99 protein-coding genes (1 of these 99 running past the window's edge) are annotated in these 115,343 nt (G+C 66.0%); 49 read left to right on the top strand and 50 right to left on the bottom strand.

Going from position 1 to position 115,343, the window contains the following annotated elements; translation table 11 throughout:
• The 4 genes from NS365_RS11270 to NS365_RS11255 all read right to left on the bottom strand — a co-directional run.
• On the bottom strand, positions 1-158 hold the start of the coding sequence (locus tag NS365_RS11270; protein WP_058600384.1) for an SDR family oxidoreductase. It extends 616 nt beyond the left edge of the window; only the first 158 of its 774 coding nucleotides appear in the window; the start codon lies at positions 156-158; its stop codon lies off the left edge, out of view.
• Positions 159-327: 169 nt separating this feature from the next.
• Positions 328-1,311 (bottom strand): substrate-binding domain-containing protein, encoded by a 984-nt coding sequence (locus tag NS365_RS11265; protein WP_058600383.1) that lies wholly within the window; start codon positions 1,309-1,311, stop codon positions 328-330.
• A gap of 95 nt (positions 1,312-1,406) precedes the next feature.
• A complete protein-coding gene (locus tag NS365_RS11260; RefSeq protein WP_058600382.1) occupies positions 1,407-2,393 on the bottom strand; it encodes an ABC transporter permease in 987 nt (328 codons plus the stop codon).
• 83 nt (positions 2,394-2,476) lie between these two features.
• Positions 2,477-3,958 (bottom strand): sugar ABC transporter ATP-binding protein, encoded by a 1,482-nt coding sequence (locus NS365_RS11255; RefSeq protein WP_058600381.1) that lies wholly within the window; start codon positions 3,956-3,958, stop codon positions 2,477-2,479.
• A 262-nt stretch (positions 3,959-4,220) separates the two neighbouring features.
• Between NS365_RS11255 and NS365_RS11250 the strand changes: the two genes are divergently transcribed.
• The gene (locus NS365_RS11250) at positions 4,221-5,444 is read left to right on the top strand and encodes an MFS transporter (RefSeq protein WP_058600380.1); all 1,224 of its coding nucleotides are present in this window, start codon (positions 4,221-4,223) and stop codon (positions 5,442-5,444) included.
• Positions 5,445-5,454: 10 nt separating this feature from the next.
• Here the strand turns inward: NS365_RS11250 and NS365_RS11245 are convergent, their stop codons facing one another.
• From NS365_RS11245 to uxaC, 8 genes are all read right to left on the bottom strand, one after another.
• The gene (locus NS365_RS11245; RefSeq protein ID WP_058600379.1) at positions 5,455-6,420 is read right to left on the bottom strand and encodes a magnesium and cobalt transport protein CorA; all 966 of its coding nucleotides are present in this window, start codon (positions 6,418-6,420) and stop codon (positions 5,455-5,457) included.
• A gap of 119 nt (positions 6,421-6,539) precedes the next feature.
• Positions 6,540-8,792 carry a HAMP domain-containing methyl-accepting chemotaxis protein gene (locus NS365_RS11240; RefSeq protein ID WP_082684561.1) on the bottom strand — a complete coding sequence of 751 codons (2,253 nt, stop codon included), beginning with the start codon at positions 8,790-8,792 and terminating at the stop codon, positions 6,540-6,542.
• A gap of 397 nt (positions 8,793-9,189) precedes the next feature.
• Positions 9,190-10,665, bottom strand: coding sequence for a mannitol dehydrogenase family protein (locus NS365_RS11235; protein WP_058600377.1), 1,476 nt, complete (start codon positions 10,663-10,665; stop codon positions 9,190-9,192).
• A gap of 37 nt (positions 10,666-10,702) precedes the next feature.
• On the bottom strand, positions 10,703-11,548 hold the full coding sequence (locus tag NS365_RS11230) for an ABC transporter permease (RefSeq protein WP_058600376.1): 846 nt from the start codon (positions 11,546-11,548) through the stop codon (positions 10,703-10,705).
• A gap of 4 nt (positions 11,549-11,552) precedes the next feature.
• A complete protein-coding gene (locus tag NS365_RS11225) occupies positions 11,553-12,467 on the bottom strand; it encodes an ABC transporter permease (protein ID WP_058600375.1) in 915 nt (304 codons plus the stop codon).
• On the bottom strand, positions 12,464-13,567 hold the full coding sequence (locus NS365_RS11220) for an ABC transporter ATP-binding protein (protein WP_058600374.1): 1,104 nt from the start codon (positions 13,565-13,567) through the stop codon (positions 12,464-12,466). The genes NS365_RS11225 and NS365_RS11220 overlap by 4 nt, the downstream gene beginning before the upstream one ends.
• 100 nt (positions 13,568-13,667) lie before the next feature.
• Entirely contained in the window at positions 13,668-14,843 is a 1,176-nt protein-coding gene (locus tag NS365_RS11215; RefSeq protein WP_058600373.1) for an ABC transporter substrate-binding protein, read from the bottom strand.
• A gap of 51 nt (positions 14,844-14,894) precedes the next feature.
• Entirely contained in the window at positions 14,895-16,295 is a 1,401-nt protein-coding gene (gene uxaC / locus NS365_RS11210) for a glucuronate isomerase (protein WP_058600372.1), read from the bottom strand.
• 109 nt (positions 16,296-16,404) lie between these two features.
• Here uxaC and NS365_RS11205 point away from each other — a divergent pair, with 109 nt between their 5' ends.
• From NS365_RS11205 to NS365_RS11195, 3 genes are all read left to right on the top strand, one after another.
• Positions 16,405-17,121, top strand: coding sequence for a GntR family transcriptional regulator (locus NS365_RS11205; protein ID WP_058600371.1), 717 nt, complete (start codon positions 16,405-16,407; stop codon positions 17,119-17,121).
• Positions 17,122-17,157: 36 nt separating this feature from the next.
• A complete protein-coding gene (gene uxuA / locus NS365_RS11200) occupies positions 17,158-18,393 on the top strand; it encodes a mannonate dehydratase (protein ID WP_058600370.1) in 1,236 nt (411 codons plus the stop codon).
• 87 nt (positions 18,394-18,480) lie between these two features.
• Positions 18,481-18,933: an MgtC/SapB family protein gene (locus NS365_RS11195; protein WP_058600369.1), complete on the top strand. Its 453-nt coding sequence runs from the start codon at positions 18,481-18,483 to the stop codon at positions 18,931-18,933.
• 10 nt (positions 18,934-18,943) lie between these two features.
• On the opposite strand, the gene NS365_RS11190 is transcribed toward NS365_RS11195, so the two are convergent.
• A complete protein-coding gene (locus NS365_RS11190; protein ID WP_058600368.1) occupies positions 18,944-19,402 on the bottom strand; it encodes an RrF2 family transcriptional regulator in 459 nt (152 codons plus the stop codon).
• Between the two features lie 258 nt (positions 19,403-19,660).
• Between NS365_RS11190 and NS365_RS11185 the strand changes: the two genes are divergently transcribed.
• Together NS365_RS11185 and NS365_RS11180 are read left to right on the top strand one after the other, a co-directional pair.
• A complete protein-coding gene (locus NS365_RS11185; protein ID WP_058600367.1) occupies positions 19,661-20,884 on the top strand; it encodes a PLP-dependent aminotransferase family protein in 1,224 nt (407 codons plus the stop codon).
• Between the two features lie 207 nt (positions 20,885-21,091).
• Positions 21,092-21,529, top strand: coding sequence for a hypothetical protein (locus NS365_RS11180; RefSeq protein WP_058600366.1), 438 nt, complete (start codon positions 21,092-21,094; stop codon positions 21,527-21,529).
• Positions 21,530-21,596: 67 nt separating this feature from the next.
• On the opposite strand, the gene repC is transcribed toward NS365_RS11180, so the two are convergent.
• The 6 genes from repC to tkt form a co-directional block, all read right to left on the bottom strand.
• A complete protein-coding gene (gene repC / locus NS365_RS11175; RefSeq protein ID WP_058600365.1) occupies positions 21,597-22,946 on the bottom strand; it encodes a plasmid replication protein RepC in 1,350 nt (449 codons plus the stop codon).
• Between the two features lie 221 nt (positions 22,947-23,167).
• The gene (gene repB / locus NS365_RS11170) at positions 23,168-24,196 is read right to left on the bottom strand and encodes a plasmid partitioning protein RepB (RefSeq protein WP_058600364.1); all 1,029 of its coding nucleotides are present in this window, start codon (positions 24,194-24,196) and stop codon (positions 23,168-23,170) included.
• A gap of 54 nt (positions 24,197-24,250) precedes the next feature.
• Positions 24,251-25,489 (bottom strand): plasmid partitioning protein RepA, encoded by a 1,239-nt coding sequence (gene repA / locus NS365_RS11165; protein ID WP_082684559.1) that lies wholly within the window; start codon positions 25,487-25,489, stop codon positions 24,251-24,253.
• Between the two features lie 822 nt (positions 25,490-26,311).
• Complete coding sequence (gene fba / locus NS365_RS11160; RefSeq protein ID WP_058600362.1) at positions 26,312-27,376, bottom strand: class II fructose-bisphosphate aldolase; 1,065 nt, start codon at positions 27,374-27,376, stop codon at positions 26,312-26,314.
• A gap of 23 nt (positions 27,377-27,399) precedes the next feature.
• Entirely contained in the window at positions 27,400-28,167 is a 768-nt protein-coding gene (locus NS365_RS11155) for a triose-phosphate isomerase (RefSeq protein WP_082684558.1), read from the bottom strand.
• Between the two features lie 129 nt (positions 28,168-28,296).
• Complete coding sequence (gene tkt, locus NS365_RS11150; RefSeq protein WP_058600361.1) at positions 28,297-30,315, bottom strand: transketolase; 2,019 nt, start codon at positions 30,313-30,315, stop codon at positions 28,297-28,299.
• A 249-nt stretch (positions 30,316-30,564) separates the two neighbouring features.
• Here tkt and NS365_RS11145 point away from each other — a divergent pair, with 249 nt between their 5' ends.
• The 3 genes from NS365_RS11145 to NS365_RS11135 all read left to right on the top strand — a co-directional run bounded on the left by NS365_RS11145 (position 30,565) and on the right by NS365_RS11135 (position 32,590).
• Positions 30,565-31,560, top strand: coding sequence for a sugar-binding transcriptional regulator (locus tag NS365_RS11145; RefSeq protein ID WP_244498425.1), 996 nt, complete (start codon positions 30,565-30,567; stop codon positions 31,558-31,560).
• Between the two features lie 119 nt (positions 31,561-31,679).
• The gene (locus NS365_RS11140; protein WP_058600360.1) at positions 31,680-32,141 is read left to right on the top strand and encodes an RpiB/LacA/LacB family sugar-phosphate isomerase; all 462 of its coding nucleotides are present in this window, start codon (positions 31,680-31,682) and stop codon (positions 32,139-32,141) included.
• Positions 32,142-32,350: 209 nt separating this feature from the next.
• A complete protein-coding gene (locus tag NS365_RS11135) occupies positions 32,351-32,590 on the top strand; it encodes a DUF2934 domain-containing protein (RefSeq protein ID WP_058600359.1) in 240 nt (79 codons plus the stop codon).
• A 58-nt stretch (positions 32,591-32,648) separates the two neighbouring features.
• Here NS365_RS11135 and NS365_RS11130 read toward each other — a convergent pair whose 3' ends face one another.
• The 5 genes from NS365_RS11130 to NS365_RS11110 all read right to left on the bottom strand — a co-directional run bounded on the left by NS365_RS11130 (position 32,649) and on the right by NS365_RS11110 (position 37,914).
• On the bottom strand, positions 32,649-33,713 hold the full coding sequence (locus NS365_RS11130; protein WP_058600358.1) for a spore photoproduct lyase family protein: 1,065 nt from the start codon (positions 33,711-33,713) through the stop codon (positions 32,649-32,651).
• Positions 33,714-33,808: 95 nt separating this feature from the next.
• Complete coding sequence (locus NS365_RS11125; protein WP_058600357.1) at positions 33,809-34,279, bottom strand: 6,7-dimethyl-8-ribityllumazine synthase; 471 nt, start codon at positions 34,277-34,279, stop codon at positions 33,809-33,811.
• A 53-nt stretch (positions 34,280-34,332) separates the two neighbouring features.
• A complete protein-coding gene (locus NS365_RS11120; RefSeq protein ID WP_058600356.1) occupies positions 34,333-35,580 on the bottom strand; it encodes an SfnB family sulfur acquisition oxidoreductase in 1,248 nt (415 codons plus the stop codon).
• 52 nt (positions 35,581-35,632) lie between these two features.
• Positions 35,633-36,739 carry a dimethylsulfone monooxygenase SfnG gene (sfnG, locus tag NS365_RS11115; RefSeq protein WP_058600355.1) on the bottom strand — a complete coding sequence of 369 codons (1,107 nt, stop codon included), beginning with the start codon at positions 36,737-36,739 and terminating at the stop codon, positions 35,633-35,635.
• A 269-nt stretch (positions 36,740-37,008) separates the two neighbouring features.
• Positions 37,009-37,914 (bottom strand): LysR family transcriptional regulator, encoded by a 906-nt coding sequence (locus NS365_RS11110; RefSeq protein WP_058600354.1) that lies wholly within the window; start codon positions 37,912-37,914, stop codon positions 37,009-37,011.
• A gap of 95 nt (positions 37,915-38,009) precedes the next feature.
• On the opposite strand from NS365_RS11110, the gene NS365_RS11105 reads away from it, so the two are divergent.
• On the top strand, positions 38,010-39,155 hold the full coding sequence (locus NS365_RS11105) for a DSD1 family PLP-dependent enzyme (RefSeq protein WP_058600353.1): 1,146 nt from the start codon (positions 38,010-38,012) through the stop codon (positions 39,153-39,155).
• 10 nt (positions 39,156-39,165) lie between these two features.
• Entirely contained in the window at positions 39,166-40,086 is a 921-nt protein-coding gene (locus NS365_RS11100) for an ornithine cyclodeaminase family protein (RefSeq protein ID WP_058600352.1), read from the top strand.
• 25 nt (positions 40,087-40,111) lie between these two features.
• On the opposite strand, the gene NS365_RS11095 is transcribed toward NS365_RS11100, so the two are convergent.
• Positions 40,112-40,864: a sulfite exporter TauE/SafE family protein gene (locus NS365_RS11095; protein ID WP_058600351.1), complete on the bottom strand. Its 753-nt coding sequence runs from the start codon at positions 40,862-40,864 to the stop codon at positions 40,112-40,114.
• A gap of 138 nt (positions 40,865-41,002) precedes the next feature.
• On the opposite strand from NS365_RS11095, the gene NS365_RS11090 reads away from it, so the two are divergent.
• From NS365_RS11090 to NS365_RS11075, 4 genes are all read left to right on the top strand, one after another.
• Positions 41,003-41,920, top strand: a complete 918-nt coding sequence (locus tag NS365_RS11090) for a LysR family transcriptional regulator (RefSeq protein ID WP_058600350.1) — start codon at positions 41,003-41,005, stop codon at positions 41,918-41,920.
• Between the two features lie 314 nt (positions 41,921-42,234).
• Positions 42,235-42,792 (top strand): TadE/TadG family type IV pilus assembly protein, encoded by a 558-nt coding sequence (locus NS365_RS11085; RefSeq protein ID WP_193752795.1) that lies wholly within the window; start codon positions 42,235-42,237, stop codon positions 42,790-42,792.
• Positions 42,789-43,469, top strand: coding sequence for a TadE/TadG family type IV pilus assembly protein (locus NS365_RS11080; RefSeq protein ID WP_058600348.1), 681 nt, complete (start codon positions 42,789-42,791; stop codon positions 43,467-43,469). Before NS365_RS11085 ends, NS365_RS11080 begins: the two co-directional genes overlap by 4 nt.
• Positions 43,466-44,833: a TadE/TadG family type IV pilus assembly protein gene (locus NS365_RS11075; RefSeq protein ID WP_082684556.1), complete on the top strand. Its 1,368-nt coding sequence runs from the start codon at positions 43,466-43,468 to the stop codon at positions 44,831-44,833. Before NS365_RS11080 ends, NS365_RS11075 begins: the two co-directional genes overlap by 4 nt.
• Before the next feature lie 4 nt (positions 44,834-44,837).
• Here the strand turns inward: NS365_RS11075 and NS365_RS11070 are convergent, their stop codons facing one another.
• The 10 genes from NS365_RS11070 to NS365_RS11030 all read right to left on the bottom strand — a co-directional run bounded on the left by NS365_RS11070 (position 44,838) and on the right by NS365_RS11030 (position 53,509).
• Positions 44,838-46,109, bottom strand: a complete 1,272-nt coding sequence (locus NS365_RS11070) for a Zn-dependent hydrolase (RefSeq protein ID WP_244498424.1) — start codon at positions 46,107-46,109, stop codon at positions 44,838-44,840.
• Complete coding sequence (locus NS365_RS11065; protein ID WP_058600346.1) at positions 46,106-46,948, bottom strand: BtpA/SgcQ family protein; 843 nt, start codon at positions 46,946-46,948, stop codon at positions 46,106-46,108. The genes NS365_RS11070 and NS365_RS11065 overlap by 4 nt, the downstream gene beginning before the upstream one ends.
• Complete coding sequence (locus tag NS365_RS11060; RefSeq protein ID WP_058600345.1) at positions 46,945-47,847, bottom strand: PfkB family carbohydrate kinase; 903 nt, start codon at positions 47,845-47,847, stop codon at positions 46,945-46,947. Before NS365_RS11060 ends, NS365_RS11065 begins: the two co-directional genes overlap by 4 nt.
• A gap of 12 nt (positions 47,848-47,859) precedes the next feature.
• A complete protein-coding gene (locus NS365_RS11055) occupies positions 47,860-48,627 on the bottom strand; it encodes a glutamine amidotransferase (RefSeq protein WP_058600344.1) in 768 nt (255 codons plus the stop codon).
• 27 nt (positions 48,628-48,654) lie between these two features.
• Positions 48,655-49,749: a phosphotriesterase family protein gene (locus NS365_RS11050; RefSeq protein WP_058600343.1), complete on the bottom strand. Its 1,095-nt coding sequence runs from the start codon at positions 49,747-49,749 to the stop codon at positions 48,655-48,657.
• Between the two features lie 4 nt (positions 49,750-49,753).
• On the bottom strand, positions 49,754-50,782 hold the full coding sequence (locus tag NS365_RS11045) for an ABC transporter permease (protein WP_058600342.1): 1,029 nt from the start codon (positions 50,780-50,782) through the stop codon (positions 49,754-49,756).
• Positions 50,779-51,573, bottom strand: a complete 795-nt coding sequence (locus NS365_RS11040) for an ATP-binding cassette domain-containing protein (RefSeq protein ID WP_058600341.1) — start codon at positions 51,571-51,573, stop codon at positions 50,779-50,781. The genes NS365_RS11045 and NS365_RS11040 overlap by 4 nt, the downstream gene beginning before the upstream one ends.
• A gap of 72 nt (positions 51,574-51,645) precedes the next feature.
• Positions 51,646-52,587, bottom strand: coding sequence for an ABC transporter substrate-binding protein (locus NS365_RS11035; protein WP_058600340.1), 942 nt, complete (start codon positions 52,585-52,587; stop codon positions 51,646-51,648).
• A gap of 87 nt (positions 52,588-52,674) precedes the next feature.
• Positions 52,675-52,878: a hypothetical protein gene (locus tag NS365_RS24085; RefSeq protein WP_153003729.1), complete on the bottom strand. Its 204-nt coding sequence runs from the start codon at positions 52,876-52,878 to the stop codon at positions 52,675-52,677.
• A 55-nt stretch (positions 52,879-52,933) separates the two neighbouring features.
• Positions 52,934-53,509 (bottom strand): cupin domain-containing protein, encoded by a 576-nt coding sequence (locus tag NS365_RS11030; RefSeq protein WP_058600339.1) that lies wholly within the window; start codon positions 53,507-53,509, stop codon positions 52,934-52,936.
• A 339-nt stretch (positions 53,510-53,848) separates the two neighbouring features.
• Between NS365_RS11030 and NS365_RS11025 the strand changes: the two genes are divergently transcribed.
• Genes NS365_RS11025 through NS365_RS11015 form a run of 3 tightly spaced genes read left to right on the top strand, consistent with a single transcriptional unit; the run spans position 53,849 to position 57,737 of the window.
• Positions 53,849-54,616 (top strand): Tll0287-like domain-containing protein, encoded by a 768-nt coding sequence (locus NS365_RS11025; RefSeq protein WP_244498423.1) that lies wholly within the window; start codon positions 53,849-53,851, stop codon positions 54,614-54,616.
• On the top strand, positions 54,613-57,378 hold the full coding sequence (locus NS365_RS11020; protein WP_058600338.1) for a hybrid sensor histidine kinase/response regulator: 2,766 nt from the start codon (positions 54,613-54,615) through the stop codon (positions 57,376-57,378). Before NS365_RS11025 ends, NS365_RS11020 begins: the two co-directional genes overlap by 4 nt.
• A complete protein-coding gene (locus NS365_RS11015) occupies positions 57,375-57,737 on the top strand; it encodes a response regulator (protein ID WP_082684555.1) in 363 nt (120 codons plus the stop codon). The genes NS365_RS11020 and NS365_RS11015 overlap by 4 nt, the downstream gene beginning before the upstream one ends.
• A gap of 9 nt (positions 57,738-57,746) precedes the next feature.
• Here NS365_RS11015 and NS365_RS11010 read toward each other — a convergent pair whose 3' ends face one another.
• Genes NS365_RS11010 through tssG form a run of 4 tightly spaced genes read right to left on the bottom strand, consistent with a single transcriptional unit; the run spans position 57,747 to position 62,042 of the window.
• Positions 57,747-58,916, bottom strand: coding sequence for a PP2C family protein-serine/threonine phosphatase (locus NS365_RS11010; RefSeq protein WP_058600337.1), 1,170 nt, complete (start codon positions 58,914-58,916; stop codon positions 57,747-57,749).
• A gap of 51 nt (positions 58,917-58,967) precedes the next feature.
• On the bottom strand, positions 58,968-59,687 hold the full coding sequence (locus NS365_RS11005) for a protein kinase domain-containing protein (RefSeq protein WP_058600336.1): 720 nt from the start codon (positions 59,685-59,687) through the stop codon (positions 58,968-58,970).
• Between the two features lie 7 nt (positions 59,688-59,694).
• A complete protein-coding gene (locus tag NS365_RS11000) occupies positions 59,695-61,230 on the bottom strand; it encodes a class I SAM-dependent methyltransferase (RefSeq protein WP_058600335.1) in 1,536 nt (511 codons plus the stop codon).
• The gene (tssG, locus tag NS365_RS10995; RefSeq protein WP_153003728.1) at positions 61,227-62,042 is read right to left on the bottom strand and encodes a type VI secretion system baseplate subunit TssG; all 816 of its coding nucleotides are present in this window, start codon (positions 62,040-62,042) and stop codon (positions 61,227-61,229) included. The genes NS365_RS11000 and tssG overlap by 4 nt, the downstream gene beginning before the upstream one ends.
• On the opposite strand from tssG, the gene tssK reads away from it, so the two are divergent.
• The 7 genes from tssK to NS365_RS10960 all read left to right on the top strand — a co-directional run bounded on the left by tssK (position 61,938) and on the right by NS365_RS10960 (position 73,000).
• Entirely contained in the window at positions 61,938-62,627 is a 690-nt protein-coding gene (tssK, locus tag NS365_RS10990) for a type VI secretion system baseplate subunit TssK (protein ID WP_244498431.1), read from the top strand. The genes tssG and tssK overlap by 105 nt on opposite strands.
• A 3-nt stretch (positions 62,628-62,630) precedes the next feature.
• Positions 62,631-64,196 carry a type IVB secretion system protein IcmH/DotU gene (gene icmH, locus NS365_RS25200; protein WP_058600333.1) on the top strand — a complete coding sequence of 522 codons (1,566 nt, stop codon included), beginning with the start codon at positions 62,631-62,633 and terminating at the stop codon, positions 64,194-64,196.
• The gene (locus tag NS365_RS10980; protein ID WP_058600332.1) at positions 64,193-65,971 is read left to right on the top strand and encodes a type VI secretion protein IcmF/TssM N-terminal domain-containing protein; all 1,779 of its coding nucleotides are present in this window, start codon (positions 64,193-64,195) and stop codon (positions 65,969-65,971) included. The genes icmH and NS365_RS10980 overlap by 4 nt, the downstream gene beginning before the upstream one ends.
• The gene (tssM, locus tag NS365_RS10975; RefSeq protein WP_058600331.1) at positions 65,968-69,459 is read left to right on the top strand and encodes a type VI secretion system membrane subunit TssM; all 3,492 of its coding nucleotides are present in this window, start codon (positions 65,968-65,970) and stop codon (positions 69,457-69,459) included. Before NS365_RS10980 ends, tssM begins: the two co-directional genes overlap by 4 nt.
• A 182-nt stretch (positions 69,460-69,641) precedes the next feature.
• Positions 69,642-70,187 (top strand): flavin reductase family protein, encoded by a 546-nt coding sequence (locus NS365_RS10970; RefSeq protein WP_058600330.1) that lies wholly within the window; start codon positions 69,642-69,644, stop codon positions 70,185-70,187.
• 195 nt (positions 70,188-70,382) lie between these two features.
• Positions 70,383-71,558: an FMNH2-dependent alkanesulfonate monooxygenase gene (gene ssuD, locus NS365_RS10965; protein WP_058600329.1), complete on the top strand. Its 1,176-nt coding sequence runs from the start codon at positions 70,383-70,385 to the stop codon at positions 71,556-71,558.
• On the top strand, positions 71,555-73,000 hold the full coding sequence (locus NS365_RS10960; protein WP_058600328.1) for an FAD/NAD(P)-binding protein: 1,446 nt from the start codon (positions 71,555-71,557) through the stop codon (positions 72,998-73,000). The genes ssuD and NS365_RS10960 overlap by 4 nt, the downstream gene beginning before the upstream one ends.
• 123 nt (positions 73,001-73,123) lie before the next feature.
• Here the strand turns inward: NS365_RS10960 and efeO (NS365_RS10955) are convergent, their stop codons facing one another.
• The 5 genes from efeO (NS365_RS10955) to NS365_RS10935 all read right to left on the bottom strand — a co-directional run bounded on the left by efeO (NS365_RS10955) (position 73,124) and on the right by NS365_RS10935 (position 79,398).
• A complete protein-coding gene (gene efeO, locus NS365_RS10955; RefSeq protein ID WP_058600327.1) occupies positions 73,124-73,939 on the bottom strand; it encodes an iron uptake system protein EfeO in 816 nt (271 codons plus the stop codon).
• 17 nt (positions 73,940-73,956) lie between these two features.
• Positions 73,957-75,276 (bottom strand): iron uptake transporter deferrochelatase/peroxidase subunit, encoded by a 1,320-nt coding sequence (efeB, locus tag NS365_RS10950; RefSeq protein ID WP_058600326.1) that lies wholly within the window; start codon positions 75,274-75,276, stop codon positions 73,957-73,959.
• A complete protein-coding gene (gene efeO, locus NS365_RS10945) occupies positions 75,273-76,472 on the bottom strand; it encodes an iron uptake system protein EfeO (RefSeq protein WP_058600325.1) in 1,200 nt (399 codons plus the stop codon). Before efeO (NS365_RS10945) ends, efeB begins: the two co-directional genes overlap by 4 nt.
• Entirely contained in the window at positions 76,469-77,323 is an 855-nt protein-coding gene (gene efeU / locus NS365_RS10940; RefSeq protein WP_058600324.1) for an iron uptake transporter permease EfeU, read from the bottom strand. The genes efeO (NS365_RS10945) and efeU overlap by 4 nt, the downstream gene beginning before the upstream one ends.
• A 161-nt stretch (positions 77,324-77,484) precedes the next feature.
• Entirely contained in the window at positions 77,485-79,398 is a 1,914-nt protein-coding gene (locus NS365_RS10935; RefSeq protein ID WP_058600421.1) for a putative bifunctional diguanylate cyclase/phosphodiesterase, read from the bottom strand.
• 446 nt (positions 79,399-79,844) lie between these two features.
• Between NS365_RS10935 and NS365_RS10930 the strand changes: the two genes are divergently transcribed.
• The 6 genes from NS365_RS10930 to NS365_RS10905 all read left to right on the top strand — a co-directional run bounded on the left by NS365_RS10930 (position 79,845) and on the right by NS365_RS10905 (position 87,881).
• Entirely contained in the window at positions 79,845-80,774 is a 930-nt protein-coding gene (locus NS365_RS10930; protein ID WP_058600323.1) for a LysR family transcriptional regulator, read from the top strand.
• A gap of 121 nt (positions 80,775-80,895) precedes the next feature.
• The gene (locus NS365_RS10925) at positions 80,896-82,560 is read left to right on the top strand and encodes an OFA family MFS transporter (RefSeq protein WP_058600322.1); all 1,665 of its coding nucleotides are present in this window, start codon (positions 80,896-80,898) and stop codon (positions 82,558-82,560) included.
• A gap of 60 nt (positions 82,561-82,620) precedes the next feature.
• Complete coding sequence (locus NS365_RS10920; protein WP_058600321.1) at positions 82,621-83,106, top strand: formate dehydrogenase subunit gamma; 486 nt, start codon at positions 82,621-82,623, stop codon at positions 83,104-83,106.
• Positions 83,103-84,680: a formate dehydrogenase beta subunit gene (locus NS365_RS10915; protein ID WP_058600320.1), complete on the top strand. Its 1,578-nt coding sequence runs from the start codon at positions 83,103-83,105 to the stop codon at positions 84,678-84,680. Before NS365_RS10920 ends, NS365_RS10915 begins: the two co-directional genes overlap by 4 nt.
• 13 nt (positions 84,681-84,693) lie before the next feature.
• Positions 84,694-87,567: a formate dehydrogenase subunit alpha gene (gene fdhF / locus NS365_RS10910; RefSeq protein ID WP_058600319.1), complete on the top strand. Its 2,874-nt coding sequence runs from the start codon at positions 84,694-84,696 to the stop codon at positions 87,565-87,567.
• Positions 87,564-87,881, top strand: coding sequence for a formate dehydrogenase subunit delta (locus NS365_RS10905; protein WP_082684553.1), 318 nt, complete (start codon positions 87,564-87,566; stop codon positions 87,879-87,881). The genes fdhF and NS365_RS10905 overlap by 4 nt, the downstream gene beginning before the upstream one ends.
• Before the next feature lie 110 nt (positions 87,882-87,991).
• On the opposite strand, the gene NS365_RS10900 is transcribed toward NS365_RS10905, so the two are convergent.
• The 3 genes from NS365_RS10900 to NS365_RS10890 form a co-directional block, all read right to left on the bottom strand.
• Positions 87,992-89,425, bottom strand: a complete 1,434-nt coding sequence (locus tag NS365_RS10900) for an NAD(P)(+) transhydrogenase (Re/Si-specific) subunit beta (RefSeq protein WP_058600318.1) — start codon at positions 89,423-89,425, stop codon at positions 87,992-87,994.
• Positions 89,426-89,441: 16 nt separating this feature from the next.
• Complete coding sequence (locus NS365_RS10895) at positions 89,442-91,010, bottom strand: Re/Si-specific NAD(P)(+) transhydrogenase subunit alpha (protein ID WP_058600317.1); 1,569 nt, start codon at positions 91,008-91,010, stop codon at positions 89,442-89,444.
• Positions 91,011-91,221: 211 nt separating this feature from the next.
• Entirely contained in the window at positions 91,222-92,115 is an 894-nt protein-coding gene (locus NS365_RS10890) for a helix-turn-helix transcriptional regulator (protein ID WP_082684552.1), read from the bottom strand.
• 215 nt (positions 92,116-92,330) lie between these two features.
• On the opposite strand from NS365_RS10890, the gene NS365_RS10885 reads away from it, so the two are divergent.
• From NS365_RS10885 to NS365_RS10875, 3 genes are all read left to right on the top strand, one after another.
• Positions 92,331-93,905 carry an amino acid permease gene (locus tag NS365_RS10885; RefSeq protein ID WP_058600419.1) on the top strand — a complete coding sequence of 525 codons (1,575 nt, stop codon included), beginning with the start codon at positions 92,331-92,333 and terminating at the stop codon, positions 93,903-93,905.
• 67 nt (positions 93,906-93,972) lie between these two features.
• Positions 93,973-94,740 carry an SDR family NAD(P)-dependent oxidoreductase gene (locus NS365_RS10880; RefSeq protein WP_058600316.1) on the top strand — a complete coding sequence of 256 codons (768 nt, stop codon included), beginning with the start codon at positions 93,973-93,975 and terminating at the stop codon, positions 94,738-94,740.
• A 13-nt stretch (positions 94,741-94,753) separates the two neighbouring features.
• Positions 94,754-95,992, top strand: a complete 1,239-nt coding sequence (locus tag NS365_RS10875) for a D-arabinono-1,4-lactone oxidase (RefSeq protein WP_058600315.1) — start codon at positions 94,754-94,756, stop codon at positions 95,990-95,992.
• A 171-nt stretch (positions 95,993-96,163) separates the two neighbouring features.
• Here NS365_RS10875 and NS365_RS10870 read toward each other — a convergent pair whose 3' ends face one another.
• Complete coding sequence (locus tag NS365_RS10870) at positions 96,164-96,349, bottom strand: hypothetical protein (protein ID WP_058600314.1); 186 nt, start codon at positions 96,347-96,349, stop codon at positions 96,164-96,166.
• Between the two features lie 249 nt (positions 96,350-96,598).
• Here NS365_RS10870 and NS365_RS10865 point away from each other — a divergent pair, with 249 nt between their 5' ends.
• The 3 genes from NS365_RS10865 (at position 96,599) to NS365_RS10855 (ending at position 99,586) form a co-directional block, all read left to right on the top strand.
• Entirely contained in the window at positions 96,599-97,609 is a 1,011-nt protein-coding gene (locus tag NS365_RS10865; protein WP_058600313.1) for a Gfo/Idh/MocA family protein, read from the top strand.
• 13 nt (positions 97,610-97,622) lie between these two features.
• Positions 97,623-98,723 carry a Gfo/Idh/MocA family protein gene (locus tag NS365_RS10860; RefSeq protein WP_058600312.1) on the top strand — a complete coding sequence of 367 codons (1,101 nt, stop codon included), beginning with the start codon at positions 97,623-97,625 and terminating at the stop codon, positions 98,721-98,723.
• 107 nt (positions 98,724-98,830) lie between these two features.
• Positions 98,831-99,586: a FadR/GntR family transcriptional regulator gene (locus tag NS365_RS10855; RefSeq protein WP_058600311.1), complete on the top strand. Its 756-nt coding sequence runs from the start codon at positions 98,831-98,833 to the stop codon at positions 99,584-99,586.
• A gap of 16 nt (positions 99,587-99,602) precedes the next feature.
• Here the strand turns inward: NS365_RS10855 and NS365_RS10850 are convergent, their stop codons facing one another.
• On the bottom strand, positions 99,603-101,066 hold the full coding sequence (locus tag NS365_RS10850; RefSeq protein WP_058600310.1) for a protein adenylyltransferase SelO: 1,464 nt from the start codon (positions 101,064-101,066) through the stop codon (positions 99,603-99,605).
• Positions 101,067-101,342: 276 nt separating this feature from the next.
• Between NS365_RS10850 and NS365_RS10845 the strand changes: the two genes are divergently transcribed.
• The 9 genes from NS365_RS10845 to NS365_RS10805 all read left to right on the top strand — a co-directional run bounded on the left by NS365_RS10845 (position 101,343) and on the right by NS365_RS10805 (position 112,940).
• Positions 101,343-104,192 carry a GAF domain-containing protein gene (locus tag NS365_RS10845; RefSeq protein ID WP_082675328.1) on the top strand — a complete coding sequence of 950 codons (2,850 nt, stop codon included), beginning with the start codon at positions 101,343-101,345 and terminating at the stop codon, positions 104,190-104,192.
• 315 nt (positions 104,193-104,507) lie between these two features.
• Positions 104,508-104,717 carry a cold-shock protein gene (locus NS365_RS10840; protein ID WP_058600308.1) on the top strand — a complete coding sequence of 70 codons (210 nt, stop codon included), beginning with the start codon at positions 104,508-104,510 and terminating at the stop codon, positions 104,715-104,717.
• Between the two features lie 583 nt (positions 104,718-105,300).
• Positions 105,301-105,543, top strand: a complete 243-nt coding sequence (gene rpsU, locus NS365_RS10835) for a 30S ribosomal protein S21 (protein WP_058600307.1) — start codon at positions 105,301-105,303, stop codon at positions 105,541-105,543.
• Positions 105,544-106,107: 564 nt separating this feature from the next.
• Positions 106,108-106,989 carry an AraC family transcriptional regulator gene (locus NS365_RS10830; RefSeq protein WP_058600306.1) on the top strand — a complete coding sequence of 294 codons (882 nt, stop codon included), beginning with the start codon at positions 106,108-106,110 and terminating at the stop codon, positions 106,987-106,989.
• Between the two features lie 96 nt (positions 106,990-107,085).
• A complete protein-coding gene (locus NS365_RS10825) occupies positions 107,086-108,003 on the top strand; it encodes an ABC transporter substrate-binding protein (RefSeq protein WP_058600305.1) in 918 nt (305 codons plus the stop codon).
• A gap of 52 nt (positions 108,004-108,055) precedes the next feature.
• Positions 108,056-109,558 (top strand): sugar ABC transporter ATP-binding protein, encoded by a 1,503-nt coding sequence (locus NS365_RS10820; RefSeq protein WP_058600304.1) that lies wholly within the window; start codon positions 108,056-108,058, stop codon positions 109,556-109,558.
• A complete protein-coding gene (locus NS365_RS10815) occupies positions 109,548-110,519 on the top strand; it encodes an ABC transporter permease (RefSeq protein ID WP_058600303.1) in 972 nt (323 codons plus the stop codon). Before NS365_RS10820 ends, NS365_RS10815 begins: the two co-directional genes overlap by 11 nt.
• 32 nt (positions 110,520-110,551) lie before the next feature.
• Entirely contained in the window at positions 110,552-111,283 is a 732-nt protein-coding gene (locus tag NS365_RS10810; RefSeq protein WP_058600302.1) for an SDR family oxidoreductase, read from the top strand.
• Between the two features lie 31 nt (positions 111,284-111,314).
• Positions 111,315-112,940, top strand: coding sequence for an FGGY-family carbohydrate kinase (locus NS365_RS10805; protein WP_058600301.1), 1,626 nt, complete (start codon positions 111,315-111,317; stop codon positions 112,938-112,940).
• A 47-nt stretch (positions 112,941-112,987) separates the two neighbouring features.
• On the opposite strand, the gene phnF is transcribed toward NS365_RS10805, so the two are convergent.
• A complete protein-coding gene (phnF, locus tag NS365_RS10800) occupies positions 112,988-113,707 on the bottom strand; it encodes a phosphonate metabolism transcriptional regulator PhnF (RefSeq protein ID WP_058600300.1) in 720 nt (239 codons plus the stop codon).
• A 127-nt stretch (positions 113,708-113,834) separates the two neighbouring features.
• Here phnF and phnG point away from each other — a divergent pair, with 127 nt between their 5' ends.
• From phnG to NS365_RS10785, 3 genes are all read left to right on the top strand, one after another.
• A complete protein-coding gene (gene phnG, locus NS365_RS10795) occupies positions 113,835-114,323 on the top strand; it encodes a phosphonate C-P lyase system protein PhnG (protein WP_058600299.1) in 489 nt (162 codons plus the stop codon).
• A gap of 1 nt (position 114,324) precedes the next feature.
• Positions 114,325-114,936 carry a phosphonate C-P lyase system protein PhnH gene (phnH, locus tag NS365_RS10790; protein WP_058600298.1) on the top strand — a complete coding sequence of 204 codons (612 nt, stop codon included), beginning with the start codon at positions 114,325-114,327 and terminating at the stop codon, positions 114,934-114,936.
• 3 nt (positions 114,937-114,939) lie between these two features.
• Positions 114,940-115,343, top strand: a 404-nt coding sequence (locus tag NS365_RS10785; protein ID WP_193753426.1) for a carbon-phosphorus lyase complex subunit PhnI, incomplete at its 3' end; no start/stop codon positions are given.

Raw genomic sequence — 115,343 nt, 5'->3', positions numbered from 1 at the left:
GCGGCTTCCGCCTGGATGTCGAGAACGGCGACCTGCGCCCCCTTCTGGGCATAGGCTTCCGCGATCGCCGCGCCGATGCCGGAGCTGCCGCCCGTGACGAGCGCGACCTTGCCGGCCAGCGAGAAGTTCAAATCCACCTGCGGCGTGACTTCGCTCATGACGCCTTTCCTTCGATGTTCGATTGCGCTGACGGAAGACTTTCAGCCTTCGGCCTGTCGGGAGACGCCCGCACCGGGGGAGGAACCGGATGGGAGGAGAAAGGCGGGCGTCGCCCCATAGCCCGGGATGGGGGAGCGGCCGACGAGCCGGCCGCTCCCCGTTCGGTGATTACTTGCGGGATTCCAGAAGCTTGTCGGCGTTCTCGAGCGTCACCGGCGTCCAGGGCACGAGATAGGTCTTGTCCTTGCCATCGTCCCACTTCATCGAGGGATATTGCTGCCAGATCGGCGATTCCGGCTTGTAGTCCGGCTTCACGGCCTTGATGGCGACGTCGAGCGCGCCCTGCGCCTGCGCGTTCGCGTCCTGCAGGATGGAGGCCATCTCGCCCCGCTTCACGGCGTTGATCGCGTCCGTCACGCCGTCGATGCCGGCGATGGCGAAGTCGGAGACCTTGAGGTTCGCGGCCTTGATCGCCTCGATCGCGCCGAGCGCCATCTCGTCGTTCTGGCCGATGACGCCCTGGATCTGGCCGGGATGCGAGGTCAGCCAGTTTTCCATGAGGGTCTGGGCTTCGGCGCGCGACCAGTTGGCCGTCTGCTGCTCCAGAACCTTCACGTCCGGGCAGGCGGCCAGCGCCTTCTCGTTGCCTTCGAGGCGCTGGATCTGGCCGGACTGGCCGATCGGGCCTTCGATGATCACGACATTGCCCTTGCAGCCCATCTTGTCGAGAACGGACTTGGCTTCCAGCTCGCCGGCCTCGACGTCGTTGGAGCCGACATAGGAGGTCAGGAGGTCCGAGTTGACGCGGGCGTTGGAGCCGACGACCGGGATGCCGGCGTCATGAGCGGCCTGCACGGCGGCGGCACCCGCCTCGATGTCCATCGGCACGAAGATGATCGCATTGTATTTCTGCGTGATCATCGTGTTGAACTGCTCCTGCTGGACCAGCGCATCATAGCGGCCGTCGAAGATCGTGACTTCGACTTCGCCCTTCTGAACGGCCGGATGCTTCTGCAGAGCGGCGGTCCAGATCTGCATGAACTCGGCGTTGAGACCGTAGACGGTCGCGCCGATCTTCAGCTTTTCCTGGGCCATCGCCGAGGGCGCGTAGAGCGCCGAGGCCATGGCGAAGGCGAGCATGAGCTTCTTCATGGGGTGTTCCCTCCCTGTAGGATGTAGGCGGGAGCGCCAGGATGGTGCTCCGTTGGGCTGGGCCGACTCCTCCGCCGGCCAAGAGACTACGCGTGTCAGGCGGAGTGCTTGCGCGTCTGGTCCAGCATCACCGCGCCGACGATCAAGGCGCCCTTCAGGATCTGCTGGTAGTAGGACTGGATGCCGAGGAGATCGAGGCCGTTGTTCATGACGCCGATGATAAGCGCGCCGATCAGCGTTCCGGTGACACGTCCGACGCCGCCCGAGAGCGAGGTGCCGCCGATCACCACGGCCGCGATCGCATCCAGCTCATAGGCGACGCCCGCTTGCGGCAGGGCCGAGCCCGTGCGCGCCGAAAGGATCATGCCGGCGAGACCCGAGAGAGCGCCCGAGATGACATAGACGAGGAAGCGAATGCGCGTGACATCGATGCCCGACGTCTTGGCGGCGTGCGGATTGCCGCCGACGGCGTAGATGTAGCGGCCGAACCGGGTGCGTGAGAGAACCCACCAGGACAGGATGAAGACGCCGGCGAGGATCACGACGGGCATAGGAATGCCGAGCACATTGCCCGTACCGATGACGCGGAAGTCGGGCACGAGGCCCGGCACCGGGCGGCCATTGCCATAGATCAGCGTCGCGCCGCGCGCCGCCGACAACATGCCGAGCGTCGCCACGAAAGCCGGCACCGAGAAGCGCGAGACGATCACGCCGACGATCGAGCCCGACAGGACGCCGACGAGAATGCCGGCCGCCAGCGCCAGGGCCACGGGATAAGGGCCGCCCGCGACGCCCGCCGGCGAGGTGGTGGCAAGGCTCGCGCTCACCATGCCGGCCAGCGCCACGACCGAGCCGACCGAAAGGTCGATGCCGCGCGTCAGGATGACGAAGGTCATGCCGATGGCCAGAATGCCGTTGATCGACGTCTGAAGCAGAACGTTCGAGATATTGCCGGCCGTCAGGAAATATTCGTTCGAGAAGGCGAGCACCGCCACGAGAACGAGGAAGGCGATGAAGATCCCGTATTCCTGGATCAGGAGCCGGCGGCGCTCCGAGCCGAGCCAGCCGGTGGCGGGCTTCATACCGATGTCAGACAACGCTGTTCTCCCGGTGCGTTCGAGACGTTTTTCGAGGCGCGAAGCGCGAGGCTCACGAAGCGCGAGGCTCAGGTCGACAGATGGACGAGCGACTGGGCGCTGGCTTCCGCGCGCGGCAGGATGCCGGCGGCGCGCCCGCCGCGCATCACCATGATGCGGTCGGACATGCCCAGCACCTCGTCGATCTCCGAGGAGATCATGACGACCGTGCCGCCCGACGCCGCGAAGTCGCAGATGACGCGGTAGATCTCGCGCTTGGCGCCGACATCGACGCCGCGCGTCGGCTCATCCAGAAGCAGAAGGCGCGGATTGCGCAGGAACCACTTGCCGAGCACGACCTTCTGCTGGTTTCCGCCCGAGAGACCCGAGACCGGCATCGTGTCGCGCGCGGCCTTGATAGAGAAGCGTTCGATCATGGCCCGGCTCGCCTCCATCTCGGCCTTGCCGCGCATGACGAAGCCGGGGCTCATTTCGGGCAGGCTGGCCAGCGCGATGTTGGAGCGCACGGAGTCCGAGAGGTTCAGGCCGGTCTGCTTGCGATCCTCGGTCACGAGGGCGATGCCCTCGCGCATCGCGTCGCGCGGGCCGGAGATCGAGACCGGCGCGCCCTCGACGCGGATTTGCCCCTCGCGCTTGGGATCGAGACCGAAGATGCAGTCGAAAATCTCGGTGCGGCCCGAGCCCATCAGGCCATAGATGCCGAAGATTTCTCCCTTGCGCACGGAGAAGGAAATGTCCTCGATCCGGCCGGGACTCGACAGGCTCTCGACCTCCAGACCGACCTCTTCGGTCGGCGCGTTGGTCTTGATATATTCCTCGCCGAGCTCACGGCCGACGATCATGCGGATCAGCGAGGGGCGATCGGTCTCGGCGAGCTTGCCGCTCGCGACATAGGCCCCATCGCGAAACACCGTATAGCTGTCGGCGATCTGGAAGATCTCGGACAGGCGGTGCGAGACATAGACGATGCCGCGCCCCTGCGCCTTCAGCCGCTCGATGGCGGAGAAAAGCTGCTGCGCCTCGCGCTCGCCGATGGCTGAGGTCGGCTCGTCCATGAAGATGACATCGGCGTCGTGACTCAGCGCCTTGGCGATCTCGACCAACTGCATCTGCGCAACCGTCAGCGTCTGCATGGTCTGGTTGGCGCGAATGTCGAAGCCGAGCCCACCCAGAAGGCTCTGCGCATTGCGGTTCATGGCGCGAAAGTCGATGCCGCCGAAACGGCCCGAGGGCTCGCGGCCGAGATAGATATTCTCGGCCACCGTCATGAAGGGAACGGGGCTCAGCTCTTGCTCGATGATGGCGATGCCGGCCGCCAGCGCCTCGGCGGGGCTCGAAAACTCGACCTCGCGCTCGCCGCGCCAGATCGTGCCGCCGTCGCGCTGGTGGATGCCCATCAGGATGGAAAGAAAGGTGGATTTGCCCGCGCCATTGCCGCCGCAGAGCGCGTGAACGGAACCGGGGGCCAGCTCGAAGCGGCCGTCCTTCAGGGCCGCAACGCCGCCGAACGACTTGCGCAAGCCCTCAACCCGCAGAAGCGGTGTCGACATGGCATTCCTCCCGAAAGCGAAGCTTCTGCCCAGCCGCGCCTTCCTCCTCCCCACCGACTCCCCTCGGTGTTCATATGACTTTTTTCAGACATCACTCGACATATGTCAACTGCGACTTTCGCCGTCGCGGATGTTTCTTGACGCGGCCTACCCTTACAGGCGAACCAGCGTGAGGGAAGCTGTCATCGGGACGACACGCTGCGCGCGTAGAGGCGAGCCCTTCCCGGCGCGGAGCCGGATCGAAGCCTCCGGACCCCAAGCCATGACCCAAGACGCCAACCGCCAGTCCACCGGCGGACCGGATTCCGTTTTCATCCTGGTCAGCCTCTTCGCCGTGGCGCTCGCCAGCGCCTCGCTCGCGACCTTTATGGGCTTCCATATCGTGGAGGATCTGCACCAGCCGCCCTGGGCGATGAGCCTCTACGCGGCCGTGGCGACGCTGGTGACCGTGGGCGCGAACCGCTTCTGCGGCGAGAGGATCGATGGGGGCGCACGCATCGCGCGACTCGTCTCCGCCGCCAATGCCTTGCGCCTGCTCGGCGTCGTCGTTCTGGTGCTGCCGCATGGCTTCCCGGCCCTTCTGGTCCTCGCCGCCCCCCTTTTGGCGCTCGGCAATTCGGCGACCTCCAGCCTCTATTCCTTCGGTCGCCTTTATGCCGAACGGGAGGGCCTCGACGCGGCGCGATACAACACGCGCCTTCGCACCATGACCTCGCTCGGCTGGATGATCGGCCCGGCGCTCGCCTTCGGTGCAGCCGATCGATGGGGAAGCGCTGTCGTGTTCGAGGGAGGCGCGCTGCTCTGCGCCCTCTCCCTCGGCCTTGGCTGGATCTGTCTGCCAACAGGCTTTCGCAAGATCGTAGCCTTGAAGGAGAGCGGGGGTGCGTCACAGGCCGAAGACGAAGCGCCGAACCCGGCGCTCTGGCTCGCAGCCGGCGCCTGTCTTCTGTTTTCGGTTTCGCATGTTCTCTGCACGGCGGCGCTGCCGCTGTTCTATGTCCGGGAAGCGGGCCTGCCGACCTATGCGCCGGGCCTGTCCTTTGCGGTGAAATGCTTCATGGAGGTTTTGGTCATTCTGGCCAGCGCACCTCTCTTGCGGCGGATCGGCGCACGGCGCTGCCTGGTTCTTTCCGCAGGTCTCGGCATCCTCGCCTATGGGGTGTTGGCCCAGACCCGCTCGATCCCCCATCTCGTGCTCGGCGCGGCTCTGGAGGGGCTTTATTACGGCGTGTTCGCGGGCGTCAGCGCCAGTTTCGTGCAGGGCTTCGCGCGCGGGCGAATCGGCCGGGCGACCTCGCTTTACATGAACTCGCTCTTCGTCGGCGGGCTGATGGCCTCGGCTCTGCTCGGCGGGCTCGCCAGCCTTTTCGACTTTCGAACCGCCATTCTCTCGGCGACCGGCATGATGGCAGCCGCCGCCGTGCTGCTCGTCATGACGCGTCATCTCGACCGGCAATCGGATCTTTATGCCGCCGGACAGGCATAGCGGATCGGCGTCAAAGCCATCCGCTGCGGCGGAAGCGCCAGAACAGAAAGCCGGCGACCGTCAGAATGGCTGATAGCACCATGTAATAGCCGTAGCGCCAGTGAAGCTCAGGCATGTTCTCGAAATTCATGCCGTAGACGCCGGCGATGGCGGTGGGCACGGCGAGGATCGCGGCCCAGGCGGCGAGCTGTCGGGTGATCTCGCCTTGCCGGTGCTGTTCCAGAAGCGAGGACGCTTCGAGCGTCGCGGTGATGCTGTCCCGCGCGCCCTCGATGCGCGCGGAGGCGCGGCGCACGCGGCCATAGACATCGCTGAAATAGGGGCGCACGTCCTCATCCAGGCTTTTCAGCGCCAGATGGGTCAGACGCTCCAGCATCTCCTCCATCGGCCCCATGATGCGCCCGAAGCGGGCCAGCTCGCGGCGGATGGCGAAGAGCCGGTTGATCTCGGCGCGCGTCAGAAACGTGTCGAGCGCCTGCCGCTCCATGTCGAACAGGTCTTCCTCGATCGATTCCAGAACCGGCTCGTAATTGGCGACCACGAAGTCGAGAACACCGTAAAGCACGTAATCGACACCATATCGCAGGAGCAAGGGCGAGGCTTCCAGCTTGGCGCGCAGAGGCTTGTGATCGCTGTGCGAGCCCGTGCGGATCGTGACGATCACATCGTCGCAGACGAAGATCGACGTATTGCCGTAGCGGATATGGTCGCCCTCGCGCATCGCCGTGCGCGCCACGAGGAACAGATCGCGATCGTAGACTTCGAGCTTCGGGCGCACATGGGGCTGGCGCGCATCCTCCAGCGCTAAGGGATGAAGATCGAAACACCGGCCGATCGCCTCCATCTCGGCTTCCGTCGGATCGGCAATGCCGATCCAGATGAAGCTGCCGGGCTCGCGCCGGGGAAGCGGCTCGAAGAGCGAGACCTCGCGAACCCGCTCTCCATCCCGATATTCGAAGCCGGCAACAACGGTCATGGAGCTCTTTCAACGGGAAATCAGCGCGCGCCGCTGGAGGGTTTCATCGCGAGACGGTTCGGCCCGCCCGGCAGATATAGCCGGGAGAGCCGAAGAGACGATGACGGAGGGTTCCTTTGTCAGGCGCTCATGCGCTCGAAGCCCTTCTGCGGATCGGTTTCGCCGAGATCCAGTTCGAAGCCGGAACGCTGAGCCGAAGGCTGCGGGGTCCGCTCAGGGCGCGAGGTGGCGAAGCGACCGACCTGCGACTGGAGCGTGCGGGCGTCTCCGGCTGCCACCGGTCGGGCGACCGGCGCGTCGAGGACCACGGACATCGGGGCTGCCGGGCGGTCGCGCTGACCGGTCAGCTGGAAGTAGCTGACGCGATCGGCCAGACGGCGGGCCTCGGCGGCGAGCTGTTCGGCCGTTGCCGACATTTCGTTGGCCGCGCTGGCGTTCTGCTGCGTGACCTGATCGAGGGACTGGATGGCGACGCTGGTCTGCTGCGCGATCTGGTCGATCTGCGTGGCCGAATTGCTGACCTGCTGCGTGACCTGATCGAGCTGCTGGATCGCTTGATTGATCTGCTCGGCACCCGAATTCTGCTCACGGCAGGCCGCGGAGATTTCGGCCACGAGATCGGCCGTGCGCTGGATGTCGGGAACGAGTTGCTCCAGCATTCGACCGGCCTCTTCCGAGACGTGCAGCGTCGAGGTCGAGAGCGAGCTGATCTCGCTCGCGGCGGCCTGACTGCGCTCGGCGAGCTTGCGCACTTCGGAGGCGACCACCGCGAAGCCCTTGCCATGGGCACCGGCGCGGGCGGCTTCGATCGCGGCGTTCAGAGCGAGAAGGTCGGTCTGACGGGCGATTTCCTGAACGATGCGGATCTTCTCGGCGATGGTGCGCATGGCGTCGACGGAGTTGGCGACGGCGACGCCGCTCTTCTGCGCGTTCTGCGAGGCGTTCCCGGCGATCTTGGCCGTGGCGCCGGCATTTTCAGCGTTCTGGCGGATATTGGCCGCCATTTCTTCCATGGCCGAGGAGGCCTGTTCCATCGCGGCCGCCTGTTCGGTGGCGCCTTGGCTCAGCTGCTGCGTAGAGGCGGCCTGCTCGTTCGCGCCCTGGCCGATCTGCTCGGTCGAAGCGGCCTGCTCGCTGGCGCCCTGGCTCAGCTGCTCGGCGGTCATGGCCGACTGACGGGCACCGGCCGCGACCTGGCTGGACGAGTTGATGACGTCGGAGACGATCTCGCTCAGCTTGTCGGACATGCCGTTCATGGCCAGCTGGAGATCGCCGATCTCGTCGCGCGTGGTGATCGCCGCGCGTTGCGTCAGGTCGCCGGAACCGATCGCCTCGGCCAGAGCCACGGACTTGGAAAGGCCCCGCGAAATCGAAAGCGAGATCCAGACGGCGGCAGCGGCCCCCACGAGCACAGCGCCGATGATGAGCGCGATCAGATCGAAGCGGATGGTGTCATAGGAGGTCTGAGCCTGCGCCGACACCTCGACAGCGGTGTCCGCCAACTGGTGGTTCAACTGCTGAACGAAGGTCGACAGCTTGTCGGCGGTGGGCGTCAACTGGTTCTCCAGAATGTTCTGGGCCTTCGCAAAGTCGTTGACGACGCCGATTTCGGCCTGCTGCTTCAGAATGTCGGCAGCCGACGCCCATTCGGACTTCATCCCCGCGAGGGTCGAGGCGTAGCTCGCCGGCATGATGCCTGCCAGCTCGTCGATCTGCGCTGCGATCGTGTCCGCGCTCTTGTTCACCAGAGCGGCGGAGGCCCTGATCTGCGCGTCGTCGGACAGAATTACGGCCGAAACGGCTGCCATGCGGGCCGAGGCGATAGCGCTTGCCAGATCGTCCAAACGCTGCGACTGGGCCAGGGCGTTGTCACGACGCAGGCTGTCCCGCATCCCGGCGATCTCGCCGATGATCGGATCGACCGCCTTCTGCGTTTCCAGGATCGTCGTGTTGCCGGCTTCGAGATTGGCCTTTTCGAGCTGCATCATCGAGGCGTCGGCGGCCTTGCGGAAGTCATCGACCAACGCATGAAACTGCGTGACACTCTCGCGATCGTTGCCCGTCGTGGCGGCTTCGAAATGTTTGAGCGAGGTCTCGATCGTGCTCCAGTTCTGCGCGACAGCCGCCTTATAGGCGTCGATCATGGCGCGGTCGCTCGACAGAAGGATGCGAAGCGTGAGGCGACGCGTGTCGGTCACCGCCTTCGCCACCTCCATACCGCTTTGGACCTGGATGAAAGGTCCGGTGGTGAAGCTCGTCATGGCGGCATTGGTCTGCCTTAGACCAGCAACCGCCATGTAACCGCTGGCTCCCAGCAGCAACAGCACGCCGCCGAACGCTCCGGCAAGCTTTGCCTTGATCGTCATACGCATAGAATAAACCCCACGACACAGCCATTGACGTCACGGCAACGACGGACACGTTGCGACGAACACAAATTCGCAATGTTCCATTCATTCGAATGGAATTCTCGCGATCTCAGAACAAAAACCATAAGTGATACTGACAATAAGAAGCGCATTAGCACTTCTTCTAATCAATTCTGATTATAACTTGAGGGAAACTCCTTGCTGACGGGCTAACACCTTCGGGATGTTCCCTCACTTTTCCCGTTCTCAGCCAAGAGGGGCAACAAAGGGTAAATCTAACCCAAGGGCGGCGACGCCGGGCCTCGTACCAACTTCGGCACAACGGCAAACGGCCCATGTCGGATTGATCCGACATGGGCCGTTTGGACTGTTCGCGACGCTGCTTGAGAGCGGCTGGGCTTTAGTGGCCTCCGACTTCCGCCACCGTCCGCGCCGCGCCGATGGCGAGCAGCCCCGCCAATTCGCGCGTGACTTCCTCCCGGAAATGCGGATCGTGCGTCAGGTCCGCGCCGAAGACTTCCGGGAACTGGAAATAGGCCTCGACCAGCGCCTCCGCCGTGCGCTTGTCGGTGGTCGCTTCGGCAAAACGCGCCGCCAGCGGATCGCGCACGTCGATCGGCTGGCCATGCTCGTCATGCCCGGTGGCATAGACCATCCAAGCCGCGACGCCGAGCGCCAGACGCTCGAAGCCCGCGCCCGCCTTCAGCCGGTCGCGGATCGTGCCGAGAAGCCGCTGCGGCAGCTTCTGTGAGCCGTCCATGGCGATCTGCCATGTGCGATGGCGCAGCGCCGGGTTGCGGAAGCGCTCCAGAAGCGCGGCGCGATAGGCGGTGAGATCGAAGCCCGGAAGGCTCGGCAGGGTCGGCGTGACCTCCTCGCGCATCATGGCTTCCAGTAGCTCGGCGAAGCCCGGCGCGGCCATGGCGTCGGCGACCGTCTCATGGCCCGAGAGGTAGCCGAGATACGCGAGCGTCGAATGCGAGCCATTGAGAAGGCGGAGTTTCATCAGCTCGAAGGGCTCGACTTCGCTCGCGAAGGTCGCGCCGCCCAGCTCCCATTGCGGACGCCCAGTGGGGAAATGATCCTCCACCACCCATTGGGTGAAGGGCTCGGCCATGACGGGCCAGGAATCCTCGACGCCGAGCGCCTCAGCCACCAGCGCGCGATCGGCGTCGGTGGTGGCCGGCACGATGCGGTCCACCATGGTGCAGGGGAAGGCCACATGCTCGCGGACCCAGGCGCCGAGTTCGGCATCCCGCAGTTCGGCAAAGCGTGTGACGACCTTGGCGACCGTGCGCCCGTTGGACGGGAGATTGTCGCAGGACAGAACCGTGAAGGGCTGCAAGCCGGCGCGGCGACGGCGATCCAGCGCCTCGACGAGGAAGCCGATCGCGGTCTGGGGCTTGGTTGGCTCAGCCAGATCATGAACGATACCGGGATGGGCCTCGTCGAGTTCGCCCGTCGCCGGCTTGTGGCAATAGCCCTTTTCGGTCACCGTCAAGGAGACGATGCGCGTGTCCGGCGCCGCCATGAGGGCAAGGACGGCTTCGGGGTCTTCCGGCGCGACGAGGCTCTGGAGGATCGCGCCGATCACCTCGAAGCGATCGCCCTCAGCGCCGCGCACGGCCACGGTATAGAGCCCGTCCTGCGGTTCCAGCGCATCGCGCGTGTCGGGGCTGCGCAGCGACACGCCGGCAATGCCCCAGCGCAGATCGCCCGAGGCGAGCACCGCTTCCGTCATCACGGCCTGATGGGCGCGGTGGAACGCCCCGAGGCCGAGATGGACGATACCGACCTTCACGTCCGTGCGGTTATAGGCGGGGCGCTGGACGCTGGACGGAAGGTTCGCGAGAGCGGTCTCGGACAGGCGGGTCATGTCGGGTTTCCCTTGGGCCTCACGATGGGGCCGGCGCTCAATGCGCCGGCTGGGACTGCTTGGCTCTAGCCACGATCTGCGTCGGATTGACGAATCGCAGGGCGAGCACGAGCCAGAAGAGTGTCGTGACCATATAGACCACGGCCATGGCGTCGATCGACTGCGAGGCGCGCACGCCGGACGCAAAGACCGCGTAATAGAGCGAGACGACCAGCGTCTGGCTTGTCGGCCCGGCCACGAGGAAGGTCAGCTCGAACATGGCGATGGTGCGCACCAGCACCAGAAGCAGCGCGGCCAGCATGCCCGGCAGCAGAAGTGGCAGGAGAATGCGCAGGAAGAGGCTCCCCGTGCCGGCCCCGAAGACGCGCGCGGCCGCCTCCACGCGCGGGTCGATCTGCTCGATGAAGGGGATCATGACGAGCACCACGAAGGGGATCGAGGGCACGAGATTGATGATCACCACGCCCCAGAAGGAGCCGCCGAGCCCGACCTGATAAAGCAGCGTCGCCAGCGGAATGCCGTAGGTGAGCGGGGGCACCAGAAGCGGCAGCAGGAACAAGAGGATGGCGAAGCGCTTGCCCGGAAAGTCCCGCCGCGCCAAGGCATAGGCCGTGGTGATGCCGATGAGGCCGGACAGGATCGTGACCAGAAACACGACCTGGAAGGTGACGAGGAGAACGTCGGTCAGCTGGAATTCGCGCCAAGCGGAGAAGTACCAGCGCGTGGTGAAGTCCACCGGCAGCCAGGTGCCGAGCCAGCGCGTCGCCAGCGAGTTCGTCACCACGGTGGCGATGACGCCGAGGAGATTGAGCACGAAGAGGATGGTGACGGCCCAGACGGCCGTTCGCCAGAGTTTGGAGCCGATGCCACGGTCGCGGATCATGGGGTCAGCCTTTCGTTCCGCCGGCGGGGCCGCGATAGAAGAGACCACGGATGCCGAGCACCAGAAGCACCACGGCGAGCTGCACCAGCCCCATGATGATGGCGATGGCCGAGCCGAGCGAGTGATTGTATTCCTCGAAGGCCGCCGAATAGGCCGCGATCGAAATGACGCGCGTCGCCCCCGCCGGCGCGCCGAGCAGCACCGCCGAGGGGAAGACGGCAAAGGCCTGCACGAAGGCGAGGCAGAAGGTGACGGCAAGGCCCGGCACCAGAAGCGGCAGGAAGACTCTCGTGAAGCGCCGCCGCGCATTGGCCCCGAGCGTCGCCGCCGCCTGCTCGATCGCCGGGTCGATGCCCGACACATAGGAGAGCGTCAGGAGGAAGGCGAAGGGAAAGCCGGTGATGAGCAGCGAGGCGAAGACGCCCCAGTAATTGTTGGTGAGGCGGATCGGCGTGTCGAGAAGCCCGATGAAGATCAGCGTTCGATTGAACCAGCCCTGCGGCCCGAGGAAGTTCAGGAGCCCTTCGGCCACCAGAACCGTGCCGAGCGTGATGGGGAGAACGAGAAGCGTCGTGAGCAGCCGCTGTCGGCGCATGAGGCGCACGCGAAAGGCGATGGGCACGGCGAGCGCGAGGTTGAGCAGCGTCACCGGCAGGGCGAGCCAGAGCGTCGCCGAGATCGTGTTGTAGAGGAACGGGTCGGAGAAGAAGCGGCGGTAATTCTCGTACCAAACGCCGTCCGCGGGGGCCAGCGAATCCACGACGCCATAGGCGAAGGGATAGATGAAGAGGGCCAGAACCGCGACGAGGCCGGGCAGGACAAGAAGCGTCGTGCCGTCGATGCCCTTGGCGGCGAGCCGCGTCTTCAGCGAGGGTCGCGCGAATGCGCGAGGGGCGGCGGAAAGGGTGGTGTCGCTCATGCCCCCTCCCCTTCGAAGACGAGGGTGTGCGCGGGGTCGAAGCGCAGCGTCACGCTCTCGCCGTTGCGCAGCGCCCCGTCGGCGCGGAAATAGACGACCGTTCCATCGGTGAGGGCTGCCGAGCCGAACCAGGCGCGGCCGCGATATTCGATGGCGCGCACGGTGCCGATGAGACCTTCGCCGCCGCGCGTGGCGACGAAATCCTCGGGCCGGGTCGAGACGGTGACCGCCGTGCCGGGCCGCAGTTTGGCCGCCGCCGGCAGGATGATGCGCCCGCTCGCGAGATCCACCGCGCCAGCCCCATCCGCCACGCGGCCGGACACGCGGGTGCGATAGCCCATGAAGTCGGCGACCTCGACATGGTTCGGCCGCTCATAAAGGTCTTCGGGCGTTCCGACCTGCCGGATCAGGCCGCCCGACATGACGACGATGCGGTCGGCCAGCGACAGCGCCTCGTCCTGATCATGCGTGACATAGATCGTGGTGGAGCCGATCGCCTCGTGGATGGCGCGGATTTCGGCGCGCATCTCCAAGCGCAGCTTGGCGTCGAGATTGGACAGCGGCTCGTCCATCAGAACGATGGGCGGGCGGATGACGATGGCACGGGCGATCGCCACGCGCTGCTGCTGACCGCCCGACAATTGTCCCGGCAGCTTGTCGCCCTGAGAGCGCAGGCGCACAAGATCGAGCGCGGCATCGATGCGGCTTTCGGCCTCCGCCTTCGGCACGCCCTGCATAGCCAAGCCGAAGCCGACATTCTTGCGGATCGTCATATGGGGAAAGAGCGCGTAGCTCTGGAACACCATGCCGAAGCCGCGCTTTTCCGGCTCCAGTTCATGGATCGGGCGCCCATCAAGGCGAATCTCGCCCCCCGTCAGCGGCAGAAGGCCGGCGATGCAGTTCAGCGCCGTGGACTTGCCGCAGCCCGATGGCCCGAGCAGCGCGATGAACTCGCCGCGCTCCACCTGGAGATCGATGCCGGCCAGCGCCTTATAGGTGCCGAAGGCGCGTTGAAGGTTCAGAAGTTCGAGCCGGCCGCCGCCGACAGGGGAAGCGGACGCGCGGCCCGAAGCCGACACGGAAGAGCTATGGGCGTTCATCGCGGGGGATCTCCGGCGTGATGGGAGAACGGCTCCGGCAACTGGGCCGGAGCGAAGGAGCGGCCGGGTCAACCGGCCGCCCGTCTCGGGGCTTCGAGCGTCAGCCCTTCTTGGCGCCGATCCGCTCGTCCCAGATGCGGAAGGCGGCAACGAGCTTGTCGGCGTCGAGCGGGGTTTCCAGCGGATTGTCGGCGATCCACTGGTCGTATTGCGGACGACCGAATTCCTTGATCGCGTCCTGGCTCTCCTGCGGCGCCATGGACAGCGGCACGTCCTTCACCGCCGGGCCGGGGTAGAAATAGCCCTGGTCATAGGCATAGGCCTGGGATTCCGGTGTCAGCATGAAGTTCATGAGGTCGAGGAGAACGGCGAGCTTCTCTTCCGACACGCCCTTCGGGACAACCATATAATGGGCGTCCGTCACCCAATGGAAGCCGGCCAGCGTGCCGACCTCGGCCTCGGTCGGAACGGTGCCGAGAACGCGGGGATTGATGTCCCAGCCCGTGGTCGAGACGACGATGTCGCGCGTGCCTTCGCCCAGCTCGCGCATGGTCTGCGTCGTGCCCGAAGCGTAATATTCGATGTTCTGGCCGAGTTCTTCGAGATAGCCCCAGGTCTTGTCCCAGCCCTTCACGGGATCGCGCGGGTCGGCGTCCTTCAGGATATAGGGAAGGCCCATCAGGAAGGTGCGGCCCGGCCCGGAATTGGAGGGGCGCGCATAGATGAACTTGTTTTTGTTGGCCTTGGTCCATGCCAGAAGCTCTTCGGCCGTCTTGGGCGGCGTCGGCACGCGGTCGGGCATGTATTCGATCAGCGGACCGGACGGGTAGTAGGACACGACGACGCCGTGATCCCTGGCCATGGCCTGCATCTTGTAGGCCTGCGGAATGTAGATGCTCTGGAGATTGGGCAGATCGGCCATATAGGGCTTGAGATCGGTCCAGATGCCCTGATCGAGGCCCGCCGACAAGGCGTCCGTGCCGGTCAGCACGAGGTCGATATCGACCCGGCCCGCGGCCTGCTGCGCCTTGAGCTTGGCGGGCAGTTCGGGCGCGGGGGCCTTGGTGAAGGCGATGCGGCTCGCCCACTCGGGCTTGGCCTGCGTGTAACGCTCCATCGCGGCCTGTGTCAGCGCCAGATTGCCGGCGACATCGGCCACCGTGATCGTGACGGGGCTCGACGGAGCCTTCAGCGCGGCGAAGGCGCGTCCGCCGAACAGCGTTGCGCCGGCCACGGCCGCCGTCGTTCCCATGAAGCGTCTGCGGTTCATGTTCATTGGTCGATCCTCCCTTTGCAACCTGCCGGTCTCCCGGCCGACAGGCCCATGTCAGATTTTGTAGGCGTCCTTGACCACACGATAGGTCAGGTCGATGGCGACCTCGCGCGCCTCGTCCTCGTCCAGCCGGCCATCGGCCACGAGCTTGGCGAGGAAGGCGCAGTCGACCCGGCGCGCCACATCGTGGCGCGCGGGGATGGACAGGAAGGCCCGCGTGTCGTCGTTGAAGCCGACCGTGTTGTAGAAGCCGGCGGTCTCGGTGACGTTCTCGCGAAAGCGCATCATGCCCTCCGGGCTGTCGTGGAACCACCAGGGCGGGCCGAGGCGCAGCGCGGGATAATGGCCGGCGAGCGGAGCCAGCTCGCGGCTATAGACGGTCTCGTCCAGCGTGAAGAGGATGATGGTGAGCCCCGCCTCGTTGCCGACGACATCGAGCATCGGGCGCAGCGCGCCGACGTAATCCGTGCGCTGCGGGATGTCCGCGCCCTTGTCGAAGCCGAAGCGCTCGAAGAGCTTGGAATTGTGGTTGCGCGAGGAGCCGGCGTGGATCTGCATGACCAGCCCGTCGTCGAGGCTCATGCGCGCCATTTCGGTGAGAATTTGGGCGCGGAAGAGTTCGTTCTCCGCCGCGCTGCCTGTGCCCGCCAGGATTTTCGAGAACAGAAGCTCGCATTCCGCCGCCGAGAGATTGGCCGTGCGGGCGGACGGATGGCCGTGATCGGTCGCCGTCGCCCCCCGCGCCTTGAAATAGGCGCGGCGGGTGCGGTGCCCGTCGAGATAGCCGGCATAGGTCTGTGGCTCGCCCGTCAGCGCAAAGAAGCGTTGCAGCGCCTCGGCAAAGCCCGGACGATCCGGGTCCACCACGGCATCGGGACGATAGGTCGGCAACACGCGGCCCCGCCAGCCGGACGCGCGCACCGCGTCGTGATGGGCGAGATCGTCGAGCGCCGAGTCCGTCGTCGCGATGGCCTCGATGTTGAAGCGCTCGTAAAGAGCGCGCGGGCGCATGGCATCGGTCTGCAGCGCATCGGCGATCCGGTCGTAGATCGCGTCGGCCGTCTGGGGCGACAGGCGCTCCTCAATGCCGAAGGTGGCTTGCAGCGAGTGCTCGAACCAGAGGCGCGAGGGCGTCCCGCGAAACAGGCGGTAATGCTCGGCGAACAAGCGCCAGATGCGCCTCGGATCCGTCTCAACCGGGGTGCCGTCCGCCGTGGGAACCCCCAGCGCCTCCAGCGGCACGCCCTGCGAATAGAGCATTCGAAAGATATAGTGATCCGGGATCACAAACAGCGCGGCGGGATCCGGGAAGCGCTCGTTCTGCGCGTACCAAGCGGGCTCGGTGTGCCCGTGCGGCGAGACGATCGGCAGGGTTTCGACCTCGGCGAAGAGCCGCCGCGCGATCGCGCGCGTGGTGTCCTCAACCGGCAGGAGCCTGTCTGGATGCAGCGCCATCGTTCCTCCCTTCGGCCGTCCCGTCCGTAAGACGGGCTCCCATTCGGCCTTGGCAGGTTCTATCAACTAGTATACTAGAATGTCAATCGCGAGACAGTGCGAGTTTCTTATGTCCGAACGGGTCCAGATCGACGCGCCGGTCGCCCCGCCCCGCCGGGGCGCACCAGCGCGCCGCGTCACATCAGCCACGCAGATTTTCGAAGCCTTGCGCGTGGAGATCGTCGCGTCCCGCCTGCCGCCGGGCTCGCCCTTGCAGGACCGAATGCTGATCGAGCGTTTCGGCGTCAGCCGCACGCCGGTGCGCGAGGCGCTGATCCGCCTGTCGGAGATCGGGCTGGTGGACATCTTTCCCCAATCGGGCACCTTCGTGTCGCGCGTGCCGGTGAACGCCATTCCCGAGGCCGTCCTGATCCGCAAGGCGCTGGAAGGGATCACAGTGGAACTGGCCGCGCGCCGTGCGACGCCCGAAGGGCTGGCGGGGGTGGATCTGGCTATCCGCCGGCAGAAGGGCGCGGCCCATGCGGGGGATACGGACGCCTTTCACGAAGCGGACGAGGGATTTCACGCCGCGATTGCGGATCTGTCCGGTCATCCCGGCATCTGGGCGCTGCTGGCGCAGGCCAAGATCCAGATCGACCGCGCCCGCCGCCTGACCCTGCCTGTGCTCGGGCGCATGGAACAGGTGATCGCCGAGCATGAAGAGATTCGCGCCCGTCTCGCCGCGCACGACGAAGACGGGGCGAAGGCCGCCATGGCCCTTCATCTGAGCGCCGTCATTCCCGACGTCGCCGAGCTCAAGGGGCGCTACCCCGACTATTTCATTTGAAAGCCCGGCGGGGAACCGGGCGGGAGGAGACAGACGATGCGGCAAGGCTGGAGATGGTTCGGCCCAAAGGCCCCGGTAACGCTGGACGAGGTGCGCCATGTCGGCGCGACGGATATCGTCTCGTCGCTGCATGAGGAGCCGATCGGCGCGGTCTGGACGCCGAAAGCGGTCGAGGCCCGGCGCGACATGATCGAGACGACGCCCGAGGGCCGCGTGCCACTGCGCTGGTCGGTGGTGGAGAGCATTCCCATTCCCGATGCGGTGAAGCGCAAAGGCGGGGCCGCCAAACCCGAGATCGAGGCCTGGATCAGCAGCCTCGAAGCGGTCGGGCGCGCCGGCATTCCGGTCGTCTGCTACAATTTCATGCCGGTTGTGGATTGGTGCCGCACCGAGCTCGACTTCGTGACCGACACGGGCGCCACCGCCATGCGCTTCGACTTCGACACGTTCGCCGCCTTCGAACTCTTCATTCTGGAGCGGCCGGGCGCGGAGCGGGACTATACGCCGGACGAGCAGGCCTGCGCCAAGGCGACATTTGCGGCCATGTGCGAGAAGACCAAGGCCGACCTCGTGCGCAACATCACGAGTGCCCTGCCCGGCTCCACCACCGAGCCCATGACCATTCCCGGTTTCCGCGAGAAGCTTCAGGAATATCGCGACATCGACGCGCCGCGCCTGCGCCAGCACCTGATCGAGTTCCTGCAAGCGGTGACGCCGGCAGCCGAGGCGGTCGGCGTCAAGCTGACGCTGCACCCGGACGATCCCCCACGCCCGCTCTTCGGCCTGCCGCGCATCGCCTCGACGGAAGCGGATTATGCCGCCTTGTTCGATGCGGTCCCCTCCCCCGCCAACGGCATGTGCTTCTGCACGGGCAGTCTCGGCGTGCGACCCGACAACGACCTGGCCGCTATCGCCCGGCGCTTCGCCTCGCGTATCCATTTCGCGCATTTGCGCAACACGCGCCGCGAGGCCGACCCGCGCTCGTTCCATGAATCGGCCCATCTCGACGGGGACACGGACATGGTCGCGGTGCTGCGCGAGCTGGTGGCCGAGGACACCAAGCGGACGGGCGACGGCACCATTGTCTTCCGCTCCGACCATGGCCACCGGATGCTGGACGATCTCCACAAGAGCGTGACGCCCGGCTACCCCGCCATCGGGCGCATGAGGGGCCTTGCCGAATTACGCGGCATTCTCCACGCACTCGGCCATCCGCCCGAAGTGCCGAGGCCTGCGCAATCCGCATCGACCGAGGCGCTGACACTCGCCTGATCGCCGCGCGCGTTCTTCGACAGCTAAGGGACGAACGCTTCAGACCGCTCCGATGCGCGCTATTTTCCTGCGCATCGGAGACCTCTCATGGACGCAACCGACATCGCCGTTCGCTTGGGGCTCGCCTCGCTGGTCGGCCTCCTGCTCGGCATCGACCGCGAGTTGCGCGGCATCTCGGCGGGCATTCGCACCCATGCACTGGTCGCCATGAGTTCGGCAACGATCACGATCTCGGCTCTGATCCTGTTTCACGAATTGAACGGTCTGGCGAACGCAAGCCCCGATCCGCTGCGCGTCATTCAAGGACTCGCTCAGGCCATCGGCTTCGTCGCCGCGGGCGCGATCTTCGTCTCAAAGGGCGATGTCCACAATCTGACGTCCGCCGCCAATATCTGGCTGGCGGCCGCGCTCGGCATTGCGGCGGGCGCGGGCCAGTTCAGTCTGGTGGGGATCGCCGCCGGCTTCGGCATCATCATCCTGACGCTGGTGCGTGTCCTGGAGCGCCTCCTGCCCGGCAGCGAGAAGGCGCGGCGCGACTGACAGGGGCGTTTCAGGCCGTCACGGCCCAGAGAATCGGGTCTTCTTCCAGAAGGGTACGCATTCCCTGCAACTCGGCCAGCGTCTTGTTGTCCAGAACGGTCGCGATCGCATTGCGGACTTCCAGCATCACCAGCCGCACCCGGCACCGCTCGACATCGGTGCAGTCCGTGCAGCGGCGATAGGCCGTGCGACTGGCGCAGGCGATCGGTGCCAGCGGGCCATCCAATACGCGCAGGACGTGTCCCACCGCGATCTCCCCCGCCGGGCGCGCCAGCGCGTAGCCGCCATTACGCCCCTTCTTGGCATAGATGAACCCCGCATTGCGCAACTCGCCAAGGATCGTATCCAGAAACTTCTTGGAGATGGCGTTCTGACTGGCGATCTCTTCCGACAGGATCAAGTGCTCCGGTGCCGCATCGGCCAGATGCAGCATGGCTTTCAATCCGTATTTGCCTTTCGCGGTCAGCATGATCCGGCCTTCGTGCGGGCCGCACGAGCGGCTGGGTCCGTCCCGACATAAGGGGTGGGCCCTTATATCGCCAGCCTTGATTCACGCCATCTCGCAACAATCGTTGAGCGCGGGAATGCCGCTCGTGACGCTGCGCAGCATGGCGAGATAGGTCAGCATTGTTGACATATCTCGCCGATCCGTTTTTAACGGCGCCGAACGCTCGCACGGCGCACGCAGACCTCTTTGGACGAGGCGTGACGGCGGGATTGGAGGACCATCATGGATTTGACCGACCTTTTCGCCACGCGGGCGGGACGCATGAAGGCGTCCGAAATTCGCGAGCTTCTGAAGCTACTGGACCAGCCCGACATCATCTCCTTTGCCGGCGGTATCCCCGACCCTTCGCTGTTTCCCCATGAAGCGTTCCGTCAGGCCTATGCCGACGTTCTTGGCGGCCCCGACGCCAATGCCGCCCTGCAATATCAAGTGAGCGAAGGCTATCGACCGTTGCGGCGCTGGATCGCCCGGGAAATGGGCCGGATCGGCATTCCCTGCGACGAGAACAACATCTTCATCACCTCCGGCTCGCAGCAGGGGCTGGACTATCTCGGCAAGCTTTTCCTGTCGCCCGGCGACACGGCTCTCGTGACTTGGCCGACCTATCTTGGCGCGCTTCAAGCCTTCAACGCCTACGAGCCTCGCTATGATCGCCTTATGCCTGCGGGCGGCAACATGACGCCGGATGCCTACCGTCAAGCGGCCAGCGAGACGGGCGGCGCGGTGAAATTCGCCTATCTCGTGCCCGATTTCGCCAATCCGAGCGGCGAGACGCTGACGCTCGCACAGCGCGAGGCCGTGCTCGATCTGGCCGAAGAGCTTGGCATCGCCATCATCGAGGACGCCGCTTATGCCGCGCTGCGCTATAGCGGCGAAGGCGTGCCGCCGATTGCGGCGCTCGACGCATTGCGCTCGGGCGGGATCGACCAGGGCCGGACGATCTATTGCGGCTCCTTCTCCAAAATCCTTGCGCCCGGCCTTCGCGTCGGCTGGATCTGCGCGCCGCGCCCCATGATCGAAAAGCTCGTGCTGACCAAGCAGGCCTCGGACCTTCATTCCCCATCGATCAATCAGATGGTGGTCCATCACGTGGCCGAGGCGACCTATGGCGCGCAGGTCGAGCGCACGCGCACCGCCTATCATGCACGGCGCGACGCGCTTCTCGAGGCGCTGGAGCACCATATGCCGAAGGGCGTGAGTTGGACGAAGCCGGATGGCGGCATGTTCGTCTGGGTCACGCTGCCCGAGGGCATGGACGCGGTCGAGCTTCTGGCGCACTCGGTTGCGGAAGCGCGTGTCGCCTTCGTGCCGGGCAGTGCGTTCCACGCCGATGGAGGCGGCCGGAACACGCTGCGCCTGTCCTTCACGCTGGCCGATGAGCGCGCGGTGACGGAGGGCATTCCGCGTCTCGCCGACCTGATCCGACGCAGCCTCCCCGCCTGAGTTCGGCACCCAAACCCTGTGTCGATCGGTTGACCGCTGGCAACCGATCGACACAGGCGCGGCCTTCCGCGCACCGCCGTTGCCCAGCTCGGGCTCGCATCCCTGCGCAGCGCCCATTCCTGACATCGCCAGACTTGACAACCGCCCCGTGATCGCGTCCCGCTGAGGCGAGACTCTCACCGGCCCCAGCGAGTTTGCGAGCCTGCCATGCCGATCAAGCGCGAGATGCGCGGCTTCTATCCCATCGACTGGCGCGAGCTTTCCCGTTCCATCCGCTTTCGCCGTGCCAAGGGGCGCTGCGACCATTGCCGGCGCCCACACGGTGCCTTGATCTGCGTCAGCGAAGATGGCGCCTGGTGGGACGAGAGCGCAGCCGTCTGGCTCGATCGACGCGGCCGCACCTTGCGCAACGCGCGTCCTGCCCCGTCCGACCTCGCGCCGTCCATCCCGGTGTCCTGGACGCGTGTCTGGCTGGCCTGCGCACATCTCGACCATGATCTCGCCAACAACGCGTCGAGCAATCTCGCCGCCTTGTGCCAGCGCTGCCATCTCAACCACGACAGGCCGGAACATCGTCGCCGACGCCGGGAGCGCTGGATGGCCAGCAAGGCGCTCGGAGATCTGTTCGACGGCCCCTATCGCTGAGCGGGCCTCGCTCGGTCCTTCACACCTTGTCCGTAAGCTCATCTTTCCGACGATGCGCCATGGCCGATCAGCTTCGCAGAGCATGGTTGCGCAGAGCCTCCAGCATTGGACCGAGACGGAACCCCTTGGTCGCGGCCTTATGCGTCAGCGCGCGCAAATATCCACCGGGCGAGCGAATGTGTTCGGCACGCTCCAAGAGCGCCGCAATCGTCACCGCCGCCTGAAACGGCCCCATCGCGGACTGCGCCGAACGGTAGGCATCTCGTGAGATGCCGAGGAAGCCGCGGACACGGTCCGCCACGGCTTCCAATTCCCCCGGCGAGCGTATGGGCCCCATGCTGTAGTCGGACAAGCTCGGGCAAATTTCGAGAACCGTCGCAATGTCGGGCTCATCCAGTCTTGCCGCGTCTCTGCGCGACGTCAGGCTCCTGCCCTTCCATGCGGGAGCTTCGCTGAGCGAGCGTGTCTTCCCCTTCGACTGAGTTGAGGCTTGCGGCGCCAGATCAGCGTCTAAACCCGTTTCCTTGTCAGACCGGAGACCCCCGTCGGAATTTTCTTCATTCTTTTCGTCGATGCTGGATTCAATAGATGTTTCTGTTTTTGAACTTTGATAGTGACGCTCGTTTGATACGTCATTGCCGCTCATTTCTTGTTCAGAAAGGCTTGATAGATAACGCGTTTCGGCTTGAGTGCGAAGATCGGCGCATTCACGCAGGCGCGCTGTAAGCTCCGCGACTGGAGCGTTGCGCGCAAGCGGTCGAATGACGTCGATCCAGCGCTGCTCCAGGTCGGTCCAATCTCCCGCGCGCCCTTCGGAGAGAGCCACATCCAATATCTTTCGGATATCGCGGCGGCAGAGAGAGATATCCGTCTTGATGTAACGGATGGCCCGAGCTTCGGCGCGCGCCGCCTCCGCCGCGGCCTGAATCACATCCGCTGAAAGAGCGAAGGGAGAGAGATCGAACCCGAACGCTTCATCGCCCTGCTCCACATCCCGCCGCCGGTATCGCTTTCCATTGGGGCTGTCGCGGCGAAGCAGAAGCCCCGCCTCGATCAGGCTGGCCAGATGCCGGCGCAGCGTCGCATCTGCCATGCCGCGCGTTCGCAGCGACAGCTCGCGATTGGACGGGAAAACGATTTGCGGGCGCGCGGGATCGATCCGTTTTCCGGCGTGGCACGACACGAGCGCCTCCAATACGGCGATGGTGCGATCCGACAGGCCGAACCGGGCTCGCGCTTCCGTCAAAGCTCGAAGCAGCGCCCATTTGTCGGGCCCCTCCTCCGCGCTTGTTTCACCTGCGCAAGCACTATCCTCGCGTAGCCGCGCCTGCGCGCGGCGAACGCCGTCCTCCCGCCGGATCAGGGCAGCCGACAGCGGCCGCGCCCCGAAAGGCGAGTTCCAATGGATCTCGATCATGTCCCTGTTTCAGGCTCGAGGCCAAGCAGAGGCATTGCCGGAACAGAGCCGACTCTTGACAGAGCAGACCGGACATGATTCTTTCAGATTGCTACATCTTGAAAGGGCTTCCGGAGCGTCTCGTTTCGGGGGCCTTTTTTTCTTGGGTCTTGCCTCGATCTCTGTCCTTTCGTCGGCTGGTTACGTTTGCGGTTTCCCGATGACTGACGCCACCGGAAAGCTCAGTCCTCTCGGCCTCGCGCCTTGAAGGCAGCGTAGAGCGCGGGAATCTCGTCGGCGACGAAAGCGGCAAAATCCGCCTCGCCCTTGAATTCGATGACAGGCCGTTTGGCGTCGCGCCGGATGGTCGCCACCACGCGTCCACCATCTTCCGTCAGGGCCTCCGCAGTGTCTGCGCTGCCCTTGCTGCGCTTCGTCAGCCGCTGCAGGATGAGAACGAAGCGCTCGTCGCTGGTCGCTTTGGCGAAGCGCTCCGTCGCGATCTCGCGCTCGGCCTTGTCTCGGGCGCTCGGCGTCTTGAGCTGGTCCGCAAGGAGCATCCAGCGCGTCCGCCCCGCCTTGGGCGCGGGGCCGATGGCGCGCGCGATATCGACGGGAACCGCATCGGCGACCTGAAGCAGGCGCGTCATCTCGGCCTTATGCAGAGACAAGGCCGACTGCACCGTGCCGCGTTCGAAACCCCGCCGCAGCAAGGCTTCGGCGAACAAGGCGCGTTCGATGAAGGACAGGTCGCGCCGCTCGGAATTTTCCTTGCCCTGCGCCACGACCAGTTCTTCGTCGCTGAGCGGCCGAACGACGGCGCGGACCTTGATCCCGAGGGCGCGGGTGGCCGCAATGCGGCGATGGCCATAGGCGGTCTGATACCAGCCCGCGCGCGCCTTGTCCGCCTCCGGATGCGGGCGCACGAGGACGGGCACTTCCTGGCCGCCGCTCTCGATCGACCGGCACAGCGCGTCGAAGGCTTCGTCCGAGCGGTCGGGCTGCGACAGCCGATCGGCCACGAAGGCCGGTTCGATCAGACCGGGATCGATCTCGATGATCTTTTCGCCCTTGGCCACCTGTTCGCGCAGGAGGCGTGCGTCTTGGGCCTCGGCCCGCAGATTGCCGAGCGCCAGCCCCATGGCCTTCACCGCCCCGGAACTCGAATGCGCGCGCGGGCGACCCACTTCCGCTTGAGGCTCGGGGGCCGGCGTCTCCGGCTGGCTGGTTCCGCCTAGAAGGGCCTTGAGTTCGTCGCGGCGGCGGCTCATGGGCGTGCCCCCCACGCCGTTCGATTCAAGTCTCTATCGAGCTGTGCCGCCATCTCAGCCGCGCCCCCAACTGGCGAGGATCAGGTCTTCCACTTCGCTGTTGACAGCGGTCAACGACTCCATGGCCCGATCGTAGGTCGAGCGGGAGAAGTTCTCGCGGGCGACCTCGTAAAGCGTCTGCTTGGTCAGACCCGCATCGCTCAGCGCCGTGGATTTCAACATCGGGTTCGTCAGGACGCGGCTGCCGAACTGCGCGCGCAGAAACCCGGCGATCTGCGCCTGCGGCCCGTCATGGGGCTCGTAGCGTGTCACGAGATAGCGCAGGAAGTCGAAATTGAGATCGCCGCCGGCCTCCCGCACGACCTGCAGGAGGTCCGACGTCATGAAGAGGAACTGGCTCATGGAGGCGACGTCGAGCATCTGCGGATGCACAGTCACCAGGACCGAGGTCGCCGCGCACAGCGCGCCGAGCGTCAGGAAACCCAGCTGCGGAGGGCAATCGATCACGACCACATCGTAATCGTCCTCGACCTCGCGGAGCGCATCCTGCACCCGCGCGAAGAACAGACGCTCGCTGGCCAGCCCCTCGCGCTGCGCCTCGGCCAGTTGCCGGGGGGTCGCGTGCTCGAACTCCTGGAGCTCGAGATTGCCCGGCACGAGGTGCAGCCCGTCGAAATAGGTCGGGCGGATGATGCTGGCGAGCGGAACGCGCTCCTCGTCATATCGGATCGCGCCGTACAGCGTGTCATTGCCGGTAAGGTCGAGTTCGGGCTGATAGCCGAGAAGCGCGGAAAAAGACGCCTGCGGATCGAGATCGACCGCGAGCGTCCGATAGCCTTGCAGCGCTAGAAACTGAGCAAGGTGGGCCGACGTCGTCGTCTTGCCCGACCCGCCCTTGAAGTTGGTGACGGCGATGATCTGAAGATGCTCGCCGTCTTCCGGGCGGCGCCATTTCAGATATTGGCGCGCCTTCATCGAGCCGGCTTCGTGCTGGCCGGCCAAGTGGCGACGCAGCGCGTTGATATCACCCAGCGTATAGGAGCGACGGCCGGACGGGCCGACCTCGGGCTGCGGGCCTTCGCCGGAGATGGAGAGTTGGCGCAGATAACTGTCGGACACGCCGATCAACCGCGCCGCTTCCCCCGAGGTGAAGGGGCGCAGCGACTTGCTGGACGTCGGCGGGAAAAGCCGCTGTCGCATCGCCTGCAACTGACTCGACAAAAGCCGCGCGTCGGCGGCAATCTGCTCATCGGCCGGCATGGTCTCGCGGGCAGGGGATGTCGGCTTGGACAAAGCTTCGCCTCGTTTGGGAACGCGCGTCGTTTCCGCGCGGGGCCGTTTCGTGCGCTCTGTTCCGGCGCGGCGAGACGCACGGCCGCTGTGACCGCCCGAAACCACATCCGGCTCGGGAGAATGTGGAGCATTCGGGTCCAACCCGAGGTTTGCGCTTCCATCCATCAGTAACGGCACTCGGTACATCTAACGGCTAAAACCGTTAACGAGGATGCGCGTAGGGACGTTAAGAGTCAAATCCGCCTCAATTAATCATATAGCTGGTCAAAGCGCAGCAGAGCACTCCGGTCCGAGGCAACGATACGACCGCCTCTAAGTGTCTGTTTTATGTTGTTATTTTCGAGCTCTGCACATGTTGCCATCTGTCAACGCTGTCGCGTCAGGCGTTCCATGCCAGGCAACGCGTGATTCTCGAGGGCGAGGAACCGGCCACTGCCCGATTCTGTCGAAGCCGCATCTCACGCCACGAAAGCCCGTCGACATGGGCTCTTGAGCATTTCCGATCCCTATGCACACCCGTCGCATGAAGGCGTGACGCAGCTTGTATTGAACGCCCCATACACGTTTGAGAGGGCACTCATTCGGCACCCAGGTTGACGCGCGTCACTCGAGCCGCAGATCCCAAGCCCGCTCTGCGCTTTCACGCGATGGGGTCATTGTTGATCGCACGCGCCAGTCCCGCTTGGCGTCTCGCCTAGAGAAGAACCGATCGTGCGGGGGGATGCGGGGAGGGCGGACGCCCCGTAGGCACGAAAAAAGCCGTCGCCCTAGATGGGCGTCGGCCTCGGAAATCGCGCGAAGCGCGGTATGGACCGGCCCGAATTAGGCCACGGAAGTCTTCAGCGAACCATTCCGATAGCGCTTGGCCATGTCGGCCAAAGCGATAGGCTTGATGCCCGGAGCATGGCCCGCCGTGCCGAACTCCTCGAAGCGCTGCGCGGCGAGCTTTGTGACGGCCGCCATGGCAGGTCCTAGATATTTGCGGGGGTCAAATTCCTCCGGCTTCTCGGCGAAGACCTTGCGGATCGCACCGGTCATCGCCAAGCGGCAGTCGGTGTCGATATTGATCTTGCGCACGCCATGACGAATGCCGCGCTGGATCTCCTCCACCGGCACGCCCCAGGTCGGCTTGATCTCACCACCATACTTGTTGACGATCTCCTGCAGATCCTCCGGCACGGAGGAAGAGCCGTGCATGACGAGATGCGTGTTCGGTAGCTTCTGGTGGATGGCTTCGATGACGTTCATCGCCAGGACATCGCCATCGGGCTTGCGCGAGAATTTGTAGGCGCCGTGCGAGGTTCCCATGGCGACGGCGAGCGCATCGACATGCGTGTCCTCCACAAAGCGCGCCGCCTCGTTCGGGTCGGTCAGAAGCTGGTCATGGCTGAGCGTGCCCTCGAAGCCGTGTCCGTCTTCCTTTTCGCCCGAGCCGGTTTCGAGCGAGCCGAGAACGCCGATCTCGCCCTCCACCGAGGCGCCGCACCAATGGGCCATATCGGAGACGCGGCGGGTGATCCCGGCATTGTAGGCGTAGTCGGCGAGCGACGCGCCGTCTTCCTGGAGCGAGCCGTCCATCATAACGGAGGTGAATCCGTGCTGGATGGCGGTGATGCAGGTGGCTTCGTTGTTGCCGTGGTCGAGATGCATGCAGAGCGGAATGTCGGGATGCATTTCCGCCAGCCCCTCGATCAGGCGAGCGAGGATCAGGTCGTTGGCATAGGCGCGCGCGCCGCGGCTCGCCTGAAGGATGACAGGCGAAGAAGTCTTCTGGGCGGCGGCCAGAATGGCGAGCCCTTGCTCCATGTTGTTGATGTTGAACGCGGGCACGCCGTAGCCATACTCGGCGGCATGGTCGAGAAGCTGGCGGAGGGTGATCAGGGCCATGGGGTCTTGTCCTTCCGTGGGGCTCAGCCGAGCGCGGCCGTGACGTCGGCGACGATGCCGAGATAGCCGTCCGCATTCCAGGCGGAGCGACCGATGAAGAGGCCGTCGATATGCTCACACAGGGCCAGATCGACGCAGTTGCCGGGATTGACGCTGCCGCCATAGACGACCGAGAGCGAAGCCCCGAGCTTGTCTGCGGTCAGCGCCTTGATGCGCTTGTGCTGGGCGTCGGCGAAGTCGGGCTCGGCGGGTGTGCCGCCTTCGCCGATCGACCACACCGGCTCATAGGCGAGGATCACCTTCGCCCCGCTGGCCCAATCCACCTCGGAGATCGCGGCCAGAACCTGGCGCTCCAGCGCTTCTTCGGTACGCCCGGCGTCGTATTCCTCGCGGGTGTCGCCGATGCAGACGAGAGCGGTCAGCCCATGGCGAACGACGGCAGCCGTCTTCAGGGCCACGGTCTCGTCCGTTTCGTTGAAATAGGTGCGTCGTTCGGAATGGCCGATCTCGACCAGCGCCGCGCCGCAATCGCGAACCTGCGGCACCGAAACCTCGCCGGTCCAGGCACCTGCATCCTTCCAATGCGCATTCTGCGCGCCGACGATGACGTCCGTCTCCTTCAGATGCTCCGCCACGCGGTGCAGGACGGTGAAGGGCGGGATGACGAAGAGCTGGGCATCGTCGGACCGGCGCGAGCGATCCGAGGCTTTGAGGGTTTCGCAGAAGGCGTCGGCCTCCGCGATCGTCTTGTTCATCTTCCAGCTGGTGCCGATCCAGGGACGCTTTTGCAAAATGGCTCCTCCAGGGGTCTTCGATCCGCTCACCAGCGTTCAGGCCGGGGCGGGGCAGGGGGCTTCGGGTTGGAATGCCCCGTCATGAAAAAGGCCGGCTCTTTCGAACCGGCCCTTCTGTTTCGAGGATCAGGCGCGGGCCTTGGCCTTGGCCTTGGCCTTTTCCGCGACCTTTTCGGCGGTGATGCCGAAATGCTTGTAGAGATCGCCGCCCGGCGCGGACGCGCCGAAGCCCGTCATGCCGATCACGTCGTCCTCGTCTTCAACGAAGCGCGTCCAGCCGAAGGGCGAAGCGGCTTCGACCGCAATGCGCGGCGCAGAGCCAAGCACGGAGTCGCGGTAGCTCTTGGGCTGCTGCGCGAAGAGCTCCCAGCAGGGCAGGGAGACGACAGCGGCTTTGACGCCTTCGCCGGCCAGACGCTCGGCGGCGGCAACGGCGATCTCGACTTCCGAGCCTGTGGCAAGGATCGTCACGTCACGCGCGCCGCCCTCGGCCTCGCGCAGCACATATCCACCCTTGGCCGACAGATTCTCGGCCGATGCTTCGGTCCGAACGGCCTTGAGGTTCTGGCGCGAAAGGACGAGCGTCGTCGGCGCCTTGACGCCGCCCAGCGCCGCTTCCCAGCACTCCACTGTCTCGACGCCGTCGGCGGGGCGCATGACAAGCATGTTCGGCATGGCGCGCAGCGAGGCCAAGTGCTCGATCGGCTGATGCGTCGGGCCGTCTTCGCCCTGGCCGATCGAGTCATGCGTCATGACATAGACGACCGGCTGGTGCATCAGGGCCGACAGGCGCATGGCCGGGCGGGCATAGTCGGAGAAGCAAAGGAACGTGCCGCCGAAGGGCGTGAAGCCGCCATGCAGCGACAGGCCGTTCATGATCGCGGCCATGGCGTGTTCGCGAACGCCGTAGAACACGTAATTGCCGTCGTAAGCCCCAGCCTGCACGGGCTTGGCTGCGCCGGCCTTGGTGAGGTTCGAGCCCGACAGATCGGCCGAGCCGCCGATGAGCTTCTGCGACTTGGCCGCAAGCGCGTCGATCACCATCTGGCCGGCCTTGCGCGTGGCAAGCGAAGCCTTGTCGGCGATCATCTTGGTCTTGAGCTCGGCGAGCATATCCGCCGGGTCACCGTCGAACCCGTCCTTCAGAACGCGCTCGAAGGCTTCGCGCTGGGCGGCATCCGCGCCAGCCAGACGCTCACCCCAAGCCTTTGCGTCGTCCGCGCCACGGCGGCCGAAGCTCTTCCACTGGTCCGTCAGGTCTTCCGGCAGGACGAAGGGCTCGTGCGCCCATTTGAAATAGTCGCGGGCAAACGCAATGCCTTCCGCGCCCAGCGGCGAACCATGAACGCCCGACGTGCCGGCCTTCTTGCCCGCGCCATAGCCGATCGTGGTGCGGCAGGCGATGAGGGTCGGCTTGTCGGACTGGCGCGCGCGCTCGATGGCGCTCGCGATGGCGGCGGGGTCATGCCCGTCCACGGCGTCCGTGTTCCAGTTGGCGGAGGCGAAACGGCCCGCCACATCGTCGGACGTGGTGAGGTTGGTCGCGCCGTCGATCGTGATGCGGTTGTCGTCCCACAGGACGATGAGCTTGTTCAGCTTCAGATGGCCAGCGAGCGAGATCGCCTCCTGGCTGACACCTTCCATCAGGCAGCCGTCGCCCGCGATCGTATAGGTATAATGTTCGCAAAGCTCCGAGCCGAAGCGCGCATTCAGGATACGCTCGGCAAGCGCCATGCCGACGGCGGTGGCCAAGCCCTGGCCGAGCGGGCCGGTGGTGGTCTCGATGCCCGCGCCTTCGCCGAATTCGGGGTGGCCGGCCGCCTTGGAATGAAGCTGGCGGAAGCGCTTCAGCTCGTCGATGGAGAAGTCCTCGTAGCCCGTCAGATGCAGCAGGCTATAAAGGAGCATCGAGCCATGGCCGGCCGACAGCACGAAGCGGTCGCGGTCCGGCCAGTTGGGCTGGCTGGCGTCGAACTTCATGAAGCGCGAGAACAAGACGGTCGCGACATCCGCCATGCCGAGCGGCATACCGGGATGGCCGGAATTGGCCGCTTCCACCGCGTCCATCGATAGGAAGCGGATGCCGCTGGCGAGATAGCGCGTCGCTTCGACGTCGAGCGGGGGAAGGTTCGGTTTATCGAGCATGTGCGTCCTCCGAGATGCGGGGGCTGGCTCATCCGATGCGCCCGCGCCGCCGCCTCTGCGGGGAACCTGACGCGACGGAAGAGAAACCCTCTCCGTTCGGGCACGAGCAATCCCACGGGTGGGCGATCAAATCAATCGGCTCGCGCTGAAATATGTTCATTTGAACGCCGAAACCGCATATGAACATTCCAGACTTGTCACTATGGCCGCGCGAACTCGCATCGCAGCGCTGAAGCTGGGAGGGCTTTTGTGGACGCCGTCGCCCCGACCGAGATCGAATTGATGACCGAAATCGCGCGCCGCTATTACGAGGGCGATGCGACGCAGGCCGACATCGCAGCCGAGTTCGGCCTGTCGCGCATGAAGGTGAGCCGTCTCCTGCGACAGGCGCGGGAGGAGGGGGTGGTGGATGTGCGCATTCGCGTTCACCGCGCGATCGCGAGCGATATCGAAGCCCAGCTCTGCCAGCGCTTCCAGATCAAACGCGCCCTGATCGCGGCCGATCGCGGCGACCCGGAGGCGCAGCGTGCGGACCTGGCTCTCGTTGTGGCGGATTTTCTGGAGCGCGAACTGTTCGACGGCGCAACGATCGCCGTCGGCATGGGACGCAACGTTGCAGCCGTCGCCGACACGCGCGGCCGCGCGGTGGTGGAAAACGCGGTCTTCGTCTGCGCCACGGGCGGCGCGCACCGGGCCGGCGAGCCCGGCAATGCCGACCATATCTGCCGTAAACTGGCGCGGCGCTTCGGCGGCACGCCCGAAACACTCTACGCTCCCGCCTATGTGCCCGAAGCTGCCTTGCGCGACGCGCTCCTGCGAAACCAGACGGTGCGGCGCACGCTGGATGTCGCGCGCTCGGCCGATTTCGCGCTGATCGGCATCGGCGATCTCGGCGAGGAAAGCCATATGGTGCGCATGGGCTGGTTCAAACGCGAGGAAATTCTGGCCGCGCGTGCCGCCGGTGTCGTGGGCGATCTCATGGGCTACGACTTCTTCGATCTGGAAGGGCGCGAGCGAAACGAGATTCTGGGCGGGCGGGTGATCGGTCTCCGACTGGAGGAGATGCGCGCGATCCCGCATGTCGTCGCCATCGCGAGCGAGGCCAACAAGGCTCTTGCGCTCCTTGCCGCGCTTCGCACGGGCGTGATCGACATTCTCGCGACATCGCTCGCCAATGCGCAGAGCATTCTGGCGCTCGACGAAGCGACGCGGCTTTCCGGGTCGGCCGGCACCGCACAGGCTTGAACATATGCTCAGAAAGTGGTTGAAGTAACACCCAGCAGACGGCGCGGGATCGACCCTACGATGCCACGGGGCTGTAGGTGCCGTCGATTGGCAGACTATCCTCCAAAGGAGACAAATCCATGAAGATCGTTCTTGGCGGCGACAGCGCGGGCGTTTCGCTGGTGAAGATCATTCACGAGCACCTGTCCAAGCGCAGCGACCTTCAGGTGGTAGATGCAAGCGCGGCGCCGAACGGCGAGTCCGAGCGCTACGCGACGACGACCGACCGCATCGCCAGCCAGGTGCTGGACGGCACCTATGATCGCGGCATCCTGATCTGCGGCACCGGCATTGGCGTCTGCATCTCGGCCAATAAGGTTCCCGGCATCCGCGCCGCGCTGACCCACGACACCTATTCGGCCGAGCGCGCGGCGCTGTCGAACAACGCGCAGATCATCACGATGGGCGCGCGCGTCATCGGCCCCGAGCTGGCCAAGGCGATCGTGGACAGCTACCTCGCGCAGACCTTCGATCCCGCCTCCTCGTCCGGTCCGAATGTCGAGGCGATCGACGCGATGGACCAGAAGTACAAGAGCTGCTGAACCACAGCTCGTCGCGCCTTTCGCGCAGAACTTTCGTATGACGATGCGGGGTTGGTCGATACGGCCGGCCCCGCTTTTGCCTGTGGCGCGTTCGCCTCACGTCGCTCCTCTTGCAAGCGACGAAACGTCCTGCTCTGGACCGAGGTCTTACCGGGTGCAGCGTCTCGCTCTACACTTCACACTGAAAGACTGTGGCAGGAGTGTTGGCGATGGTCCATAGCGACGAGACCCAGATGATCCGCGATCGCGCTTATGCGATCTGGCAGGCCGAAGGCTATCCCGATGGCCGCGCGCTGGAACACTGGCTGATGGCGGAGCGCCAGCGCCTGGCGTCCGATCCTTCTCAGCCCTGGTATGAGGCCAATGGCTTCGAAGGCGAGATCGCCTTCATGCGCCGGATGCTCTGGTCGGCCCAGCCCTTCGTGGCGGAGACAGCGACCTACCACTGATTTGCCATTGCCACGCCGGCGGGTTGCGATCTCGGAAGATCGGCCCGCTTGCTCCGTGTCAGAAGGCGTAGCGCACTTCGCAATAGGGCATGGCTTCCTCTAGCCATTGCCGAAGGCGGCCCAGCCATTGGCGTTTCCAGGCGGCGCGATAGCGCAGGTTCACCATGCCGCTTTCGCTGATCTTCTCTTCCTGAAGGTCGGGCCGCCAGAGCGCGGCCTCGCCTTTCGGGTGCCAGCCCATATTGATCTCGTGCAGCCCCGCATTGTGGGTCAGCATGATGACCTCGCATTTGAATTGCGCCCTGGCCGCCGGCGAGAGCTGGTCATCGATCTCGCGAAACAGCGCCTTCCATTCCGCCTCCCAGTTCTCATGCACGATGACGGGCGAGAAATTGGCGTGAACCTCATAGCCGGCCGCGACAAAATCGTTGATCGCGGCGATGCGCTCGCCGATCGGGGACGTTCGGACATCCACGAGCTTTGCCATGGCCGGCGGCATGAGGGAAAAACGGATGCGCGTGCGCCGCTGCGGGTCGTAGCCCAGCAGGTCGCGATTGACATATTTCGTGGCGAAGGAGCCCTTGGCGTTCGGCATGGAGCGAAACGCGGCGACGAGATCACGGACATTGTCGCTGACGGTGGCATCAACCGACAGATCGCCGTTCTCTCCGAGATCATAGACCCAGTCCACCGGGTCGATGCTGTTCGCCTCGCCCTTGCGGCCGAGCTTCAGCGCGTGGCGGCGAATGGCATCGGCGATCTCGTCCAGATTGACGAAGAGCGACACCGGATTCGCATAGCCCTTGCGGCGCGGCACGTAGCAATAGGAACAGGCCATGGCGCAGCCGTTGGACGAGGACGGTGCGATGAAGTCGGCGCTGCGCCCGTTCGGTCGCATGGTGAGCGTCTTCTTGACGCCGAGCACCAGAACGTCCCGCTTGATGCGCAGCCAAGCATCGAGGCTCGATGGATCGTTGAAGAGGTCCGGGATGCGCCAATGGCTCTCCACCTCGACCTGACGAGCCTCAGGAAAGCGCGCCAGAATGTCCTGCCCGCGCCGGCGCTGGCGCACCTCCGGTTCGAGATAGATGAGCTGCGGGTCGATCAGCGGGCGGGCGTTCATGACCTCCCATATGGAGCCGCGCGGGAGCGGGGGAGGGGGCTGCGACGCGAGGCGGGGACTTTATTCCCTTTCCCGCGCCACACCCCGACCCACTGTCATTCGGCCGCGACGAGACGCGGCTCGGCCACTTTGCGATGAAGCGCCTTGCTTCGCGCATCCACGATCTGGAGCGCGGCCGCAGCGGCCTCCCGACCCTTTTCGACGAAATGCGCCCGGAAGATCGCGGTGTGGTGCTCCGTCTCCTGATAGTGATGCGGCGTCAGGGAGACGGAGAGGACGGGCACGCCAGACTCCAGCCCGGCGCGCATCAGCCCATCGACCACGGCCTGCGCGACGAAATCATGCCGGTAGATGCCGCCATCGACCACCAGCGCGGCGGCGACGATGGCGTCGTATCGCCCGGTCCGCGCGAGTTCCAGCGCCATCAAGGGCAGTTCGAACGCGCCGGGAACGTCGATCACGTCGACCTCATCCAGCGGGATGCGCTCGGCGAACCCGTCGAGCGCGCGCGTCACGATGTCGGCGTGCCAGTTGGCTTTGATGAAGGCGTAGCGGGGAGCGGTCATGATGAAGTTCCGATAAAGAAGAAGAGCGATGGACGGACCGGCGGCGCGGCCCCTCAGCTCCAGGCGTGAAGCGGTGGGTTGACGCCGTTCAGCGCATGGTTGCCGACGATCGCGTATTTCCAGCGGACGGGATCGTGCAGCGTATGGGTGCGGGCGTTGCGCCAATGGCGATCCAGATGGTGCTCGGCGAGGGTCGAGCGTGTGCCGGCCAGTTCGAAGAGCTTGTTCGTGGCCTCGATAGCGATCTCTGTCGACAGGATCTTGGCTTCGGCGGTGGCGATCTGCGCCTGCGCCACGGTTTCGGCACTCGGGTTCGCCACGGCCCGATCGACGGCATGGCCCGCGACATCCTGCAGCGCCTGTGCGGCATGGAGCCGAAGGGTCAGGGCACCGACGGCCTGGATCGTGTAGGGATCGTCCGAGGCGCGTTCCAGCCCGGAATCCACCCAAGGACGCGACTTACCGCGCACAAAGTCGATCGTTTCCTCGATCGCAGCGCGCGCGATGCCGGTATCCACGGCCACCTGGATGATCTGGAAGATCGCCCCGTCCGCCGTCGGCACTTCATAGCCCTTGTAGCCCGGCACGAGATGGGTCCTGGGCACTTTCACGCCGTCGAGGATCACGGTGCCTGACAGGGTGGTGCGCTGGCCGAAGGCCGACCAGTCGTCGATGACCGTCAGCCCCTCGGCATTGCGATCGGCGATCGCGTACCAGGCGCGGCCCTCCTCATCCAACGCGACGATCGGCACGAGATGGGCCAGCAGCGCGCCACTCGAATAGAACTTGCGCCCCGTCACGATCACATGGTCGCCCGCGTCCACGAAGCGGGTTTCGAAATCGGCCGCACGTTTGGAGCCGAACTCCGAAAAGGCATTGCCGAAGCGTGTGCCCCGTAGAACCTCGCCGAACAAAAGGCGCTGCTGCACCTCGTCAGAGACAGTGCGAATGGCCGCGACGACACCCAGATGGTTCTGCGTGATCTGACCGATGGAGGGATCAGCGGCCGAGACGATCTCGATCACCTTCGCGAGCGTGGCATAGGAAACCTCCGGCCCGCCGAAGACTTTGGGCACGTTGATCGACCAGAGGCCCGATTGGGAATAGGCGTCGAGTTCCTCGATGGGCCAGATGCGCTCGGCGTCCCGCCGGGCCGCGCCCGGCCGGATGCGCTCGGCAATCCCATGAGCGACGGCGATCGCTTCGGCATCATCGCGGATGACATGGGCATGCGCGGTGGGGCGGGGCAGGCCGGGGACGGCCACAGCCGCCGGTTCGATCTTTTGTCCGGCAATGGTCATGAAGGGAACTCCTCAGCTATCGGATCGGGAGCGGAAGGACAGGGGTGCCCGCCTATTCGGCAGCCAAGCGATGGGATGCTTGCGATGCTTCCAGTTCACGCACGAGCGGGATCACGGTTCGGCCGAAATGCTCGACCTCTTCTTGGAAATGCAGGAAGCCCAGAAGGATGAGATCGGCCCCCGCGCGCTTCAAGGCGACGATGCGCTCGGCCACCTGCAAGGGCGTGCCGATGAGATTGGTGCGGAACCCGTCATTATATTGCACGAGGTCTTCGAATGTGGACTTCGCCCAATTGCCTTCGCCCTCGGGCGAGGCCTTGCCGGCGTTCTTCACCTCGTGGCCGAAGGCCCTGACCGCCTCCGGGTTGGCCTTGGCGACGATCTCGTCGCGCACGGCCAGCGCCTCCTCCTCCGTGTCGCGCACGATGGCGAAGGCGTTGATGCCGATCTTCACGCGCCGGCCCGCATCAGTGGCCTTGGCGCGGATGTCATCGACCTGGGCGGCCAAACCCTCCGGCGTGTTGCCATTGGTGAAGTACCAATCGGACACGCGCGCCGCCATGTCCCGTGCGGCGCGCGAGGAGCCGCCCTGGAAGATTTCCGGCTGCGGCTCGATGGGCTTGGGCTTCAGGGAATAGTTGTTGAAGCGGTAGAAGTCGCCCCGGAAGGTGAAGGCGTCCTCGCTCCAGATGCCGCGCAAACTGCGGATGAATTCTTCCGTGCGGCGATAGCGCTCGTCATGGTCCAGCCAATGTTCGCCGATCGCGTGGAACTCGCCCCGGAACCAGCCGGACACCATGTTCACCGCGATGCGGCCGCCGCTGAGAATATGCACTGTCGCGAGCTGCTTGGCCGCCAGCGCCGGGTTCCAAGGGCCTGGAAGCAGCGCGGCGATCACCTTGAGGCTCGTCGTATGGGCGAGCAGATGCTGGCTGAAGGACACGCTCTCATGCTGCTCGTCCGCACCATAGCCCGCCGTGAAGCGGATCTGGCTCAGTGCATAGTCGAAGCCGGAGCGCTCCGCGATCTGCGCCAGCTCGACATTATACTGCGGGTGGTGGCTCGTGCGCTGCTCGATATTGGAGACGACGAGGCCGCCCGAGACATTGGGCACCCAATAGGCGAATTTCAGATCGGACGAAGCGGAGGTCTGGGTCATCAATAGGCTCCTTCGATAGGCAATCGATCAGGCCGAACGGGAGGTCTGCGCGAGGGGAAAACGAGAGAGGCAGCGGCCTCAGAAGCCAGTCGGGCAGGGAATGCGGCACAGCGACATGGGGCACCTCGGGGCCGTTGCAGGTGCGCTCAGGATAGGATTTTAAAATTCATAGATCAGATAGATTATTCTGTTTTTCGAAGCCGATCGGAAAATTCCGTCGCCGGATCGAGAGGCGATTACGCTTGGGATCGGAGCAGCCCCTTTGCGTTTCAGCGCCAGGGCACGGGCGTCAGCAGGTCCTTCAGCACCTGAACGAAGCGTTCCATGCGTGCGGCCCGCCCCTGGCGAGGCCCGAGCAGCGCCACCACATCGGCGTCGGGCATTCGCCAGGAGGGCAGGAGTTCGATGAGGTGCCCGGCGCGCAGTTCGCCGGCAATGTCCCATTCCGATCGCTGCACGATGCAAAGCCCGGCCAGTGCCCAGGCTTTGATGACCTCGCCGTCATTGCTGGCGAGTTCCGGCCGCACGCGGATCGTCGCCGTTTCCCCATCGTCCCCGCCAAAGCTCCAGAGCGTCACGTCGGCCTGATCCTCCCGGATCACCCCGCAGACATGATGGCCTAAATCCTGCGGATGGATGGGATGTCCCCGCGCTTCGAGATACGCTGGGGATGCGCAGAGAACGCGACGGTTGGGCGCGAGCCGGCGCATGGCGAGCGCGCTGTCGGCGAGCGGGCCGACCTGCACCAGCACGTCCCATCGATCCGACCGGATGCCGCTCGCCGGATCGTCCAGAAGCGTCAGCTTCAGCTCCACCGCCGGATGAAGCTGACGCATCCGCGCCATCGCCTGTGCCACGAAGGCGCGCCCGAAGCCGAGGGGCGCTGCCACATGCAGAGGGCCGCTCACGATGTCGCGGCGCTCGCGAAGCTCGGCGGCCAGGCTTTCCAAGTCTTCCAGCACCGCCTGCCCGCGTTCGGCCAGAAGCGCGCCTTCCGACGTGAGGCTCAGCCGGCTGCCCGAGCGGTCCACCAGCCGCATTCCGAGCCGTCGCTCCAGCACCTGAAGCCGTTGCGAGACGGCCGGCGGCGTCACGTCGAGCGAACGAGCGGCCGCCGCCAGCGAGGGTTCGGACGCCAGAACGGCGAAGAAGGCGAGATCCTGCGAGGTGAGCATAAACGCCAGACTTAATCCGAAATGCAGGCCCGGTAAATTTCAGATGCAAGGTCACCGAGTTAAGAATCGAGCAATCTCGCCATAGGACCCACGCTATGACCGCTCATCCTCAACTCGCCGATCTTCCCACCCCCTCGCTGCTGCTCGACGAATCGCGGATGCTAGCCAATATCGAGCGCCTGCGCGGGCGCATGGCCGGGCTTGGCGTTGGTCTGCGGCCGCATCTCAAAACCGCGAAGTCGGTGGATGTCGCCCGGCATCTTCTGGACGGCGGCAACGGCCCGGCCACCGTTTCGACGCTGCGCGAGGCGGAGGTCTTCTTCGAGGCTGGCGTCACCGACATTCTCTATGCGGTCGGCATCGCGCCGCAGAAGCTGCGCCAAGTCTCGAAGATGCGCGCGGCGGGCTGCGACCTAACCGTTCTTCTCGACACGATTGAACAGGCGGACGCCGTCGCGGCGGCCTCGCGCGAGGCGGGCGCTCCGATCCCGGCCCTGATCGAGATCGACTGCGACGGCCATCGCGGGGGCCTCGAACCGAACGATGGCAAGCTTGTCGAGATCGCGCGCCGGCTGGTGGAGGGCGGCGCGACGCTTCGCGGCGTCATGACCCATGCGGGCGAAAGCTATGGCGCGGTCGGCATGGAGGCGCAGGCCGTCTTCGCCGAGCGCGAGCGGGCGGCGGTCGTGGCAGCGGCGGCGCGCCTGCGCGAGACCGGCCTGCCATGCCCCGTCGTCAGCGTCGGCTCGACGCCCACCGCCCATGCGGCGAGCGACCTGACGGGCGTGACGGAAATGCGCGCCGGCGTCTATGTCTTCTTCGATCTGGTGATGGCCGGGATCGGCGTCTGCCGTGTCGAGGACATTGCCTTGTCCGTTCTGACCACCGTCATCGGCCACAAGCGCGAGCGCGGCTGGATTTTGATCGATGCCGGCTGGATGGCCCTATCGCGCGATCGGGGCACGGCGGCGCAGGCGGTGGATCAGGGCTATGGCCTCGTCTGCGACGAGACGGGCCGCATTCTGGACGATCTTCTGGTGGTCACCGTCAATCAGGAGCACGGGATCGTGGCGCTGCGAAAGGGCAGCAGGGCGGCGCTTCCCGCCCTTCCGGTCGGCACGCGGCTGCGCATCGTGCCCAACCATGCCTGCGCGACGGCGGGACAGTTCGACGCCTATCATGTCTTGCCGAAGGAAGCGGGCGCGCCGCTCAGGCGCTGGGCTCGCTTCGGCGGCTGGTAAGGAGAAAGCCATGAAACTCGTCACCGAAGAACAATCCGCGCGCTTGGCGACCCACGAACTCGCCTATCGCGCCGTGCGCGAGGCGCTGATCGCGGCGGTCGATCCACAGACCGCCAGCTTTCCCGTCGTGCTCGGCCATTCGTTCGACCCATCGAACCGCTTCACCGTGAAGTCGGGCGCCGCGCCCGGTATCGTCGGGCTCAAGATCGGCTCCTACTGGCCGGGCAACCCGGAGCGCGGGCTGCCGCGCCACAGCTCGACCATCATCCTCATCGACGAGGCCATCGGCCGGATCAAGGCCGTCGTGGAAGGCGGCCAGCTCAACGCCTATCGCACGGCGGCGGCCGACGCGGTCGCGACCGACACGCTCGCGCGCAAGGATGCCGAAGTGCTCGCGCTGTTTGGCACCGGCCATCAGGCACGCTACGAGGCGGCAGCCGTGGCGCGGGTGCGCGCGCTCCGGGAGGTTCTGGTGGTCGGGCGCTCCACCGCGTCCACGGAGGCCATGGTGGCCGATCTGCGTGCGTTGGGCCTGCCCGCGCGCCCGAGCGGGGCGGAAGACGCCTGCCGCGCCGCCGACATCATCGTCGCTGCCACCACGGCCCGCGAGCCTTTGTTCGAGGCGGATTGGGTGAAGCCGGGAACGCACATCTCGTCCATGGGCTCGGACGCGACCGGCAAGCAGGAACTGCCGCCCGCCCTGTTCGAGCGCGCCCACCTCTTCTGCGATCTCTGCGAGCAGTCCCGTCGCATCGGCGAGTTCCAGCACGCCGGGCTGGAGGCGCGGATCGAGGCGATCGGCTCCGTCCTGCTGGGTGCCGTACCCGGCCGGACGAGCGAAAGCGAAATCACGATCTTCGACAGTTCTGGCATTGCCGTGCAGGATCTCTTCATCGCGCGCGCCATCCTGGCCGAGATCGCCTCGACCTGATCCACGCCTCGCCGACGGCGGACGCTCAACCGCGCCAGAGCGCGCGCGTGGCCATATCGACCCCGAGCACGAGTAGGAAGGCGAGGAAGATCCGGCGAAACAGAAGCGGGCTGATTCGGCTGCGGATCGCCTGCCCCGCCGCCATGCCGGCCAGCGCCGGCAGAACACACAAGGCGGAGGCGAGCCAGCCTCCCTGCAAGCCGGCCCCATGCCAGCCAAGGCCGATCGCCAGCGCGATGGTGGACACTGTGAAGCTGAGCCCCAGCGCCTGCACCAGCTCGTCGCGCTCCAGCCCCAGCGACTGGAGATAGGGAACGGCTGGAATCACGAAGACGCCAGTTCCGCCCGTCACCAGCCCCGTGATCAAACCCACGAGGGGGCTGGCGACCGGCTCCAAGCGTCGGGGCACGCGGATCGGGCGCGCTATCATCGCATAGGCCGCATAGACGGACAGGACGATCCCCAGCGCCATACTGGTGGCGCGCGTGTCGCCGCTCGTCAGAAGCGTCGAGCCCGTGACGGTTCCCGCGAGGATGGCCAGCATCATCGGCCAGAAGCGTCGGATTAAAGGGGAGACGCCTGGCCCGGTTAGAAGCTGCCAGAGATTGGTGACGAAGGACGGCACGAGAAGCAGCCCGGCCGCCGCGAGCGGCGAGAGGAACGCGCCCAGCACCCCCATGGCCACGGTCGGCAAGCCCATGCCGGTCACGCCTTTGGCGAGACCGGCGAAGAAGAATGTGGCGCCGACCGCGCCCATCAGAAAAAGGTTCGTGTCCATTCCCCCATGAACCCGGCGGGGGGCCAGAGCGCAATTCGGAAAAGGGGCGAGCGACACTTCGGCTGAGCCGAAGCCTGAAAGCGAATTTCGCCGCTGCTTTGTTCTTCCGGCTATGCCTCAACGCTGGCACAATGGGCCATGCGTTTCGACTTGGCAGACCTCAGCCTGTTTCTCGCCATCGTGGAGGCCGGCAGTATCACCCATGGCGCGGCGCGCGCGAACCTGTCTCTGCCGGCGGCGAGCGAGCGGCTGCGCGACATGGAAGCGGCGTCCGGCGTGCTGCTCCTCGTGCGCCGCCAACGGGGCGTCGAGCCGACGCGGGCCGGCGATACGCTGGCCTACCATGCCCGCCTCGTGCTGCGGCAGGTCGGCGCGATGCAGGCCGAGCTGTCCGATCATGCACGTGGCTTTCGAGGACGGGTCCGCGTCATGGCGAATTCGGCGGCCATCGCGGGCTGCCTGCCGGCGCGCCTCGGGCCGTTTCTGGCGCTCCATCCCGGCGCGGACATAGAGCTTGCAGAGCGGCCCAGCCCGGACATCGTCAAGGCGCTCGCAAACGGATTGTGTGATCTCGGCATCGTCTCAGACGCCGCCGACACGAGCGCGCTGTCGACGTCGCCCTTCGCGGTCGATCGTCTCGTGCTCGTGACGGCGACGAACCATCGGCTCGCGCGGGAGCGGCGCGTCGCCTTCGCGGATGTTGCGGGCGAGTCGATGATCGGCTTCGACGGCGCGCTGCAAGGCCAGATCGAAGAGCAGGGCGAGCGGCTGGGATATCGAATCCGCCCGCGCATCCGGCTGCGCAGCTTCGAGAGCCTCTGCCGCATGGTAGCCGATGGCGCGGGCGTCGGGATCATCCCGCAATTCAGCGCTCAGCGCGCGCGGCGCTCCATGCCGCTTTCCTGCCTACGGCTGACGGACGCTTGGGCAACGCGCAAGCTGCTCCTGTGTTGGCGATCACAAGAGAGCCTCGATCCGCTGAACGCCAGCCTGCGGCGGCATCTGGCATTGGTCGAAGCCTGGTCCCGCCCGCATTCCGCCACGAGCAACGCCTGACGCCACCGGCACTCTCGTCGGAGCGGTCCGATGGGACGCAGTGCATCTCATCCGCTCGCAAGGCGCGCACGGCTCTTGCCCGGATTGGGGCGGTGCGACTCCGCCAAGGGAAGGCCATAAGGTGACAACATCCCCGTCCCTTCACGCAGCCCTGGCGCAACCCCGAATTGAAGATTCCAGGAACGTAAGGAAGTAAGCAAAAATACTTTTAACCTCTATTCGATGCAAGTCGCGCTTTGAGCGAGACGCCTCGTTAAGAACAGAGGCGCATAAGTGAAGCAAGTGCTCGTTCCGCTTCACTCATAAGGATGCCAGTGTTTTCGAGGTTTTCGACCTTTGCAGCTGGCGTGGCCGGGAGCGCGGCGATCGAGTTCGCCCTCCTCGGTTCGATCTTCTGTGTTCTGATGCTGGGTCAGTTCGAAATCGGCTATATGCTTTATCTCCAGCACAGTCTGGACGATGCAACGGTGGTGGCCTCCCGGTCCATTCAAGTCGGCGTTGCACAGCGCGCCCAGGACGATACGGTCGACAAGTTCAAGACCAATCGTCTTTGCCCCGCACTCGGCTCGCTTCTGGACTGTTCCAAAGTGATCGTGGATTCCGGCCTCCTGCCCAATGCCGGTTCGTCCTTCGACAGCGGCACATGGGCCAACACACCCATTGGCTCGCGCTCGGCCGATACGTTCTGCCTGGGCTCGTCGGGCGAATACATGTTCCTGCGCATCTCCTACCCTCAGCCCCCGATCACCGGGGGGCTTCTACCTGCCTCGATGTTCACTCTCTACAACGGGCAAAAGGTCACGATGCTGCAGTCCTTCGCCGTCATGCGCATCGAGCCGGTGCAGGCCAAGCGGACGGGGCCCTGCAAATGACGCCCCGCCAGCTTGCCACGCGCGAAGAGGGCGTCATCGCCATCGAGTTCGCGTTCATTCTGCCGATCCTCCTGATCCTGATCGTGGGAACCTTCGAGATCAGCAAATATATCCAGACCAACAATCAGGTCGTGCAGGTCGTCAGCATGGTCGGGCAAATGTCGTCCCAGCTACCGGCGACAACCGACGTGACGGATGTCCAGCGCATCTGGAGCGCATCGCCGCTGATCGCGCCGGAAGCCCAACGTGTCGCCGCCAATCTCAAGGCCCAGCGTTGGAGCGATGTTCTGAACGTGACAATCACCAGCATCGTTTTCACCAAGCGCGTGCCCGATTGCCAATCCAACTGTGTCTACGACGCCCAGATCGCCTGGAGTGTCGGCCAGAATCCAGTCTCCTGCGGAACGATCCCCTCCGGAAATCCCATTCTGCCGACGCAGGACGTCATTCCCGCCGAATTATACGGGCAGGGCAGCGTGATCTCCGTTCGCGCATCGCTTTCCTACCTGCCCTATCTCATCGGCACGTCCGATCTCCTGGCTGGTCTGGCCTCGTCTTTGTCCGGGCAGATGACGGAGTCGAGCTGGTTCCTGCCGCGCAACGCCGATCGAACCGCCTTGACCGGGCTCGCCGCCGCCACGCCACAAGTCAGACTTTGTCCGGGGATCGCATCATGAAGCGCGGATGCCTCATAGAACTGCGTCGCAATCGCAAAGGCAGCATGGCGATTGTCTTCGCGCTGGCCCTGATCCCGCTTCTGGGTTTTGTCGGGCTGGCGACGGACTATGCCAAGTCGCTTCTGGTCAAGCGCCGGCTGGAACTGGCGATCGACAGCGCGGCTCTCGCGTCCGTAAAGCGTACGGTCGATCTGCTGAACGACGGCCAGACCTCCCAGTCCAGTGCGATCCAACAGGGAGAGGCAGAGGGCAAAGCTTATATGGCCGCGCAGTCGCAGCGGCTCATGGACACCGATCTCAGCGCGGTGAACGTGAAGGTCACGATCGACGGATCGACCATCACCTCGCAAACAGGGTACGCGGCCGGCGTGCCCACCGCTTTCGCGCAGCTGTTTGGGGTCAAGACCTTTCAGATCGCGGGCAATTCAGGGGCCTCGGTGACGCTGTCGCCCTATGTCGATGTTCATGTCCTCATCGACGTGTCGGAGTCCATGGCCATCGGCGCGACGGAGCGGGATCAGGACATTATCAACAATATGCAGGTTAGACGCTTCAACCCGGACGGTTCGTCGTGGGTCGGGCAAAACGGTTGCGCAATCGCCTGTCACATTCTTCAGTCCGAATTCAAGAGCACTGACCCGCGCTACCCGACGATGACGACATACGAGATGGCGCAAAAGGCCGGCGCCAAAATGCGCATCGACGTCGTTCGCAACGCTGTTCAGAAACTGGCAGCCACGCTGCTTAATCGAAGTGACAAGCGGTACAGGGTGGCTATCTACACCTTTAATTCGTCCTTCAATAAGTTGCTCGGCTTGACCAACAACCCGACATCGGCGGCAACGGCCATAGCGACACTCGCACCGGCCTCAAGCGGAGGCGGAACTAACGCCCATGTCGCCTTTCAACAATTGAACAACATGATCCCGCCGCCAGGTGACGGAATGACCCAAGCGACGGCGAAGGCTGTCGTAGTCCTCATGACTGATGGCACGGAAGACACGCAGATGGAGTTTCCCGACCGTGATGGCATCACATGGGATCCGAACTTTGTCTATTTTAACCCTTCCGCATCGGACTGGGGCGGACTGATACAATCTTTCGACCCTCGAATATGCAAGCCATTTAAGGATAAGGGCGCTGAGTTCATTGCCCTTAACACGAAATACCTTATCCCTAAAGGTCAGACGAACGCGAAATTTATTGGACTTCAGACCTTTCTTTTAAAAGTGATCGAGACCAACATGGCGGCGTGCGTCAGCACAGCGAGCGATTACTACGACGCGTCGAGCCCGGAAGAGATTGACAACGCCGTCAGCCAGATCACGAGTTCGATCACCAAACCGCTAGCCCTGACACGGTAAACGCTCACCCCTCCAGCGAGCAGAGAACCGCGAGCGTCGTTTCGAGCAGGGCCGTCGCGCCCGACACGCAGAAGCGCGGCTCGACATGTTCGGCCTCGTTGTGGCTGATCCCGTCCCGGCAGGGGGTGAAAAGCATGAGCGCGGGGGCCTTGCGGGCCAGAAATAGCGCATCGTGAAACGCGCCGGACACGATGCGGCGGTTCGCAAGGCCCGCCTTCGTGCAGGCCGCTTCGGCCAGCGCCAGCATCGCCTCGGGGAAAGCGCTCGGCGCCATATCGTTGAGAAGGCGCACGTGCAGGCCACAGCGCGCGCGCTCCGCCTCGCGTTCGCAGACGGTGCGCACCAGCGCATCCATCTCGTCCAGGCGCTCCTGGCTGGGATGGCGCAGGTCGAGCGTGAAGCGCACGCGCTCGGGGATGGCGTTGATCGAGCCCGGCTCTGCCTTGATGCGCCCGACCGTCAGCCGCGCGTCACTGTCCCGAGGCATGACATCAGCCTGAAGCGCGGCGAGCGCAGCGGTCGCCGCCATCATCGGATCGCGCCGGAAGGCGAGCGGTGTCGTGCCGGCATGGGCGGACGCTCCCTCCAGCGTCACTTCCAGCCAGCGCGTTCCCTGAATGCCGGAAACCACCCCGATGGGCAGGCCTTCGCGTTCCAGGATTGGGCCCTGTTCGATGTGGAGTTCGAGATAGGAAGCGACCCGCGCGCCAAGCGGCGCGAGCGGCACATCGGGTAGCGCGCGGAGCGTCTGCGCCAGTTCGTCGCCTAAGCGCGCGCCATCGGGCGCGCGCGCCTCCAGCCAGCTTTCGGGCAGCGTCTCATCCGCGAAGGCGCGCGAGCCCATCGCGCCCGGCGCAAAGCGGCTGCCTTCCTCGTTGGTCCAGGCCACGAGTTCCACCGCGCGCGGCGTCGAGACGCCGGCATCCTCCAGCGTCTCCAGGACTTCCAGCCCGGCGAGAATGCCGAGCGCGCCGTCGAAACGCCCCCCGGTCGGCTGCGTGTCGAGATGGCTGCCGAGAAGGAGGGGCGGCAGGGACGCGTTCGCCCCCTCACGCCGCAGGAAGAGATTGGCCGCCGCGTCCTGCCGCAGGGCGAAGCCGCGCTCGCGCCCGAGGCTCGCCAGAAGTGCGCGGGCTTCGCGGTCCCCCGACGTCAGCGCCTGCCGGTTGACGCCGCCGCGCGGCGTCGCGCCGATCGCGGCGAAGCGATCCAGCCGTGACAGGAGTCTGCCGCCATCGACCGAGATATCCTGTGCCATGCGCGCGGTGCGGCTCATCTCTTCAACCGCGCGGTGAAGGCCTTCACCCGCTCGGGGTCGACCTGATTCCACCAGACGCCTTCGTATTTGAGCGAGCTCGCGACGATCACACCATCGGCCACCGATAGGATATCGCCGAGATTGTCTGGCGTCACGCCGCTGCCGACCAGCGTCGGCAGGTTGGCCGCTTCCTTGATCATCCGAATATAGGACAGTTCCGCCACGTGGCCGGTGCGCTGTCCGGTGGCGATCACCACATCCGCATCGAAGAAAACCAGATCCTTCACCTGCTCCTCGACCGGCCGGTCGGCGACGATGGCATGGGCCCCGTGCTTCACATGTGCGTCGGTGAAGATGCGGATGCCCTTTGCGCGCAGCTGCGCGCGGTAGCGCATGGCGCGCGCAGCTTCGCCCTCCACGAAGCCCTCGTTGGCGACATAGGCATTGGCCCACTGGTTGACGCGCACGAAGCTGGCATTGGACGCGCTGGCGATGGCGAGCGCGGGAATGGCGGCGTTGGCGAGAACATTGATGCCGATGGGGCGGCCGAGTTCGCGCCGGATGCGGTCGGCGACCACAGCCATATGCGCGGAGGTCTCCGGCCCGATTGCGTCGGGCTTGGAGAAGGGCACGTCGCCATGGTTCTCGACGATCACGCCGTCGCAGCCGCCATGGAGATAGGCGCGCGCATCATCGAGACCGCGCTGGTAGATCGTCTCCACGGTCTCGCCATCGAAGCGCGGGCTGCCGGGCAAGGGGGCGAGATGCACCACGCCGATGATGGCCTGCGGGCAGCCAAAAATCTCCTGAAGCGCGTTGCCGGACACCTGTCCGATGGGCTTGGAAGGGTTCGTCATACGCTCTCACTTTCCAGTATGGCTTGAAACTCGGCCGCGCTCGGGCCGCAGCCGAAGGTGCCGGCGCGGGTGACGGCAAGGGCCGCCGCCGCGCCGGAGATTTGGGCGGCACGGCCGAGCGCGTCGCCCAGCGACAGGCGCGCCGCCAAGGTGCCGCAGAACACATCGCCCGCGCCACTCGTATCAACCGCACGCACGGATCGGGCGGGAATTCGCATGGGCGATGAATCGCCGCCGCTCAGTACCAGCGCGCCCGCGCCGCCGAGCGTCACGACCGCCGAGCCCGCGCCATGCGCGATCAACGCTCGCGCCGCTTCAGTGGGATCGCGTTCGCCCGTCAGCATCGCGGCCTCGCCCCGATTGACGATGACGACATCGGCCCCGAGCGGCATCGAGCACCCATCCGCTAGAGGGCTGGCATTGAGTACCGTCCGACAGGAGGCGGACCGCGCGGCGTCCAACATAACGCGCGTCACGTCCATCCCGAGATTGCCTTGCAGCACCAGACTATCGCCCGCCTGCGCGATATTCGCCCAGCCGACGCTGAGCGGATCATAGGCTCTGGCGCAGGCGACAGCGCTGACGATCTGGTTCTCGCCGGACGCGTCGATGAGGATGCTGGATCGGTCGCTCGGCAGGGGCAGGGCGGTCAGGAAGCGATCGCCTAGGCCTTCGCGCGCCAGTCCCCGCCGGATCGCCTCGGCCTCGCTGTCCTGCCCGAGGGCCGCCCAGAGCCAAGTCTGGGCCCCCGCCCGCAAGGCGGCGAGGGCCTGATTGGCGCCCTTGCCGCCGAGCGCCACGCTCGCGCTCGCCGCGTTCACCGTCTCGCCCGGCTCGGGGAAGCGGGCGAGACGAAACGTCGTGTCGAGCGCGACATTGCCGACGACATGGACTGCCATGCGGGACGCGCCTTACTTCGCGGTCGCCCAGTCGAGCATCGCTCCGAAGAGCTTGGCATAGCCCTCCCAGCGGATGAACTCGCCCGGCAGCCAATGCGGGCCAACATCCGAGGTCCAGACGACCGAGCGGCCCTTGCCATAGGTGCCGGTGACGAGAAGCGGCTGCGAGCCGTATTCGGTGGAGACGGTCGCCAGAACCTCCGCGCCCGGCTTCAGCTCGACCTCGTTATAACCGAGCAGCACCGGCCAATCCGTGCCGAGCCCTTCGAGGATTGGGTGCGAGGCCGGGCCGGTGACGACGGGCGCGAAGCCTTCGGGCACTTCCACGCGGTCGTCGAAACGCAGGCAGGTGACGGGCAGGACGTCCTCGACCGGCGTGCGGGCGTAGCGCGCGCCGCCATTGATGCCCTGGAACGAGTAATAGCCGCCGAACATGAGAAGCGCGCCGCCCTGGTCGACATAGTCGCGCAAAAGCTTCAGGCGGTTGGGCGTGACCTTGGAGTGAATCCAAGTGTCAGGGTGCAGCAGCAGCGTGTTCGCGCCGATATCCGACAGGATGATCGCCTCGTATTCGTTAAGGCCTTCCATAGTCTGCGGGAAGTCCTTCTGCGCCTGATGGGCGGGCATGAAACTGATGTCGTAGGCGCTGTCCTTCAGCGCATCGAGAAGCTCGTCCGCGCCCTGATGATAGGTGACGGTCGGGAACTGGTCGAAGCCCTTGATATGGGTCGCGGTGGACACCCAGCTTTCGCCGGCGAGGAGGACCTTCTTACGGGACATGCGATTTCCTTCGAGGATCGAAATGGGTCAGGCGGCCGAGAAGACGGCGCGCGGATTGCGGGTCATGATCGCGTCGATGACGCTCTCCTCGACGCCATGGCGCTTCAGGCGCGGCACGAAATGCTTGAGCACATGGCCATAGCCGAAGCCGCCATAGCGGGTCAGCATCATCTTCAGGAACACGTCCTGGCTGAGCAGGATGCGGTCGGCAAAGCCGGCCTCGATCAGCTTGGCGATGGCCCGCGCGTTCTCCTCGTCGGAGGGGGACTGCGCGTCCTGATCGGCATAGTAATAGTCCATGCCGATCATGTCGTATTCCAGAAACGCGCCGCGCCGGGCCAAGCTCATTTGGTAGGGCAGGTCGTCATGGCTGGGGTTCATGTGACAAAGGACGGTGTGCCTGAGATCGGCCCCTTCCGCTTCCACCACGTCCAGAACCTCGTGCGCCAGGCGCTCCCATCCCGGCAGATGGATCGAGAGCGGCACGCCCGTGCGCGCCGAGGCGCGAGCGGAGGCGCGCAGCGACTTGCGCTCTTCGGGCGTGAAGTCCTTGGAGACGCCGACTTCGCCGATGATACCGGCCATGATCTCGGGCTTGTCCGCCGCGCCGCCGACATCGTGAACGATGAGGTCGGTGACCTCCTCCACGTCCATCGCCTTCAACCATTCGGGATGGCTGAATTCGAGATAGAAGCCCGAGCCCATGACGATCTTCAGCCCGCTCATGCGGCTGATGCGGCGCAGCTTCTCGGGCTCGCGGCCGATGCCGAAATTGGTCGGGTCCACCACCGTATGCCCGCCCAGCGCCTGGAACATCTTCAATTCCGAAAGCGCCAGATCGCTGTCATCCAGCGAGACATTGTCCCGGTTCATATAGGGGTTCATGCGCAATTCGCCGATAATCTCGATGCGCACGGGGCCTTCGTTGAGCACGGGATCGGGCGGGTGGCAGGGGCAGCGCCAGCTTTTGGCGCCGTCCAGAAAGATGTGCTCGTGCATGAGCGTGACGCCCATGTCGGTGACAGGGATCGGACCGTCCACCGTCATCACATAGCCGGAATGGACGCCGATGCCGGTGCCTTCCGTTTGGCGGGACGAGCGGTCCTGAAAGTCGAGCGCCATCGGATCAGCGCCCGCGCGAGGCGCCGCGGAACAGGCGGAAGTTCAGCCAGATCGCGACGAGGATGATGCAGCCGGTAATGATCGGCGTCAGGAAGGGCGACATGTGCGAAAGGATCAGCCCGTTGGCGATCACGGCAACGGTGAGCGCGCCTAGAACCGTCCCGACCATGGTGCCACGCCCGCCGAAGAGCGAGGTGCCGCCGAGAACCACCGCCGCGATCACGTCGAGTTCGAAGCCCTGGCCGGAATTGGACGAGCCCGAGCCGAGCCGCGCGGCGAGCACGATGCCGGCGAGCGCCGCCGCCGTGGACGACAGCATATAGACGAAGAGAAGCGTGCGCTTGACGTCGACGCCAGCGCGGCGCACCGCCTCCTTGTTGGCGCCGATGCCCGTGACATAGCGGCCGAAACGCGTGGCGTTGAAGACGAGATAGGCGACGAGGAGGGCTGCCAGCGCGATCCAGGCGGGCACGGGGACGCCGAGCAACCAGCCGCGGCCGATCTCGACAAAGGCGCTCGTCGGCTCGATCGGGATCGAATAGCCGCCGGTGATGAGCAGCGCGACGCCGCGAATGACTGAGAGGCCGGCCAGCGTCACGATAAAGGCCGGAATGCCCTCATAGGCGATGAAGAAGCCCTGCACCGCGCCGATCAGGCAGCCGAGGGCCAGCATGGCGAGGATCACGAGCGGCCAGGGCAGGCCTGCTTGCAGAAGAGCGGCCGACAGGGCGCAAACCAGCGCCAGAACCGAGCCGACCGACAGATCGATGCCGCCCGTCGTGATGACGAAGGTCATGGATGCGGCGACGATCAGAAGCGGGGCCGACTGGCGCACGATGTTGAGAAGGTTGGGCGCGGTGAGAAACGCGCCGGTCGTCAGCGTGAACAGAAGGCAGACCAGCACGAAGAAGATCGCGATCGAGCCGACCGCGCCATTGGCGATGAAGCGATCCCGCAGCGTTGCCTTGCGCACGCGGGGAGCCGCCGAGGCATGGAGGGGGGCGTTCTCGCCCAGGGTGCCGCTGGGGGTCATAGGCGGGCTCCTTCCGCGTCCTGCGCGCGTGCCGAGCGGGCCTGGAACTTGCGCCCGACGATCAAATTGACGACGTCTTCGATATTGGTGTCTTCAATGCGCCGCTCGGCAACATTGCGGCCCTCGTACATGACCTGGATGCGGTCGCAGACGAGGAAGAGATCCTGCAGGCGATGCGTGATGAGGACGACGCTGACGCCGCGTGCCGAGACGGTACGGATCAGTTCCAGAACGGCTTCGACCTCGGCCACGGCGAGCGCCGCGGTCGGCTCGTCCATGATCAGCACCTTCGGCTCGAAGGAGGCGGCGCGGCCGATGGCGATGGACTGGCGCTGCCCGCCCGACAGGTTCTCGACCATCAGCTTGGTATCGGCGATGACGATGCCGAGCTTTTCCAGCATGGCCTTGGCATCGTCATGCATTCGCCGTTTGTCGAGAAGCTTGAGCCCGGCAACCGTGCGGCGCGGCTCGCGACCCAGAAACAGATTGCCGGCGACATCCACCGTGTCGCACAGAGACAAGTCCTGATAGACCATCTCGACATGGGCGGCGCGCGCGTCGGCCGGCGAGGTGAAATGCACCACTTGCCCGTCGATCTCGATCGTGCCGCTGTCGGGCACGACCGCCCCCGACAAGACCTTCGAGAGTGTGGATTTGCCCGCGCCATTGTCGCCGACGAGACCCAGCACTTCGCCGGGCGCAAGGCGCAGCGAAACATCGTGCAGCGTCTGGATCGGCCCGTAGCGTTTGGAAATGCCGGTCATCCGGACCCGGTCGGGAATGGCTGTCATGGCGTCGTTCCGGCTGGTGGAAAAAAAAGGGAGGGCGGTACTCGATGGCACCGCCCGAACCGGCATTGGCCGTTACTTGAACATGCCCCGGAACTGATCGACATTCGCCTTGGTGACGATCGTCACCGGCACGTTGATGATCGGCTCGACCTTTTCGCCCTTCTTCAGCTTGGCCAGCGCTTCGACGGCGGCCTTGCCTTCGCCGGCGGGGTCCTGCTGCACGACGGCGACCACCCAGCCCTCGTCGATGCCCTTCACGGCCTGCGCGGTCAGATCCCAGCCGAAGACCTTCACGTCGCTCTGACGACCCTGGCTCTCGACGGCTGAGACCGAGCCGATCAGCGCCGGCTCGCCCGTGGCATAGAGCGTGCTCATGGTCGGGTTGGCGGTCATCAGATTTTCGGCCGCACCCAGCGCGACATCCTGCACGTTCTGCCCGTCCACCGTGTCGAGGAAGGTGACCTTGTCGCCGCTCGCTGTGACGGCCTTCTTGAAGCCGTCCAGCCGCTGGTTCTGGATGAAGGAATTGAGCGCGCCGACGACGCCGACGCTCGCCTCGCCCTTCATCTCCTTCTTCACGTAGTCGGCGTAATACTTGCCGATCTCCTCACCTGCCTTGGTGTTATCAACGCCCACGAAGGAAACATTGTCGCCGTTCGGAATTTGCGCGTCGATGGCGATTACCGGGATGCCGGCCTTCTTGGCCTCGGTGATGGCGGGCTTCACGCCGTTCACGTCGATGGCGATCAGGATGATCCCGTCCACCTTCTGGGTGATGTAATTCTCGATCGCGGTGTTCTGCGCGGCCGGAACATTGTTGGCGTCGAAGATCACCAGATCGGCGCCGGCCGCCTTGGCGGCCGCCTTCGCGCCGTCGTTGATCTGATTGAAGAAGAGAGCCTGTTGGTTGATCGTCACCAGGGCGAAGGTCTCGGCCTGCGCCGCGCTGGCGCCGAGGCCGGCCAGAAGCGTGAGGGCGGCGGCACCGCCGGCCAGGAATTGGGAGAGGCGCATTTCGGATCTCCTTCATGAGGGGCCGCCATCGGCCACCCTCTCGCCCTCATGGGCACAGGAGCAGAATTCAAGAGACTTGAATTTCTGTCAATGCATTTGAAGAAGAAAACGGCATATTTTGCGGCTGCTCAGTTTTATGGCAGCGCGAGGTGATTTTTGTGGCAGCGCAATCGGAATGAAAGCTGCGTTCGCGCGTGGCTGCGCCAGCGGATGAGCAAGGGCTTCGGTGAACGGAAAGACGCGAAGCAAGGCAGGCGAAGCCATGCGCGCGGGATGGCTGTGCGACTTCATGAACCACAGTCCAACGGAAACAACGAGGGCGGGCGCAACTCGTCCAGATCCGTCGTTAGAATGTCGGCGGCGTGTTCACCCAAAAAATACTGGCCCGCACCGTCCCGGTGTTGCGGTAGTGATGCGGAAGTTCGGAGCGAAAGGCGAAGGCGTCGCCCATCTTGAGTTGGAAGGTGCGGCTTTCCACGGTGAGTTCGACCTTACCGGCGACGACATAGCCGACCTCTTCGCCAGCGTGACTGATCGGCCCATCGCTCGCGCCGCCCCCTTCGATATGATGGATGTTGCACTGAAGGAGATGGCCCGAGGAATACGGGATGACCCGCTCCAGCGAGATGCCTTCGCCTTGGCGCAGTGGATCGAGCGCGATAAAGGGCCGCTTGCCTGCGCGAAAGACGATGCCTTCGTCGCCATCGACCTCCTCGAACATGCGCCCGATATTGGTGCCCAGCACCTCCACCAGCTTGTGCAGCATAGGGAGAGAAGGCGACGCCTTGCCGTTCTCGATCTTGGACAGGAGGCTTTCCGAACAGCCCGCGCCGAGCGCCAGTTCCTTCAAGGTCAAGCCGCGCGTCTGCCGCGCCAGTTTCAGCCGCACGCCCAGTTTGGTCGCGGCAGCTTCTCCAGCCATGTCGCCCGCAGCGCTCTTGGACAATCTCGTCGAACTCACGCGGTCTGGCTCCAGCAGCTTACAATCGCTCGGGGTATCGTTTCCCGAACCACACCATCGCGTGAAACGCAATCCGGGGCAAGCGGTTGGAAGATAATGCAAGTCACTTGAACGAAACTACAAGGCGCTGGCACGCTGCAAGGCTCAACGAAATTTCGCTCGCAGCGGAAAATTCGTGGGGTCGCGCCCCATGACTTGACCCTATGTCTCACATGCCTTCCCCCTAGCCTTTGTCCTCCCTAAGGCTTCTTGAGAAAACAGTCATGCCGTCAGGCATGGCTGGCCGGAAAGGTGTCTGCCATGGAACGACTGAGGTTCGCCGCGATTTTCCTGGCGCTGGCGGCAACCGGGGGTGGAGCGGCCTTCTCGGCGACGAACGCGCCCGTGGTGCAGACCGACGCCGATCTGACGACCGCCCGTCTCCTGGCCGCCATGCTCCAATCGGCGCGCGGCGTCATCTCCAGCCATCAGGACGAGATCAACGATCCGGCGCGCGGCGACAAGCATCTGACAGGCGACGTGGTTCTGAAGGAGGCGACCGCGCGGTTCCAGACACAGACCGGGACCGATATTTCGACCATCGACCCGACCTCCTACGCCGGTCGGTTGCTCCATGCACAGATGGACTCGATCGTGGAGGTAATGGACGCCAATCAGGCGACGATCAACCAGGAAGGCATCGGGTTCAAAGGCTTCATTCCCGCCACCTTCGCGCGCCTCGTGAACGAGGCTTTCGAGCGGCGCGTCGGTAATGAGGCACGGATCAAGGTCACCGCGCCGCCGCAGCTCGTGCGCAACCGGCAGTCGCGCCCCGACGCCTGGGAGATCGCGACGATCGACGGCCGGTTCGAGACGAAGGACTGGCCGAAGGGCGAGCTTTTCGCCGAGGTGACGGGCGAGGGCGCGGACCGGCGGGTGCGCGTTGCCGTGCCGGAATATTATTCGCAGTCCTGCCTGTCCTGCCACGGCGCGCCGCAGGGCGAACTCGACATCACCGGCTATCCGCGCGAGGGCGCGGCGCTCGGCGATCTCGGCGGCGTCATCTCGATCCAGCTTCTGCCGCAATGAGCGTCACCGCCGCTCCGTTTTTGACCGGCCGTCGCCGGGCGCGCGGGCTGGAGGCGCTGCGCCGCTTTTCGATCCGTGTGCGGCTCGTGGTGCTCGCCGCCGGCTTCTTCGTCGCCATGATCGGCGCGAGCCTTTATGTCGGTGGAATGCTGACGCGCTCCTGGGACACGGCAGCCGGCGCCAGCCGCATCGCCGCGACGATCGAAGTGGCGGATCGCGCGCGCGCCGCCTTCAACGACTTGCGCTACTGGCAGGCCGATCTGGCGGTGAGCCTTCTCACCCTCTCGGAGCGCAACGCGGCCTCGGCCCGCGCGCGGCTGAAGAGCGAATTGGCGCTTCTGTCGCAGACCTATCCCGACATCGCGGCGACTATTTCTCAGGATTCCGAGCGCTTCGATACGCTCGCGCAAGCGGCCGTCGAAGCCTATACGAGCGACCAGCGCGTCATCGGCAACACGCAGTTCGCGCAGGCGCGCCAGTTCGGCATCGTGGTGGACAAGGCCTTTGCCGGCCTGTCCGAAACGCTGATGCGACAGGCGCAGGACGCGCGCGCCGGCATTCTCGACCAGTTCGCGTCGGCCGCGCGCGTGTCGGCTCTGGTGACGCTGGCGGCCGTGCTGATCGGCGCGATCATGACGCTGGTGATCCTCGCCTCCATCCTGCGCCCCCTTCGCGGCATCGTGGATGCCGTCGGCGCGATCACGCGGGGGGAAGCGGAGGTGGTCCTGCCGCCGCCCTCGCGCGACGAACTCGGACGCGTCACGGAGGCGCTTCAACTGTTGCGCGAGAGCCTGGCCGAGCGGGCGCGGCTGACGCGCGAGGCCGAGCGGCAGCGCTCCACCCTGTCGGACGCGATCGAGAGCATCGCGCAGGGCTTCGCGCTCTACGGGCCGGACGCCCGGCTTCGCATCACCAATGCCCGCTTCCGCAGCTTCCATCCCGGCTTCGGCGCGATGGCGGCCGCGCACGCGACCTTCGAGGAGGTCGTGGCGCTGGCCGGCCGCGATCTCATCGAGACCGAGCACGGCGCGGACGCATGGCTGACGTCCCGCCTCTCGACCCATCGCGCGCGGGAAAGCCGGATCGATCGGTTTCGCGACGGGCGCTGGATGCAGATCACCGAGCGCCCCACGCATGATGGCGGCTTCACCGTTCTTTATTCCGATATCAGCGAGTTGCGTCAGCGCCAGATCGAGTCCGAAGACGCGCGCGAGGAAGCCGAGCGCGCGACGCGGGTGAAATCCGAATTCCTTGCCAATATGAGCCACGAGCTGCGCACACCGCTCAACGCCATCATCGGCTATAGCCAGATCCTTCAGGAAGACGCGCGCGATGATGGCCAGGACGCGTTCCTGCCCGATCTCGCCAAGATCGAGTCGGCCGGCAACCACCTCCTCGGCCTCATCAACGGCATTCTCGACCTCTCAAAGATCGAAGCCGGGCGCATGGAAATCTACGACGAGAGCTTCTCGATCGAGGCCATGCTGCACGATGTCGAAGCGCTGATCCAGCCGCTGGCGCGCCAGAACGCAAACGAGTTGGTGGTCGAGAAGGAGACCGGTCTCGGCTTCATCCTGTCGGATGCGACCAAAGTGAAGCAGGCCGTCCTCAATCTTCTGAGCAACGCCTCGAAGTTCACAAAAGAGGGCAAGGTCACGCTTCGGGCCGAAACCGATGAGAAGCATGGCGCGCGCTGGCTGCGCATCGCCGTGTCCGACACGGGCATCGGCATGAGCGAGGAGCAGATGGGCCGTCTGTTTCAGGCCTTCAGCCAGGCCGACACGTCCACCACGCGCAAGTTCGGCGGCACCGGGCTCGGGCTCGCGATCAGCCGATCCTTCGCGCGGATGCTGGGCGGCGACATCACCGTGTCGAGCCGGCCTGGCGAGGGCTCGACCTTCGTTCTGTCGCTGCCCTACGATCCGGCCCTGCGAGACGGCGGAGCTCTCCCGGGCGCGGAGGCGGGGGCGTCTGCCGTCTCGGGCTCGGGCCTCGTGCTGGTGGTGGACGACGATCCGGCCAGCGCGCATATCATCGGATCGCATCTGGCGCGCGAGGGCTATCGCCTGATCTACGCCTCGGACGGGCACGCGGCGCTGGAACTCGCGCGTCTGGAGCGGCCCGATATCGTCACGCTCGATATTCTGATGCCGCAGCTCGACGGTTGGAGCACGTTGTCGGCCTTCAAGAACGATCCGGCGCTGGCCGATATCCCCGTCGTCATCGTCAGCGTGTCCAACGAAAAGGCGCTGGGCTTCTCGCTCGGCGCGGCCGCCATGATGACCAAGCCCATCGACCGCAATGCGCTCAGCGAAATCGTGCGCCGCCTCGCCGGGCCGGGGGGCGATGGGACGGTGCTCATCGTGGAGGACGACCCGCCGACGCGCGAGTTGATGGCCCGCGCCGTCGGGCGGCTGAACCTTTCGGTCGCCATGGCCTTTAACGGGCGCGAGGCGCTGGACTGGCTCTCGGCGCATGAGCCGCCCTCGGCCATCCTGCTGGATCTCCAGATGCCGGAGATGGACGGATTCGAGTTCCTGGCCCGTATCCGGTCGCAAGAGCGCTGGTCGCAGATACCGGTGGTCGTCGTTACCGCCAAGGAGCTGACGCTGGACGAGCGCCGCATTCTGGAGGCCAGCACGCACCGCGTCGTCGCCAAGGGCAAGGCCGCCTATCTCGAACTGACAGAGGCCCTACGGCAGGCACGGGCGACCATGCCGGCAGCGCAAGTCGGCACGCCACGCGAGGAGGCGGAGGCGTGAGGCATATTCTCTTGGTCGAGGACAACGAGCTGAACCGCGACATGCTTTCGCGCCGGCTGATCCGCGCCGGCTTCACCGTCGCCTTCGCCCATGACGGGCAGGAGGCGGTGGACGGCGTGCCCAAGGAGAATCCCGATCTCGTGCTGATGGATCTCGGCCTGCCGGTGCTGGACGGCTGGGAGGCGACGCGCCGCATTCGATCCGCCGGCTGGAACGGCCCGATCATCGCGCTGACCGCCCATGCCATGAGCGGCGAACGTGAGAGGGCTCTGGCGGCGGGCTGCGACGATTTCGACACCAAGCCCGTCGATATCAAACGCCTTCTGGCAAAGATGACGGCGCTTCTGCCGGCCGGTTGAGACGCCCGCTCAGGCCAGTCGGCGCAGGGCCACCAGGGTCACATCGTCGAAAGGCGGGGCGCCGTCGGCAAAGGTGCGGGCAGCGGCCGTGAGCTGATCGAGCGCCGCCCCGACTCCTTGACCCGCGACCGCCGATACGAGCTTGAGAACACGCTCGATTTCCAGCGCCTCGCCGTCCGGGTTCTGCGTGTCGCCCAACCCATCCGTCGAAAGAAGCCAGGTCTCGCCGGGCCGGATCGTGGCGCGATGATCGGCGAAGGGAAAATCCTCGACCACGCCGAGCGCAGGGTCGGCGGGCGTCACGATCTCCTCCACGCGCCCCGTCGGCTCCACGCGCAGGGGATAGACATGGCCGGCATTGCAGAACTCGATCTCCCCGGTGCCGAGCGTGAGAAGCCCGACGAAGAGCGTGACGAAGGTCGTGTCGGGATTGTTCTTGCACAGCTCGTCATTGAGAAGCCCGGCAATCTCGGATGGCCGAGGCAGCGCGCCTTTCAGCGCCACATGCTGCAAGACACCGGCGCGCAGGAGGCTGCGTGCGCGCGCCATGAAGAGCCCTGCCGGCATCCCCTTGCCCGCGACATCGCCGATCGCCACACAGAGCGTGCCGGGGAGGGGCTCGAACAGATCGTAGAGATCGCCGCCGATTTCGAGCGCCGGCTCCATCCGCCCCGCAATGTCCCAGCGGGCGGGGTCGAAGGCGACATGATCAGGCATCATGCCGATCTGGAGACGGCGCGCCTTTTCGAGTTCGAGCGTCAGGCGTTCCAGCTGGCGACGGTTCTCCATGCGCAGATGCCGCCGCTCCAGAGCCGCGCGCACCCGCGCTGCCAAGAGCGCAGGATTGAAGGGCTTGGGCAGATAGTCCTCCGCCCCAAGCTCCACGCATTCCACCACTTTCTCGATCTCGGACGCGGCGGAAATCATCACGACCGGCAGATCCGTCAGTCGGCCGTCCTCGCGCAGCGCGCGCAGAACCTCGATTCCGCTCATTTCGGGCATCATGACGTCGAGCAGCACGAGATCGAAGGGCTCGCGGCGGATGAACTCCAGCGCCTCGCGCCCATTGGCCGCCTCGGCCGTGTCGGTGAGTTGCATCCGCCGGAGGCGACGCAGGAGGAGGTCGCGGTTTTCCGCGACGTCATCGACCACCAGAACACGGGAAGGAGGAAGGGTCACCAGTCTGTCGCTTTCGGCATGGGCAGCGGGCAGGCCGCTGGCTCGCGCAAGTTACAAGGGGCCAGCACCGGCGGCAATCGACGCGGCTTGCTTCAACGTCTCGGCGAACTCGGCGGCGCTTGGCCGCGCCTCCGGCTCCGGCGCGAGGCAGCGTTGCAGGAGGCCGCCGAGCGGCTCCGCCAGCTGGCCCGGCTCGCTCGCGCCGAGCAGCCAGAGCGCCAGCTGCGCGAGCGACCACAGATCGGCGGCGGGTGCGGGCGGCGCGCCGTCCCATTGCTCGGGCGCGGCCCAGGCCGGCGCGCCGACCGCCTCTCGGCCGACCAGAGGATCGCCCGACATCAGGCCCGCCGAGCCGAGATCGATCAGCACCACGCGCCCGCTGGCGTCGAACAGGACATGCGCGGGCTTCACGTCCTGATGCACCACGCCGCGCCCATGGAGATAGGCCAGCGTCCGCGCGAGCGCGCACAGGATGGAAAGGGCACACTCATCGCCATCCTGAACCACCAACGGCCTCGCCAGCGCTTCGAAACCCAGCCAGCCTTCGCCGCTCCCGAGACACATGGCAAGGCCGGGGTGGCGCAGGATCTGGGCGAGCCGTTGCTCGCGCGCGAAGCGCAGCCGGGCGATCGGATCGCTGAGGCCGAGGTCGAGCCGCTTGAGGATCGCGGCCCGCCCGTCCGGCGCTTGGGCTTCGTGAACGCAGATGCCGTTGCGGGCCGACAGACAGCGCCCGATCCGCCAGCCCGGCAGATCGGCGAGAACGGACACTGACGCTTCAGAAGGCACCGATCCGCCGCCAGACCGGCAGCTCGTCGGCCAGGATCGCCCCCGTCTTCTGCCGCATCAGGTTGAGGATTTCATCCGGATCGTCGATAATCTCGCCTTCGCGGCGCAGATGTTCACCGCGCGACAGAAGCAGCTCCGCGCAGCGACGGGCCACCGCCTCTGGCTCGGCCGGTGTTCCGGTGGCCAGCGCCTCGAACACCAGCATGGACAGGAGCGGAATCTGGACCCCGCTCTGGATCGCGGCGGCGGCCAGCGTCATGGACGGCCGCCCCATTTCGATCGCATGACGCGCGAAGGCGAGGTTGGCATCCCGCACGACGGCGCGCCGCTCTTCGCTCAGATCGGCATCGACCGGGACGGCGTTTTTCGTCTCGATCCCGACGGCCAGCAACTCCTCGCTGGACGGAGCGGGCGGCGCATCGGGGAGCGCACGCAGTTCTCCAAGCGTGGCATCGCCCCGGACCAGAGCCTCCGCCATGAAGGCATAGAAGGGCGACTTGAACTCGACCTCACCGCTTGGCAACGTGAGCTTGGGCTGAAGCTGCGGCTCGGAAGCCGCCAGCGTCACCCGCGTTTGATCCAGCAGCCGCGCCTTGGTCAGCGGCGTGATCGTGCGAGGCCCGCGAACGAAGACGTCGCGCCGGAAAATGCGCGGGTTGAAATGGTCCTTCACCGTTTCGCGCATGGAGGGCGGCACGGCGGCCACGAGCCGGCGCTGCTCCTCGGACAGGAACAGCGGCGGGAAGTTCTCGAGAAGCGTCGCGCTGCCGACATAGCCGAGCTTGGCGCGCGAAAGGTCGGCCACGAGATCGACGTGATACACCGGCTTCCAGGAGCCGTTCAGATATTCATGCGCGAGATAGGTCGAGCTGCGCTCGCGCTTGGCTTGAGTCACCTTCATGAAGTCCGCATCCAGACCCAGCGAACCCGCGTCGTGAAGAGCCTGCGCAAAATCCAGCCCCTCGTTCACCAGCGCGTCGCTGCGCCCTTCGCGCGTTGCGGCATAGTCCAGAAGCAGACGCTGGAGCGGCATCTGGCGGCTCCAGCCGGGCTGGGCGTTATAGGTCACGGCCACCACGCCGCCCGGCCGCACGAAGCGCGACAGGATCGTGACGATCTCCAGCTGGTGCTCGCGCGCGATCCAGGTCCAGATGCCGTGCAGCGTCACATAGTCGAAGGCGGGCAGGTCGTCCTGGTCGAGCGCCGCCAGATCGGCGAAGGAGCGCTCTTCGAAGTGAACATTGAGAAGGCCGGCGCGCCGCGCCGCCTCGCGGGCATAGGCGATATGGCCGGGGTTGAAGTCGAAAGCGTGGATGTCCGCTTCGGGATGGCAGGCGGCCAGCGTCAGCGCCGTTTCACCGAGGCCGCAGCCCAGCTCGCAATAGGTGAAGCGCTCGCCGTCGCGGCGCGGGGGATAGACGCCCTTGATCAGGCAAACGAGATCGAGATGCGCCGGCATCTGCTCGGGATAGAAGCCGGGAACATAGTCGATATCGGCCACATAGCCGGAAGCCCAGTCGCTCATGGCGAACCTTTTGATGGAGACAGAAGAGCGGAGGCGGGCGCGAGATCGACGACGCCCACATCCTTTCGCGGACCGGCCGTGCCGATCCAGGTGTTCCAGCCCAGACGGCTGGCACCGAGCGCTTGGGCCGGCCCCCCGAGACGCAAGGGCGGCACGGCCTTCGCCTTCAGCGTCAGGCGTTGAACGAAGGAGAGATCCGGCCCCAGCGAAAAGGCGGCAAGATCGGCCAATTGCTTCTGCCGCCAGCCGCCGGGCAGGAAACTGTCGAAAGCCGCGTGATCCAGCGGGCCGACGAGAAGGCGTACGCGCCCTTGCACGCTCCAGCTCTTGCGCCCGACCACGGCATCGCGCCCGAGGCTCGAAAACGCGCCGCCCCCGAAGCCCGGCCGCCCCAGCCGCGTACGCTCGGTCTCCGCGATGGGCAGCCATTCGCCGACGAATTGCTCGACGCGGATCGGCTGGCCGAAGGCGCTGGACAGGACCTTCTCGACCGCATGGGCCGAGCGGGTTCTGGGGCCGAGCAGCCCTGCATGGTGCAGCGCGACGCTGTCGGGCACCTGCATCCGTTCGGCGAGCGAGCGCTGCGCCAGCCCGAGCACGGAGCGCATCAATTCGTCCGATGTCGCCCGCCCCGTCAGCGGCCGGCGCTCGGCCTCGATCACCGGGCGATATTTGGCGAAGGCCTCGAACAGGAGCGCGGCGAGGCCATCGCCGGCCGGCTTCTGGCGGGCGGCGGCACGGGAACGCTGTCCGACATGACCGACACGCTGATGCTTCAGGTCATCAATCGCTGGCAGCCCGTCCTCGAACATCTGGCCGGCGCCTCGACCGTCCATCCTGAAACGGTTTTCATGGCGATCGCATCGCTCGCGGGCGAACTCTCGACCTTCACCAGCGCGGAGCGGCGCCCCCGCTCTCTCCCGGCCTATCGGCATGATCAGCTCCAGCTGACCTTCGCACCCGTGGTCATGGCCGTGCGTCAGGCGCTCTCCACTGTTCTTGACCAGGGGGCCGTCGCGATCCCGCTGACCGAGCATCGCTATGGCATCCGCGTCGCCGAGGTGCCCGAGCGGTCGATGTTCGTGCGCTACTCGTTCTTCCTCGCCGCAAAAGCCAATATGCCGGCAGAGGTGCTGATGCGCGGGCTCGTGGGTCAGGTGAAGATCGGCCCCGTGGAGCAGATCCGCGATCTCGTGAACACGGCGCTGGCCGGCGTGCCGCTGCGCGGCTTGCCCGTCGCGCCCCGGCAGATCCCCTATCACACGGGCAAGGCTTATTGCGAACTCGACCGGTCCTCACCGCTCTGGCGGCAGTTCGCGACGTCGAGCGGCATGGCGCTGCATGTGGGCGGCGATTTTCCGGGCTTGGAGCTGGAACTCTGGGCGGTGAAGGACTGAGCCGTGTCCACGAGACCGCCCAACCCGTTCGACCCGAACCCGTTCGCGGCCGGCGCGACGGACCCGGACGCCACCATCCGTCGCCCGCTCGGAACAGGCGCGCCCTATCCCGCGCAGCCCCGCCCGGCCGCCTTCGGCGCGCCGCCGGCTTGGGGGGCGCCCAACGCTGGCCCGTCCGGTTTCGGAGCCCCGCCGAGAGACGATCCGTTCGGATTTTCGGGACCTGCGCGCGATCCGCTGGATTTCGGCTTCGGCTCGGCTTCCGCTCCGTTCGGCGCGCCGCCAACGGGCGCGGGCTATGATTTCGGCCCGCTCGCCAACCCAATCCGCCTCGGCCCCGACTCCAGCGTCGAACAGGCCTTCGAACTCGCCGCGCTCAATCCGCTGGTGGCCGTCGCCTCGCCGCTTCTCTGGCTCGCCGCGCGCTTGAACGAAAGCCTGCCGGTGGATGACATCGCGCAGTTCCGCACGCGCGTGATGGAGGATGTCGCGCGGTTCGAGTCCAACGCCATGGCGCGGGGCGTCGCGCCGCGTCTGGCGCGCGTGGCGCGCTATGCGCTCTGCGCCACGATCGACGACATCGTTCTGAACACGCTCTGGGGCGGGCAGTCAGACTGGCCGTCCAAGGGGCTGGTCAGCACCTTCTATCAAGAGACCTGGGGCGGCGAGCGTTTCTTCGATCTTCTCGGCCAGCTTTATGCGCAGCCGGAAGAGACTCTCGATGCGCTGGAGCTGATGGCGCTCTGCCTGTCGATCGGCTTCGTCGGCAAATATCGCGTGGGTGAGGGCGGCCCGCTTCATCTGGCGCGGCTGCGGGCCGATCTCTACCGCACCATTCGCCGCCTGCGCGGCCCGCATGAACGTCGCTTGTCGGCCAGCTTTGCGAGCGTCGACGCGCCCTATCGCCCGCCCGCCCGGATGATCTGGTTCTGGGTTCTGTCCGCCTCGGTGCTGGCCGCCCTCGCGCTCCTTTATCTCGTGCTCGGCTTTCTCCTGTCCGCGCGGGTGGACGCGGCGGCCGAGCGGATCGCGGCGCTCGCCCCGGCCATGCCCGTGTTCGTCGCCGCGCCCGCTGTGCCGGCCGTTCCCGAGCCCTTCGTGCCGCAGGTCGCGCCTGCGTCAACGCAGCTCCAGCGCATCCGCACGGCGCTCGCGCCGGAAATCGCCAGCGGCGAGGTCGAAGTGGTGCCCGATAGCGGCGACATCGCCGTGCGCCTCCTGCGCGCCTCCTTCCCGACGGGCGGCACCACGCTGGCCGAGACGGAAGCGCCGATGCTGCGCCGGATCGCGGCCGCGCTGAACCCCGAGCCCGGCCCGATCAGCGTCGTCGGCCACACGGACAATGTGCCGATCGCCAACGCCTCGCCGACGCGCAACAACGAAACGCTGTCGCGCGAGCGAGCGGCGTCGGCCGCCGCCATGTTACAGCGGTTCCTGAGCGATCCGGCGCGCGTGTCCTTCGTGGGCAAAGGCGACAGCGCCCCCATCGCCTCCAACGCGACGCTTGAGGGGCGCGCCCGCAATCGCCGCGTCGAGTTCCGCATTCCGGCCAAGGACAGCAGCCCGTGAGAGGACGTCTTCTCGCGGCCTGGTGTCTCGGGCTCGTTCTGGCGCTGGGGGCTGGCCTTCTGGTCTGGCGACTTGCGCCTGTCGGCACCGAGGATGTGCGCCTCGTCCTGTCGGCGACACCGCTCATCCTTTGGGCCATTCTCCTTTTGGCGCTCGGGCATCGCGCGGGCGCGGGCGAGCGCACGCCCTCTCTCGACCCGCAGCCCGAAGGCGAGAGCACCGATTGGCGCTCGGCCCTGGCGGCGCGTCGGCTCGCCGGCCCGCACCAGCGCTATCGCCTGCCGCTCTTCGTCGTGGTCGGGCCGCGCGGCATGGGCAAGTCGGAGCTTCTGGAACGCTCGGGGCTCGATCTCGACGCGCCGGTGGAAGCGGACGGAGCCTTCTGGTGGCTCGGCTCGGAAGCAATCTTCGTGGAAGTGGCAAGCGAGCGAGCGGCGGTCGAGCGCCTGGCGGCGGCGCTCCTGCGCTTTCGCCCCGCTTGCCCGTTGAACGGCGTGATCCTCACCGTCAGCCCGGCCGACCTGACCCTTGCCGACGCGCTGGAGCGCCGCGAGATCGCGGACGAACTCGCCGCCAGCCTCTCCGCGCTCGACACCCGGCTTCGCGCCCGCCCGCCGGTCTATGTGGTTCTCACCAAGATCGATCTCGCCCCCGGCTTCGCCGAAGGCTTCGACACGCTGGAGCCCGGCGAGCGCCACCAGCCCTGGGGTTTCGCCTTTCCGCTGTCTCTGCGCGATGGCGCCAAGAGCGCCGAGGTCGTGGAGGCCTTTCATGCGGGCATTCGCAGCCTCGTGGAATCCACCCGTAGCCGCCTGATGGACGCCTTGGCGCGGGTGGACGATCCCCTGCGCGGCGGGCGGCTCATCGGCTTCGGGGCGCAGGTCGCGGCGATGGACCCGATCGTGGACACGGTGCTCCGGCCGATCCTCCCTTCCGACGTGCGCCGGCGCAAGGGCGCGTTCCTGCGCGGCGTCTATCTCACGAGTTCCCGGCAGGACCCGCTGACGATCGACGCGCTTCTGCCCGAGCTGGCCGCGCGCTACGCCATGCCGCGCAGCGGAACCTTGCCGGACATCGACATGGGCGATGCCGAGCACGGGTTCTTCGTCGCCGGGATGCTGCGCGACGCCGTGATCCGCGAAGCCGGCCTCGTCGGCATGGTTCGCCCGCCCTGGTTCCGCCGCCCCGCTTTCGGGTTTCTCGTTCTCGCTGTCTCGCTCATCGTCTCCTTGCTTGGCGCGGTCGGACTGGTGCAGGCCTATCAGAAGGCGGACGCGCGTCTGGAGCGTGTGGAAGCGCAGGCGGCCCCGATCGACGCGCAGGCTCTCGCATCGCGCGATGCCGCGCTCGGCCCGATTGCGGCTGCGGCGGACCGGCTCGATCGGCTGGGCACCGGCGACGTTCAGGGCTGGCTGTTCCGCCCCTTCCCATCGGCCGATCCCAAGGATGCCGCGCGGGCAGCGCATGAGCGCGCCCTGCGCCATGCGCTCGCGCCGCATCTCGCCGCCACGCTGGCCGCTGATCTCACCGACCTCGACGCCTCCACCGATGCGCTCACGCTTCGTCTGGCCGCCGCCTCGCCCGAAGCCGCCGATCACGGCGCGGCGTTGGCGAGTTGGCTGGAAGACACCGCCGCCTCGCTGCCCGATGAAGGTCAGCGCGCCGCCTTCCTTGTCGAGGCGCGGCTGGCCGTGGCGCTCACGCCGCCACGCCCCGATCCGGTCTATCTCGACACGGCGCGGCGCATCATCGCCTGGAAGGACAGCCAGCCATGACGGGCTCGCGCTCGCGCTTCCGGCGTCTCCTGGCGCATCCGCTGACCTGGATCACGCTGGCGGCCCTGCTTCTGGCGCTTGCCATCTGGTTCGTCGCGCCGCTTCTGGCCTTCGGCGAAATCAGCCCGCTGGAAGGCAGCACGCCCCGCCTCGCCCTGCTTCTGGCTCTGGTGCTGGCCTGGGGCATCACGGCCGCGATCCTGGGATGGCGCAAATCCGGCGCGGACGAACGTCTCGTGTCCTCGCTGCGGATGCAGGAAGCGGAAGGCGCGGCCAAGGGCGAAGCGCATCGCTCCGAGGTCGAGCGTCGCTTCGCTCTGGTGCGCCGCAAGGCCGACGAGACCCTGGCGCGGCTGGGGCGCGACCACGGCCATGGCCGGATCGCACGCCGTGTCTATCGCCTGCCCTGGTATCTCGTGCTCGGACCGGAAGGCTCGGGCAAGACCAGCCTGATGCTGAATGCCGATCTCAACCTACCCTTCGGCCCGCCGCAGGGCGCGGGCGGGCCGACCGACGACGTCGATTTCCTCTTTGCCGAGAACGCCATCTATCTCGACCTGTCGGGCCGTCTGATCGCCCCCGGCGCGCAAGGGGACGCTGACGGTCAGATATGGCTGCGCGTGCTCGATCTCATGCGCCGGCTGCGCCGCCGCCAACCGGCCTGCGGCATCGTCCTCGTGGTGGATGCCGCCGACTTCTCGGAGATTGGCGAGGAGGGAAGGCGGGCACTCGCCAAGCTCCTGCGTCGGCGGCTCGATGAAGCCGGCGAGCGCTTTCGCGCGCGGCCCCCGATCTATCTCGTCTTCTCCAAGCTGGACCGGCTCCTCGGCTTCTCCGCCTTCTTTGAATCCACCGACCGCAGCGAGCGCGATGCGCCTTGGGGCCTGCCGTTCTTGGAGTCCGAGGACGAGCGCGAGTTCGCGCCGGCCGAGCGGTTTCGCGCCGGCTTTGCCGACCTCGCGCGCCGCGCCGCCGAGTGGCGCTTGCCGCGTTTGCAGGAAGAGCCGGACGCAAGACGCCGCGCGCTGGTCTATGAATTTCCCGAACAGTTCGCGGCGCTCGGCGAACTCGCCGCGCCCTTCGTGCAAATTCTGGCCGTGCCCCATCGCTTCGACCGGCCTCCCTTCCTACGCGGCGTCTTCTTCGCGTCGGCCCGGCAGGATGGGGCGGCGATCGATCTGATCGGTTTGGGGGCCAGCGAGGGCTTCGCCGTGCCCTCCGGCCTGCCGCGACGCGGCGAAATGGGTCCGGCGCGTTCGCGCCCCTTTTTCCTGCGCGAGCTTTTGAGCACGCTCGCGCCCGGCGAAGCGGTACGCGGCGGTCTGTCCACGACCACACGACGCATCACGCAGCGTTGGCAGGCGGTGGCCGCCGCGCTTCTGATCGTCGCCGCGCTGGGTCTTGCGGTCCATCTCATCGCGCGCCAGAGCGAGGCCTCCGCCTATGCCAGCGGCATGGCGCGCGAGGCGGGTGCGATCGAGGGCCGCTTGGCCGCCCAGCGTTTCGGGCCGGATCTGCCGCCGTTCACCGACATCCTGCCGAGCCTCAACGGCCTCAGCGCGCTGGCCGGGCGCGAGCCTGGCACCAAGGCCGAAGCGAATGCGGCGATCCCCCAGCTGGAAGCGGACGCACAGGCGGCCTATGGCGCAGGCCTCGACCGCCTCTTCGTGCCCTATCTCATGGCCGGCCTCCAGGCGACGCTGGACAGCGAGACGACCGGCGCGGCCGATCTCTATCACACGCTGAAACTCTATCTGGCGCTCACCGGCGAGCGGCCCTTGTCCTCGATCGACTTGGCCGCGCTCGGCGACCGGCTCGCCCGGCTTTGGCTCGTGAACGGCGCCGAGACGGATCGGGCTGCCTTTGCGAGCCATGTCGCGGCCCTCGGCCACCACGCCATCACCCCGCGCCCGGCCGACCCCGCGCTGGTGGCGGCCACGCGCCAGCGCATCGCCGCTTACACGCTGGCGCAACTCGCGCTGGATCTCGCCCGCGCGCAGCCAGATGTCGCGTCGCTTCCGCCCTGGCGGCCGAGCGATCACGCCGGCGCGTCCGGCTCGCTCGTTCTGGCGCGCCTCAATGGCGGCTCGCTTTGGGACGAGCTTCCCGGCTTCTTCACGGCCAGCGCCTTCCGAACCGTCTCGCTTCCCGCTCTGCGCGGGGCGGCCGGCGACATCGAGCGCGACGCCTGGGTGCTCGGGTCGAGCGAGGGGACGAAGGCACGCGACATTCTGGAGGGCACGCTCGGCCTTTATGCTTCGGAAGCGATCGGGCTCTGGGACGGGCTTCTCTCGGACCTCACCACGCGCCCCATGACGACGCCGACCGAGGGCACACGCCTCCTCTCGCTTCTGATCACGCCGCCCTCGCCGATCGCCGATCTTCTGTCGGCCATCGCGCACGAAACCGACTTCTCGCCGCCACCGGCCCAAGCGGCGGTCGCGGGCGCGCTGGCGGCGGCCGTCGCGCCGGCCGCCGACGCTCTCGGTCTGCCGGCGCCCAGCGATCCCGGTCAGGCGATCACGGCCGCCTTCGCGCCCCTGCGCCGCGCCATGGCCGCGCCGCAGGGCGGGACATCGCAGGTGGCGGGCGTCATCGCCGCTTTCGAGCCGCTCTATCGCCAGATCAACCATGTCGCCAAGGGCGGCAACGTGCTGGAGCTCGGCGTCCAGCCAGAGACGGTCGCGGCCGAAATCGACAATCTCATCGCTGCCTTGCCGGCCTCGCTCCAACCCTTCTTCCGGCGGCTCGAAGGCGCGGCGATGGACCTGATCCGGGGCGCGTCGGGCAAGCGGCTGCGCGAAGTCTGGAACACGACCGTCCTGCCGGCCTGCGAGGCGGCGACCGCGAACCGCTTTCCCTTCAAGGCGAGAGCTGGGGACGACACGCCCTTCGACGACTTCAAGGCCATGTTCGGGCCGCAAGGGCAGATCGCGGCTTTCCGCGAAACCTATCTGAAGCCGCTGATCGACACGAGCGCTCGGCCTTGGGTCTGGCGTCCCGGCCGTCCGCAGGATCTCAGGATCAACGACGCCGCCCTCGCCGGCTTCGAACGCGCCGACGCCATCACGCAGGCGTTCTTTCCGGGTGGTGACGGGCCGGCGGCGCGCTTCACGCTGCTCCCCCTCAAGCTCGATCCGAAGGCGGAGACGGTTCGCCTCGACCTTGGCGGGCAAACGCTGCGTTACGCCCATGGGCCCTCCGTGCCTATGAGCGCATCCTGGCCGCCCGCCACGCCCAACGCTCCGGCACTTTTGACCATGACGCCGGAGATCGACGGGCCGGGCGCGATGAAGATGGGGGAGGGGCCTTGGGCACTGTTCCGCCTGATGGATCAAGCGGACTCACACCGCGTGGTGGAAGGTAACGCCCAGCTTGTCACCTTTTCGCTCGGGGGGCGCGCCTTCATGGTGAAGCTCACCCCATCCAGCACGCGCAGCCCGTTCGAGCTGAAGCTGATGGAGAACTTCCGCTGCCCCAAACTGTGAGCGCTCACCATGAAGAGGGGCCGAGCCAGGGCGGCCCGTCAGCGTCAGGATGCTACGGAGCGCCGCTCAGACGATGGGATCGTTCCATATAATCCATTACTTTGGTATATTATTTGTCCCACAGGTCAGCCGGCTCGGTCTAATCTGTCGTCATCCGCATGGTTCACAATCAGGATGCCGCCATGTCTCTGACCTCCCTGCCGACCCGCCTTCATGTGCCGGCTCCGCTCGCCTCGCTGCCGGCCAACGGACCGCAGCTGAAAGACGCCATGCGCCATCTGGCTGGCGCCGTGTCCGTGGTGACGGCTGGCACCGGGGACGAGCGCACGGGCGCGACCGTCACCAGCGCCCATTCGCTTTCGGTCGAGCCCGAGACCATGGTCGTCTCGATCAACCTCTCCTCCTCGACCTGGCCGGTGATCCGCCGCTTCGGCCATTTCTGCGTCAACATTCTGGCCGACGATCAGCAGGAAATCGCCGATCGCTTTGCCGGGCGCGGCGGCGTAAAGGGGGCCGATCGCTATCTCGGAGCGCAATGGTCCACACTGGAAACCGGCGCGGGCGTCTTGGCGGGCGCGCTGGCGTCGGTGGATTGCGAGGTGGACGAGATCATCGAGCGCCATAGCCACGCGCTGATTCTCGGCGCGGTGCGCAGCGTCATCGTGTCCGGCGGCCAGCCGCTGGTCTATAGCCATGGCCGCTATGGCCGCGTGCATCATGGCGATTAGCAGGGCCTGAGCACTCGCTCGACCCTCATCTCCCGCGAGGGACCCTCGTGTCGGCGCTCCAAACCTGCCTATCGCTCACTGGGGCCTTCGACGCTATGCGACGGAGACGGGTGAGTGCTGCTCCCGGCAAGTGCCTGATATCGACCGCCAGCCCTTTCGCGCCCGCAGTCCCCGCTTCCTTTCAGGACCCCCTTCATGTCCTTCGATACGCCCGACAAGATCAACGTCCTCTGGTTCCTGCCGACCCATGGTGACAGCCGCTATCTCGGCACCAGCGAGGGCGGGCGCGCCGTCGATCTGCCGTATCTGCGCCAAGTGGCGCAGGCCGCCGACCAGCTCGGCTATTACGGGGTTCTCCTGCCGACCGGGCGCTCCTGCGAGGATAGTTGGGTGGTGGCCTCCGCGCTGGCTCCGCTCACCGAGAAGCTCCGCTTTCTCGTGGCGGTGCGCCCTGGCCTGCAATCACCGACGCTCGCCGCGCGCATGACCGCGACGCTCGATCGCATCTCCAACGGTCGCCTGCTGATCAACGTGGTGACCGGTGGCGATCCCCAAGAGAACAAGGGCGACGGGATCTTCCTGTCCCATGCCGAGCGCTACGAGGTGACGCGCGAGTTCCTGCAGATTTACAAGCGCGTCCTGTCGGGCGAGACGGTGGAGCACAGCGGCAAGCACTTCACCATCGAGGATGGCCGCCTTCTCTTCCCGCCCGTTCAGTCGCCCTATCCGCCGCTTTATTTCGGTGGCTCGTCGGAAGCGGCCAACGAGGTCGCGGCAGGCGAGATCGACAAATATCTCACCTGGGGCGAGCCGCCCGCGCTCGTCGCCGAGAAGCTGGACACGGTGCGCGCTCTGGCGCAGGCGCGTGGGCGTCAGGTCTCCTTCGGCATCCGCCTTCATGTGATCGTGCGCGAAACCAACGAAAAGGCCTGGGCCGCCGCGGACGAGCTGATCAGCCGTCTCGACGACCACACGATCTCCGAGGCGCAGAAGGTCTTCGCGCGCATGGATTCGGTCGGCCAGTCCCGCATGAGTCAGTTGCATGGCGGGCGGCGGGACAAGCTGGAGGTCAGCCCCAATCTCTGGGCCGGCGTCGGGCTGGTGCGCGGCGGCGCGGGCACGGCGCTGGTGGGCGATCCCGAGACGGTGGCCGAGCGCATCGACGAGTATCGCCGGCTCGGCATCGATACGTTCATTCTGTCGGGCTATCCGCATCTGGAGGAAGCCTATCGCTTCGGCGAACTCGTCCTGCCGAACCTGCCGCTGGCGCACCCGGTGAAACGCGCGGGCAGCGACATCAATACGGGGCCTTTCGGCGAGTCGATCGCGGGAGACCGCCGCCCCGTCGCGCGCCTCGCCAGCCAGTCGTGACACGGCGTCCAGCCGAGCACCCGCCGGTCGTGGCGATCATCGGCGGTGGATTTTCCGGCGCGGCGCTCGCTTACCATCTGGCGCGCCGGCCGGACAGCGCGGGCGCACGCATCATCGTCGTGGAACCGCGCGAACGGCTCGGCGCCGGCCTTGCCTATTCCAGCGCGGAGCCCAGCCACCGCATCAACGTGCCGGCCGGGCGCATGAGCCTCGACACGGCCGAGCCGGATCAGTTCGCCCGCTGGCTGGAGGGCGCGCGCCTTCTGGAAAACGGAGAGCGCGCGGCGAGCGATGTCTATGCCCAGCGCGGCCTGTTCGGCCGCTATGTCCATGAAGCGTTGACGCCGCTCGTGAGGGCAGGGCGGATCGAGCATTGTCGCGCGAGGGCCGAGCGCATCACGCGAGAAACGAAGGGCCGCTTCCGCATCCAGCTGAGCGACACGGTGGAGCTGACGGCCGATATCGTGGCGCTGGCGGCGACCCATCCCCTGCCGGCCGTCCCGTTGCCCTTGGCGCGTCTGGCGCACGCGAAAGGCTTCCTCGCCGATCCCTATGATCCCGCGGCGCTGGCCTCTGTGCCCGACAAGGCGCGCGTGCTCATTGTGGGCAATGGGCTGACCTCGGCCGATATGGTCGCGACGCTCGACCGGCTCGGCCATCGCGGATCGATCGTCACGCTGTCGCGCAACGGGTTGCGCTCGCGCGGCCACGCGCCCGCGCCGGTCGAAGCGCGCGGCGACTTCACCACTGATCCCGAAACCAGTGCCGTGTCGCTGCTCAGGCGCATCCGGCGCGAGATCGAGGCGGCGGGGCGCGAGGGCCTGTCGTGGCACGGGGTTCTCGACGCCGTTCGCTCGCAGGGGCAAGTGATTTGGCAAGGGCTGCCGGAGCCCGAGCGGGCTCGCATCGTGCGCCATCTGCGGACGATCTGGGACGTCCATCGCTTCCGCATCGCGCCCGAGGTCGAGGCCACGCTGGAGCGCTTGGAACGGGGCGGCCGCCTTCGCCGGGTCGCGGCGACGCTCAGAGGTGCAGAGGCGGTGGCGGACGGATTTGACGTGAGACTGCGCCCCCGCCGCTCGGTTGAGGTCGAAACCCAGCGCTTCGACGTGATCATCAACACGACGGGTCCGGCCCATCGCTCGGTCATTGCAGCGGAGCCTGCGCGCTCGCTCCATGAGGCGGGCCTCATTGCCCTCGACCGCGTCGGCCTCGGGCTTGCGACGGCATCGGATGGATCGGCCCTTGGTTCGAACGGCGAGCCGGTGGAGGGCCTTTACATCGCCGGCCCGCTGGCGCGCGGAACATTCGGCGAATTGATGGGCCTTCCGCAGGTAACCGCTTATGCGGAACATCTTTCCGAAACGCTGGCGCATGGACTGGCGCGCCGCGAACCCGCCAGCTCCCACGTCGAAACCGGGTCTCACCGTCGGAGCGCGTGAGCGCTGCGAAAAACGCATAGGGATCCTTCGAGATGCAAAAGGCCTGTCGCTCCCTGCGGCAGGCCTTTTGCACAAGAGGCATCGCCGGCATCAGATGCGCCGGCGATCCGATCGGACCCGAACTCAGTTCAGCCCGAGCTTGCCGCGCAGGGTGGAGAGTTCCTCGGCCAGGACGTTGACATTGGCGGAGAGGATCTTGCGGTCGCCGTCCGTCAGCTTGTCATAGGTCTCGTAGCCCTTCGCCGTGCGGTATTTGGCGAGCGTGGTGTCGACCGTGGCAAAACTGTCATCGACCTTTTTGACGAAACCGGCATCATCCTTCGCGATCAAGGGGCGAACCAGATCGTAAATCTTCTTCGAGCCGTCGAAATTGGCTTTGAAGTCCCAGAGGTCGGTGTGGCTGTAGCGGTCTTCCTCGCCGGAAATCTTGGTGGCCGCCACTTCCTCCATCAGGGCGGCGGCACCGCCGACGACCTTCTCGGGCGGCAGGGCGAGGCCCGCGATGCGCTTGTCCAGTTCGGTGACGTCAGCCATCAGCTTGTCCGCGAAGGGCGCGAGACCCTCGGTCGAGTTCTTCTCGAACAGGCCGTATTCGATGCGGTGGAAGCCGGTGAAGCCGGGGTCCTGCTCGCGCTTCTCGTGGTCGTCGGCGCGCGAATCGATCGAAGCGTCGAGATCGCTGAAGAGCTCGGCGATCGGCTCCACCGCTTCGTAGCTCATGCGCGTCGGCGCGAAGAGCGACTTGGCCTTATCCAGATCGCCCGCCTTCACCGCGTCGGTGAAGGTCTTCGTGTCCTTGGTCAGCTGCTCCAGCTTCTCCGACACGTAGATCTTGTAGTCGGCGACGGGCTGCACGATGTCGAGCGGCGAGACTTTGGCAAGAGCGGGAGTCGCAAGGAGAGCGGCCAGCGCCACGCCGCGCAGGAGAAAAGACGTCATCGGTTTCAAGGTCTCCGTTAGGATTTGAGCTGGGTCGCCGCCTGGAGCAGCGAGCGGCCCAAGAAGTCCGCTTCGTCCCGCACGCCGGGCAGAGTGAAGAAATATCCGCCGCCGATCGGCTTGATGTATTCTTCCAAGGGTTCGCCATCGAGGCGAGACTGAACGGTGATGAAGCTGCGTTCGAGATCGGCCTGATAGGCGATGAACAGAAGCCCCTGGTCGAGCTGCCCGTTCTTCGTCACGCCGTTCGAATAGTTGAAGGGCCGGCGCAGCATCAGGCTCTTCTGCGTCTGCGGCGTGCGCGGATTGGCGAGGCGGATATGGGCGTCGAGCGGGGTGAGCTCGCCCTTCGGGTCCTTGGCATAGTCGGGCACGTCGTGCTCGCTCGTACCCCCACTCAGCGGCGCGCCGCTGGCCTTGTGCCGGCCGAAGATCGCCTCCTGCTCGCCCAGCGGCGTGCGGTCCCAGCGCTCCACGAAATTGCGGATGATGCGCACCGCCTGATAGGTGCCATCGTGCGCCCATTCAGGCTCGTCATCGTCCTCGCCCACCCAGACGACGCGGTTCATCACGTCGCCATCCTGCGAGTTCGGATTGGCCGAGCCGTCGCGAAAGCCGAGAAAGTTTCGCGCGCTTTCATGCACGCCCTTGGGGCTCGGCGGCAGGATCGGCACGGTGCCCTCCTGCTTCCAGCGCACCAGAAGCAGGTCGGGGAGGGTCTTGATGAGATCGCGCAGGGCGTGGATCGTGGCGTCCGGCGTGTTGGCGCAAATCTGCACGGTGAGGTCGCCATGGCAGAGATCGGCCACCAGCGCGTCGTTCTTGAACTGCGTCATGCGCTGGAGACGGCGGGGCTTGGCCGGCGTCAGCCAGGGCCGGTCATCGAAGAAGGACGAGCCGAGCGACAGGGTCATGGTGAGATTGTCGGGTGGCACGACCGGGCCCAGAATGCCGGAATCGGCCGGGGGCAGCCTGGGGTCGAGTTCGGGCACCGGGCCGCCCGCCATCAGAAAGCGAAACCGCTCCGTCAGGCCGCGCAGGAGACGCTCGACATCCTCCGGGCTCTGCGCCACCGTGTCGAAGGACACGACCATGCCGGCCGCCGGCCGAGGCGTGACGATGCCGCTCTGATGTCGACCGTGAAAGGGCTGCGCTTCGCGCGCTGTGTCGCTCTGCGGCGCTTCCGCGACCTGATTGTCCTGCGTGTCGCGGCTCTGGCTCGCGGCATGGGCGGGGTGGAACGTGGCGGCAGCGGCCGCGCCTCCCGCCAGCCCGGCCAGAAGCCGACGCCGGTTGGTGACGAACCCGTTCTCGACTGGCTTTTCCCGATCCATCATACGTTATCCTGACCAAACCCAACCTTTTCGTTGAGCGTTTCCATCGCTTGTTCGAGGGCGTTGACCCCGTCCGACAGGGCGATCTTCTGCGTCTGCGACAGAGCGTCGAAAGCGGGATCGCCGCCCGGCTTTCGCAGCGCCGAAAGCTGACCCTCCACAGCGGCAAGCTTGGCCTCCACAGCGGCAAGGGGCGCGGGCGCGGCCTCGCCGGCGACCGGCTTTAGAAGCGCGATGATCTTCGCGACGCCCGCCAGCCGCGCTTCGATGTCGGCCAGATCCGTTCCGGCATAAAGCTCGGTCCCGCCCGAGGACAGGGCATCGGCCATCACACGCAGGGCGCGCGCGGCCCCATCGCCCATATCCTCCGGCTTAAGCCGCAAAGCGCGCAGCCGGCCGCGCAGCGCCTCGACATCGGCCAGCAGCTTCACCGAGACCGGCGCGAGACCATCCAGACTCTGGGCGGCGAAGAGCCCATGCTCCAGCTTGTGAAACCCGGTGAAGCCCGGGTCCTTCTCACGCCCGGCGAGATAGGCCGGCAGCGGATCGATCGCGTTGGCGAGATCGGACAGATGAGGCATGACCGGGGTGAGCGTGTCGTAGGGGGCACGCGCAGGCGCATAGAGCGCGCGCGCCTTTTCGAGATCGCCGGCCTGGATGGCGTCGTTCAGTGCGCCGACTTCGCGCACCAGCTTGTTGGACTGGAGCGCCAGATAGACCTGATATTCCGCAAGCGGACCGATAAAGGCGGTCAGCGCCGGACGCTCGGCTTCACCATCCTGACCCGCCTGCGAGGGCGCGACGATCAGCTTGCCGCGTGGGTTGGAGAGGAGGCCGCAGGTGATCTCATATTCGCCGGGGCGAAGCTTCGCACCGAGCGTCTGCGACAGGCCGGGCGCGATATTCTCGCGCTCTTCCAGCACCATCACGCCATCGAGAATTTCCCATTCCACGGCGCGATCCGTCTGGTTCACGATGCGAAAGGTTGACCGGCCTTCGGGAACGCGCAACTCGCCGGGCTCGCATCGGTTGTCGCGTAAGGTGACGGTGATCGCCCCGCCGCCCGACGCGCGGCCCGCCGCGACATTCGAGGCATAGGCAAAGGCTCCCAGCCCCGCCAGCATCAGGAGCCCGGACCCCGCCGCGCCCCACTTGAGAATGCGGTTCGAACCGGCGGACCGAGGGGATGGCGCGCTCATCGCACGTTTCCCGCGCGGCGAAGCATCGACGGCCCGGCGGCGGGCCGGGGCGTCGCCGGCTTCAGGAACAGCGGCAGGGTCACCACGAGATAGGCGACATAGGCCAGAAGCTCACCGATCGTCGGGTCCGCCATATAGCCGAACAGACCGGACAAGACGCTTCCCACCAACCCATCGGTCGGCAAAACCGGGCTGAGATCGAAGGCGACGGTTTGAAGGTGGTTCCAGAGCCCGGCTTCATGAAGATGGCGCAAGGCACCCGCGAGAAGCCCGGCCGCGACGAAGAGAATGAAAACGCCCGTCCAGCGGAAGAAGCGCCCGAGATCCAGTCGGACGCCGCCGATATAAATGCCGTATCCCAAGAGCGCCGAGACGAAGAGCCCCAGCAAGGCGCCGAGCGGGCCCGACGCGCCGGGGCTCTGCTGGAAAATCGCCAGGAGGAAGAACACCGACTCCAAGCCTTCGCGCGCCACGGCGAAGAAGACGAGCCCGACCAGCGCCAGACCCTTGCCGCGCGAACCCGACAGGGCCGCGTCGATCGAGCCTTGCAGCTCGACTTTCAGCGAGCGCGCCGCGCGGCGCATCCAGAGTACCATGGATGTCAGGATAATGACGGCGACGAAGCCGACGCCGGACTCGAACAATTCCTGCGTGCGTTGCGGGAATTCCGCGCTCGCCAACTGCAGCCCTGCGCCCGTGAAGAGCGCCAGCGCGACGGCCAGAAAAATTCCGATCCACACGGCCGGCATCCAGTCGCCGCGACCGCTTCGAGATAGATAGCCGGCTACGATTCCGACGATCAGAGCAGCTTCAAGCCCCTCGCGGAGCATGATGAGAAACGGGACGAGCATGGCTGGAACCCGGTGAATTGGAGGACATCGCGGGCTGAGCCCGCCCGACCTCCTTAATCCTTCACGAAAGTGTCAGCAATAACTATGTTCTGGAACCGTTCCAAGTTTGCCCGGCGGTTGTCGGGGTCCGCAATGCGACCAACCCGAGCGATCTCGGGCTTTCATCCACCATGGATCAGCCGGCGGGACGATTGGTTGTGGTCTTCGATCCAGACCAGCAAATCGCCGAGCGGCATGGGTTTGGCCAAGAGATAGCCCTGGAAGTCGTTGCAGCCGACCGCCTTCAGGAAACGCAGTTGCGTAACGGTCTCGACGCCCTCCGCCACGCACTGCATCCGCATCGATTCGCAGAAGGCGATGATGGCGGACAGGATTTCCCGTCCCTTTCCGTCCTTGGCGCCCGCCATGAAGCTGCGATCGATCTTCACCTTGTCGATCGGTAATTGGCGGAGATAGCTCAGGCTCGACTGGCCCGTGCCGAAATCGTCGAGCGCGATCTGAATTCCCAGGGAATGCAGCAATCGCACCGAGGCCTCAGCCGCCTCGAAATCGCGCAGCACCGCCGTTTCGGTCAGCTCGACGATCAGGCGCGAGGGCACGATCTTGGAGCGCCGCACGAGCGACATGATGCTCAGCACCGTTTCGCGATTGGTGATGTCATGCGCCGACAGGTTGAAGGACAGCCTGATGTCGGGGGGAAGCTGATCAAGGCAGGCGAGGGCTTTGCCCAGAAGCGTCAGCGTCAGGCGATGGATCATGCCGGCCCGCTCGGCCGATGGAATGAAGACATCGGGTCCGACCCGCCCCAGATGCGGGCTGGTCCAGCGCGCCAGCGCCTCCACGGCTTTGAGGGATTCGGTGGCGATGCAGGCGATGGGCTGGAGATGAACCTCCATCTCCGCTTCGAGATCGGCCAGTTGAAGGGCTGCTTCCACCGCGCGCTCCGAGCGGATGCGCCGCTCATGCTCGGGCGAATACAGAATGGCGAAGCCACGCCGCTGGTTCTTGGCGGTGTAGAGCGCATAGTCGGCGCCATCATAGAGGGCGCGAGAACTGCCCTCCACATCGCGCATCATGGCCAGCCCGCAGGACGCGCCGATGGAAACGATGATGTCGCCCAGATGAAACGGCTGAGACAGGCTTTCGCAGGCGCGGGTGGCGACGAAAAGCGCGTGCTCGGGGCTTCCCTCGACCACGAAGGCGAACTCGTCCCCGCCCAGACGCGCCACCATCCCATGCGTTTCGAACACGCTTTGCAGGCGCTGGCCGACCGCCTCCAGGATCTGGTCTCCCAGAAGATGGCCGAACGTGTCGTTCGCCGCCTTGAAGCGATCGAGATCGATCACGCCGACGGCCAGATCCTGGTCCGAATTTCGGCAGCGCGCGATACGCGCGTCCGCTTCCGCGAAGAACAGCCGCCGGTTTGGCAGGCCGGTCAGCATGTCGGTATGAGCCAGCTTGGTGATTTCGCCGTTCAGCCGCTCGGTTTCCGCCTGGGTTCGGATCAGCTTTCGGAACCCGTCGAAACTGTTCAATAGAACCCGGATCAGCACCACCGTGACGAGAAAGATGTTGATGCCGATCGCGGTATAAACCGCATCGTTCCCCGATGAGTAGAAGATGAGATAAGGCAGCGTGACGATGGCCGTGACGCCCAAGGCCGCCTGCGGAAGATGCATCAAACAGAAGATGCAGCCGATCACCGTGATGGCGATGAAGATGGCGACATGGGCCTCCTGCCGGACATCTCCGTAGCGCCCCAGTTCCAGCGACCATGCGATATAGGTCATCGCCAGAAGGCACGCCAAAATCGTCGTTCGGCGCAGGGCGCGGATCGCTTCGGCCCCATCGATGACCTGTCGATGCGGACGCACCCAGCTCGCCAGCCGCACCATGCAGACGAAAACCAGCGCCATCGGCACCCAGACGGTCATCCAGACAGGCGCAATAGCGTAATGCGTGTAGGAAACGATCAGCGCATTCACGGTGAGCAGAGCGTAGAGAAGCGGAATTTGCCGCCGAAGCTCCTTCAGCTGGGCCGAAGCGAGAGCCGGGTCCACGGATCGAAGGGTCAACCAATCCCCGAAGGATTTCAACACCATCATTTGGCTTCCACTTGGTCCGACGGACTTGGCGTCCAAAGCCCGAGCCGTTCGAGGTTCGCCCTCGTTCGGCATCGGGCGCCAACGCTCCCTTGCGTCCCCAACCCTAGTTTGGATTCACGAATTTCCCGTTCACGGACGGGTGACGTAGCGGAAAATCCGTAGCGGACTGACATGTTTGCGAAACCGGCCGGCACCATCGCCGACCGTTTGCCGCTGTGGCGGCGGGCGCGACCCGCATTGCCCCGATGCCGGACACTCGCTAGTCTGTGATCGAAACAAGCGATCAAGGGGCCGTCGCGGGAGCATCGCGCCCGCATCGCCGTCTTGGGTCGCCGACGCTCACAGGCGTTCGATGGGTATGAACGCCCCCGCCACAGCGCTCAACTCCCGACCGTGAATCCATCGCAGGCCCGTCCATGCAGATCCGCCATCTCCGCTATTTCGTCACGCTGGCGCGGGTCGGGCATTTCCGGCGCGCCGCCGAAAGCTGCGGCGTGTCGCAACCCACGCTCTCGGCCGGCATCGGCTCGCTGGAGACGACGATGGGTGTGGAACTCGTGCGGCGCGACCGACGCTTCGTCGGCCTGACGGAGGAGGGCGAGGCCGCCTTGCCCTGGGCGCAGCAGATGCTCCATGACTTCGATAGCCTGCTGCGGGCGGCCGGGCGGCCCGGCATCGGGCTGACGGGGCGTGTTCGGCTCGGCGTCATCCCCGCCGCCATGCCGGCGGTCGGCGCCATCGCCCCGGTGCTCGCGGCCGAGCATCCCGAATTGCAGCTGGTCGTCCTGTCCATGACCTCGCGCGAGATCGAGCGCGCTCTTCACGCACACGACATCGAAGGCGGCATCACCTATCTCGATAACGAACCCTTGTCGGGCGTGATCAGCTGGACCTTCTACGAGGAACATTATCGCTTCGCGACCCCCGCGAACGGCCCCTTTGCGGGCCGCACGTCCATTACCTGGGCAGAAGCTGCCGCAGCGCCGCTCTGCCTCCTGACACGAGATATGCAGAACCGGCGCATTCTCGACGCGCAGATGGAGCGCGTCGGCATGGAGCCGCGCCCGCGCGCGACGGCCAATTCGTACGCCGCGCTTTTGTCGTTTGTGGGCATGGGCGAGTTGTCCTCGATCCTGCCCCATCCCCAGGCGGGAACCGCCGCGCGCGATCCGAGCATCCTGATCCTTCCCTTCGACGACCCGTCGCCGCCGCAGGCCGTCGGTCTCGTCGTGCTCGATCGTCATCCCATGTCGCCGCTGACGCGGGCCGTTCTCACCTGCGTGCGCTCGGTAGAGTTCCGCAAGCGGATCGAGTCCCTTCGAAACTCAGATGAACCGGCTATTTGATAGATTTCCTCTATCATTGATTGATCCATGCAGATTTGACTCGTTCCAAATTTCCCTCAACCCTCACGGGATAAGAAGGGGCGCGGTGTGATCACCGTAAGCCTCGCAATTGGGGGAAGAGATGAGTTCAACGACCCAAGCCGCCCGCCCGCCTGGAACGGGCTTTCTCGACCGGGAAAACACGGTCGCGAAAGCCGGATTCAACCGCTGGCTGATCCCGCCCTGCGCGCTCGCCATCCATCTGTGCATCGGCATGGCCTATGGCTTCTCGGTGTTCTGGCTGCCCTTGTCGCGCGCCATCGGCGTCAGCCAAGCAGTCGCCTGCGAAGGCATGACGCTTGGCTCCGCTCTGTTCACGACAACGTGCGACTGGCGCGTGTCGGACCTTCTTTGGATGTACACGCTCTTCTTTGTCGTCCTTGGCGCCTCCGCCGCCATCTGGGGCGGTTGGCTGGAGCGGGCGGGTCCGCGCAAAGCAGGCCTCGTAGCCGCCCTCTGCTGGTGCGGCGGCATGGTGATCTCGGCCCTTGGCATCTATGTGCACCAGCTCTGGCTGATGTGGCTGGGCTCCGGCATTATCGGCGGCGTCGGGCTTGGCCTCGGCTATATTTCGCCCGTCTCGACCCTCATCAAATGGTTTCCCGACCGGCGCGGCATGGCGACCGGCATGGCCATCATGGGCTTTGGCGGCGGCGCGATGATCGGCTCGCCGCTCGCCGACATGCTGATGCGCCATTTCGCGACCGCCCAGGGCGTCGGCGTCTGGCAGACATTCCTGGTGCTCGCGGCCGGCTATTTCGTCTTCATGGTGGCCGGCGCGCTCGGTTACCGCGTACCCCCTGAGAATTGGCGTCCGGCAGGCTGGACACCACCGGCCGCGACCGGTAACCGCATGATCGCGACCGGCGACGTGCACCTCAAGGACGCGCACAAGACCCCGCAGTTCTGGCTGATCTGGACCGTGCTCCTCCTCAACGTGACGGCTTCGATCGGCTTGATCGGCGTCGCCTCGCCCATGCTGCAGGAAATCTTCGGCGGCCGGTTGATCGGCGCGGATGGCGTCGCCTTCCTGAACTTCACCCCCGAGCAGCGCACGGCCGCGGCCGCCGTCGGCGCGGGCTTCGTCGGCCTTGTCTCGCTGTTCAATATCGGCGGGCGCTTCTTCTGGGCGTCCTTCTCCGACAAGGTCGGCCGCAAGACCATGTATGCGGTGATCCTGGCGCTCGGCATCGCGCTCTATGCCGCGCTGATCCCCTTCGCAGCGTCGAGCCGCCTGCTGTTCGTCTTCGTCGCGTCCTTCTGCGTGATCGCCTCCATGTATGGCGGCGGCTTCGCCACCGTGCCGGCCTATCTCGCCGACGTCTTCGGCACCAAGTTCGTCGGCGCGATCCACGGACGCCTCCTGACGGCCTGGTCGCTGGCAGGCATTTTCGGCGGTCTCATCACCGGCAATATCCGCGATGCGCGGATCGCCTCCGGCGTGCCGCGCGAGGCGGTCTATCAGCCGATCTTCTTCACCATGGCGGCGCTTCTGGCGGTGGGCTTCGTGGCCAACCTCCTGGTGCGGCCGGTGGCGGAGAAATGGCAGATGCGCCAAGAGGCCAAGGGCGGGGCGAAGCCGAAGCTTGCGACCGTCTCTTCGACCGCTGCGGCAAGCGTCGGCGGCGACTACGGCATCGGACGCGGCGGCGTCAGCGGCCCGGCCGTGATCGCCTGGCTGGCCGTTGGCCTGCCGCTTCTCTGGGGCGTCTACATCACGCTCATGAAGGCGACAGCCCTCTTCTAATCTCAATTCAGGCCGGCGCGCTTCCGCTGCGCCGGCCTTCCATTCTTTCGGGAGACCTTCATGCTCGATTCCGCACGGCGCTCCGCACCCTTCGACCGCGAACGGCTCGATGAGATCATCGCCGCGCATAAGAACCGGGCCGGCGCGCTCCTGCCGATCCTTCACGACATTCAGGCCGAGTTCGGCATGGTGGACGACGCCACCGTTCCCGTGATCGCCGAGGCGCTGAACCTGTCGCGCGCGGACGTGCACGGCGTTCTCACCTTCTACCACGACTTCCGCCGCCAGCCGGCCGGGCGTACCGTGGTCAAGATCTGTGCCGCCGAAGCCTGTCAGGCGGCGGGCGGGCGCCGGTTGCAGGCGGCTGCCGAACGGCTTCTGGGCGTCCCGATGAACGCAACCACCGGCGACGGCGCGGCGACGCTGGAGCCGGTCTATTGCCTCGGCCTCTGCTCCGTAGCGCCTGCCGCCATGGTGGACGGCAAGCTCCACGGCCGCTTGAGCGAAGACCGACTGACCACCATTATCGAGGAGGCGATCCGATGAGCGCGCCCATCCGCATCTTCGTGCCGCGCGATGCGGCCGCCGTCGCCGTCGGGGCCGACGAGGTCGCCGCCGCCTTTGCCGCATCCGGGCAAGCGCTGGAGATCGTGCGCACGGGCTCGCGCGGGATGCACTGGCTGGAGCCGCTGGTCGAAGTCGAGACGCCGAGCGGGCGCATCGGCTACGGGCCCGTCGTGCCGGGGGACGTGTCCGCCCTGATCGCGGCGGGCCTTCTGGAGGGCGGCGCGCATCCGCTCTGCATAGGGCGGCCGGAAGAGCATCCGTTCCTGGCTCGCCAGACGCGCTCCACCATGGCGCTCTGCGGTGTGGTCGATCCGCGCTCGGAAAGCGACTATGCCGCGCATGGCGGCTGGCGCGGCCTGAAGGTCGCCCTCGGCACGGACGCCGAGGCGCGCGTCAAGACGGTCGCGGCGTCGGGCCTTCGCGGGCGCGGCGGCGCGGGCTTCCCGACCGGCATCAAGTGGGACACGGTGCGCCGCGCTGTCGCCGATCAGAAGTATATCGTCTGCAATGCCGACGAAGGGGATTCGGGCACCTTCGCCGACCGCATGACCATGGAAGGCGATCCGTTCCGGCTGGTCGAGGGCATGGCCATCGCGGGCGTTTCGGTCGGCGCGACCTACGGCTATATCTACATCCGCTCCGAATATCCGCACGCGATCGAGGCGATGGAACAGGCCATCTTCGGCGCGCGGCGCGCCGGCTGGCTGGGCGCATCGGTGGGCGGTTCCGGCCTCGCCTTCGACATGGAAGTGCGCGTCGGCGCGGGGGCCTATGTCTGCGGCGAGGAAACCTCGCTTCTGAACTCCATCGAGGGCAAGCGCGGCATCGTGCGCGCCAAGCCTCCGCTGCCCGCGCTCCAGGGCCTGTTCGGCAAGCCGACCGTGGTCAACAACGTCCTCTCGCTCGCCGCCGTGCCTGCGATCTTCGCCGAAGGCCCGGAAGCCTATGAGCGGCTCGGCCTCGGTCGCTCGCGCGGCACCATGCCCGTGCAACTCGCCGGCAACGTGAAATATGGCGGCCTGGTCGAAGTGCCCTTCGGCATCACACTCGGCGAACTCGTCAACGAAATCGGCGGCGGCACGGCCTCGGGCCGGCCGGTGCGCGCGGTGCAGGTCGGCGGCCCGCTCGGCGCCTACTTTCCGCCTTCGCTCTTCGACACGCCTTTCGACTACGAGGAATTCACCAAGCGCGACGGCCTCATCGGCCATGGCGGCATCACCGTCTTCGACGACACGGTGGACATGGCCCATATGGCCCGGTTCGCCATGGAGTTCTGCGCGGCGGAAAGTTGCGGAAAGTGCACGCCCTGCCGCATCGGCGCGGTGCGCGGCGTCGAGACGGTGGACCGCATCCTCGAAAAGCGGTCGGCACGCCAGCCGGTCGCCGCTGAACTGACGCTTTTGGCCGATCTCTGCGACACCATGAAATTCGGCTCGCTCTGTGCGCTCGGCGGTTTCACGCCCTATCCCGTCACCAGCGCCATGACCCATTTCCCCGAAGATTTCGACCTCGACGCTCAGCCCCTTCCGGCCGGGCTCCAGGCGGCGGAATAAGGAGGACGTCCCCATGTCTCTCGTTCCCGAAACCGACTACGGCACGCCCGCCCGTCACGCCGACAAAAATGTGACGCTCACCATCGACGGCGAGACGGTCTCCGTCCCCATAGGCACCTCGCTGATGCGCGCGGCGGCCGAGATGGGCACCAAGATTCCGAAGCTCTGCGCGACGGACTCGCTCGAGCCCTTCGGCTCCTGTCGCATGTGCCTCGTCGAGGTCGAAGGCATGCGCGGCACGCCGGCCTCCTGCACGACCTTGGTGGCCGAGGGCATGGTGGTGAAGACGCAGACCGACCGGCTGGCGAAGCTGCGCCGGGGCGTGATGGAGCTTTACATCTCCGACCACCCACTGGACTGCCTGACCTGCTCCGCCAATGGCGACTGCGAATTGCAGGACACGGCCGGGGAAGTCGGCCTTCGCGAGGTCCGATACGGCCAGCATGGCGAAAACCATGTTCACGCTCACGAGCACGGCGCCCCGAACCCGCTCTTCATGGAGAAGGATCTCTCCAACCCCTATTTCCAGTATGACCCGTCGAAATGCATCGTCTGCTCGCGCTGCGTGCGGGCCTGCGAGGAGGTGCAGGGCACCTTCGCGCTGACGATCGCCGGCAGAGGCTTCGACAGCCGCGTGTCGCCCAGCCAGGGTCAGGACTTCTTCTCGTCCGAATGCGTCTCCTGCGGCGCCTGCGTGCAGGCTTGCCCGACCGCGACGCTGATGGAGAAGTCCGTCGTCGAACTCGGCGTGCCGGAGCATTCCAAGGTCACGACCTGCGCCTATTGCGGCGTCGGCTGCTCGTTCAAGGCCGAGATGCGTGGCGAGGAGCTGGTGCGCATGGTGCCGTGGAAGGACGGCAAGGCCAACCACGGGCATAGCTGCGTCAAGGGCCGCTTCGCCTATGGCTACGCCAACCATCGCGAACGCATCACCTCGCCGATGATCCGCGCCTCGACGTCTGAGCCCTGGCGCGAAGTCTCGTGGGAGGAGGCCATCGCCCACACGGCGTCCGAGTTCCGCCGCATCCAGGCGAAATACGGGCGCAACTCGGTCGGCGGCATCACCTCGTCCCGCTGCACCAACGAAGAGACCTTCCTCGTCCAGAAGCTGATCCGCGCGGGCTTCGGCAACAACAATGTCGACACCTGCGCCCGCGTCTGCCATTCGCCGACGGGCTACGGCCTGAAGACGACGCTCGGCACCTCGGCGGGCACGCAGGACTTCGATTCCGTCGAGGAAGCCGACGTCATCCTCGTGATCGGCGCCAACCCGACCGACGGCCACCCGGTCTTCGCCAGCCGCATGAAGAAGCGTCTGCGTGAGGGTGCCGAACTCATCGTCATCGACCCGCGCCGCATCGACCTCGTGAAAACGCCCCATGTCGAGGCCGCGCACCATCTGCCGCTGCGCCCCGGCACCAACGTCGCCGTGCTCACCGCCATGGCGCATGTGATTGTGACCGAAGGGCTGGTGGACGAAGCTTACGTGCGCGAGCGCTGCGACCTGGAGGCCTTCCAGGCCTGGGCCGAGTTCGTGTCGGACGCTTCGCGCTCGCCCGAAGCGACGGAGCCGATGACGCGCGTGCCGTCGGGCGATCTTCGCGCCGCCGCCCGCCTCTACGCCACCGGCGGTCGCGCCGCGATCTACTACGGTCTCGGCGTGACGGAGCACTCCCAGGGCTCCACCACCGTCATGGCCATCGCCAACCTTGCCATGGCCACCGGCAATATCGGCGTGCGGGGCGCGGGCGTGAACCCGCTGCGCGGCCAGAACAACGTGCAGGGCGCCTGCGACATGGGCTCCTTCCCGCACGAACTGTCGGGCTATCGCCACGTGTCGGACGATACGGCGCGCGCGCTGTTCGAGACCATGTGGGGCGTCGAGCTGGACGACGAGCCCGGCATGCGCATCCCCAACATGCTGGACGCCGCCGTCGAGGGCGAGTTCAAGGGCATCTATATCCAGGGCGAGGACATTCTCCAGTCCGACCCGAACACGCGCCATGTGACGGCGGGCCTCGCTGCCATGGAATGCGTCGTGGTGCAGGACCTGTTCCTGAACGAGACGGCCGTCCACGCCCATGTCTTCCTGCCGGGCTCGACCTTCCTGGAAAAGGACGGCACCTTCACCAATGCCGAGCGCCGCATCCAGCGCGTGCGCCGCGTGATGAAGCCGAAGAACGGCTATGCCGACTGGGAAATCACGCAGCTCCTCGCCAACGCGCTTGGCTTCCCGATGAACTACGCGCACCCGAGCGAGATCATGGACGAGATCGCGGCGCTCACCCCGACCTTCGCGGGCGTGTCCTACAAGCGATTGGAGACGGAAAGCCTCCAGTGGCCCGTCACCGACAAGGCTCCGCTCGGGACGCCCTTGATGCACATGGAAGGTTTCGTGCGCGGCAAGGGCCTCTTCGTCGTCACCGAATATGTGCCGACCGACGAGAAGGTCGGCCCGCGCTTCCCGCTGCTGCTCACAACCGGCCGCATCCTGTCGCAGTACAATGTCGGTGCGCAGACGCGGCGCACCGACAACGTGATGTGGCATGAGGAGGATCTTCTCGAAATTCACCCGCATGACGCCGAGGAGCGTGGCATTCGCGAGGGGGCCTTCGTCAAGGTCGCGAGCCGGGCAGGCGACACGACCTTGCGCGCCAAGATCACGACCCGCGTCGCGCCGGGCGTCATCTACACGACCTTCCACCATCCGCTGACGCAAGCAAATGTCGTGACGACGGATTATTCCGACTGGGCCACCAACTGCCCGGAATATAAGGTCACGGCGGTGCAGGTCTCGCCCTCCAACGGGCCTTCGGACTGGCAGGAGCACTATAACTCCTTCGCAGCGACCTCGCGCCGCGTCGCGCAAGCGGAGCCTGCCGAATGAGCGCCGTGGAGGAAAAGCATGCCGGCGAGGCCGAGCGCCTCGTCATCATGGTCAATCAGGTGGCGCAGTTCTTCGAAAGCCAGGCGCACGAACCGGGCGTTCTGGGGATCGCCGATCATGTGGCGGCCTTCTGGACGCCACGCATGCGTGACATGATCTTCCGGCATCTGGACGCGGGTGGCCAAGGCCTGCGCCCGCTCGCCCGCGAAGGTCTGGAATCCTTGCGCGCCCGCCCGCCCAAAGCCGCCCGCAAGAAACTGGAAGCCGCCGGCGGTATCTCCGTCGGCACCATGCCGGGCGCGGACGCCGGCTGACGGCGCAAAGCCTCAAGCCTTTGAGCTTACAAGAAAGCCCCCGCCGAATTCCTTCGGCGGGGGCTTTCTCGTTGTGGGAAGGCAGCCTGCGCTCAGGCTGCCTCGTGTTCTCAAAGCTGCTTCAGCAACTCGTCGATCGAGGCCTTGGCATCGCCATAGAGCATCCGCGTGTTCTCCTTGTAGAACAGCGGATTCTCGATGCCGGAATAGCCCGTGCCCTGGCCGCGCTTGGACACGAAAACCTGCTTGGCCTTCCACACCTCGATCACGGGCATTCCGGCGATCGGCGAGTTCGGGTCTTCTTCGGCCGCCGGGTTCACGATGTCGTTCGAGCCGACGACGATCGCGACATCCGTGGACGGAAAGTCCTCGTTGATCTCGTCCATTTCCAGAACGATGTCGTAGGGCACCTTGGCCTCGGCGAGCAGCACGTTCATATGGCCCGGCAGACGGCCCGCGACCGGGTGGATGGCGAAGCGCACATTCTTGCCCTTGGCACGAAGCCGGCGCGTCAACTCCGAAATCGAGCCCTGCGCTTGCGCCACCGCCATGCCGTAGCCCGGCACGATGATGATGGAATCGGCCTCGTCCAGCGCCTGCGCGACGCCATCGACCGAGATCGCCACCTGTTCGCCCGTGATCTCCTGCGCCGGTCCCGTGGTCCCGCCCCAGCCGCCGAGAATGACCGACACGAAGTTCCGGTTCATGGCGCGGCACATGATGTAGGACAGGATCGCGCCGGACGAGCCGACGAGCGCGCCGGTGACGATCAGGAGATCGTTCGACAGGGTGAAGCCGATGGCCGCCGCCGCCCAGCCGGAATAGGAGTTCAGCATGGAGACGACGACGGGCATGTCCGCCCCGCCGATCGCCATGATGAGATGCCAGCCGAGCGCGCCGGCCAGGATCGCGACGAGGATCAGCGTCCAGATGCCGGCCCCGTTGAAGTAGAGAAGGCCGAGCAGGAGCGCGAGTGCGAGGCCCGCAAGGTTGATCGCATGGCGGTTCGGCAGAACCAGCGCCTTGGAGTTGAGGCGTCCCGACAGCTTGCCATAGGCGACCACCGAGCCGGTGAAGGTCAGCGCGCCGATGAAGACGCCCAGAAACACCTCGACCCGCATGATGGTGAGTTCCACCGGCGTCTTGTGCGCGAGCGTCGCGGCAAAGCCGGACAGCGCCTCCACCGCGCCGCTCGCATGAGCGGCAGCGACCCGGCTCGCCTCGATATCGGCGTTGAAGCCGATGAACACGGCGGCGAGCCCGACGAAGGAGTGAAGCGCGGCGACGAGTTCGGGCATCTGCGTCATCTGCACGCGGCCCGCAAGCACGCCGCCCGCCACCGCGCCGATGCCGATCATCGGCAGGATCAGCCAATGGCCGGAGACGCCCGGCCCGAAGATCGTGGCGACGATGGCGAGCGCCATGCCGGAGATGCCGTACCAGACGGCGCGCTTGGCGCTTTCCTGGTTGGACAGGCCGCCCAGCGAGAGAATGAAAAGAATGGCCGCGACGATATAGGCCGCGCCGACAAGTCCTTGGCTCATGGATGCGTCCTCCCGCTCAGCTCTTCTGGAACATCTTCAGCATCCGGCGCGTCACCATGAAGCCGCCGAAGATGTTGACCGATGCGATGAGGATGGAGATGGCCGCCAGGATCGTCACGATCGCGCTGGACGAGCCGACCTGAAGCAGCGCACCCAGGATGATGATGGACGACACGGCGTTGGTCACGGCCATGAGCGGCGTGTGCAGCGCGTGGCTGACATTCCAGATGACGTGATAGCCGACGAAGCAGGACAGGGCGAAGACCACGAAATGCTGAAGAAAGCTCGGCGGCGCGACGAGGCCGATGAGCAGCATCAGCGCAGCGCCCCCCGCCAGCAGCGCGACCTGCCGCTGGCCGGCCTTGCGCGCCGTCGCGGCCTCGCGCAAAGCCTTCGCTTCGGCGCTTTCCTCGGGAGCCTTCTTGGCGGGCTGGCGGGCGATGGCCTGAATCTTCGGCGGCGGCGGCGGGTAGGTGATCGCGCCCTGATGGGTCACGGTCGCGCCGCGAATGACGTCATCCTCCATGTTGACGACCGGCACGCCATCCTTCTTCGGCGTCAGATCGTCCATCATATGGCGGATATTGGTGGCGTAGAGGCTGGAGGCCTGTGTCGCCATGCGGCTGGGATAGTCGGTATAGCCGACGATCGTGACGCCGTTCGGCGTCTCCACCACCTCGTCGGGCACGGTCAGGTCGCAATTGCCGCCGCGCTCGGCGGCGAGATCCACCACGACCGAGCCCGGCTTCATCAGCGCCACCATGTCGGCGAGCCAGAGCTTGGGCGCGTCGCGGCCGGGAATCAGCGCCGTGGTGATGACGATATCGACCTCCGGCGCCTGCGCGCGGAAGAGTTCGAGCTGCTTGGCGCGGAATTCAGGGCTGGAAGGCGCGGCATAGCCGCCCGTCGCCGCGCCGTCGGCCGCATCCGTGAAGTCGAGGAACAGGAACTCCGCGCCCATGGACTGGATCTGCTCGGAGACTTCGGGGCGCACGTCGAAGGCGCGGACCTGGGCGCCGAGCGACTGCGCCGCGCCGATGGCGGCGAGGCCCGCGACACCCGCGCCGATGACGAGAACCTTGGCCGGCGGCACCTTGCCGGCGGCGGTGATCTGACCCGTGAAGAAGCGGCCGAAGCGGTTGCCGGCCTCGATCACGGCGCGGTAGCCCGCGATATTGGCCATGGAGGACAGGGCGTCCATCTTCTGCGCGCGGCTGATGCGCGGCACCATGTCCATGGCGAGCGTGGTCACGCCCCGCTCGCGCAGCGCTTCCAGAAGAGCGGGGTTCTGCGCGGGATAAAGGAAAGAGATGAGGATCTGGCCCGAACGGACCAGCGCGACCTCGTCCGGCTCGGGCGGGCGCACCTTGGCAACGATGTCGGCTTCGGCAAAGAGCGCGGCCGCATCCGGCACGACCCGCGCGCCGGCCGCCTCATAGGCCGCATCCGAGAAGCGCGCCGCTTCGCCCGCACCCGATTCCACGAGGCAGCTATAGCCGAGCTTGCGCAACCGCTCGACGCTGTCCGGGCTCAGCGCCACCCGCCGCTCGCCCGGTCTGGTTTCCCTAGGGACACCGAACTTCATATCGATCACTCTCCTCCCACGAGACGGACACAAGGGTTCCTCTCCCCCTCGGTTCGCTCGAACGCGTCTCCCTCGGCTCGGAAGGCCCGGTTCGACAAGACGAACCGTACCTTTCAAACCGGCTCCTCTTGGCCGCAAATCAGCCTCTACTGGGCTCCCCGAAAAATCGCAAAGCCTCTGACGCGGGTGCGCGATCGCAAACCGGAAATACTTAACTTATATCGACGCCGGGAAGCTCACGGGCCGTTTCGCGACCCGACAGGGCATGGCCCAGAAACAGGCTGAACAGCTCCTGCTGGCTGGCGATCCCCAGCTTGGCATAGATGCTCTTGCGGTGATTCTTCACCGTTCCCTCGGCGATCCCGAGCAGCGAGGCGACCGAATGGGTCGAATGGCCGCGCAGCACCATCTGCGTCACCATGCGCTCGCGCGTCGAGAGAAGACCCGGGCAGAAGCGGGCGAAGGCGTCGTCCAATCCATGATCCGCGTCGAACGGGTCCGCGCCGAGCGCCGGCTCGCCTTGCGGCGCGGCGAGATCGGTCCACTGGCGGCGCAGCGTCTCTCGAACGATCGGCTCGGCGGCGCTCAGGCGGTCGAACTCGGCCTCGCTGAAGGGCGGGCGGCCGGCGCTGCGCATCAGCGAGTAGACCGCCGTCAGCCCGCGCGGCAGATCCACGATGAAGCCGATTTCCTCCGCGAGCGACCCGGACTCCATGGAGATGCAGGGATGCACCTCCCAATTGTTCACGTATTCGCCCTCGAAAAAGGCGTCGGGCGCCAACTGGCGCATCCGGTAAAGGCCCGATGGTACGGGCTCGGCGCAGGCGACATAGAAGGGGTCGAGCAGATAGGCCCCGTCGAGATAGGCGTCGAGCGCCGCTCCCGGCCGATGCCCGCCGAACCCGTCGTGAAGATACAGCGGCCGACCGCTCGCGGGATAGGCGAAGACAACGCTGAGATCGAACGGGGCCAGCCCGCGCAGCGCCTCATCCAGCACATCGGGCAGATCGGGCTCCCCCAGACGCGCGATCAGTCGCGAGACATCCGACAGCCAGCTCGCGCCCGCATGGGCTTCCCGCCCGCCTCCCGCCGGAGATCGCGCCATATGCTCAGCACCCCCATTCACCCAACCGATCGGACGGAAGGGAGCCTAACAAAGCGACTGGACGGTGGAATAGCCCTTTGGTGATATTGCACAGGTCTTAACCCTGCCTCCAGACTAGGCAGATTGGCGGGTCGGCTGGAAGATCGCCCCCGCTGGAGACCCATGACTGATCGCAGTCAGGGACGTGCATGCAGCCGCAGAACACGGAGAGGTCGATGACAAGCCCAGTGCCGCCGGGAGTTCCCGCCACCTATACCGACGATCAGAAACACGCCGACATGCAGGTTCTGCATTCGATGGGCTATGCGCAGGAGCTGGAGCGGCGCATGAGCCGCTTTTCCAACTTCGCCATTTCCTTCTCGATCATCTGCATCCTGTCGGGCGGCATCAATTCGCTGGCCCAGGCGACGTCCGGGGCCGGAGGCGCCGCCATCGGCATCGGCTGGCCGCTCGGCTGCGCGGTCTCGGCCGTCTTCGCCATCGCCATGGCGCAGATCGCCTCGGCCTATCCGACGGCGGGCGGCCTCTATCACTGGGGCTCGATCCTCGGCAACCGCTTCATCGGCTGGTTGACCGCCTGGTTCAACCTTCTCGGCCTCGTCACGGTGCTGGGCGCCATCAATGTCGGCACCTATTACTTCTTCTACGGCGCCTTCGGCCCGGCGCTCGGCATGAGCGACACGATCGGCACGCGCATCGGCTTTCTCGTCGTCATCACAGCGCTTCAGGCCGTGATCAACCATGTCGGCATCGGACTGACGGCCAAGCTCACCGACTTCTCGGGATCGCTGATCCTCGCCACCTCGGTCGTGCTGGCGCTCACCTTCCTCGCCTGCGCCCCGTCCTGGGACGTCGCCCGGCTCTTCACCTTCCACAATTATTCTGGCGCGGCGGGCGGCAATGTCTGGCCGGAAATGTCGACGGGCTGGGCCTTCCTGCTCGGCCTGCTCCTGCCGATCTATACGATCACCGGCTATGACGCCTCGGCCCACACGTCGGAGGAAACGCGGGACGCGGCGAGCGCCGTGCCGAAGGGCATGGTCTCCTCCGTCCTCTGGTCGAGCATCGCCGGCTATATCGTGCTCTGCTCCTTCGTCCTGATGATCCCGGATATGGACGCCGCCGCCGCGCAGGGCTGGAACGTCTTCTTCTGGGCCATGGACACGCAGGTGCCCGCGCTCTGGCGCGACATTCTCTATGCCGCGATCTTCGTCGCCCAATTCCTCTGCGGCATGGCGACGGTCACCTCCGTCTCGCGCATGATCTTCGCCTTCTCGCGCGACGGCGGCCTGCCGGCCTCCAAGACGCTCGCCTCGGTCCATCCGCGCTTCCGCACGCCGGTGCCAGCCATCTGGACGGGCGCGATCCTGTCGGTGCTCTTCGTCTGGGGCACCTCGCTCGTCAGCTTCGGCGAAACCTCGGCCTATGCGATCGTCGTCTCCTGCACGGTGATCTTCCTGTTCTTCTCCTTCGCCATCCCGATCGTCGCGGGGCTTCTGGCCTATGGCGGCGCGAAATGGCCGAAGATGGGGCCGTGGAATATCGGGCGCGGGCCGTTCATGCTGGCCGGCATTCTCTCCATCCTCGCCATGGTGCTGATCTTCGTGCTCGGCGTGCAGCCGCCCAATGACAACGCCCTCTACATCACGCTCGGCTTCCTCGTCGTGTCGGGTCTGGTCTGGTTCCTGTTCGAGCGTCGGCGCTTCATGGGGCCTCCCATCGGCGCCGAGATCGCCAAGCGGCAGGCCGCCATCCGTGCCGCCGAAAGCGCCGTCGGCGAAACGCGCTGACGTCAGGCCGCAAGGGCGAGGTGGCTTCGGGTCGCCTCGCCCATTCGATCTTGCAGGGAGACCCAACATGACGGGACGTTTGAACGGCCGCAGCACGCTCGTGTCGGGCGGGGCCGATGGATGCGGCGCGGCCGCCGCGCGGATTTTTGCCCGCGAGGGCGCGCGCGTGACGATCGTGGATCGGCAGCGCGAAAAGGGCGAGGCGCTGGCCGCCGACATCCGGGCGGGCGGCGGCGAGGCGATCTTCGCCGAGGCCGACGCGTCGAAGCGCGATGCGGTGGAGGCGGCGGTCGCGGCCGCCCACCAAGCCTTCGGCGCGCCGACCGCCCTCTTCAACCATGCCGGCTCGATCGTGGTGAAGCCCTTCCTGGAGACGAGCGACGAGGACTACGACTGGCTGATGGACGTGAATGTCCGCTCCATGTTTCTGATGACGCGCGCGGTTCTGCCGGGCATGATCGCGGCGGGCGGCGGGGCGATCGTCTGCACCTCCTCCATCTCGGCCGTGGCGGCGACGCCCGCCGAGGTGCTCTACGACATGACAAAGGGCGCGGTGCACATGTTCGCCCGCGCCATCGGCGTGGAGTTCCGCGACAAGGGCGTGCGCTGCAACGCCGTCTGCCCCGGCTTCATCGCGACGGCCCATGGCAACCGCGAGGTCGAACTCCTGACCGCCCACGGCGTCGATGCTTCGGAGGCGGCCATCGCGGCGGGGCAGGGGCGCATGTGCCGGCCGGAGGAAGTGGCGAATGCCGCGCTCTTCCTGCTCAGCGACGAGGCGAGCTTCGTCAACGGCGCGCATCTCTTCGTGGACAACGGCTTCACCGCCATCTGAGGGAGAGGGCCTCATGACATTCGAAAAGGGCGGCCTCTGGCGCAACTGGGTCGGCAACCAGTCCTGCATCTCGCGCTACAAGGCCATGCCGACCGAGGAAGCGCAGCTTTGCGAGATGGTGGCCGAGGCGGACCGGCTGGACCTGCCCGTGCGCGTCGCCGGTTCGGGCCATTCCTTCACGCCCGTCGTCGGCACGAGCGGCCTGCGCCTCTCGCTTCAGGAGATGAAGGGCGTCCTTAAGGTCGAGGGCGAGCATGTCACGGTCGCCGCCGGCACGCGGATCGGCGATGTCGGCCGGGCGCTGAAGGACCTGGGTCTTTCGCTCTCCAACCAGGGCGATATCGACACGCAGGCCATTGCCGGCGCTTTCACCACGGGCACCCATGGCACCGGCCTAACGCTCGGCTGCCTCGCCTCGCAGATCGTGGGGCTGCGCCTCGTCCAGCCGGACGGCTCGGTTCTGGACGTGGACGGGTCCGACCCCGACCTGCTGCTCGCCGCCCGCGTCTCGCTCGGCACGCTCGGGGTCATTTCGGCCATTACCTTGAAGACCGTCCCCGCCTATAATCTTCACGAGCATGTCTGGCGGGACGATTTCGAGACCTGCATGGAGCGCCATGACGAGCTGGCGGCGAACCACCGCCATTTCGGCTTCTTCTGGTGCCCGGTGCCCGAAAGCCGGCATCTTTACTGCCTGGCCGACACATCGGACGCGCCGCGCTCCACCACGCGCAAGACCTCCGACGTCTGCGAGATGAAGGTGATGGACATCACCGAGGGCGAGCCGATGGAAGCGCCTTTCGAGAAGATCGCCTATTCCTCGGAGGTCTATCCGATCGAATACGTGCCGAACTTCGTGGAACTCGAATATGCCGTGCCGCTCCGGCACGGGAAAGAGGCGGTTCGGGCGGTGCGCGAGCTGATGCTGACCAATCACACCAACTGCATCTACCCCATCGAATACCGGTTCACCGCCGGAGACGACGCCTGGATGAGCCCGTTCCACAGGCAGGATTCGATCACGCTGTCGGTCTCGGGCGGCCCTGGCATCGACTATTGGGACTTTCTGCGCGATGTGGATGCGATCCTGCGGCGCTACGATTCCCGCCCGCACTGGGGCAAGATGCACTTCCTCGACGAGGCGGACGTGACGCATCTCTATCCGCACGCCAACGATTTCCGCGCCCTGCGCCGGCGGCTCGATCCCGCCGGCCGCTTTCTCAACGACCATGTGCGGATGCTCCTGGGCTAGAACCGGCCTCGTCCTTTCGGACGAGGCCATTCCTCCGAAGCCGAGGCCCTGCGGATGCCGTCGGGCCGTGCTTCGATCCGAAGCCCCGTCCACGAGCTGCGCGCCGCCCTCGATGGGTAACCTGGGCCATATCCAGCCCATGGCCCCATTCCAGGTGGACGGGGAGGCTTTTCACCAGTGGCCGATAGGGGAGTTCTCGACCTTGACCTCGATGCCCTGGTTCGAGGCCTCGAAGCGCTCGATCACGAGCGCCATCACCGCGCAGCCGAAGCCGACGTCTTGGCAGGCGCGGGGGATTTCGTCCGCAAGGGCCGTCGAGGCGAAAGCCATGGACGCGCCGAGCGCCCAGACGGCCAAGAACGGCCTGTGCCGCTTTCCCGGTTGAACGTCATCCCTGGTCGCTGGCGAGACTCCCACATTTCAGGCCATACGCTCGGAATAATTGGTCTTACCAGATTTTCGATGATCCAAGAGTGGCTGAGAGTCTTGTCCCAGGCCTGCGGCGCGCGCTGTCTTGACATTCGCTGGAACGCTGTGTCTGGTCTGACCAACGACGCGCACCGGAAGTTTTGACGCGCCGATCCGTGACGGGAGGAGCATTCGGACATGCTGAGGTTTGCGGCCGTGGGTATCGATCACGGGCACATTTTCGACCATATCAAGGGACTGATCGCGGCGGGCTGCGACTTCGCGGGCTATTGTCCGGAGACCACCGCGCCCGGCGTCCTCAAGGCCCTCGAAACCGATTATCCGAACGCGCCCAAGCTCGACCGCGATGCGATCTTCGCCGACGCGTCGATCGACATCATCTGCATCGCCGCCATTCCCGCCGATCGCGCCGGGCTCGCGGTGCGCGCCATGAAGGCGGGCAAGGACGTGATGACCGACAAGCCGGGCGTCACCACCTTCGCCCAGCTCGAAGAGGTCCGCCGCACGGTGGAGGAAACCGGAAAAATCTTCTCGGTCTGCTTCACCGAACGCCACAGCGTGCGCTCTGCCGTGAAGGCTGGCGAACTCGTGCGCGAGGGCCGCATTGGGCGGGTCGTGCAGACCATGGGCATGGGGCCGCACCGGCTGCAACTCGCCACCCGCCCGGACTGGTTCTTCGATCCCGACCGCTTCGGCGGCATCATCGTGGACATCGCGTCCCACCAGATCGACCAGTTCCTCTATTACACGGGCTCCGAGACCGCCGAGATCGTGTCGAGCGCGATCGGCAATTTCGCCATGCCCGACAAACCCCGCTTCCAGGATTACGGCGAAATCCTGCTGCGCTCGGACAAGGCGTCGGGCTTCGTGCGCGTCGACTGGTTCACGCCCGACGCGCTCGGCACCTGGGGCGACGGCCGCCTGACGATCCTGGGAACCGAAGGCTATATCGAGCTGCGCAAATATATCGACATTTCCGGCCGTCCGGGGAAGGACCACCTCTTCCTCGTCAACGGAACCGAGAACGTCCATATCGACTGCAGCGAAGAGAAGCTGCCCTATTTCCAGGCCTTCGCCGACGACGTGAAGCACCGCACCCAAACCGCCATGCCGCAGCGCCATGTCTTCGAGGTGTGCCGCCTGTCGTTGGAAGCGCAGGCGAACGCCGTGCGCCTCGGCCATCGCTGAGAGTGGGGATACCATGACCCGGAAACTGCGCGTCGGCATCGTGGGCGCCGGCATCGCCGAGCGGCATCTGGCCGGCTTCGACTGGATCAAGGATCTCTACGAGGTCGTCGTCCTTTGCTCGCTGGACGAGGATCGCGGCCGCAAGCTCTGCGATCGATATGCCATTCCCGAATATACGCAGGATGTGGACACGCTGTTCCGACGCGACGATCTCGACCTCGTCGACATCTGCACGCCGCCGGATTCGCATTTCGATCTGTCCCGTCGCGGCATCGAGGCGGGCAAGCACATCATCTGCGAGAAGCCGCTTTTCGGCTCCATCGCGGAAGTGGACGAGATGGCCGGGATCGTCGCCCGCGCGAACGGCCCCAAGCTCATGCCGATCTTCCAGTATCGCTACGGGACCGGCCTCCAGAAGGTCAAGATGCTGATCGAGAAGGGGCTGACCGGCCGCCCGTTCCTCACCACGATCGAGACGCATTGGTGGCGCGGGCCGGCCTATTACGAAGTGCCCTGGCGCGGCAAGTGGAAGTCGGAACTCGGCGGCGGCCTACTCGGCCACGCGATCCACGCCCATGACATGCTGAACTATGTCCATGGGGCCTGCGCGGAGGTCTTCTCCTATGGCGCGACGCTGGTGAACCCGATCGAGGTCGAGGATACGGCCACACTTTCGGTGAAAATGGCGAACGGCTCGCTGGCGAGCCTCTCCATGACGCTCGGCTCGCGCAAGGAAATCTCGCGCCTGCGCTTCTGCTTCCATGATCTGGTGGCCGAAAGTATTCTCGAGCCCTACACGATGGGCCGCGATCCCTGGACCTTCATCGCAGGCGACGAAGCGCATCAAGCGCGCGTGGACGAGGCGCTGGCCGCCTATGAAACTCATGAGGACGGTTATACGAGGCAGTTCGAGCTGTTCCATGCCGCCATCGTGGAGGATGGCGAGCCACCCGTGACCTTGCAGGACGCGCGCAACTCGCTCGAACTCGTGACGGCCGCCTATCATTCGCAGCGCACCGGCCAGCCGACGCCGCTGCCGATCACCGCAAGCCATCCGCTCTATCGCTCCTGGCTGCCGGACGACATGCGCGCGGCGCAGAAGTTCCAGTCGTAGGACGTTTGGCCGCTCTGGACGCCATGGTTCGAAAACGGATCATCGGCGCCGGACGTCTCGACACTGCGCCACCCGGTGCCGGGTGGCGTCCGCTTCATGAGGACGACATGCCGGCCGACGCCCCCCTCCGCCAACCGAGCGAACGCCTGTATCAGACCGTCGCGCGCCGCATTGCCCGGCTCATCGAAGTCAACGCGAAGAACACGGACTGGCGGATGCCGTCCGAGCGCGAACTGGCCGAGGAGTTGGAGGTCAGCCGGCCGGTGGTGCGCGAGGCCGTGATCGCGCTGGAAATGCGCGGGATCGTGGAAGTGAAGGGGCGCATGGGCATCACCGTCCTGCCGGTTCGCGGGCCGATCTCGGCCTTCGACAAGATCAATGCCGATGCCGGCGCGGGGCCGTTCGAGCTTCTGGACGCGCGCATGGCGGTGGAAGCCAGCGCGGCCGCCATGGCCGCCGAGCGGGCCACCAGCTACGACCTCGCCACGCTCGAAGACTGCATGGCGCGGATGGAATACGAGACCAATGCCCAGCTCGACCACGAGAAGGGCGACCGGGACTTCCACATGACCATCGCGCGGATGACAGGCAATGCCATCATTCTTTCGATCATCGAAACGCTCTGGGTGCAACGCGACGAGTCGCTGATGTGGAAGAAGCTGCACGAGCATATCCATGCGCCGAGCGTACGCCCGCTCTGGATCGGCGATCATCATGCCGTTCTCACGGCGCTGCGGATGCGCAATCCGGAAGCGGCCTACAAGGCGATGACCCGCCATATCCAGAATGTCAGCAAGGAGCTGATGGAAGCCGACGAGCGCGGCCGCCGCGCCCGCACCACCGCCCTTTCGGCGGAGCGCTGACGGCTTTTCCCGGCGCTCAGGTCCCGCAGAAAGTGCGGTACGGCTCGTCCGCGCGCGGCGGCAGCGCGGCATAGACGCTGCCCTCCGCCGAGGCGCCGTAGGGCTCGGCCAGAGCCGCGTTCAACGTTTCGAAAGGCGCAAAATCGCCCTCCATCGCGGCCGCCAATGCCGCCTCGACGTGATGATTGCGCGGGATGATGGCGGGGTTCACCCGGTCCATCTGAGCGCGCCGCTGGCCCGGATCGAGAGCATCGGCGTCCAGACGCGCGCGCCAGCGGGTCGCCCAGGCACCGAAGCCATCGGCGTCCGCGAAGGCGAGGACGGTCTCGTCGCCCTCGGCCGCCCTGCCGAGCGCGCGGAAGGTCCGCGTGAAATCCGCCTTCTCTCGCGCCATCAGCCCCAGCCAATCCTGCACAAGAACGTCATCACCCTCGCGCGCCTGCGTCAGTCCGATCTTGCGCCGGAAGCCGTCGAGATAGGCCTGATGAAACGCGGTGGCGAAGCCCGCGAGGCTATCCTGCGCGATCTCCACTGCGCGGTTCTCGTCGGGGTCCAAAAGGTCGAGCAGACATTCGGCGAGGCGCGCAAGGTTCCAGCTCGCGATGCCGGGCTGATTGGCATAGGCATAGCGCCCGTTCCGGTCGATGGAGGAGAAGACCGTGGCGGGGTCGTAGGCGTCGAGAAAGGCGCAGGGGCCGTAATCGATCGTCTCACCGGCGATCGACATATTGTCTGTGTTCATGACGCCGTGCACGAAGCCAATCTGCATCCAGCGCGCCACGAGCGCCGCCTGACGCGCGCAGACGCCGTCCAGAAGCGCGCGATAGGGATGCTCCGAACCGGCGGCGTCGGGATAGTGCCGCTCGATCACGTGATCGGCCAGACGCCGGAGCGCGGCCTCGTCGCGGCGCGCGGCGAAGAACTGGAACGTGCCGACCCGGATATGGCTGGAAGCCACGCGCGTCAGCACCGCGCCGGGAAGCGGCCGGTCGCGCATCACCCATTCGCCCGTCGCGACCGCCGCCAGCGCCCGCGTGGTCGGAATGCCGAGGGCGGCCATGGCCTCGCTCACCAGATATTCGCGCAGCACCGGCCCGAGCCCCGCGCGCCCGTCGCCGCCGCGAGAATAGGGGGTCGGCCCCGCGCCCTTCAGTTGCAGATCGCGCCGCGCGCCATGGCGGTCGATAATCTCGCCCAGCAGCACCGCGCGCCCGTCACCGAGCTGTGGCACGAAATTACCGAACTGATGGCCGGCATAGGCCGTCGCGATCGGCTCCGAACCCGCAGCGATCCGATTGCCGGCCAGGATTTCCGCCCCCTCGGCGCTTTCCAGCGCCTCGACATCGAACCCGAGTTCGCGCGCCAGCCCATGGTTCAGCTTCAAAAGAAGCGGCGCAGCGACGGGCGTCGGCAAGGTCGGCCGATGAAACGGCACGCCGAGGCTCGCATAGCGATTGTCGAAGTTGAAATGGGCCGTCATGACCAGCTGCCTTCTGGTTGAATGGCGCCGAGGCTTTCGCCGGACGCTTCGCCACTGAGCCCCATTTGGGCGAGCGGTCGGCCGATTGCGAGCGCCCGGCAGGAGAAAGCTGACGGGCGGAGAGGCGAGTTTTGAAGAGGCTGCGTGTGACGGGCTCCGAATCACCCGCGCCTCGCCTGTGTTTACCGAAGCGGCGATAAAACTTCACCCATTTCAAGTCACGTCTTCGCAATCGCCTCGCCTGTCGCTAAGAGACAAGACGGACAAGAGGAAGGCATGAGAGAACCCGTGCGAGACGACGCCAAAGCCCAGTCGCTGCGCTCGCCTCTCAACGAGGCCCGACGCTCGGCCGCTCTCCATGCCTATGACGTTCTCGATACGGAGCGGGAAGAGGAGTTCGACGTCCTCGCGCAGATGGCCTCGGAAATCTGCGGCACGCCGATCGGTGTCGTGAATTTCGTCGATACGCGGCGTCAGTTCTTCAAGGCCGAGGTCGGACTCGGAGTTCGTGAAACACCGCTCGAAACCTCGTTCTGCGGCCACGCCATTTTGGAAGACGATCTGATGGTCGTGCCCGACGCGACCAAGGACCCGCGCTTCGAGAGCAATCCGCTGATCACGAGCGAACCGGGTCTGCGCTTCTATGCCGGAGCGCTGGTCAAGACGCCGGACGGGATGCCGATCGGTACGGTCTGCGTTCTCGACTACCAGCCTCGCCATCTGGCCGAGCATCAGGCCCAGATGCTGCGGCTGCTGGCGCGGCAGGCCAGCACGCAACTCGAACTGCGCCGTGCGTTGACCAAGGCCCGCGCCGCCGAGACCCGCCATCGCAATGTCCTCGACAGCGCCGTGGACTACGCCATCATCTCGCTCGATCTCGAAGGCCGGGTCGTCGGCTGGAATCGCGGCGCGGAGAACGTGCTGGGCTGGCGGGAAGAGGAAATGCTCGGCCGCTCCGCCGACGTGCTGATGAGCGCAACGGACCGCGCGCTCGGCCTGCCCGAGCAGGAACTGCGCACGGCGCGCGAGGTCGGCCGTAGCGAGGACGAGCGCTGGCTTGCCCGCAAGGACGGCTCGCGCCTCTTCGCGCTGACCGACATCATGCCCCTGCGCGATCCGAACGATCGCCATGTCGGCTATGTCAAGATCCTGCGCGACCGCACGCAGGACCGGCGGCGGGGCCAGCGCCTCGCCCTGCTCGGCCAATTGTCGGAAGCCCTTCTTACCACCGACGATCCGAACGCCGCGTTGCGCCCCATCCTGGAGAGCGGCGCGGACACGATCGGCTTCGACCAGAGCTATGCCTATGAGATCGCTGCGGACGGGCAGCATCTCTGCCTGCAACAGGCCGTTGGCGTCGATCCCACGCTGTTAGGCGCGTTCCGCTACGTCTCCTTCGAAGTCCCGATCTGCGGTCTCGTCGCCCAGAACGGCGAACCGTTGGTGCTGTCGCACCTGCAAAGCTCTGAGGATCCGCGGTTCGAGATCGCGCGGGCGGGAGGCCTCGACGCCTATGCCGGATTTCCGATCTTCGATCGGGACACGTTGGTGGGCGTCGTCTCCTTCGTCTCGCGCGACACGCCCAGTTTCGATCGGGAATCCCTCTGCTTCTTCGAGACAGTCGCCCGCCTCTTATCGATCGCGCGCGAGCGGCTGAATCGCGAGACCACGCTGCGCGCCTCGGAACAGCGCTCGCGGATCGCGCAGGATGCGGGGCAGATCGGGATCTACGAGCTGGATCTCGCCAGCGGCCGAATTCTCGGTTCGCCTCTGTTCTGGCGGCTTTTCGGCTTGGACGACGCTGCTGGCCGCACGGCCGACGACATCCGTCCCTTTATCGTGGAAGAAGACCTGCCTCTCATCTGCGTCGACCCCGCCCGGCGGGACGGCAGCACCCCGCTGGAAGTGCAGTACCGAATCCGCCGCGCGAGCGACCAAAGCTTGCGCTGGGTGGCCCGGCGCGCCGAGTTCATCCGCGACGGGGATGGTGTCGCCCGCGCGATGATCGGGACGGTCATCGATGTCACCGATCGCAAGCGCGCCGAACTCCATCAGTCGGCGCGCCTCGCCTTGGCCGATCGGCTCCGCTCGACTGAGAGCGCGAGCGAGGTCTATGCGCGGGCGTCCGAGTGCCTTGCGGTGACGCTCGGCGCGCCGAGAGCCGGCTACGGCCGAATCGACCGCCGCGCCGAACTCTTCGAAGTAGCGGAGGATTGGGCATCGCGGGAAGAGGACAAGCTGGTCGGGCATTATGGGCTCCAGCTCTTCCGAGGCACGGTGGACTATCTCACGGGCGGTCAGGCCCTGGTGATGCCCGACCTCTCGTATTTTCCTGCGCTTGCGGAGGATGAGCCGACCTATCGCGCGATGGGCACGCTGGCCCAGATCGTGGTTCCCATCATCGACCGGAGCGAGCTTGTCGGCGCGCTTTATGTGCACGCCAAGGAGCCACGCCTCTGGACAAGCGATGAGGTCGAATTCGCCAAGGCCGTCGCCGATCAGACCTATGCCGCCCTGATGCGCGTTCGGGCCGAGGCCGAGCAACAGGTTCTGAATCTGGAATTGTCGCACCGGCTCAAGAATACGCTCGCCATGGTGCAGGCCGTCGCCATGCAGACGCTGCGCGGCGTGACCGAGCGGGAGCTGGTGGAGGCGTTCAACCGGCGCGTTCAGGCCCTGGCGGTGGCCCATCACGTGCTTCTGTCCCGCAACTGGACCGCCGCGCGCATCAAGGACACGGTCGAGGCGGTTCTGGGCACGTTCGACCAGTCGGCGCGGTTCGCCATCGAGGGGCCCAATGTCGAACTCGGGCCACGCAGTACGCTCACGCTGTCTTTGATGATGCACGAACTGGCGACGAACGCGGTCAAATATGGCGCGATCTCCGTGCCCGATGGGCGTGTCGATGTCAGCTGGCGGCTCGAACACAAGGCGCGCAGCCAGGATCTCGTGCTCGAATGGCGCGAATACGGCGGGCCTCCGGTGGTGGCGCCGAGCGCGAAAGGCTTTGGCTCGCGGCTGATCGGCATGGGGCTGGCGCAAAGCGGCAGCGTCGATCTGCGCTACGAGACCGCTGGCTTCGTGGCTGTCATGTCGGCTCCGCTGGAACACCTGCAGGGCGTTTGATCCCGCGCGAGGCCGGCACGAAAACATCGCCTTGCCCGCTCTGCGCTTTATCGCCTGTCCAAGATTTTCTCTTGCGCGAGAGAGTCGGGATAGGATCGGGCGTTGTGATATTTAAGAATAAATCCAAACTCGAAAAATAAAATCAGGAATGGGCTTGCGCCGGACGACGCAAACTCATACCTTCCAGCTATCGAACTTGTTGACTGAATTTTTGGGCGCCTCTTCGCCCCATGATCTTCTCTCTCAATCTCGAAACTTGAGCGGTCACGCATCCGGCGTGATCGTCATTCAGGCACGTTCTTGAAAGGGACTGTCATGGCTATCGGCACCGTAAAATTCTTCAACACCACTAAGGGTTTCGGCTTCATCTCGCCTGAGACCGGCGGCACGGACGTGTTCGTCCACATCTCCGCCGTCGAGCGTTCGGGCATGAGCTCGCTTCAGGAAGGCGACAAGGTCAGCTACGACGTCGTCGCCGACCGTCGTTCGGGCAAGAACGCAGCCGAGAACCTTCGCGCTGTCTAATTCGTCTCGCTCCGTGACCGCGGATGTACCGGCACGGAACGATTGACGACGCAGAGAGGTCGGGCCACGCCCGGCCTTTTTTTGTCTCAAGGCCTTGTCGCGTTTGCTCGACAATGGGGCTGAACGGTCTCTCGGCTTAGGCTAAGGCTTGCGAGCATAGGCTTCTGTTTCGATAGAGCGCCTTCTCCTGGGCTGGCCTCTGAGACCACGCAGCATCATAGATCTTTCAATGTCGGATGGTGCGAAACCTCGGGCCACCGGACATCGTCGCCGCTTGCAGGCTCCGCGCCGCGAACTCGCACCGCACCCCTTCGTGCCCATGCCGCCTCGCGGCCAGCTTTCTACGCCGATGAGCCCGGTCCCCTGCGGACCTCGCCTCGACCTCACGGCGCTTCGTTTCGCGGCTTCCCAGCCGATCCCGCTCCCGGCTGCCATCTGTCGCCGGGTTGTCCATCGACGATCCACACGTTTCCTGCCCGGCTCTTCGTCCTCTTGAACGCTGACAAGGCCATGGCGACACGCGCCGCCTTCTTTCGCGACGTCGGACATTTTTTCTCGTTTTCATCTTTCAAGGAGATCACACATGCAGGTTCTCGTGCGCGACAACAATGTCGACCAGGCCCTCCGCGTCCTGAAGAAGAAGCTCCAGCGGGAAGGCGTATTTCGCGAGATGAAGGCGCGGCGCGCCTACGAGAAGCCCTCCGAAGCGCGCGTGCGCGAGAAGAAGGAGGCCATTCGCCGGATGAAGAAGCTCGCGCGCAAGAGCGCCCAGCGCGAAGGCCTGCTGCCCGCGCCCCGCCCGAAGGCTGCCGCCGGCAAGCGATAAGCGTCGGCGCGCAGACTCGCCGCAAGCAAGCAAATCTCGACGCAGGCCCCATCCGGGGCTTGCGTCACCACAGGTCACCCCGGCTGTCTGCCCGGAGGGTCGATCCAGGCGCGGACCGACATCGGCCCCCAACATCGCCGACCAGCCGCCGATCTTCGAGGCTGGGGCTATTGCCCCACGTATCGTCAAGGCTGGAATGCCGCAGAGATGTTCCCGCAGCACCGATCCGACTCCGACGGGACGGTCACGACGCGCGAAGCCCAGCCTTCAAGACCTCACTACGACGCTCCAAGCGAGCCAGCGCGTCCCCCATCGTCGCATTCCCGACGGGGCCTACGCTCTGCGGCACGATCGCCGGCCGTCACGCAGATGACGGAAAAGCATAGCGACGCCAATAGTTTCCGCACTGCAAAATGACAAAAAAGTATCGGCATTTTGCTGGATGAAATGTAGAAGACAGCGCCAGCACGCTGATACCAATTCGTCAAGTTCGCAGCGTGAGCCCCGTGGGAGAGACCGGGTTCGCCAAGCCTGAAAAGGGGCTGCGGGAAGGGAGGTGAGGTCATGCAGCCGGACCTGGAACTGGTGCATGTTCGAAAAGGCGAGTCGTTTGCGGCTTGGATGCATGGCTATCCGTTCCGCACGGTGCGCTGGCATTATCATCCGGAATACGAAATTCACCTGATCGTCGCGACATCGGGCCGATACTTTATCGGCGACTTCGCCGGGACGTTTTCGCCCGGTCAGCTGATCGTGACCGGACCCAATCTGCCGCAGAACTGGATCAGCGACGTTCCCGCCGACGAGGTGGTTCCGGTACGCTCCATCGTCATCCAGTTTCCCGAGCATTTCATTCAAAGCGCCTGCGAGACGATCGCGGAGATGCAAGGGGTACCCGCGCTTCTGGAGCGCAGCCGGCGCGGTCTCCTGTTCGACCAGGGCACGAGCACCATCGTCGCGCCGTTGATGCGCCAACTGGTGGAGGCGCAGGGGCTTCGCCGCCTCGTTCTGTTCTGGGACATCTTGCACCATCTCACCACCGGCGAGCACGAGGTTCTGGCCAGCCTCAGCTATGAGCCGAACCTGTCGCAGGCCGGGGACAGCGGCATCAACCGGGCGCTCGCCCATCTGCGCGAGCATCTGACGCGGCAGGTCGAGGAGCGGGAACTGGCCGACATCGTGGGCCAGAGCCCCAGCGTCTTCTCGCGCGCCTTCAAGCGGCACACCGGCACGACGCTGGTGCGCTATCGCAACCAGCTTCGCATCGATCTCGCCTGCAAGATGCTGCTGACGGAGCCGGGGCTCGCCGTCGCCACAATCTGCTACGAGGTCGGCTTCTCCAACCTCTCCAATTTCAACCGACACTTCCTGAAGCTGAAGGGCATGTCGCCCTCGCAGTTCCGCGCGAATTTCGCCGCCAACCGCGACCTCGTCATCGCCGACTGAGCACAGCGCCAGCTTCACGAACCACCGAATTCGGCAGCCCCTCGGCTGCCGGGGCTCTGCGGGTGCGCCCGTTTCATACCATCTGGGAGGAATACCATGTTCTCGAAGACAATGCTTTTCGCCGCCTCGGCCCTGGCGCTCGCCATGGCTGCCCCCGCCAGCGCTCAGGAGCCGACCAAGCTCAAGATCGGCATGAGCTTTCAGGAGCTGAACAATCCGTATTTCGTGTCCATGCAGGAGGCGCTGAAGGCGGCCGCCGCCAGCATCGGCGCCGATGTCGTCGTCACGGATGCCGGCCATGACATCGCCAAGCAGATTTCCGACGTCGAGGACATGCTGCAGCAGAAGATCGACATTCTGCTTCTGAACCCGACCGACAGCGCCGGCATCGAAGCCGCCGTGCAGGCCGCCAAGGCGCAGAACGTCGTGGTCGTGGCGGTGGACGCCAATGCCAACGGCCCGGTCGACACATTCGTCGGCTCCAAGAACCGGGACGCCGGCTACATGTCCTGCAAGTATCTGGGCGAGAAGCTCGGCGGCAAGGGCGAGGTCGCGATCCTCGACGGCATCCCCGTCGTGCCGATCCTCCAGCGCGTCGAAGGCTGCAAGGCCGCGCTCGGCGAGTTCGCCGACATCAAGCTGGTGGACACGCAGAACGGCCGTCAGGACCGCTCGGTCGCGCTCGGCGTCGTGGAAAACATGATCCAGTCGCACCCGAATCTGGCCGGCATCTTCTCGGTGAACGACGGCGGCGCGATGGGCGCGCTCGCCGCCATTCAGGGCTCGGGCCGCGACATCAAGCTCACCTCCGTGGATGGCGCGCCGGAAGCGGTGAAGGCGATCGCGGACGGCACCCCGTTCATCGAGACGACCGCCCAGTTCCCACGCGATCAGGTGCGCGTCGGCCTCGGCATGGCGCTGGCCCACAAGTGGGGCGCGCGCGTGGTGCCCAAGGACGTCCTGATCGACGTGCGCGTCGTGGACTCCAAGAACGCCGCCGACTTCAGCTGGTAATCGCCACCGGCCCCCGCTCGCTCGGGCGGGGGTCGTTTCCACGGGAGGCAACATGCTGGAACTCAGGGGCATCAAGAAGAGCTTCGGCCGGATCGAGGTTCTGCACGGGATCGACCTGACGGTGCGCGCCGGCGAGGTTCATGCCCTGCTGGGCGAGAACGGGGCCGGCAAATCGACCCTGATGAAGATTCTCTGCGGCATCCTCGCGCCCAGCGAAGGAACGATCCGCATCGACGGCGAGGTCAAGCGTTTCGCCGATTACGATCAGGCGATCGAGGCCGGCATCGGCATCGTGTTTCAGGAATTCAGCCTGATCCCCGACATGAACGCCGTCGAGAACATGTTTCTGGCGCGCGAACTGCGCGGTCCCCTCGGGCTTCTGGACAAGAAGACCATGCGCCGGCGCGCCGCGGAGGTTCTTCTTCGGCTCGGCATCGAAGTGCCGCTGGACGTGCCGGTGCGCCGGCTTTCGGTCGCCCAGCAGCAATTCGTCGAGATCGCCAAGGCGTTGCTTCTCGACGCGCGCATCCTCGTTCTGGACGAGCCGACCGCAACGCTCACCCCGTCCGAGGTCGAGCATCTGTTCAAGGTCATGCGCGAGCTGCGTCGGCAGGGCGTCGCCGTGGTCTTCATCTCGCATCATCTGGACGAAATCTTCGAGATCTGCGACCGCATCACCGTTCTGCGCGACGGCAATTTCGTCGGCGAATGCGCGGTAGCCGACATCGACAACGACCGGCTCGTGGAGATGATGGTCGGCCGCCGGCTGGAGGCGAATTTCCCGCCAAAGCCCGCGCCCAATGCCTCCGCGCCCGTCATGATCGATGTCGAGGCGATCCAGCTCCGCAAGGGCGGGCCGATCTCGCGCTTCCAGCTGCGCCAGGGCGAAATCCTCGGCTTTGCCGGGCTCGTCGGCTCCGGGCGCACCGAGACCGTTCTCGCCATGCTCGGCACGCATCCGGCCGCGCGCTGCGAGATGCGGATCGACGGGCAGTCCTTGCGCCTGTCCGGGCCGGACGAAGCGCTGGCGCGCGGCATCGGTCTTCTCCCCGAAAGCCGCAAGGAGCAGGGGCTGATCACCAGCTTCTCGATCCTCCAGAACATCTCGCTCAACAATTACGGCAAATATCGCAAGAACCACTGGTTCCTCGATCTGAAGGCCGAACAGGTGGCGACGGAAGAGGCCATGGCGCGCGTGCGCGTGAAAGCGCAGGGGCCGCATGCCCGCGTCGATACGCTGTCGGGCGGCAACCAGCAGAAGGTCGTCATCGCCCGCTGGCTCAACCACCAGATGAAGGTTCTGGTCTTCGACGAGCCGACGCGCGGCATCGATGTCGGCGCCAAGGCCGAAATCTACGCGCTGATGCGCGCCTTCACCGCGCAGGGCTACGCCATCATCATGATCTCCTCCGAACTGCCGGAGGTGATCGGCATGTCCGACCGCGTCTGCGTCTTCCGATCCGGGGGCATCGTCGCCACCGTCGAAGGGGAGGCCATCCACGCCGAACGGATCATGAGTTTCGCCACGACCGGGAGGGTCGAACATGTCGCTTGATGCCACCACGCTTCCCCGCAACCGGCTCGCCGCCTGGGGCAATCTCATCCATTCGCCGCTGGTCCTGCCGCTGGCCGGTCTGATCGTCGTGTCCTGCCTCATGGGGCTCGCCAGCGACAATTTTTTCACCGTCAGCAATCTTCTCAACGTCCTGCGACAGGTCGCCGTCGTCGCGGTTCTGGCCGTCGGCATGACCTTCGTGATCCTGACCGGGGGCATCGATCTTTCGGTCGGCGCGGTCATGGCGTTGGTTGGCACGATCTCGGCCGGTCTCATCGTCCATTCCGGCCTGCCGGCGGAAGTAGCGCTTCCGATCGGCCTCGTGCTGGGCCTCGCCATCGGCCTTCTCAACGGCTTTCTCGTCGCCTGGGGGCGAATGCCCGCCATCATCGTGACGCTCGCGACCATGGGCATGGCGCGCGGCCTCGGGCTGATCTATTCCGGCGGCTATCCGATCTCGGGCTTGCCGAGTTGGATTTCCTGGTTCGGCATCGGGCGCATCGGCATCCTGCCAGTCCCGGTCGTCATCATGCTGGTGATCTACGCACTGGCCTTCGTGCTCCTGCAACGCACCGCCTTCGGCCGCCATGTCTATGCGCTGGGCGGCAACGAGACGGCGGCGCAGCTTTCGGGCGTCAAGACGCGGCGCGTGAAGCTCGCGGTCTATGCGATCTCGGGCCTCACCTCGGCCTTTGCCGCCGTGATCCTGACCGGTCGCCTGATGAGCGGCCAACCCAATGCCGGCGTCGGCTTCGAGCTCGACGCCATCGCCGCCGTGGTGCTCGGCGGAACCGCCATCTCCGGCGGGCGCGGGTTGATCCTCGGCACGCTGATCGGCGCTGTGCTGCTCGGCATCCTCAACAACGGCCTGAATCTCATGGGCATCAACCCCTACCTTCAGGACGTCATCAAGGGCGGCATCATCCTGCTCGCCATCTATATCGGTCGCGAGTGGCGCTGACCGGCCTCTTCCCCCAAGCATGGAACATCGTCATGTCTGAATCGCTGAACGGCAAGATCGCCGTCATCACCGGCGCCGCCTCCGGCATCGGCCTCGCCACGACCGAAAAGCTTCTGGGCGCGGGCGCCACCGTGGTCATGGTGGACCGCAACGCGGAAGCGCTCAAGAGCCTCACCGCCAAGCTGGGCGAGAAGGCCGTCGCGCAGGTGACGGACCTCACCGACGCGGAAAGCTGCGCCGCCATGGTGCCGGAAATCCTGCAGAAGGTCGATCATATCGACATTCTCTACTGCAATGCCGGCCTCTATATCGGCGGCGATCTGACCGAGACGACGCCGGACGCCATCGACCGGATGCTGAACCTCAACGTCAACGCCGTGATCAAGAACGTCCATGCCGTTGTGCCGCATATGACCGGGCGCAAGACGGGCGACATCATCGTCACCTGCTCGATCGCCGGCCATTACCCGACCTATTGGGAGCCGGTCTATGCCGCCTCGAAATGGGCCGTGACCTGCTTCGTGCAGACCATGCGCCGGCAGATGATCCCGCACGGCGTGCGCGTCGCGCAGGTTTCGCCAGGCCCCGTCGTTTCGGCCTTGCTCGCGGACTGGCCGGAGGAGAACCTGCGCAAGGCGAAGGAATCGGGCAGCCTGATGGACCCGAGCGAAGTCGCCGATGCGGTGGAATATATCCTGACGCGCAAGCGGACGGTGACGGTGCGGGACATGATCGTCCTGCCCACCAATTTCGACCGCGTCTGAGCGAAGACGAGTGCTGCGAGGGAGAGACAAAATGGCGGATCATGTGATCGGGATCGATGTCGGCACGGGCTCCGCGCGGGCCGGCGTGTTCAATCAAACGGGCCGTCTTCTCTCCCTTGCCAAGCGCCCCTTCGACATGCATCGCGAGCGCGGCATCATCGCCGAACAGTCGAGCGAGGCGATCTGGCGCGCCGTCTGCGAAGCCGTGCGCGAGGCGGTGGCGACGAGCGGCGTCGATCCGGCCGGGATTGCCGCCATCGGCGTCGACGCGACCTGCTCGCTGGTCGTGATCGGGCCGGACGGGAAGGGGCTGCCGGTCGGCGACCCCGCCCACCCCGAGCGCGACGTCATCGTCTGGATGGATCATCGCGCGACCGGCGAGGCCGAGCGCATCAACGCCATGGGCCACCCCGTTTTGCGCTATGTCGGCGGGCGCATCTCGCCCGAGATGGAGACGCCCAAGCTCCTCTGGCTGCGCGAGAACCGGCCGGAGATCTACGAGGGCGCGGCGCATTTCTTCGACCTGACGGACTTCCTCACCTGGAAGGCGACCGGCGCGCTCGACCGCTCAGCCTGCACGCTCACTTGCAAATGGACCTATCTCGCCGCCGAAGGGCGCTGGGACGACAGCTATTTCCGCGCCATCGGGCTCGGCGACCAACCTGACGATGGCTATCGCCGCATCGGCACCAGCGTCGTCGAGCCCGGCACGGCGCTGGGCTCGGGCCTCACCGCCGAGGCCGCCGCCGCCTTCGGCCTCCGACCCGGCACGGCGGTCGCGGCCGGATTGATCGACGCCCATGCCGGCGGCCTCGGCACGGTCGGCGCGGCGGGTGGCACGGGCGATCCCACGACCTGCCTCGCCTATGTCTTCGGCACATCCTCCTGCACCATGGCGACGACGGTGAAGCCCGTTTTCGTGCCGGGCGTCTGGGGACCGTACTTCTCCGCCATGGTGCCCGGCCTCTGGCTGAACGAGGGCGGCCAGTCGGCAGCGGGCGCGGCGATCGACCAGCTTCTTCTCGGCCATCCCGCCCATGGCGCCGCCTCGCGGCAGGCGGAGGCGGAGGGCCAGTCCCTGCCGCAATGGCTGGGCGAGCGGGCGCTGCGGGGCGCGGCTTCGGCCAGCGAGACCGTGCACCTTACGAGGGGTCTGCATGTCGTGCCGGAATTCCTCGGCAATCGCGCGCCCTTCGCCGATCCGCATGCGCGCGCCGTGATCTCCGGGCTCGGTATGGAAAGCGACGAAGATTCGCTGGCCGCGCTCTATATCGCGGGCGTCTGCGGGCTCGGCTATGGGCTGCGGCAGATCGTGGAAACGCAGGAGGCTCATGGGCTCACGATCCGCACGATCAGCATCAGCGGCGGCGCGGGCGCGCATCCGCTGACGCGCCAGCTTCTGGCCGACGCCACGAACCGTACGGTCGAAGTGATCGATTGCCCCGAGCCGGTTCTGCTCGGCTCGGCCATGCTGGGCGCGGCCGCCGCGAAACTCTTCGACGGTCTGAAGGCCGCGATGCCCGCCATGTCGCATGTCGGCGCGCGCTGCGAGCCCGATAGCGGCATGAGAGCTTTGCATGACGGGCGCTACAGCGCCTTCCTGCGGCTTCAAGAGACAGCCCGCAGCATTCGCGAGGCGGAAGCCGCAGCGGCCTGATCAACAGAGCGCGCGGCCTCGGCTGATCCGCCGGGGCCGTTTGGCGTTCAGGGGCGCAACACGAGTTCCATCCGGTCGGCCGGGAAGCGCGCGCGGATCGCCTGCACGGGTCGCCCGTCGAGATCGACATCGACCGCGAGGCTGACGAGGACGATCGCATCCGGTGCGCTCGCCAGATGCTCGGCGTCCAGCCGATGCACGCGCTCGGCCGTGATGCGCGTTTCGCGGCGACGATAATCCGCAACTCCTTCCAGCCGCAGTGCCTCCGTCACCGAGCCGGTTTCGGCATAGGCCCGCACGATGCCGGGAAAACGCTCCACCGAGAAATGCGACGTGGCGATGGACAGCGGCACGCCATTGGCGACGCTGAGCGTTTCCAGCCTGTGCAGCATCGCGCCCGGCGCGCAGTCGAGTAACTGGGCCAAGGCCCCGTCCGCCCGCATCGTATCGGCGCGGATCAGCCGCCCGCCGGGCCTGCGCCCCTGCGCCGAGACATTCTCCGAAAAGCGCGTGCGCGGGCCGATCGGATAGGCGAGCCGGGGTGGGGCGGCGTTGACGAAGGTGCCCCGCCCGCGCTCGGCGCGCAGCAGGCCCTCGGCGGACAGAGACTGGATCGCGCGCCGCACCGTATGCCGGTTCACGCCATAGGTTTCCGCCAGTTCCGTTTCTGGCGGAAGGCGCTCCCCCATCGTGCCCTCGGCGATGGCCGACCTGATCCTGTCGGCCACGCGCCGCCAGCGCGTCACGCCCTCGTCCGTCTCGTTCACGCGTCCGTCTCGTTCAAATGTTTCTCGCCCTGCGGCGCCCGCTGTCATTGGGATGTCACCGATGGACGGTTAGAGAGGTTTCGTCCAGACTAGATGTCTAGACCAATAGACAAAGTTAGGCCGACCCATGCACTCCTCGCCCAGTCAGGCGCACGAGACGCCTCCGAACCTGCGTCAGCGCGCGATCAGCGCCTTCGCGCTCGCGCCCGCCCCGCGCCTTCGCTCCCTCTTCGCCGCACTGGCGAAGGATGCGGGTCACGACGTGCCGGAGGCCATGCCGGTGCGGGGGCCGGAGATTGGCCTCGTCATGCTGCGCGGCCGGGCGGGCGGCGGCGGCGCGCCGTTCAACCTCGGCGAAGCCAGCGTCTGCCGCGCCACGGTGCGCTTGTGCACTGGCGAGGTTGGCCATGCCATGATCCTCGGGCGCGACCCGGAAAAGGCGCGGCTCGCCGCCCATCTCGATGCGCTCTGCCAGCATGCGGACTGGCACGAGCGGGTCGAGTCCCAGATCGTCGCGCCGCTTCTTCTCGCCGATGCCGAGGATGCGGCGGAACTGGCCAGCGAGACGGAAGCGACGCGGGTCGATTTCTTCACGGTGGCGCGGGGGGAGGACTGACATGACACAGACCCATTTCGCCGCAGACGCCGTGGCCGGTGGTTTCGCCGATCCGGTTCTGGACGCGCAGAGCGCCTTTCGCCGGATCATGAACGCCTTCGCCGAGCCCGGCACATTAGCCCGGCTGGACATGTCGGTCCAAGCGCCCGCTGCCTTGCCCCCCGCCGCCGCGATCCTGCTTCTGACGCTGGCCGATGCCGACGCGCCGATCTTCCTCGAAGGCGCGGCCGCGCTGGCGGAGGCCAGCGCCTGGCTCGCCTTCCACACCGGCGCGCGGGTCAACGCCGCTCGGCAAGAGGCGAGCTTCGCGCTGCTGACCGAGAATTCCGACCCCGCCGGCTGGAACGCGCTGCCGATCGGCACCGACAGCTATCCCGACCGCGCCGCGACGCTGATCCTGCCCGTGCAAGCCTTGGAGGGCGGCAAGCCGCTCACCCTGACGGGACCGGGCATCGAGACGGTGCGAACCATCGGGCCTGTTGGCCTGCCGGCAGGCTTCCTTCAGGCGCGGGCGCGCAATGCCGCGCTTTTCCCGCGTGGGCACGACCTCGTTCTGGTGGCGGGCGACGCGCTGATCGCCCTGCCGCGCACCACCAAGCTTCGGGAGGCCTGAGCCATGTATGTGGCCGTCAAGGGCGGTGAAGCCGCCATCCGCAACGCGCATCGCCTTCTTGCCGACCGCCGCCGGGGCGCGCGCGACGTGCCGGTGCTGGGCCTCGACCAGATCACCGGGCAATTGTCGCTCGCCGTCGATCGCGTCATGGCCGAGGGCTCGCTCTACGACCCGGAACTTGCCGCCATCGCCATTCGGCAGGCACGCGGCGACATGATCGAGGCGATCTTCCTCTTACGCGCCTATCGCACCACGCTGCCGCGCTTTCGCGCCGCCGAGCCGATCGACACCGGGCGGATGCGCCTGGAGCGCCGCGTGTCGGCGACCTACAAGGACCTGCCGGGCGGCCAGCTTCTGGGTCCGACCTTCGACTACACCCATCGCCTGCTCGACCCCGCCATGGCGGG

It is taken from the genome of Aureimonas ureilytica (assembly GCF_001475935.1).
In the GTDB taxonomy this organism is placed as follows: domain Bacteria; phylum Pseudomonadota; class Alphaproteobacteria; order Rhizobiales; family Rhizobiaceae; genus Aureimonas; species Aureimonas ureilytica_A.
The sequence above is the reverse complement of the archived record's forward strand: the minus strand, read 5'-3'. Positions and strand labels throughout refer to the sequence as shown.

Excerpts from the sequence above, each read along its gene's own strand:
- NS365_RS11265 (WP_058600383.1), bottom strand. The coding sequence starts at position 1,311 with ATGAAGAAGCTCATGCTCGCCTTCGCCATGGCCTCGGCGCTCTACGCG.
- NS365_RS11260 (WP_058600382.1), bottom strand. The coding sequence starts at position 2,393 with ATGAAGCCCGCCACCGGCTGGCTCGGCTCGGAGCGCCGCCGGCTCCTG.
- NS365_RS11255 (WP_058600381.1), bottom strand. The coding sequence starts at position 3,958 with ATGTCGACACCGCTTCTGCGGGTTGAGGGCTTGCGCAAGTCGTTCGGC.
- NS365_RS11250 (WP_058600380.1), top strand. The coding sequence starts at position 4,221 with ATGACCCAAGACGCCAACCGCCAGTCCACCGGCGGACCGGATTCCGTT.
- NS365_RS11245 (WP_058600379.1), bottom strand. The coding sequence starts at position 6,420 with ATGACCGTTGTTGCCGGCTTCGAATATCGGGATGGAGAGCGGGTTCGC.
- NS365_RS11240 (WP_082684561.1), bottom strand. The coding sequence starts at position 8,792 with ATGCGTATGACGATCAAGGCAAAGCTTGCCGGAGCGTTCGGCGGCGTG.
- NS365_RS11235 (WP_058600377.1), bottom strand. The coding sequence starts at position 10,665 with ATGACCCGCCTGTCCGAGACCGCTCTCGCGAACCTTCCGTCCAGCGTC.
- NS365_RS11230 (WP_058600376.1), bottom strand. The coding sequence starts at position 11,548 with ATGATCCGCGACCGTGGCATCGGCTCCAAACTCTGGCGAACGGCCGTC.
- NS365_RS11225 (WP_058600375.1), bottom strand. The coding sequence starts at position 12,467 with ATGAGCGACACCACCCTTTCCGCCGCCCCTCGCGCATTCGCGCGACCC.
- NS365_RS11220 (WP_058600374.1), bottom strand. The coding sequence starts at position 13,567 with ATGAACGCCCATAGCTCTTCCGTGTCGGCTTCGGGCCGCGCGTCCGCT.
- NS365_RS11215 (WP_058600373.1), bottom strand. The coding sequence starts at position 14,843 with ATGAACATGAACCGCAGACGCTTCATGGGAACGACGGCGGCCGTGGCC.
- uxaC (WP_058600372.1), bottom strand. The coding sequence starts at position 16,295 with ATGGCGCTGCATCCAGACAGGCTCCTGCCGGTTGAGGACACCACGCGC.
- NS365_RS11205 (WP_058600371.1), top strand. The coding sequence starts at position 16,405 with ATGTCCGAACGGGTCCAGATCGACGCGCCGGTCGCCCCGCCCCGCCGG.
- uxuA (WP_058600370.1), top strand. The coding sequence starts at position 17,158 with ATGCGGCAAGGCTGGAGATGGTTCGGCCCAAAGGCCCCGGTAACGCTG.
- NS365_RS11195 (WP_058600369.1), top strand. The coding sequence starts at position 18,481 with ATGGACGCAACCGACATCGCCGTTCGCTTGGGGCTCGCCTCGCTGGTC.
- NS365_RS11190 (WP_058600368.1), bottom strand. The coding sequence starts at position 19,402 with ATGCTGACCGCGAAAGGCAAATACGGATTGAAAGCCATGCTGCATCTG.
- NS365_RS11180 (WP_058600366.1), top strand. The coding sequence starts at position 21,092 with ATGCCGATCAAGCGCGAGATGCGCGGCTTCTATCCCATCGACTGGCGC.
- repC (WP_058600365.1), bottom strand. The coding sequence starts at position 22,946 with ATGATCGAGATCCATTGGAACTCGCCTTTCGGGGCGCGGCCGCTGTCG.
- repB (WP_058600364.1), bottom strand. The coding sequence starts at position 24,196 with ATGAGCCGCCGCCGCGACGAACTCAAGGCCCTTCTAGGCGGAACCAGC.
- fba (WP_058600362.1), bottom strand. The coding sequence starts at position 27,376 with ATGGCCCTGATCACCCTCCGCCAGCTTCTCGACCATGCCGCCGAGTAT.
- tkt (WP_058600361.1), bottom strand. The coding sequence starts at position 30,315 with ATGCTCGATAAACCGAACCTTCCCCCGCTCGACGTCGAAGCGACGCGC.
- NS365_RS11140 (WP_058600360.1), top strand. The coding sequence starts at position 31,680 with ATGAAGATCGTTCTTGGCGGCGACAGCGCGGGCGTTTCGCTGGTGAAG.
- NS365_RS11135 (WP_058600359.1), top strand. The coding sequence starts at position 32,351 with ATGGTCCATAGCGACGAGACCCAGATGATCCGCGATCGCGCTTATGCG.
- NS365_RS11130 (WP_058600358.1), bottom strand. The coding sequence starts at position 33,713 with ATGAACGCCCGCCCGCTGATCGACCCGCAGCTCATCTATCTCGAACCG.
- NS365_RS11125 (WP_058600357.1), bottom strand. The coding sequence starts at position 34,279 with ATGACCGCTCCCCGCTACGCCTTCATCAAAGCCAACTGGCACGCCGAC.
- NS365_RS11120 (WP_058600356.1), bottom strand. The coding sequence starts at position 35,580 with ATGACCATTGCCGGACAAAAGATCGAACCGGCGGCTGTGGCCGTCCCC.
- sfnG (WP_058600355.1), bottom strand. The coding sequence starts at position 36,739 with ATGACCCAGACCTCCGCTTCGTCCGATCTGAAATTCGCCTATTGGGTG.
- NS365_RS11110 (WP_058600354.1), bottom strand. The coding sequence starts at position 37,914 with ATGCTCACCTCGCAGGATCTCGCCTTCTTCGCCGTTCTGGCGTCCGAA.
- NS365_RS11105 (WP_058600353.1), top strand. The coding sequence starts at position 38,010 with ATGACCGCTCATCCTCAACTCGCCGATCTTCCCACCCCCTCGCTGCTG.
- NS365_RS11100 (WP_058600352.1), top strand. The coding sequence starts at position 39,166 with ATGAAACTCGTCACCGAAGAACAATCCGCGCGCTTGGCGACCCACGAA.
- NS365_RS11095 (WP_058600351.1), bottom strand. The coding sequence starts at position 40,864 with ATGGACACGAACCTTTTTCTGATGGGCGCGGTCGGCGCCACATTCTTC.
- NS365_RS11090 (WP_058600350.1), top strand. The coding sequence starts at position 41,003 with ATGCGTTTCGACTTGGCAGACCTCAGCCTGTTTCTCGCCATCGTGGAG.
- NS365_RS11080 (WP_058600348.1), top strand. The coding sequence starts at position 42,789 with ATGACGCCCCGCCAGCTTGCCACGCGCGAAGAGGGCGTCATCGCCATC.
- NS365_RS11075 (WP_082684556.1), top strand. The coding sequence starts at position 43,466 with ATGAAGCGCGGATGCCTCATAGAACTGCGTCGCAATCGCAAAGGCAGC.
- NS365_RS11070 (WP_244498424.1), bottom strand. The coding sequence starts at position 46,109 with ATGAGCCGCACCGCGCGCATGGCACAGGATATCTCGGTCGATGGCGGC.
- NS365_RS11065 (WP_058600346.1), bottom strand. The coding sequence starts at position 46,948 with ATGACGAACCCTTCCAAGCCCATCGGACAGGTGTCCGGCAACGCGCTT.
- NS365_RS11060 (WP_058600345.1), bottom strand. The coding sequence starts at position 47,847 with ATGGCAGTCCATGTCGTCGGCAATGTCGCGCTCGACACGACGTTTCGT.
- NS365_RS11055 (WP_058600344.1), bottom strand. The coding sequence starts at position 48,627 with ATGTCCCGTAAGAAGGTCCTCCTCGCCGGCGAAAGCTGGGTGTCCACC.
- NS365_RS11050 (WP_058600343.1), bottom strand. The coding sequence starts at position 49,749 with ATGGCGCTCGACTTTCAGGACCGCTCGTCCCGCCAAACGGAAGGCACC.
- NS365_RS11045 (WP_058600342.1), bottom strand. The coding sequence starts at position 50,782 with ATGACCCCCAGCGGCACCCTGGGCGAGAACGCCCCCCTCCATGCCTCG.
- NS365_RS11040 (WP_058600341.1), bottom strand. The coding sequence starts at position 51,573 with ATGACAGCCATTCCCGACCGGGTCCGGATGACCGGCATTTCCAAACGC.
- NS365_RS11035 (WP_058600340.1), bottom strand. The coding sequence starts at position 52,587 with ATGCGCCTCTCCCAATTCCTGGCCGGCGGTGCCGCCGCCCTCACGCTT.
- NS365_RS24085 (WP_153003729.1), bottom strand. The coding sequence starts at position 52,878 with ATGAAGTCGCACAGCCATCCCGCGCGCATGGCTTCGCCTGCCTTGCTT.
- NS365_RS11030 (WP_058600339.1), bottom strand. The coding sequence starts at position 53,509 with ATGGCTGGAGAAGCTGCCGCGACCAAACTGGGCGTGCGGCTGAAACTG.
- NS365_RS11025 (WP_244498423.1), top strand. The coding sequence starts at position 53,849 with ATGGAACGACTGAGGTTCGCCGCGATTTTCCTGGCGCTGGCGGCAACC.
- NS365_RS11020 (WP_058600338.1), top strand. The coding sequence starts at position 54,613 with ATGAGCGTCACCGCCGCTCCGTTTTTGACCGGCCGTCGCCGGGCGCGC.
- NS365_RS11000 (WP_058600335.1), bottom strand. The coding sequence starts at position 61,230 with ATGAGCGACTGGGCTTCCGGCTATGTGGCCGATATCGACTATGTTCCC.
- tssG (WP_153003728.1), bottom strand. The coding sequence starts at position 62,042 with ATGTTCGAGGACGGGCTGCCAGCGATTGATGACCTGAAGCATCAGCGT.
- tssM (WP_058600331.1), top strand. The coding sequence starts at position 65,968 with ATGACGGGCTCGCGCTCGCGCTTCCGGCGTCTCCTGGCGCATCCGCTG.
- NS365_RS10970 (WP_058600330.1), top strand. The coding sequence starts at position 69,642 with ATGTCTCTGACCTCCCTGCCGACCCGCCTTCATGTGCCGGCTCCGCTC.
- ssuD (WP_058600329.1), top strand. The coding sequence starts at position 70,383 with ATGTCCTTCGATACGCCCGACAAGATCAACGTCCTCTGGTTCCTGCCG.
- efeO (WP_058600327.1), bottom strand. The coding sequence starts at position 73,939 with ATGACGTCTTTTCTCCTGCGCGGCGTGGCGCTGGCCGCTCTCCTTGCG.
- efeB (WP_058600326.1), bottom strand. The coding sequence starts at position 75,276 with ATGATGGATCGGGAAAAGCCAGTCGAGAACGGGTTCGTCACCAACCGG.
- efeO (WP_058600325.1), bottom strand. The coding sequence starts at position 76,472 with ATGAGCGCGCCATCCCCTCGGTCCGCCGGTTCGAACCGCATTCTCAAG.
- efeU (WP_058600324.1), bottom strand. The coding sequence starts at position 77,323 with ATGCTCGTCCCGTTTCTCATCATGCTCCGCGAGGGGCTTGAAGCTGCT.
- NS365_RS10930 (WP_058600323.1), top strand. The coding sequence starts at position 79,845 with ATGCAGATCCGCCATCTCCGCTATTTCGTCACGCTGGCGCGGGTCGGG.
- NS365_RS10925 (WP_058600322.1), top strand. The coding sequence starts at position 80,896 with ATGAGTTCAACGACCCAAGCCGCCCGCCCGCCTGGAACGGGCTTTCTC.
- NS365_RS10920 (WP_058600321.1), top strand. The coding sequence starts at position 82,621 with ATGCTCGATTCCGCACGGCGCTCCGCACCCTTCGACCGCGAACGGCTC.
- NS365_RS10915 (WP_058600320.1), top strand. The coding sequence starts at position 83,103 with ATGAGCGCGCCCATCCGCATCTTCGTGCCGCGCGATGCGGCCGCCGTC.
- fdhF (WP_058600319.1), top strand. The coding sequence starts at position 84,694 with ATGTCTCTCGTTCCCGAAACCGACTACGGCACGCCCGCCCGTCACGCC.
- NS365_RS10905 (WP_082684553.1), top strand. The coding sequence starts at position 87,564 with ATGAGCGCCGTGGAGGAAAAGCATGCCGGCGAGGCCGAGCGCCTCGTC.
- NS365_RS10900 (WP_058600318.1), bottom strand. The coding sequence starts at position 89,425 with ATGAGCCAAGGACTTGTCGGCGCGGCCTATATCGTCGCGGCCATTCTT.
- NS365_RS10895 (WP_058600317.1), bottom strand. The coding sequence starts at position 91,010 with ATGAAGTTCGGTGTCCCTAGGGAAACCAGACCGGGCGAGCGGCGGGTG.
- NS365_RS10890 (WP_082684552.1), bottom strand. The coding sequence starts at position 92,115 with ATGGCGCGATCTCCGGCGGGAGGCGGGCGGGAAGCCCATGCGGGCGCG.
- NS365_RS10885 (WP_058600419.1), top strand. The coding sequence starts at position 92,331 with ATGACAAGCCCAGTGCCGCCGGGAGTTCCCGCCACCTATACCGACGAT.
- NS365_RS10880 (WP_058600316.1), top strand. The coding sequence starts at position 93,973 with ATGACGGGACGTTTGAACGGCCGCAGCACGCTCGTGTCGGGCGGGGCC.
- NS365_RS10875 (WP_058600315.1), top strand. The coding sequence starts at position 94,754 with ATGACATTCGAAAAGGGCGGCCTCTGGCGCAACTGGGTCGGCAACCAG.
- NS365_RS10865 (WP_058600313.1), top strand. The coding sequence starts at position 96,599 with ATGCTGAGGTTTGCGGCCGTGGGTATCGATCACGGGCACATTTTCGAC.
- NS365_RS10860 (WP_058600312.1), top strand. The coding sequence starts at position 97,623 with ATGACCCGGAAACTGCGCGTCGGCATCGTGGGCGCCGGCATCGCCGAG.
- NS365_RS10855 (WP_058600311.1), top strand. The coding sequence starts at position 98,831 with ATGCCGGCCGACGCCCCCCTCCGCCAACCGAGCGAACGCCTGTATCAG.
- NS365_RS10850 (WP_058600310.1), bottom strand. The coding sequence starts at position 101,066 with ATGACGGCCCATTTCAACTTCGACAATCGCTATGCGAGCCTCGGCGTG.
- NS365_RS10845 (WP_082675328.1), top strand. The coding sequence starts at position 101,343 with ATGAGAGAACCCGTGCGAGACGACGCCAAAGCCCAGTCGCTGCGCTCG.
- NS365_RS10840 (WP_058600308.1), top strand. The coding sequence starts at position 104,508 with ATGGCTATCGGCACCGTAAAATTCTTCAACACCACTAAGGGTTTCGGC.
- rpsU (WP_058600307.1), top strand. The coding sequence starts at position 105,301 with ATGCAGGTTCTCGTGCGCGACAACAATGTCGACCAGGCCCTCCGCGTC.
- NS365_RS10830 (WP_058600306.1), top strand. The coding sequence starts at position 106,108 with ATGCAGCCGGACCTGGAACTGGTGCATGTTCGAAAAGGCGAGTCGTTT.
- NS365_RS10825 (WP_058600305.1), top strand. The coding sequence starts at position 107,086 with ATGTTCTCGAAGACAATGCTTTTCGCCGCCTCGGCCCTGGCGCTCGCC.
- NS365_RS10820 (WP_058600304.1), top strand. The coding sequence starts at position 108,056 with ATGCTGGAACTCAGGGGCATCAAGAAGAGCTTCGGCCGGATCGAGGTT.
- NS365_RS10815 (WP_058600303.1), top strand. The coding sequence starts at position 109,548 with ATGTCGCTTGATGCCACCACGCTTCCCCGCAACCGGCTCGCCGCCTGG.
- NS365_RS10810 (WP_058600302.1), top strand. The coding sequence starts at position 110,552 with ATGTCTGAATCGCTGAACGGCAAGATCGCCGTCATCACCGGCGCCGCC.
- NS365_RS10805 (WP_058600301.1), top strand. The coding sequence starts at position 111,315 with ATGGCGGATCATGTGATCGGGATCGATGTCGGCACGGGCTCCGCGCGG.
- phnG (WP_058600299.1), top strand. The coding sequence starts at position 113,835 with ATGCACTCCTCGCCCAGTCAGGCGCACGAGACGCCTCCGAACCTGCGT.
- phnH (WP_058600298.1), top strand. The coding sequence starts at position 114,325 with ATGACACAGACCCATTTCGCCGCAGACGCCGTGGCCGGTGGTTTCGCC.